The sequence below is a fragment of the Nocardia sp. BSTN01 genome (genome assembly GCF_015354405.1).
In the GTDB taxonomy this organism is placed as follows: Bacteria; Actinomycetota; Actinomycetes; order Mycobacteriales; family Mycobacteriaceae; genus Nocardia.
In genome coordinates, this window is the sequence record NZ_JADKYP010000026.1 from 1 (window position 1) to 87,993 (window position 87,993).

Annotated in this window: 90 protein-coding genes and 2 pseudogenes; 43 read left to right on the forward strand and 49 right to left on the reverse strand. The window is 66.8% G+C overall.

Going from position 1 to position 87,993, the window contains the following annotated elements; translation table 11 throughout:
* From IRT45_RS20790 to IRT45_RS20810, 5 genes are all read left to right on the forward strand, one after another.
* The coding region (locus tag IRT45_RS20790) for an acyl carrier protein (RefSeq protein ID WP_228534701.1) at window positions 1–264 on the forward strand (264 nt) is incomplete at its 5' end.
* On the forward strand, window positions 261–1,211 hold the full coding sequence (locus IRT45_RS20795) for an aromatase/cyclase (protein WP_194807506.1): 951 nt from the start codon (window positions 261–263) through the stop codon (window positions 1,209–1,211). The genes IRT45_RS20790 and IRT45_RS20795, both read left to right, overlap by 4 nt.
* Window positions 1,208–2,140 (forward strand): MBL fold metallo-hydrolase, encoded by a 933-nt coding sequence (locus tag IRT45_RS20800; RefSeq protein ID WP_194807507.1) that lies wholly within the window; start codon window positions 1,208–1,210, stop codon window positions 2,138–2,140. The genes IRT45_RS20795 and IRT45_RS20800 overlap by 4 nt, the downstream gene beginning before the upstream one ends.
* Entirely contained in the window at window positions 2,137–3,420 is a 1,284-nt protein-coding gene (locus IRT45_RS20805; protein ID WP_194807508.1) for an FAD-dependent oxidoreductase, read from the forward strand. Before IRT45_RS20800 ends, IRT45_RS20805 begins: the two co-directional genes overlap by 4 nt.
* A 39-nt stretch (window positions 3,421–3,459) precedes the next feature.
* Window positions 3,460–4,221 carry an alpha/beta fold hydrolase gene (locus IRT45_RS20810; protein WP_194807509.1) on the forward strand — a complete coding sequence of 254 codons (762 nt, stop codon included), beginning with the start codon at window positions 3,460–3,462 and terminating at the stop codon, window positions 4,219–4,221.
* Here IRT45_RS20810 and IRT45_RS20815 read toward each other — a convergent pair.
* On the reverse strand, window positions 4,200–4,571 hold the full coding sequence (locus IRT45_RS20815; protein WP_194807510.1) for a helix-turn-helix domain-containing protein: 372 nt from the start codon (window positions 4,569–4,571) through the stop codon (window positions 4,200–4,202). The two genes, IRT45_RS20810 and IRT45_RS20815, sit on opposite strands and share 22 nt — an antisense overlap.
* 93 nt (window positions 4,572–4,664) lie before the next feature.
* Between IRT45_RS20815 and IRT45_RS20820 the strand changes: the two genes are divergently transcribed.
* Together IRT45_RS20820 and IRT45_RS20825 are read left to right on the forward strand one after the other, a co-directional pair.
* Window positions 4,665–5,159, forward strand: a complete 495-nt coding sequence (locus IRT45_RS20820) for a luciferase family protein (protein WP_194807511.1) — start codon at window positions 4,665–4,667, stop codon at window positions 5,157–5,159.
* A gap of 29 nt (window positions 5,160–5,188) precedes the next feature.
* A complete protein-coding gene (locus tag IRT45_RS20825) occupies window positions 5,189–5,575 on the forward strand; it encodes a lipocalin-like domain-containing protein (protein ID WP_228534702.1) in 387 nt (128 codons plus the stop codon).
* Here the strand turns inward: IRT45_RS20825 and IRT45_RS20830 are convergent, their stop codons facing one another.
* Window positions 5,576–6,076: a biotin/lipoyl-containing protein gene (locus IRT45_RS20830; protein ID WP_194807513.1), complete on the reverse strand. Its 501-nt coding sequence runs from the start codon at window positions 6,074–6,076 to the stop codon at window positions 5,576–5,578.
* Window positions 6,077–6,091: 15 nt separating this feature from the next.
* Window positions 6,092–6,874, reverse strand: coding sequence for an SDR family NAD(P)-dependent oxidoreductase (locus tag IRT45_RS20835; RefSeq protein WP_194807514.1), 783 nt, complete (start codon window positions 6,872–6,874; stop codon window positions 6,092–6,094).
* 186 nt (window positions 6,875–7,060) lie between these two features.
* Between IRT45_RS20835 and IRT45_RS20840 the strand changes: the two genes are divergently transcribed.
* The 4 genes from IRT45_RS20840 to IRT45_RS20855 all read left to right on the forward strand — a co-directional run bounded on the left by IRT45_RS20840 (window position 7,061) and on the right by IRT45_RS20855 (window position 9,996).
* Window positions 7,061–7,480, forward strand: a complete 420-nt coding sequence (locus IRT45_RS20840) for a nuclear transport factor 2 family protein (RefSeq protein WP_194807515.1) — start codon at window positions 7,061–7,063, stop codon at window positions 7,478–7,480.
* 32 nt (window positions 7,481–7,512) lie between these two features.
* Window positions 7,513–8,124: a malonic semialdehyde reductase gene (locus IRT45_RS20845; protein ID WP_194807516.1), complete on the forward strand. Its 612-nt coding sequence runs from the start codon at window positions 7,513–7,515 to the stop codon at window positions 8,122–8,124.
* A 147-nt stretch (window positions 8,125–8,271) separates the two neighbouring features.
* Window positions 8,272–9,030, forward strand: coding sequence for a sigma 54 modulation/S30EA ribosomal C-terminal domain-containing protein (locus IRT45_RS20850; protein ID WP_194807517.1), 759 nt, complete (start codon window positions 8,272–8,274; stop codon window positions 9,028–9,030).
* 9 nt (window positions 9,031–9,039) lie between these two features.
* Window positions 9,040–9,996 carry an acyl-ACP desaturase gene (locus IRT45_RS20855; protein ID WP_194807518.1) on the forward strand — a complete coding sequence of 319 codons (957 nt, stop codon included), beginning with the start codon at window positions 9,040–9,042 and terminating at the stop codon, window positions 9,994–9,996.
* Between the two features lies 1 nt (window position 9,997).
* Here IRT45_RS20855 and IRT45_RS20860 read toward each other — a convergent pair whose 3' ends face one another.
* Both IRT45_RS20860 and IRT45_RS20865 read right to left on the reverse strand, forming a co-directional pair.
* Window positions 9,998–10,675 carry a PAS and ANTAR domain-containing protein gene (locus IRT45_RS20860; RefSeq protein WP_194807588.1) on the reverse strand — a complete coding sequence of 226 codons (678 nt, stop codon included), beginning with the start codon at window positions 10,673–10,675 and terminating at the stop codon, window positions 9,998–10,000.
* A gap of 102 nt (window positions 10,676–10,777) precedes the next feature.
* On the reverse strand, window positions 10,778–11,212 hold the full coding sequence (locus IRT45_RS20865; protein ID WP_194807519.1) for a hypothetical protein: 435 nt from the start codon (window positions 11,210–11,212) through the stop codon (window positions 10,778–10,780).
* A 78-nt stretch (window positions 11,213–11,290) separates the two neighbouring features.
* Between IRT45_RS20865 and IRT45_RS20870 the strand changes: the two genes are divergently transcribed.
* Window positions 11,291–11,752, forward strand: coding sequence for a hypothetical protein (locus tag IRT45_RS20870; RefSeq protein WP_194807520.1), 462 nt, complete (start codon window positions 11,291–11,293; stop codon window positions 11,750–11,752).
* A 206-nt stretch (window positions 11,753–11,958) separates the two neighbouring features.
* On the opposite strand, the gene IRT45_RS20875 is transcribed toward IRT45_RS20870, so the two are convergent.
* On the reverse strand, window positions 11,959–12,324 hold the full coding sequence (locus IRT45_RS20875) for an STAS domain-containing protein (protein ID WP_194807521.1): 366 nt from the start codon (window positions 12,322–12,324) through the stop codon (window positions 11,959–11,961).
* Between the two features lie 254 nt (window positions 12,325–12,578).
* Between IRT45_RS20875 and IRT45_RS20880 the strand changes: the two genes are divergently transcribed.
* The 5 genes from IRT45_RS20880 (at window position 12,579) to IRT45_RS20900 (ending at window position 18,175) form a co-directional block, all read left to right on the forward strand.
* Window positions 12,579–13,958 (forward strand): AarF/ABC1/UbiB kinase family protein, encoded by a 1,380-nt coding sequence (locus IRT45_RS20880; protein WP_194807522.1) that lies wholly within the window; start codon window positions 12,579–12,581, stop codon window positions 13,956–13,958.
* A 129-nt stretch (window positions 13,959–14,087) separates the two neighbouring features.
* Complete coding sequence (locus tag IRT45_RS20885) at window positions 14,088–14,408, forward strand: multidrug efflux SMR transporter (RefSeq protein WP_194807523.1); 321 nt, start codon at window positions 14,088–14,090, stop codon at window positions 14,406–14,408.
* 342 nt (window positions 14,409–14,750) lie between these two features.
* Window positions 14,751–15,182: a hypothetical protein gene (locus IRT45_RS20890; RefSeq protein WP_194807524.1), complete on the forward strand. Its 432-nt coding sequence runs from the start codon at window positions 14,751–14,753 to the stop codon at window positions 15,180–15,182.
* Between the two features lie 123 nt (window positions 15,183–15,305).
* Window positions 15,306–15,503 carry a hypothetical protein gene (locus IRT45_RS20895; RefSeq protein ID WP_194807525.1) on the forward strand — a complete coding sequence of 66 codons (198 nt, stop codon included), beginning with the start codon at window positions 15,306–15,308 and terminating at the stop codon, window positions 15,501–15,503.
* Between the two features lie 59 nt (window positions 15,504–15,562).
* Window positions 15,563–18,175 (forward strand): LuxR C-terminal-related transcriptional regulator, encoded by a 2,613-nt coding sequence (locus tag IRT45_RS20900; RefSeq protein WP_194807526.1) that lies wholly within the window; start codon window positions 15,563–15,565, stop codon window positions 18,173–18,175.
* A gap of 132 nt (window positions 18,176–18,307) precedes the next feature.
* Here the strand turns inward: IRT45_RS20900 and IRT45_RS20905 are convergent, their stop codons facing one another.
* From IRT45_RS20905 to IRT45_RS20925, 5 genes are all read right to left on the reverse strand, one after another.
* The gene (locus IRT45_RS20905; RefSeq protein ID WP_194807527.1) at window positions 18,308–19,258 is read right to left on the reverse strand and encodes a sensor histidine kinase; all 951 of its coding nucleotides are present in this window, start codon (window positions 19,256–19,258) and stop codon (window positions 18,308–18,310) included.
* Window positions 19,255–19,680, reverse strand: coding sequence for an STAS domain-containing protein (locus tag IRT45_RS20910; protein ID WP_194807528.1), 426 nt, complete (start codon window positions 19,678–19,680; stop codon window positions 19,255–19,257). The genes IRT45_RS20905 and IRT45_RS20910 overlap by 4 nt, the downstream gene beginning before the upstream one ends.
* The gene (locus tag IRT45_RS20915) at window positions 19,680–19,976 is read right to left on the reverse strand and encodes an MEDS domain-containing protein (RefSeq protein WP_194807529.1); all 297 of its coding nucleotides are present in this window, start codon (window positions 19,974–19,976) and stop codon (window positions 19,680–19,682) included. Before IRT45_RS20915 ends, IRT45_RS20910 begins: the two co-directional genes overlap by 1 nt.
* 167 nt (window positions 19,977–20,143) lie before the next feature.
* Window positions 20,144–20,596: a low affinity iron permease family protein gene (locus tag IRT45_RS20920; RefSeq protein ID WP_106956609.1), complete on the reverse strand. Its 453-nt coding sequence runs from the start codon at window positions 20,594–20,596 to the stop codon at window positions 20,144–20,146.
* Window positions 20,597–21,006: 410 nt separating this feature from the next.
* Window positions 21,007–21,168 carry a kinase gene (locus IRT45_RS20925; protein ID WP_194807530.1) on the reverse strand — a complete coding sequence of 54 codons (162 nt, stop codon included), beginning with the start codon at window positions 21,166–21,168 and terminating at the stop codon, window positions 21,007–21,009.
* Between the two features lie 15 nt (window positions 21,169–21,183).
* Here IRT45_RS20925 and IRT45_RS20930 point away from each other — a divergent pair, with 15 nt between their 5' ends.
* Window positions 21,184–21,480 (forward strand): hypothetical protein, encoded by a 297-nt coding sequence (locus IRT45_RS20930; RefSeq protein ID WP_194807531.1) that lies wholly within the window; start codon window positions 21,184–21,186, stop codon window positions 21,478–21,480.
* A 91-nt stretch (window positions 21,481–21,571) separates the two neighbouring features.
* Here IRT45_RS20930 and IRT45_RS20935 read toward each other — a convergent pair whose 3' ends face one another.
* A complete protein-coding gene (locus IRT45_RS20935; protein ID WP_194807532.1) occupies window positions 21,572–21,808 on the reverse strand; it encodes a hypothetical protein in 237 nt (78 codons plus the stop codon).
* 171 nt (window positions 21,809–21,979) lie between these two features.
* Here IRT45_RS20935 and IRT45_RS20940 point away from each other — a divergent pair.
* Window positions 21,980–22,042, forward strand: a pseudogene (locus IRT45_RS20940) (dihydrofolate reductase); the annotation flags it as partial.
* A 44-nt stretch (window positions 22,043–22,086) separates the two neighbouring features.
* On the opposite strand, the pseudogene IRT45_RS20945 reads toward IRT45_RS20940, so the two are convergent.
* From IRT45_RS20945 to IRT45_RS20960, 4 genes and pseudogenes are all read right to left on the reverse strand, one after another.
* A pseudogene (locus IRT45_RS20945) lies at window positions 22,087–22,516 on the reverse strand (pyridoxamine 5'-phosphate oxidase family protein).
* A 28-nt stretch (window positions 22,517–22,544) separates the two neighbouring features.
* On the reverse strand, window positions 22,545–23,444 hold the full coding sequence (locus IRT45_RS20950; RefSeq protein WP_194807533.1) for an alpha/beta fold hydrolase: 900 nt from the start codon (window positions 23,442–23,444) through the stop codon (window positions 22,545–22,547).
* 370 nt (window positions 23,445–23,814) lie between these two features.
* Window positions 23,815–25,080, reverse strand: coding sequence for a cytochrome P450 (locus IRT45_RS20955; RefSeq protein ID WP_309241076.1), 1,266 nt, complete (start codon window positions 25,078–25,080; stop codon window positions 23,815–23,817).
* 302 nt (window positions 25,081–25,382) lie between these two features.
* Window positions 25,383–25,628, reverse strand: a complete 246-nt coding sequence (locus IRT45_RS20960; protein ID WP_194807534.1) for a hypothetical protein — start codon at window positions 25,626–25,628, stop codon at window positions 25,383–25,385.
* A 388-nt stretch (window positions 25,629–26,016) separates the two neighbouring features.
* Here IRT45_RS20960 and IRT45_RS20965 point away from each other — a divergent pair, with 388 nt between their 5' ends.
* From IRT45_RS20965 to IRT45_RS20985, 5 genes are all read left to right on the forward strand, one after another.
* On the forward strand, window positions 26,017–27,225 hold the full coding sequence (locus IRT45_RS20965) for a cytochrome P450 (RefSeq protein ID WP_194807535.1): 1,209 nt from the start codon (window positions 26,017–26,019) through the stop codon (window positions 27,223–27,225).
* Window positions 27,222–27,995 (forward strand): SDR family NAD(P)-dependent oxidoreductase, encoded by a 774-nt coding sequence (locus IRT45_RS20970; protein WP_309241077.1) that lies wholly within the window; start codon window positions 27,222–27,224, stop codon window positions 27,993–27,995. The genes IRT45_RS20965 and IRT45_RS20970 overlap by 4 nt, the downstream gene beginning before the upstream one ends.
* Before the next feature lie 46 nt (window positions 27,996–28,041).
* Window positions 28,042–28,380, forward strand: a complete 339-nt coding sequence (locus IRT45_RS20975; protein WP_194807536.1) for a putative quinol monooxygenase — start codon at window positions 28,042–28,044, stop codon at window positions 28,378–28,380.
* Between the two features lie 62 nt (window positions 28,381–28,442).
* The gene (locus IRT45_RS20980; protein ID WP_194807537.1) at window positions 28,443–29,033 is read left to right on the forward strand and encodes a TetR/AcrR family transcriptional regulator; all 591 of its coding nucleotides are present in this window, start codon (window positions 28,443–28,445) and stop codon (window positions 29,031–29,033) included.
* Window positions 29,034–29,582: 549 nt separating this feature from the next.
* Entirely contained in the window at window positions 29,583–30,635 is a 1,053-nt protein-coding gene (locus IRT45_RS20985) for a CdaR family transcriptional regulator (protein ID WP_194807538.1), read from the forward strand.
* 52 nt (window positions 30,636–30,687) lie between these two features.
* Here IRT45_RS20985 and IRT45_RS20990 read toward each other — a convergent pair whose 3' ends face one another.
* The 6 genes from IRT45_RS20990 to IRT45_RS21015 form a co-directional block, all read right to left on the reverse strand.
* Window positions 30,688–30,987: a cytochrome C oxidase subunit IV family protein gene (locus tag IRT45_RS20990; RefSeq protein ID WP_194807539.1), complete on the reverse strand. Its 300-nt coding sequence runs from the start codon at window positions 30,985–30,987 to the stop codon at window positions 30,688–30,690.
* 3 nt (window positions 30,988–30,990) lie between these two features.
* Window positions 30,991–31,512, reverse strand: a complete 522-nt coding sequence (locus IRT45_RS20995) for a cytochrome c oxidase subunit 3 (RefSeq protein WP_228534715.1) — start codon at window positions 31,510–31,512, stop codon at window positions 30,991–30,993.
* A 107-nt stretch (window positions 31,513–31,619) separates the two neighbouring features.
* Window positions 31,620–32,459, reverse strand: a complete 840-nt coding sequence (locus tag IRT45_RS21000) for a hypothetical protein (RefSeq protein ID WP_228534703.1) — start codon at window positions 32,457–32,459, stop codon at window positions 31,620–31,622.
* A complete protein-coding gene (locus IRT45_RS21005) occupies window positions 32,456–33,223 on the reverse strand; it encodes a hypothetical protein (RefSeq protein ID WP_194807541.1) in 768 nt (255 codons plus the stop codon). Before IRT45_RS21005 ends, IRT45_RS21000 begins: the two co-directional genes overlap by 4 nt.
* A 133-nt stretch (window positions 33,224–33,356) precedes the next feature.
* A complete protein-coding gene (locus IRT45_RS21010; RefSeq protein ID WP_309241079.1) occupies window positions 33,357–34,943 on the reverse strand; it encodes a GMC oxidoreductase in 1,587 nt (528 codons plus the stop codon).
* 405 nt (window positions 34,944–35,348) lie between these two features.
* A complete protein-coding gene (locus IRT45_RS21015; protein ID WP_309241078.1) occupies window positions 35,349–37,031 on the reverse strand; it encodes an MFS transporter in 1,683 nt (560 codons plus the stop codon).
* Between the two features lie 99 nt (window positions 37,032–37,130).
* Between IRT45_RS21015 and IRT45_RS21020 the strand changes: the two genes are divergently transcribed.
* Window positions 37,131–38,114 carry a PHB depolymerase family esterase gene (locus IRT45_RS21020; protein WP_194807543.1) on the forward strand — a complete coding sequence of 328 codons (984 nt, stop codon included), beginning with the start codon at window positions 37,131–37,133 and terminating at the stop codon, window positions 38,112–38,114.
* 186 nt (window positions 38,115–38,300) lie between these two features.
* Here the strand turns inward: IRT45_RS21020 and IRT45_RS21025 are convergent, their stop codons facing one another.
* From IRT45_RS21025 to IRT45_RS21035, 3 genes are all read right to left on the reverse strand, one after another.
* A complete protein-coding gene (locus IRT45_RS21025) occupies window positions 38,301–39,230 on the reverse strand; it encodes an oxidoreductase (RefSeq protein WP_194807544.1) in 930 nt (309 codons plus the stop codon).
* 398 nt (window positions 39,231–39,628) lie between these two features.
* Window positions 39,629–40,621, reverse strand: coding sequence for an NAD(P)H-quinone oxidoreductase (locus IRT45_RS21030; RefSeq protein WP_194807545.1), 993 nt, complete (start codon window positions 40,619–40,621; stop codon window positions 39,629–39,631).
* Window positions 40,622–40,703: 82 nt separating this feature from the next.
* Window positions 40,704–41,966, reverse strand: a complete 1,263-nt coding sequence (locus IRT45_RS21035; protein ID WP_194807546.1) for a CdaR family transcriptional regulator — start codon at window positions 41,964–41,966, stop codon at window positions 40,704–40,706.
* A 126-nt stretch (window positions 41,967–42,092) separates the two neighbouring features.
* Between IRT45_RS21035 and IRT45_RS21040 the strand changes: the two genes are divergently transcribed.
* On the forward strand, window positions 42,093–43,409 hold the full coding sequence (locus IRT45_RS21040; RefSeq protein WP_194807547.1) for a YhgE/Pip domain-containing protein: 1,317 nt from the start codon (window positions 42,093–42,095) through the stop codon (window positions 43,407–43,409).
* Window positions 43,410–43,459: 50 nt separating this feature from the next.
* Here IRT45_RS21040 and IRT45_RS21045 read toward each other — a convergent pair whose 3' ends face one another.
* Both IRT45_RS21045 and IRT45_RS21050 read right to left on the reverse strand, forming a co-directional pair.
* On the reverse strand, window positions 43,460–44,035 hold the full coding sequence (locus IRT45_RS21045) for a TetR/AcrR family transcriptional regulator (protein WP_194807548.1): 576 nt from the start codon (window positions 44,033–44,035) through the stop codon (window positions 43,460–43,462).
* Between the two features lie 289 nt (window positions 44,036–44,324).
* The gene (locus IRT45_RS21050; RefSeq protein ID WP_194807549.1) at window positions 44,325–45,593 is read right to left on the reverse strand and encodes a hypothetical protein; all 1,269 of its coding nucleotides are present in this window, start codon (window positions 45,591–45,593) and stop codon (window positions 44,325–44,327) included.
* A 157-nt stretch (window positions 45,594–45,750) separates the two neighbouring features.
* On the opposite strand from IRT45_RS21050, the gene IRT45_RS21055 reads away from it, so the two are divergent.
* The 4 genes from IRT45_RS21055 (at window position 45,751) to IRT45_RS21070 (ending at window position 49,287) form a co-directional block, all read left to right on the forward strand.
* On the forward strand, window positions 45,751–46,494 hold the full coding sequence (locus IRT45_RS21055; protein ID WP_194807550.1) for a TetR/AcrR family transcriptional regulator: 744 nt from the start codon (window positions 45,751–45,753) through the stop codon (window positions 46,492–46,494).
* A 206-nt stretch (window positions 46,495–46,700) separates the two neighbouring features.
* Complete coding sequence (locus IRT45_RS21060) at window positions 46,701–47,168, forward strand: MarR family winged helix-turn-helix transcriptional regulator (RefSeq protein WP_194807551.1); 468 nt, start codon at window positions 46,701–46,703, stop codon at window positions 47,166–47,168.
* The gene (locus tag IRT45_RS21065) at window positions 47,137–47,538 is read left to right on the forward strand and encodes a DUF5313 family protein (RefSeq protein ID WP_194807552.1); all 402 of its coding nucleotides are present in this window, start codon (window positions 47,137–47,139) and stop codon (window positions 47,536–47,538) included. The genes IRT45_RS21060 and IRT45_RS21065 overlap by 32 nt, the downstream gene beginning before the upstream one ends.
* A 219-nt stretch (window positions 47,539–47,757) precedes the next feature.
* On the forward strand, window positions 47,758–49,287 hold the full coding sequence (locus IRT45_RS21070; RefSeq protein WP_194807553.1) for a phospholipase C: 1,530 nt from the start codon (window positions 47,758–47,760) through the stop codon (window positions 49,285–49,287).
* A gap of 18 nt (window positions 49,288–49,305) precedes the next feature.
* On the opposite strand, the gene IRT45_RS37510 is transcribed toward IRT45_RS21070, so the two are convergent.
* Window positions 49,306–49,431, reverse strand: coding sequence for a hypothetical protein (locus IRT45_RS37510; protein WP_255535584.1), 126 nt, complete (start codon window positions 49,429–49,431; stop codon window positions 49,306–49,308).
* On the opposite strand from IRT45_RS37510, the gene IRT45_RS21075 reads away from it, so the two are divergent.
* Window positions 49,430–50,650: a hypothetical protein gene (locus IRT45_RS21075; protein ID WP_194807554.1), complete on the forward strand. Its 1,221-nt coding sequence runs from the start codon at window positions 49,430–49,432 to the stop codon at window positions 50,648–50,650. The two genes, IRT45_RS37510 and IRT45_RS21075, sit on opposite strands and share 2 nt — an antisense overlap.
* A gap of 95 nt (window positions 50,651–50,745) precedes the next feature.
* Here IRT45_RS21075 and IRT45_RS21080 read toward each other — a convergent pair whose 3' ends face one another.
* Window positions 50,746–51,333, reverse strand: a complete 588-nt coding sequence (locus IRT45_RS21080) for a TetR/AcrR family transcriptional regulator (RefSeq protein WP_194807555.1) — start codon at window positions 51,331–51,333, stop codon at window positions 50,746–50,748.
* A gap of 176 nt (window positions 51,334–51,509) precedes the next feature.
* Window positions 51,510–52,931: an aldehyde dehydrogenase family protein gene (locus tag IRT45_RS21085; protein ID WP_194807556.1), complete on the reverse strand. Its 1,422-nt coding sequence runs from the start codon at window positions 52,929–52,931 to the stop codon at window positions 51,510–51,512.
* 386 nt (window positions 52,932–53,317) lie between these two features.
* On the opposite strand from IRT45_RS21085, the gene IRT45_RS21090 reads away from it, so the two are divergent.
* Window positions 53,318–54,589 carry an amidohydrolase family protein gene (locus IRT45_RS21090; RefSeq protein WP_194807557.1) on the forward strand — a complete coding sequence of 424 codons (1,272 nt, stop codon included), beginning with the start codon at window positions 53,318–53,320 and terminating at the stop codon, window positions 54,587–54,589.
* A 79-nt stretch (window positions 54,590–54,668) separates the two neighbouring features.
* On the opposite strand, the gene IRT45_RS21095 is transcribed toward IRT45_RS21090, so the two are convergent.
* From IRT45_RS21095 to IRT45_RS21105, 3 genes are all read right to left on the reverse strand, one after another.
* Window positions 54,669–55,484 (reverse strand): mycofactocin-coupled SDR family oxidoreductase, encoded by an 816-nt coding sequence (locus IRT45_RS21095; RefSeq protein ID WP_194807558.1) that lies wholly within the window; start codon window positions 55,482–55,484, stop codon window positions 54,669–54,671.
* Window positions 55,485–55,601: 117 nt separating this feature from the next.
* Window positions 55,602–56,798 carry a CaiB/BaiF CoA-transferase family protein gene (locus tag IRT45_RS21100; RefSeq protein ID WP_194807559.1) on the reverse strand — a complete coding sequence of 399 codons (1,197 nt, stop codon included), beginning with the start codon at window positions 56,796–56,798 and terminating at the stop codon, window positions 55,602–55,604.
* Window positions 56,788–59,208 carry a CaiB/BaiF CoA-transferase family protein gene (locus IRT45_RS21105; protein WP_194807560.1) on the reverse strand — a complete coding sequence of 807 codons (2,421 nt, stop codon included), beginning with the start codon at window positions 59,206–59,208 and terminating at the stop codon, window positions 56,788–56,790. The genes IRT45_RS21100 and IRT45_RS21105 overlap by 11 nt, the downstream gene beginning before the upstream one ends.
* A 387-nt stretch (window positions 59,209–59,595) precedes the next feature.
* Here IRT45_RS21105 and IRT45_RS21110 point away from each other — a divergent pair, with 387 nt between their 5' ends.
* Together IRT45_RS21110 and IRT45_RS21115 are read left to right on the forward strand one after the other, a co-directional pair.
* Window positions 59,596–60,501, forward strand: coding sequence for a nuclear transport factor 2 family protein (locus IRT45_RS21110; protein WP_194807561.1), 906 nt, complete (start codon window positions 59,596–59,598; stop codon window positions 60,499–60,501).
* Between the two features lie 20 nt (window positions 60,502–60,521).
* On the forward strand, window positions 60,522–61,382 hold the full coding sequence (locus IRT45_RS21115) for an alpha/beta hydrolase (protein WP_194807562.1): 861 nt from the start codon (window positions 60,522–60,524) through the stop codon (window positions 61,380–61,382).
* 80 nt (window positions 61,383–61,462) lie between these two features.
* Here the strand turns inward: IRT45_RS21115 and IRT45_RS21120 are convergent, their stop codons facing one another.
* The 6 genes from IRT45_RS21120 to IRT45_RS21145 all read right to left on the reverse strand — a co-directional run bounded on the left by IRT45_RS21120 (window position 61,463) and on the right by IRT45_RS21145 (window position 68,634).
* Window positions 61,463–63,760 (reverse strand): CoA transferase, encoded by a 2,298-nt coding sequence (locus IRT45_RS21120; RefSeq protein ID WP_194807563.1) that lies wholly within the window; start codon window positions 63,758–63,760, stop codon window positions 61,463–61,465.
* A 72-nt stretch (window positions 63,761–63,832) separates the two neighbouring features.
* A complete protein-coding gene (locus IRT45_RS21125) occupies window positions 63,833–65,026 on the reverse strand; it encodes an acyl-CoA dehydrogenase family protein (RefSeq protein WP_194807564.1) in 1,194 nt (397 codons plus the stop codon).
* Window positions 65,023–65,268: a hypothetical protein gene (locus IRT45_RS21130; RefSeq protein ID WP_194807565.1), complete on the reverse strand. Its 246-nt coding sequence runs from the start codon at window positions 65,266–65,268 to the stop codon at window positions 65,023–65,025. Before IRT45_RS21130 ends, IRT45_RS21125 begins: the two co-directional genes overlap by 4 nt.
* Window positions 65,265–66,803 (reverse strand): NAD(P)/FAD-dependent oxidoreductase, encoded by a 1,539-nt coding sequence (locus IRT45_RS21135; protein ID WP_194807566.1) that lies wholly within the window; start codon window positions 66,801–66,803, stop codon window positions 65,265–65,267. The genes IRT45_RS21130 and IRT45_RS21135 overlap by 4 nt, the downstream gene beginning before the upstream one ends.
* Window positions 66,804–66,847: 44 nt before the next feature.
* Window positions 66,848–67,624 (reverse strand): SDR family NAD(P)-dependent oxidoreductase, encoded by a 777-nt coding sequence (locus IRT45_RS21140; RefSeq protein ID WP_194807567.1) that lies wholly within the window; start codon window positions 67,622–67,624, stop codon window positions 66,848–66,850.
* The gene (locus tag IRT45_RS21145; protein WP_194807568.1) at window positions 67,621–68,634 is read right to left on the reverse strand and encodes an SGNH/GDSL hydrolase family protein; all 1,014 of its coding nucleotides are present in this window, start codon (window positions 68,632–68,634) and stop codon (window positions 67,621–67,623) included. Before IRT45_RS21145 ends, IRT45_RS21140 begins: the two co-directional genes overlap by 4 nt.
* A 314-nt stretch (window positions 68,635–68,948) precedes the next feature.
* Between IRT45_RS21145 and IRT45_RS21150 the strand changes: the two genes are divergently transcribed.
* Complete coding sequence (locus tag IRT45_RS21150; protein ID WP_194807569.1) at window positions 68,949–69,770, forward strand: SDR family NAD(P)-dependent oxidoreductase; 822 nt, start codon at window positions 68,949–68,951, stop codon at window positions 69,768–69,770.
* 40 nt (window positions 69,771–69,810) lie between these two features.
* Here the strand turns inward: IRT45_RS21150 and IRT45_RS21155 are convergent, their stop codons facing one another.
* A complete protein-coding gene (locus IRT45_RS21155; RefSeq protein ID WP_228534706.1) occupies window positions 69,811–70,302 on the reverse strand; it encodes a flavin reductase family protein in 492 nt (163 codons plus the stop codon).
* A 61-nt stretch (window positions 70,303–70,363) separates the two neighbouring features.
* Window positions 70,364–71,284, reverse strand: coding sequence for a cyclase family protein (locus tag IRT45_RS21160; protein ID WP_194807571.1), 921 nt, complete (start codon window positions 71,282–71,284; stop codon window positions 70,364–70,366).
* Between the two features lie 400 nt (window positions 71,285–71,684).
* Here IRT45_RS21160 and IRT45_RS21165 point away from each other — a divergent pair, with 400 nt between their 5' ends.
* From IRT45_RS21165 to IRT45_RS21175, 3 genes are all read left to right on the forward strand, one after another.
* Window positions 71,685–72,098, forward strand: coding sequence for an OB-fold domain-containing protein (locus tag IRT45_RS21165; RefSeq protein ID WP_194807572.1), 414 nt, complete (start codon window positions 71,685–71,687; stop codon window positions 72,096–72,098).
* A complete protein-coding gene (locus IRT45_RS21170) occupies window positions 72,095–73,459 on the forward strand; it encodes a hypothetical protein (RefSeq protein ID WP_194807573.1) in 1,365 nt (454 codons plus the stop codon). Before IRT45_RS21165 ends, IRT45_RS21170 begins: the two co-directional genes overlap by 4 nt.
* A 63-nt stretch (window positions 73,460–73,522) precedes the next feature.
* Complete coding sequence (locus IRT45_RS21175; protein WP_194807574.1) at window positions 73,523–74,257, forward strand: FadR/GntR family transcriptional regulator; 735 nt, start codon at window positions 73,523–73,525, stop codon at window positions 74,255–74,257.
* 28 nt (window positions 74,258–74,285) lie between these two features.
* Here the strand turns inward: IRT45_RS21175 and IRT45_RS21180 are convergent, their stop codons facing one another.
* From IRT45_RS21180 to IRT45_RS21195, 4 genes are all read right to left on the reverse strand, one after another.
* A complete protein-coding gene (locus IRT45_RS21180; protein WP_194807575.1) occupies window positions 74,286–75,185 on the reverse strand; it encodes an IclR family transcriptional regulator in 900 nt (299 codons plus the stop codon).
* Between the two features lie 278 nt (window positions 75,186–75,463).
* On the reverse strand, window positions 75,464–75,850 hold the full coding sequence (locus tag IRT45_RS21185) for a hypothetical protein (RefSeq protein WP_194807576.1): 387 nt from the start codon (window positions 75,848–75,850) through the stop codon (window positions 75,464–75,466).
* On the reverse strand, window positions 75,847–76,362 hold the full coding sequence (locus IRT45_RS21190; protein WP_194807577.1) for a DoxX family protein: 516 nt from the start codon (window positions 76,360–76,362) through the stop codon (window positions 75,847–75,849). The genes IRT45_RS21185 and IRT45_RS21190 overlap by 4 nt, the downstream gene beginning before the upstream one ends.
* Window positions 76,363–76,894: 532 nt before the next feature.
* Entirely contained in the window at window positions 76,895–78,076 is a 1,182-nt protein-coding gene (locus tag IRT45_RS21195) for an amidohydrolase family protein (RefSeq protein WP_194807578.1), read from the reverse strand.
* 208 nt (window positions 78,077–78,284) lie between these two features.
* Here IRT45_RS21195 and IRT45_RS21200 point away from each other — a divergent pair, with 208 nt between their 5' ends.
* A complete protein-coding gene (locus IRT45_RS21200; RefSeq protein ID WP_194807579.1) occupies window positions 78,285–79,208 on the forward strand; it encodes a nuclear transport factor 2 family protein in 924 nt (307 codons plus the stop codon).
* A 53-nt stretch (window positions 79,209–79,261) separates the two neighbouring features.
* A complete protein-coding gene (locus tag IRT45_RS21205; protein WP_194807580.1) occupies window positions 79,262–79,669 on the forward strand; it encodes a nuclear transport factor 2 family protein in 408 nt (135 codons plus the stop codon).
* Between the two features lie 72 nt (window positions 79,670–79,741).
* On the opposite strand, the gene IRT45_RS21210 is transcribed toward IRT45_RS21205, so the two are convergent.
* Window positions 79,742–80,638 (reverse strand): NAD(P)-dependent oxidoreductase, encoded by an 897-nt coding sequence (locus IRT45_RS21210; protein ID WP_194807581.1) that lies wholly within the window; start codon window positions 80,636–80,638, stop codon window positions 79,742–79,744.
* 29 nt (window positions 80,639–80,667) lie between these two features.
* A complete protein-coding gene (locus tag IRT45_RS21215) occupies window positions 80,668–81,165 on the reverse strand; it encodes a nuclear transport factor 2 family protein (protein ID WP_194807582.1) in 498 nt (165 codons plus the stop codon).
* A 237-nt stretch (window positions 81,166–81,402) separates the two neighbouring features.
* Here IRT45_RS21215 and IRT45_RS21220 point away from each other — a divergent pair, with 237 nt between their 5' ends.
* Window positions 81,403–82,239: a mycofactocin-coupled SDR family oxidoreductase gene (locus tag IRT45_RS21220; RefSeq protein ID WP_194807583.1), complete on the forward strand. Its 837-nt coding sequence runs from the start codon at window positions 81,403–81,405 to the stop codon at window positions 82,237–82,239.
* 142 nt (window positions 82,240–82,381) lie between these two features.
* Here the strand turns inward: IRT45_RS21220 and IRT45_RS21225 are convergent, their stop codons facing one another.
* Window positions 82,382–83,746, reverse strand: a complete 1,365-nt coding sequence (locus IRT45_RS21225; protein WP_194807584.1) for an MFS transporter — start codon at window positions 83,744–83,746, stop codon at window positions 82,382–82,384.
* 510 nt (window positions 83,747–84,256) lie between these two features.
* Here IRT45_RS21225 and IRT45_RS21230 point away from each other — a divergent pair.
* Window positions 84,257–85,483 (forward strand): cytochrome P450, encoded by a 1,227-nt coding sequence (locus IRT45_RS21230; protein ID WP_194807585.1) that lies wholly within the window; start codon window positions 84,257–84,259, stop codon window positions 85,481–85,483.
* A 17-nt stretch (window positions 85,484–85,500) separates the two neighbouring features.
* Complete coding sequence (locus tag IRT45_RS21235; protein WP_194807586.1) at window positions 85,501–86,886, forward strand: MFS transporter; 1,386 nt, start codon at window positions 85,501–85,503, stop codon at window positions 86,884–86,886.
* 87 nt (window positions 86,887–86,973) lie between these two features.
* Here IRT45_RS21235 and IRT45_RS21240 read toward each other — a convergent pair whose 3' ends face one another.
* A complete protein-coding gene (locus tag IRT45_RS21240) occupies window positions 86,974–87,801 on the reverse strand; it encodes a mycofactocin-coupled SDR family oxidoreductase (protein ID WP_194807587.1) in 828 nt (275 codons plus the stop codon).
* Window positions 87,802–87,993 lie beyond the last annotated feature (192 nt).

Genomic DNA, 87,993 nt, shown 5'->3' on the forward strand with positions numbered 1-87,993 from the left:
CACATCATGACCATCACCATCGATACCCTGCGCCGAATTCTCGTGGCCTGCGCCGGCGGCGACGAGGACGCCCCCGAACTCGCCGGTGACATCGCCGAGGTCGAGTTCGAGGAACTCGGCTACGACTCGCTGGCCCTGATCGAAACCGCCTCGCGCATCCAGCGCGAGTTCGGGGTGACGGTCCCCGAGGAACAGCTCATCGACGTCAAGACCCCGCAGGAGCTGATCGACATCGTCAACCAGCAGCTGGCGGGTGTGGCATGACGATCCGCACAACGCACACCCGGGTCGTCGAGGCGCCCGCGGACGAGGTCTACGGGCTGGTCGCCGACGTCGGCCGCTGGCCGGTGATCTTCGAACCGTCGGTGCTGGTGCGGCATCTGCACCGCGGCGCCGACGAGGAGCGGTTCCGGCTGTGGGCGACGGTGAACGGTCAGGTCACCGACTGGACCTCGCGCCGGACCCTGGACCCCGCCGGCCGGCGCATCACCTTCGAGCAGGAACGCAGCCGGGCGCCGATCGCCTCCATGGGCGGGCAGTGGAGTTTCGACGAAACCGGCCCGCGCACAACGACTGTCACACTCGATCACCACTTCACCGTGGCCGACGGTGTGGATCCGGACGTGATCACCGGCGCGGTCGACCGCAACAGCGTCACCGAACTGGCCGCGCTGGCACGGATCGCCGAGCTGGGGCATCCGGTCGACGACATCATCGTCACCTTCGAGGACCGCGTGACGCTGGATGCGACGGCCGCCGAACTCTACGACTTCGTCTACCACAGCGACCGCTGGCCCGACCACGTTCCGCACGTCGGCCGGGTGGATCTCACCGAGGATGCCGACGGGGTGCAGCTGATGGAGATGGACACCGTCACCGAGGGCAGTATCCCGCACACCACCCGCTCGATCCGGATCTGTGTCCCGGCCGAACGCATCGACTACAAACAGCAGCTGCCGCCCGCGATGCTGTTCGGGCACAGTGGCGCATGGGAATTCGCCGACGATCCCGCCGGCGTAGTGGTCCTCGCCCGGCACACGGTGGCGATCAACCCCGCCGCCGCGCGCGAAATCCTCGGCGCCGGAACCGGACTCGCCGAGGCCCGCGCGTATCTCGGTGCGGCCCTGGGTACCAACAGCCGCAACACCCTGCTGTGCGCGGCGCAGTACATCGCGGCCCGCCGCGCCGAATCCGCGAAATCGCCCTCATGACCGCGACCGGAAGTCCGCGCCTGGCCGAGCCGGTGGTGCGGGAAGTCGCCGACGGGGTCTTCGCCTACACCCACGGCCACGGCGGCTGGTGCGTCAGCAACGCCGGCGTCGTCGCCGGACCCGACGGTGCGCTGGTGATCGATACGCTCGCCACCGAAGACCGCACGCGCGGCCTGATCGAGCACGTCGATCGGGTCGCGGGCGGGCCGGCGCGCACCGTGGTCAACACCCATCACCATGGCGACCACAATTTCGGCAATCATCTGTTCGGGCCGGCCGCGGTACTCGTCGGGCACGATCGGATCCGCGCCGAGATGATCGAGACCGGGCTGGCTCTGACCCAGCTGTGGCCGCAGGTCCGGTGGGGTGACGTGCGCGTCACGCCACCCACCGTCACCTTCTCGGACCGGCTGACCCTCCACGTCGGCGAGCGGCGCGTGGAGCTGATCCACCTGGGCCCGGCGGCGCACACCACCAACGACGTGGTGGCGTGGCTGCCCGCGGAGAAGGTGCTGTTCGCCGGGGACCTGGTGATGTCGGGTGCGGCGCCGTTCTGCTTGTTCGGTTCGGTCGAGGGCACCGTCGCCGCGGTCCGGACGCTGGGCGAGCTGGGCGCGGAAACCGTTGTGGCAGGCCATGGTCCCGTCACCGGGCCGGAGATCTTCGATCACACCACCCGATATCTGGAGTGGATCGGCAGGTTGGCGCTCGACGGCCGGGCGTTGGGGCTGACTCCGCTCGGCATCGCCCTCGAGGCCGATCCCGGCGAGTTCGCGGATCTGGTGGATGCCGAGCGGGTGGTCGGCAATCTCCATCGCGCCTATGCCGAGGCCGACGGTGCGGCACCGGGCGCCCCGCTGGACGTGCTCGCCATCTTCGAGGAGATGGTCGGCTACAACGACGGCCGGGTACCGACGTGCCTGGCATGAGCGAGCACAGCGAGCGAGAGGTCGGCACAGCCGAGCGAGAAACGGGCACAGCCGAGACCGTCGATGTGTGCGTGGTGGGCGGCGGACCGGCGGGACTGGTCGCCGGTGTGCTGCTGGCCCGGTCCGGGGCGAAAGTCCTCGTGCTGGAGAAACATCCGGACTTCCTGCGCGACTTCCGCGGTGACACCGTGCACCCGTCGACGCTGACGGTGATGGACGAACTGGGGCTCGCCGACGAATTTCTCCGGCTGCCGCATGTGCGTGCACCGCGGCTGCCGATGGCGACCGCGCTGGGGCCGGTCGTGTTCGCCGACTTCGGCCGGCTGCCCGGCCGGTTTCCGTTCGTGGCGTTCATGCCGCAGTGGGACGTGCTGAACTTCCTCGCCGAAGCCGGTCGCCGGTATCCGGGATTCGGTCTGCTGCAGCGGGCGGAGGTCACGGAACTGCTCGAGTCCGGCGGCGCGGTCGTCGGCGTGCGCGCTGCCACCCCGGACGGTCCGCTGGAGGTGCGGGCACGTCTCGTGATCGCCGCCGACGGACGGAATTCGTTGGTGCGCAGCACCGGTTCGCTCACGGTGGCGGCGAGCCGGGCGCCGATGGACGTGTTGTGGTTACGGGTAGGCAAACCCGACGGCGAGAGCCTGCCGACCGTGCGCAGCGGCAAGGGTTTCTTCATCGTCTGCATCGATCGCGGCGACTACCTGCAGGTCGCCTACATGATCCCCAAGGGTGGTTTCGAGACGATCCGCGCCGCGGGCCTGCCCGCGTTCCGGGCGCAACTCGCGGCGATCTATCCGGCACTGGCGCCGGGGCTCGAGACCGCGATCGGCGACTGGGACGATGTGAAACCGCTCGACGTGCGGGTGGACCGGCTGCGGCACTGGTGTCGTCCCGGCCTGCTGGCCATCGGCGACGCCGCGCACGCGATGTCGCCGGCGGGCGGTGTCGGTATCAATCTGGCGGTCCAGGACGCGGTCGCCGCCGCGCGGCTGCTGGCGCCGACCCTGGCCGCCGGCGGTACACCGAGTCTCGCGCAGTTGCGCGCGGTGCAGCGCCGCCGCGAATTCCCCATGCGGATCGTGCAATTCGCGCAGTTGCGCCTGCTCGCCGACCTGTATCCGAACGCGGGGGGACCCAACACCGACAAGCCGTTGCTGGCCCGGCTGCTGCGTCGCTTCCCCGGACTCTCGCACGTGGTGGCACGGGTCATCGGCCGCGGGATCCGGCCCGAGCACGTCCCGCCCGCACACGGCGGCCATCTCATCGTTTCCCGCACCTGATTTCAGCACCCGATTCTTCAGTCCTCAGGAGGACCGATCGTGTCGACCTATCTTCTCGTTCACGGCGCGTTCCACGGCGGCTGGGCGTGGCAGCGGGTGACCCCGCTGCTCACCGCGGCCGGCCACCGTGTCTTCGCGCCCTCACTCGCCGGCATGGGCGAACGCGCCGGCGAACTCACCCCCGACGTGGGACTCGACACCCACGTCGACGATCTCGCCGAGCTGATCGTCGCCGAGGATCTGCGGGAGCTGATCCTGGTGGGCCACAGCTACGCCGCAATCGTCGTCACCGCGCTCGCGGACCGGTTCCCGGACCGCATCGCCGAGCTGATCTACGTGGATACCTTCGTGCCACGAGACGGCGAAGCCGTCGCCGACATCATGCCGGAAATGGTCGAGGCGTTCACCACCGCGGCCGCGGCCGTCGGGGACGGCTGGCGGGTGCCCCCGCCCACGGAGCCGATGGGCGACAGCGGCATCAACGGCGTCACCGCGGAACCCGACCTGAGCTGGGTGGCCTCGATGCTGACGGCCCAGTCGCTGAAGACTTTTCACCAGCCGCTGTTGCTGCGCAATCCGGACGATCTGGCGCGCGTTCCCGTCACCCACATCCACTGCAGCGAGGGCGGCGAGGCCTTCAAGGCGATGCGCGCGGCGATGCCGCGGACCCTTCCCCCGGCGGATCTGCCGGCCGGCCGGCTCGAGGTGCTGCCGACCGGGCACGACTGCATGATCACCATGCCGCGTGAATTCGCCGCGCTGCTGCTGGAGTCGGCGGCTCAGCGCACGTCGGCGTCGTAGGCTGCGCGGGCCGCCAGCACCTGCGCCAGGTGCTCGTTCGACCACCGCGCGAGACCGTCGAACAACGGGGTCAGGGTGGCGGCCAGCGCGGTGGCCGCGTACTCGACGCGCGGGGGGACCTCGGGATGGTAGGTGCGCTGCACCAAGCCGTCGCGTTCGAGCTGACGCAGCCGCTGGGTCAGTACCTTGGGCGTGACCCCCGGAATGCGTTGCTGCACTTCGTTGAAACGCATCCGGCCGTCGTGGATCAGTACCCACAGCACCTGGGTGGACCAGCGGCCGAAGAACAGGTCGACCACCGGGGAGATCGGGCACGGATCCGCGACGGGTGGGGGCGTGACGGGCGTCATGAGCACTCCTGGGCACTTTCCATTTGGTAACTACTATACTTTGGAAACTACTGTGTGACCAGAAGCCTTCACCGGCGCGAGAGGAGCACAGTGATGACCGCTACCGCACCCCACGGAGATCTGCGCCTGCCCCGGCGGCGGGGCGAACGCCCGCTCACCCGGCCACACAATCCACATCAGCAGCTCACCCAGAATCCGGACGTCCGGCTCCAGGAGGCGCTCTGGACGCGCATGGTCGCACTCGACGGCGTGCTGGCCGCCCGCAGCGCGGTCTCACTCCCCGACACCCGCGCCCTGCATCTGCGCCCCGAGCTCGCCCACGGTCCCGAGGACGCCTTCCTGGCCGGCACCGAATTCGCGCATCTGCACGGGCACGCCGACGGCAGCCTGCATCTGCGCCTGCCGGAAACCGCTGCCGCCGGGGCCGTTTCGGCCGGCTGGGCCGAACAGCATCCGATGGCCCGCGCCGGCGTCCTGCCGGCGACACTGCTGATGGTGTACGGCCCCCGCGATGCCGACGAACTGGAACAGGTCTGGCAGCTGGTGCGCGCCTCCTACGACTACGCCCGCGGGAACGCTCGAGCATGATTCGAGCGACGGCACGCATCGTGAGGCCCATGACTGCGACTGATCTCGTCGGCACCTGGGAACTGGTGTCCTACTACGACATCGACGATGCGGACGTGCGCAGCGAAGGGCCGCTCGGCCCGGCGCCGCGCGGTCTGCTGATCTACACCGCACAGGGCTCGGTCTCGGTGAGCATGATGCGCACCGGCGACACCACCGCGGCGCCCCCGTTCATGGGCTACGCCGGAACCTGGCGCACAACGGGAATGGCGGTGGTGCACGCGATCAGCGTGTGCTCGAATCCGGCCTGGGCCGGCACCGAGCAGGTACGCCAGATGTCGCTCGACGGCGACGTGCTGACGCTGATCGGCGCCGCACAGGTGGACGGGCGGACCCAGCGCCGCATTCTCACCTGGCGCAGGTCCGCCCGACCGTGATCACTCCGGCGAGTACGAGAACAGAGGTTCGTCGAATTGCACGGATTCACCGTCCTGTTTGAGGATCGCGGTGACGACCCCGCCCGCCTCGGCCGTCACCGGGATCATCAGCTTCATCGCCTCGACGATGCCGACCTGACGTCCCGGCGACACCCGGTCGCCGACCGCCACGAACGGCTCGGCACCGGGCTGCGGGCTGCGATAGAACACGCCGACACTGGGTGCGCGGATCACCGGATCGGTCACCGGCACCTCGGTCGCGGCGTCGGCCGTGAGTGCCGGTGCGGCGCCGGCACTCACGGCCGCCTCCCCCGGGCCCTGCGGCCACTGCGCCTCCACGGTCACCTCACCGACCTGGATCCGCAGGCCGCTGGGCTGTGCGGGAAAGCCGGCCAGCAGCCGCAGCGCGCCCGACTGGATGGCGTCGAGTATCTGCAGGTAATCGTGCTGTGCGGCATCGAGTTCCGGTGCAGGCGAGACGTTTTCGTCCATTGTCGTCATGATGGCGCTCCGCGGTCAGTAGTTGCCCAGGCCGCCACAGACATTCAATGCCTGTGCGGTCACGGCGGCGGCGGCCGGCGAGATCAGGTAGTCGACCATCGCGGCCACCTCATCGACCTGGACATAGCGGCCGATCGGCACCCGGGCGCTCACGCGCGCGTGCACCTCCTCGGTGTCGACACCCCACAGACCCGAGTACACCTCCCGAACCCGTTCGGCCATCGGCGTTTCCACGAATCCGGGGCAGACCGCGTTGACCGTGATCCCGGTCTTGGCCAGCTCCAGCCCCAGCGCCTTGGTGAAGCCGACGACCCCGTGCTTGGAGGCCGAATACGGCGCGCCGTGCAGCACACCCTGTTTACCGCCGGTCGAGGCGATGTTGACGATCCGGCCGCTGCCCCGCTCGAGCATGCCGCCGGCGGTGAGCGCGGCCTTGGTGGCGTAGAAGACGCTGTGCAGGTTCGTCTCGACGACGTCGAGCCACAGGTGGTCCTCGATCTGCGCGGTCACGCCGCCGCCGCTGCGCCCGGCATTGTTGACCAGGATGTCGACCGGGCCGAACCGCCGGACCCCGGCATCGACGTACTCGCGGACCTGGGCGGCGTCGCGGACATCGCAACCCACCCCGTCGACCGCGAATCCGTCGTCCTGCAACCGCTTGGCCGTATCGGCCACCCGCTGCTCGTCCCGGGCACAGATGAACACCGCAACACCCTGTGCCGCCAGGTTTTTCGTGATCTGCAAGCCCATTCCGCTGGTCGCTCCGCTGACCAGCGCCACGCGCTGACTGTCCGCCATATCTCCTCCATCGGTGCTGGATCCGGTTACGCCGGCCCGTCCGGCCACCAGCGTCGCGAAAAGCCCTATAAGACCGGTCAAACCGGTGCGGGCTCGACCGAATCTCGAGCGCCGTCGGCGACCGTGGAGCGCGATCGAGGTCCGCCCGGAATACCGGCGGCCACACCGTCTTCCGAGGAGCCGTCCATGACCACTGTCGCCAGCCGCGCCGAGCTGTACGCCGAGGTGCAGCAGTTCTACGCCGATCAGATGCAGCGCCTGGACAACCGCGACATCACCGGATACGCCGAAACCTTCACCGAGGACGCGGAATTCGAGCACACCCCGGGCCGCCCGCCCGCGCGCACCCGCGCCGGGATCGTGTCGGATCTGGTGGAGTTCCACAAGCGCTTCGACAGCGATCCGATGCAGCGCCGGCACTGGTTCAACATGATCAACCTCTCCCCGCGCGACGACGGCAGCATCGGCGCCACGATGTACTGCCTGGTGGTCAAGATCCGGCCCGGCGCGGCGCCGGAGATCGCGCCGAGCTGCGTGGTCCACGACGTGCTCGTCCGCATCGACGGTGAACTGCGCACCCAGTCCCGGCGAGTTACCCACGACTGACCGAAACCACCACCCCGACAAGGAGTTACGCTGTGAGCACCGCTCAGCCCACCACGCACCTGACCCTCGCGGCCGAAGCCCAGGACCTGCTGTTCCGCGAGGCCCGCACCGCCAACACCTTCACCGACGAACCGGTGAGCGACGAGCAGATCCGCGACATCTACGACCTGGTCAAATACGCGCCCACCTCGATGAATCAGCAGCCGCTGCGCATCGTGCTGGTTCGCGGCGCCGAGGCCCGCGCCGCCCTGGTCGAGCACATGCTCGACAACAACAAGCCCAAGACCGAGAAGGCGCCGCTCACCGCGATTCTGGCCGCCGACCTCAATTTCCACGACCACCTGCCGAAGGTCTTCCCGCACGCCCCCGACGCCAAGGACTACTTCGCCGCCGACGACTACCGGGCCGAATCGGCGCGATTCAACGCACTGATCCAGGTCGGCTACTTCATCCTCGGCATCCGCGCCGCGGGCCTGGCCGCCGGCCCGATGAACGGGTTCGACGCCGCCGGTGTCGACAAGGAGTTCTTCCCCGAGGGCACCCACAGCGCGCTGGTCGTGGTCAACATCGGCAAGCCGGGCCCCGACGCCTGGTACCCGCGCTCACCGCGGCTGGACTACGACGAGGTCGTCACGACCGTCTGACCTCCGCCCGCCCGAAGCCCGATCGGAATGTCCGATCGGGCATTTCGTGGTTCATCGAAGGGACTTTCGCCTCTTGGGCGCCGCCCCGCGCCTCGGCACAGTTGTCGTGCGTCGAAACGGGTCGGGTGAGCGAGAGAGGTCGATCGGGTGGTGCGGGAATCTCAGGGATGGTCGTCGACAGCGTTCCCGGACATCGTCCTCTTCGCCCGCGGGCCGGTGCCCGCACTCGAGGCCGAACGCGTGGCCGGGGCGGTGGGCCGGCTGCTGGCGCGCCACTGCGTCACCGGCGGCGCCCGGGTGCGCATCACCGCCGCCCCCGGCGATACGGAACCTCTTCTGGTGCAAGTGAATCTCGCCGATCGCCCGGTCCGGATGCAGGTGCGCACCCGCGGGCCCAACGAGGTGCTGTCGGTGGTGGTCCGTCTGGAACGCCAACTCACCGGCGGAATCGTCCGGGACTGGCCGGATCCGGCACGACCGGCATTGACGGAGCCAGGTGCCGGAAAGATCGTGCGCCGCAAGGTGTTCGCGCTCGACACCCTCCGCCCGAAGTCGGCCGCCGCGGTGATGGACGCGCTCGACTTCGACGTTCACCTGTTCGTCGACGCCGAAACCGGTGAGGATGCCGTCGTCTACCGGGCCGGCCCGTCGGGGCTGCGGCTGGCGCGCCGAACCCGGATGCATCCCCCGTCCGATACCGGCGGCCGGATCTTCACGGTGCACTCACGCCCGACCCCGGTCCTCACCGAATCCGCCGCGGTGGAGCGGCTGTGCGAGCACGGCCTGCCGTTCCTGTTCCACCTCGACGCCTTCACCGGGCGCGGACATCTGCTGTATCGCCGCTACGACACGGACCTCACCCTCGTCACACCCTGTGCCGAGGTCGAATTCGACACGGAAAGGTAGATCACCAGCGTGGCACGAGAGTTGACGCAACGGGAAATTCTCACCGAACTCGAACCGGTCGCCGCCACGGCGCTGAACCGGCATCTGTCGATGGTCAAGGAGTGGCATCCGCACGACTACGTCCCCTGGGACGCCGGCCGCAACTTCGCGATGCTCGGCGGAACCGATTGGGAGCCCGGGCAATCCACGCTCAGCGACGTGGCGAAGGCCGCGCTGGTGACCAATCTGCTCACCGAGGACAACCTGCCTTCCTACCACCGCGAGATCGCCGAGAACTTCTCCCAGGACGGCGCCTGGGGCACCTGGGTGGGCCGCTGGACCGCCGAGGAGAACCGCCACTCCGTCGTGCTGCGCGACTATCTCGTGGTGACCCGCGGCGTCGACCCGGTCGCGCTCGAGAACACCCGCATGACCCATATGACCAACGGCTTCACCCCGGGGGTGGCCCGGCTCCTCGACGGCGAAGCGGGATTCCTGTATTCGGTTGCGTACGTGAGCTTTCAGGAACTCGCCACCCGCGTCAGCCACCGCAACACCGCCAAGGTGTGCGACGATCCGATCGCCGACCGCATGCTGCAGCGCGTCGCGCTCGACGAGAACCTGCACATGATCTTCTACCGCACCATGTGCGCGGCCGCGTTGGATCTCGTTCCCGACCAGGCGATGACGGCCGTCGACACCATCGTCGAGAACTTCCGGATGCCCGGCGCCGGAATGCCCGACTTCCGCCGCAACGGCGTGCTGATGGCCAAACACGGCGTCTACGATCTGCGCCAGCACTACGAGGAAGTGCTCGAACCGGTGATCCGGCAATGGAACATCTTCGGCCGCACCGACTTCGGGCCCCGCGGCGAACAGGCCCGGGAACGACTGGGCGCCTTCCTCGAGAATATGGAACTGGTGCAGATCCCCCGTTTCGAGGAACACCGCGACCGATCGCTGGCCCGCGAGCGCGCCCGCACCTGATTCAGCGGGGCCGGCCCGGTATGCGGGTGTGGACGGTGAGCAGCAGATGGTCGAAGGCGGTGAGCGTCTGCGGCGCCGCGTCCGGAAGGGTCGGCAGTTCGGCGATCAGCTGAGCGGCCAGGTCGCGAAGTTTGGTGTTGGTCTCCTGGGAGCGCCAGGACAGGATCTTGAACGCCTGCTCGGCACTGACCCGATACATCCGCATCAGCACCCCCTTGGCCTGTTCGATCACCGCGCGATGCTCGATCACGTCGGGCAGGGCCGCCGACAGCGTCTCGCGTTCGCTCTCCGCGAGGGTCTCGGTCAGGTCGATGTAGAAGCCGGCGGTGCCGGTGACGGCTCCGGCCTCGTCGTAGAGACGGTCGGCGACCACCATCACGTTGTGCACCGTGCCCGCGGTGTCGATGAACCGATGCCGGCTGGAGAACGATTCCCCCATGTCGACCGCGCGGGCGATGCGCGCGGCGACATCGTCGCGGTCGTCGGGATGTTTGTGCGACAGCAGCAGCTCGGTGGTCGGCACCACGCTGCCGGGGCTGTAGCCGTGCATCCGGTACACCTCTTCCGACCACTCCCAGCGTCGTGTCGCGAACCAGAACCGGAAGGATCCGACCCGCGGCACGCTGGTCGGATCGGCCGGTGCCGTTTCTGCTGCCGGGTGACCGTGTTCGTTGTCCATGCCGTTGCGCCGCACGACACGATTATGGCCGGTGGAGACGGTGCGGGTAACGGAGTCCGGGACGGCAGTGCCGAAAACCGCGCGTCGTGGCGCGGGTGCGGCTCACATGAAGGGCCACAGGTCCGCGTCGCGGTGACTGCACTGCGCCAAGCGGGGGTCGTCGGCGGGACGCAGCCACCGCACCGGCACCCGGATCGGTTCGATCGAGGGCAGGCACGCCACGCGGCCGGTGCGGTCCACGAGCGATCCCATGACGCGATATCCCTGTTTCGGGGCCAAGCCCAGCGCCGCGGCCTGGTTGTCGGTGAGCGTGACCTCGGTGTGCGAGCGTTCGATGAGGCGGAGTCCCTCGACCGTCACCGGATCGGTGCCGTAGTCGACGTTGGAGGCCGTGAGCCGGAAACGCGCGCCCATCAACAGGCTCGCCACCCACATCGAGGTACCCAGTCGCTCGCGATCGGGATAGCGGGCGACCGGCAGTCGATGCGGGACCAGCACTACATACGTATGCCCGATCTCCACGTCACGGGCGCGCATGCATCCAGAGTCGTCCTCCCTGCGGACCCGCGCAACGTTGCCGGTACAAGGTCGTCGCGCAGGCATAGGGTGTGGTGCATGACCGAGTCTGCCGCCCGGCGCGCGGGCGAGCGTGCCGCGCAGGCGGCCGAGCGGGCCGAGGAACTGGCCGCACGGCAGGCGGAGCTGAGCGCGGGACGACCGATCACACGCAAGGACGTCGACTTGGCGGCCGAGCGAGCTCGACAGGCACTCGAGCATGCCGAAAGCGCGCATCGGGCGGCGGCGGATCGGCACGAGGCCGCCGCACGTGCCCACGAACGCGCAGCCGCCGCCTATGAGAAGGCCGCTGCGCACGACCAGACTTCTGTGCACGACCAGACTTCTACGCCCGGCAAGAACTCGGCGTCCGGCACGGGCTCGACGCCCGCAGCCGATCGCGCGGACCGGTCCCGCCGGGACGCCGACTTCCACCGCGCGGCGGCGGAACACGATCGCGCCGCCGCCCGCGAACAGCGAATCGAGGCGGCGCGCGAGTTCGGGAACGACCCCACCGAATAGCCCGTCGACGCTGGTGGGTCACGTCACACGCCGGGACGGAAATAGCGCGCCGGGTATCTCGGTTGAACCCACTGTCGGCGTCCGGACAGCCCCGGGCCGCACCCTTCAGTCGCTACGAGCGACCACTCGCCGAGAGGCGCTTGTGGGACGTCGACCACATACGGGACGCCGCCGGGAACTCCACCCGGCGGCGTTCTGCTGTCACCTCACCGAGCGGCCACACCGGCGCTGGGCAGATCGTCGTACACCGAGACCATCCGATCCAGGCCGGTGACCTGGATGACGCGTTTGGCCGCCCCCGATGCCACCACGCGCAACCGGCGGGGCGTCACCGTGGTGGCCGCCGCGTGCAGCACGCTCAGCCCGGCCGATCCCAGGAAACCCACCCCGGACAGATCGATCACCGGCGCGGCCTGATCGGCGTCCTCGAAAGCCTCGCTCATCCGGTCCAGCACACTCTGCAATTGGTCGGCCGTCATCGCGTCGACATCGCCGTGCGCCGATATGACGAGCGCGCCGCCGGTCCGGTCGACCTCGACGCTCAAGCCGCTGTCATCCACCAAGACACTCATCTCCTCGTCACCGCCGTACATCACACTCGTATACAACCCCCCTCGCGCGGGCCCAAACCTCTTTTTTCGCAGCGCCCGTCCGCGGTCTGTGTGCTGTTCCGACTTCGGCGGCGCATTTTCGTGATATTCACGCGAGTGCAGCCGGACGGCCGAACACTCACGGGCGGGCCGGTAGCTTGGCCTCGCCTCGCCCCCACATCCGGTCCGGCGCGGTGAGTGGCACGCGCCAGGTCCGAACCGATGGAGGTCGAGCAGTGAGCAACCGGGTCCCCCACGGCCGCATCTCGCGCGGCAGCACGATGGGCCGGCTCGCCGCGGGACAGGCGCTGCGCGGGGTCGGCACCCGACTGTCGATGGTGGGCCGCACCGAAGAGGCGCGCCGCCGCTTGAGTGAACGCTCGGCGATGCAGGCCGCCCAGCAACTGGTCACCGTGCTCGGCAGCATGAAGGGTGCCGCGATGAAGCTCGGGCAGATGCTGTCGGTCCTCGACCTCGACCTGCTGCCGGAAGAACAACGCGAGATGTTCCGCGACAAACTCGCGCAACTGCGCGACCAGGCGCCGGCGTTCCCGTTCTCCGCCATGCGCACGGTGATCGAGAACGACCTCGGCGCGATGGCGCGGATCTTCGCCGATTTCGACGAGACCCCGATCGCCGCCGCCTCCATCGGACAGGTCTACCGCGCGCGGCTGCGCGACGGACGAGCGGTCGCGGTCAAGGTCAAATATCCCGGCGTCGACCGCGCGGTCGAAGCCGATATGCGCAATCTGATGATGATCAGCCGCCTCTGGAAGGCGATCCTGCCCAGCGCCGCCGACGAAGAGGTGCTCGCCGAGGTCGCCCGCAACATCGGCAGTGAACTCGACTATCCGCGCGAGGCCCGCACCCAGCATCATGTGGCGACCCGCTATCGCGGCCACCCCTGTATCAGCGTGCCCGACAGCATCGAATCCTGCTGCGGCCCCAACGTTCTGGTCACCGAACTGGTCGACGGCGAGCCGTTCGGGCACATGCGAACCCTGTCCGACGCCGACCGCACCCGCATCGGGGAGCTGATCTACCGCTTCTACATCACCTCGCTGTTCACCGACCACGAGTTCTGCGGCGACCCGCATCCGGGCAACATCATGCTCGCCTCCGACGGGCGGCTCGCCTTCGTCGACTTCGGGCTCTACACCGCGATGAGTCCCGCCGACGTCGAACTCGAACGCGACATCATCTGCGCCGCAGGCGAATACCGTGCCGAGGACATCTACCGCGCCTGGGTGGCACAGGGCATCGTCGATCCCGACGCCGGAGTCACACCCGACGAATGCCTCGGCTACATCTGGGCCGCGACCGGCTGGCATCTGATCGACGAGGACATCACTGTCACACCCGAATTGGCCACCAGCGCAGTGGTACTCGCCGTCGACCCACGCGCCGCCGAATTCAGCGGCATGCGCCATCAGCGCCTTCCACCCGAGCATGTGTTCTCCCGCCGCGCCGACCTGTTCACCTACGCCGTGCTCGGACAGCTGCACACCACCAACAACTGGCACCGCCTCGCCCGCGAATGGCTCTACCACGAACCCCCGGCCACCGACATCGGCGCCGATATCGCCCGCTGGCGGCTCACGGCACGATCGTCGTGATCGGCACCGCGCCGGGATAGCCCCGGTCGCGGGCATACCAGCACAGGACCCGTCGCTGTGGGCCGACAGGTCGGTCACCCACCAGCGTTCCATCCCGTCACACAGATCCATATACGTGCAGCAGTCGAAATGAACTGGCTCGTCCTGGGTTTGGCCGGTGTGGTGGAGATCGCGCGGTCCCAGTCCATCAAGCCGACCCAGAATTTCACCAAACCGCTGCCCACCCTGCTGTGCTTCGTGCTCGCGGCGGTCGCGGTGTATCTGCTGTCCCACGCCATGCAGTCACTGCCGGTGGGCACCGCGTACGCCATCTTCACCGGCATCGGCGCGGCAGGCGCGATCGCCCTCGGCATCGTCGTGCAGAAGGACCCGGTGAACGCGGGCCGGATGCTGGCGCTGGCCATGATCATCGGCGGCATCATCCTGGCTCGGGTCACCAATCCCGAGTGAGCACGAGCCGGGAGCGAATCATCCAGCCGGCTCGATCTCGGACCGAGCGGATATCGACGCGCCGTTGCGCCGGCATCCGCCGCGACTTCGTTGTCGTTCAGGTCCGAGAAGACAACTGTCGCGCCGCCCCGGTCGGGCGAAGTAGGTAATGCGGTACCCCATTCGGACCGTCATGGCCGCCCATCGTGAAGTCGATGCGGGGTGCGTGGAGCCGGCAGCCGATTGGGGTAGTCGAGTACGTCTGGGCCCGCTGACATCCGCCCCGACACTCGAACTCGACCGGCAATCGCCGGCTACCGCGACTGGGGGCGATTTCCCAGAACTCAGGGCAGGAGAAATATCATGCGACGCAATATCATTCGGGTAGGACTGGCCTCGCTGGTGGCGGCCGGGGCGGTCGCGGCATTGCCGGGGCTGGCATCGGCCACCACCGATGCGACACCGGCTCCGGTCGGCGGGCGGGAACGGGTGAAGGTGTCCGTCGACTCCACGGAAGCGAAGCCGTTGAACTGCACAGCCTCGGCCAACGGCGCAGCGCCGGTCGGGTTCCACGTCGGCGTTGGTGGAAAACAGAGCGTCGTGATCGGGCAGGTGGTGCCCGGGCCCGGGACGGTGCACGTGCACTGCGACTCCGAAGAGGTCATGCCGCAGGTGAAGCTCGACCGGACCCTTCCGGTCACTGTGGCTTTGGCGAATCCCGCGTTGGATGCCATCGATTCGGTGTTCATCGGCGCGGGCAGCAGTGCGTTCGCCACCGACGCCGCCTTGCGGTGATCCCGCCGCGCTATCGCACTCGGACGTCCGGGCGGGGTGCCCGCACACCACTTCGCCCGGACACCGAATTGGGGTAGCGGATTACTCCAGTTCTTCGGGCGCCGATGAGGAACGGTCGATGGCGTGAGTGATGACGAGCAGTGGCAACTGGCGGTGGATCGGTTGCCGTTCCCCTATGCGGAGGCGCTGCGGTTGCGCGCCGCCGAGGTCACCGACGAGGTGATCGCGGAAATCCTCGGCATCGACGTCGATGCGGTGGGACCGTTGCTGCGGATGGCGGCAGCCAAGCTGGCCACGATCCGGGACGGCGACCGGCGATGACCACGCGGTTGCTCGGACCGATGCCTTCCCGGGCTCCCGTCGCCAGCTATTCTGGAGCAATGGTGGCCGTGTGGCCGCTGGTTGGCCGGGAGGAAGAACTGGACTGGGTGTCGGACTCGACGACACCCCCACACCTCGGCGTGGTGCTGGCCGGCCCGGCGGGGGTCGGGAAGACACGACTCGTCACCGAAATCCTCGCGCTGTGGCGTACTCGCGGCCGCGACTGCCGCTGGTTCGGAGCCACCCGCTCGGCGCAGTCGGTGCCCTTGGGGGTTTTCGCGGCAATCGCCGAAACCAGCGCGATCGATCCGCTGCGCCGGATCCGGGACGTGATCACCACGCTGACGACGAGCACCTCGGCACAACCGGTACTGCTGGCGATCGACGACGCGCATCTGCTGGACGAGCAGTCCGCACTGGTTCTGAATCAGATAGTGCGCCACCGCCGGGCGAGCGTACTGATCACCGTGCGCGGCGGCGCACCCTCGCCCGACGCGATCCGCGGCCTGTGGAAAGACCAGCTGCTCGACCGTCTGGACCTGCAACCTCTCTCCACGGAGGAAACCACCGATCTGGTCACCCGCGTTCTGGGCGGCCCGATCGAATCCTCGGCCGCGGCAGCGCTGTGGCGGTATACCCGTGGCAACGTCTTGCACCTGCGCCATCTGGTCGACGGCGAACGATCCGCCCACCGGCTCGCGCTGCGGTCGGGGGTATGGGTGTGGCGGGGCCGCCCGCAGGTGTCGGCGCCGTTGGCCGAACTCGTCGAGGCCGGCATCGCCCGCCAACCCGCGCCCGTGCTCGAGGTGGTGGACATGCTGTCGGTCGCCGATCCGCTCGAGGTCGACGTACTGACCGCACTGACCGACACCGACGCCGTCGAGTCCGCCGTCCAGGCGGGGCTGATCGGCGTCGACACCGCATCCGTCCCGCCGGTGGCGCGGTTGGTCCATCCGCTGCTCGGGGAAGTGCGCCGGGCCAACACCCTCCCCTCGCGGTTGCAGACGTTGCGCGGCACGGTCGCCGGCGCGCTCGAAACCCGTTGCCCGGAGACCGGTCTCATCCAGCGCGTGCGCCGTGCCGTGCTGGTGTGTGAATCGGATCTGGCCCCGAATGCCCAGCTGTGCCGGGATGCGGCGGTAGCGGCGTTGAAGCTTGCCGACCCGGTGACCGCCGAACGGCTCGCTCGCCGAGCTGTCGAGGCCGGCGGAGGCCGCGGCGCGCTGCTGCTGCACGCCGGCACACTCACGCACTGCATTCGACTGGATGAAGCCCTCGCGGTGAATACGGCACTGCAACGCGGTGACTGTTCCGAACGCGAGCGCGTCTTCCTCACGCTGAACCGAGCGGCGATATGGACAGGCAAACCGGACCTGCCGGCTGCGAATCGCGAACTGGCCGAGATCGAAACAGCTTCCGCCGCTTGTGGTTTGCGACGCCCGTTCGACGCGCTCAAAGGGTGGGTCGCCAGTTTCGACACCCCGGCCCTCGCGGTCGACGCGGCGAACGCGGCCCTGACCGCACCGGGCTGGTTCAGCGAATTCTTCGAACTGTTCGCCCTGACCGCACTGGTCAGAGCCCATATGGCCGTGGGACGTTACAGCGAGATGTCCGCGGCCGCCGACCGGGGCTACGCGATTGCCCGAGAATCGGTCAACACGGCCACCTTCCACGTCAACATCGGACTCCATCATCTCGACGGATACCACCGGGGCGGCTACCTGGATGCCGCCACCCGGCTGACCGACGACCTGCACCAAGCGCCCGGAGATTTTCCCATCGCCTTCGCCTTTCGCGCCCTGTCGGTGGCCATGACGGCCTTGGCCTGCGGCGATCTACTCACAGCGAGAACCCGCTCGCGCGAGACGCTCGCGATCGCCCTTCCCCGCGACTCCAACTGGCTGCCCCGCACCGCGCACCTGATCCTGGCCACTGCCACCGCGATGAGCGGTGACGCGACAGCCGCGTCGGCGCTGCTCGACGATCTCGAACCGCGCAGCACCGAATCCGCCGGCATCATCCTGACCCAGACGCATGCGCTGGCCCGCGCCTGGACCGACGCCGCAGCGGGAGTCACCAGCCACGCCATCGCCGTGGCGACCGACGCCGCCACGATCGCACAAGAGCACAACAGACCGGCCTATGAAGTCGTGGCGCGGCAAACCGCGACGCAGTTCGGCGACCGCAGCCACGCCGATCGCCTCACCGAACTCACCGCGCTCGTGCAAGGCCCTCGCGTCGGCGCCGCCGCCGCGCACGCGACCGCACTGCGCGACAACGATCCCGACGGCCTGTGTGAGGCGGCACGCGCGTACGAGGCGTTCGGCGACCTCATCGCCGCCGCCGACACCGCAGCCCAAGGCGCTGACCTGTTCCGCCGCAATGGATTTCGTGGCGCCGCACTCACCGCCGCCGCGACCGCTCGCCGGCTCGCCGCTCGTACCGGCGCGGACACACCCGCGCTGCGCGCCGACACCACCCCCAGCCCGCTCACTCGCCGGCAACGCGAAGTCATCGCCCTCGTCGCAGCCGGATTGACCAACCGGCAGATCGCCGACCGCCTGGTCATGTCCGTGCGCACCGTCGAGGGTCACCTCTTCCGCGCCTCACAGAAGACCGGGATCAACACCCGAGAGGGACTCGCCGCCGCCCTCGACCCGTCACGAGACTGAACCGCGACCACGCGCTCGAACAGGCTGCGGCCGAGGAGGTCCGAGCTCTCCGGCGGGTATTCACGTCGCCGAGTCGGAGAGCTTGCCGGAATCCGCGGCACCCACTGCGAACAGGCTTGCCCGGTCGACGAGTCAGCGTGAATCGACGTGCAGCAGAACACGCCATGTGGTGCCCTCGGCGGATAGGTGGATGCGGACCAAGTCGGCGAGCTCGTTGACCAGGAACAGGCCACGTCCCCCGAATCGGTCGCGATCCGGGGGACGGCGTCCGATCAAGGGATCGGTCACATGCCCGGAATCCCGCAGATCGAAGACGATGTCGTCGTCCTCGCGCCACAGCCGCCACCGGCACGGTCCGGCGGTATGGACGAGACTGTTGGTAATCAACTCCGTCACGATCAGTTCGAAGTCGGCGACGCGCTCTTCGGCCAGCCCGAGGCGGCGGACTTCAGCGGTGGCGACGCGGCGGGCGGCCGATATCTCGGTTGTCGTCGTCATGTGGTGCTCCGCCGTCGCGGTCGGCACCGTCAACGCCTGGTTGTACCGGCTGACCACACTGTCGGGATCGTATCGCTCGCTGCGGTACCGGCGGTGCGGCTCCCACAGCAGCGGGTGGGTCAGACGAGCGTCGGCGAGTGCGTCCGCGCCGAGCCGCGTCGCATCGTAGGGGCAGACGATCGTGACATCGCGCCCGGCGAAGGCCGCGTTGATCAATGCCTCGTGCTGAGCGCAGGCGGGATACTCGGTGGCCGTGCGCCCCGGCCAGATCGGTTCGCCGATGATGCGCACGTGCCGGTCCGGATGTGCGTCGGCGAAACGCCGCAACACCCCGGGGATGATCCGGCCCGGATTCCGGCCGGCCTCCGCCATATCGATCCACCGCACCCGGTCTCCCGCTGCTCCGACGGCCTCGCGCAGTACGCGCAGCCGCGGCGCGGGGACTGCGACCGCGACCGGATGTTGCTGGGCCAGCCCCTCGGTGATGAACGGCGCCAGCGCATCCAGATAGTCCGCGTCGGAGTGATAGAAGACAGCGGGATGAACGAATTCACCTGGTCGCGGCTCCGTGGAAGATGTCGTCATGGCAGCTGCTCCGCTCGGACGTCGGGAATATCGAGTAGCCGAAGCACTCGGGCGACACCGGACCAGCGCGTGCGGATGAGAAGATGCGCATTCTGCGCCGCGGCCCAATCGCCGAGCCGTGCCAGGCTGACATGGTCCATGAACTCCACATCGGCGGCGTCGAGGACCACCTCGCCGCCCTCGGGGCGCAGCTCGATGCGCTCCAGTGCCGGCGCGAGAACCGCACGGGAGGACACGTCGAGTTCACCGGCCACCGCGGCGATATGCCTCGCCGACTCCGGAGCGTAGATTCGAAAACCTGCCGTGCGGGCGTCTGTGCACGGGTGCAAGCAGGCCAGCTGAGCCAGCGCCTCCGCGTCGACCGCCGACCGGTCGTAGGCGCACAACGCCGAAAACGGATGTCCGGCCATATAGCGGTCCATCAGTCCGCCACGGCACGCTCGGTCGCGTCGGCGTGGGCCCGGACTCGGCGAGCCGGGTCGACAACGTCGTCTCCGTAGAGTTCGGACAGCGACCCGACCTCGGCGGCGCCCTCGCGCAGGGCCTGGCTCCAGCCCGCGAGTCCGCGCAAATCGTCGGCGATGTCGCCGACATTCCCGGGCCGCAGAGAGCAGACGCGAAAACCGGCGGCCAGACCGTCGGCGAGGAACTCCCCGGCACGGGTGGTGAACTCGGCGGTTTCGCTGTACGCCCAGCACACATGATCGTGTGGTCCCAAGACCACGCACATGCAGCAAACGGGCAGACCGTCTCATCGAGGGCAGTCTACTGCGCCACGTTCCTCCCCCACCGGGAGCCGCCGGGTCGTCGGGCGCTGAACGGGCTCGCTCGTCGACGGTGCCGGCGCTCGTGTCACAGCATGCCATCCCTCATTCCGCCACCGCGCTATTCCGACGCGGAGACATGGTGTTCGAGGCCGACCGCGGCGGTCAGTTCGGCGCGGTGCCGGCACAGTCGGGGATGTTCGTCGCCGAGTTCGCCCATCAGATCCGCCAGCGCGTCGGCGACGGCGTTGAGTTTGTGCTGCACCGCCGCGTTCGCGCGGGCCTGCGTATTCTGCAGCAGCGCAACCAGGATGAAGGTGATGATCGTGGTCACGGTGTTGATCACCAGCTGCCAGGAATCCAGGCTCGGCAACCACACGAAACTGGGCACCCACACCACCACCAGCAGCACGCAGAAGGCGAAAAACGTTGCCCGCGAAGCCACCCCGCACACGACGGTGGCAAAACGATCGAAGCCCGATAAACGGCCCACGACCTGCGACGGTCTCTTCGCTGTCGGCGGCGCCACTCTCGGAGTGCGCCCGTCGTCGATTGTCACTGTCGATCCTTTCATCGCCACGAGCCCCGCCATCGCCGATGCCGCGGCCGGCACAAGGGGGAAGGGCAGGTGGTGGTGTCCTCACCCTGAAACGTCGGATTCGGTGTCGGCGGCGAGGACACGACCTGCGAGACGCCGGCACCCGCCACCGGCCGCCCTGTACGCACGCATACCCGCGCGACGGCGACGCAACCGACCAACCGATCACGAGAACAGATGGCGCCTCACCGAGTTGCGGCGAGCCGGGACGATCTCGTCGCCGATATCGCTTGCGACGGAGGACGATAACCGCTGCGGCACCGAATCGAATTCTGCGACAGCGATATTCGATTCGCCCCCCGCGATACGGTGCGCACTACGACCGCTACCGCACCGCTGCTCCCGCCTGGCTGCCGCCGTGGGAGTCCACCGCGCCCGGCCGGCGGTCAGCGTCCGACGTCGGCCGATCCTTCCGCGACGAGTGCCTCGACCTCGGCGAGCGAGGCCATGGACGCATCCCCCGGTGTCGTCATGACAAGCGCACCGTGGGCCGTGCCGTAGGCAAGGGCACGTTCGAGGGAGGCACCGGTGAGCAGACCGTTCGTCATCGTGGGCCTGGCCCTATGGGACTGAGCTACGGGCCGATGGGGTCGCTGCTGCCGGAACTGTTTCCGGCCGACGTCCGGTACACCTGGTCCGCGGTCGTCGACAACCTCGCGGGCGTACTCGGCGCCTCACTGGCACCGATCATCGCGGTCGCGTTATGGCGGCCCGACGGCAACATCGCCACAGTCGGCCTGTGTCTGTCGGCGGCCGGTCTGCTGTCACTGGTCGCACAGCTGGGTGTCCGCGAGACCCGCGACATGGACTATGCCGCTCGAACTCCGCCTTCCGAGCATCCGCCGGTGCCTGTCGGCTGACGAACCCACTCGCCGTCGGACACCACGACAGCGCCGGTCGACCGGCCGTTCACCGCAATTCGATCAGCACTGTCAGCGCCCCCGCGCCGCGTCAATCGACAGGGCCTCGAGCAATCAAGACAGTCCTGAGCACGTGCTCAACCGCCGACTCGAACACCGCTCCCCGCAACTCGTCTCGTGCGGCGAGGTTACGGGTCGCGAGGTCGAGCCTCTGGTCATCTGTCAGGCGGCGCACCACAACGGCGGCGACATCTTCCAGATCGAAGTCGCCGTTCCTGTTGTCCAACCTGGCCAGGGCGAACTCGACGACGATCTCCTCATCGGTCATACTTCGCCTCCACCGTCTGCTCGTGCGGCCACCGACCGCCTGACTCAACTCTACGGCGTTCGTCGATCGGCTTACCGTCCGATCGGTCACGGCCCGGCGCGATGCGTCTCACACGAGCCGGAGGTCTGCCTCGATTGCGTGTCCGATACTCCTCGGAAACTGACGTTCGGCATGAATCCGAGCGTGGACGGCTACATCGCCGCACCAGGCGACGACCTCGGCTGGAGTGTGCCGTGGCGAGCACACCACCTCACCGACCGGACGCCCGAACAGTGCTGTCAGAGATCACCCGAGTAGTCCTGGCTGATCCAGCGGTCGGGACGGATGGTGAACAGTACGGAATCGTTGCCGTCCATCCGGTCCGCGAAAACGCGGCCTTCCTCCGGACCGAGATAGCGGCTGGCGATACTCACCCGCGCGTCCCGGGGCGAGGGGGTCTCGGCATCGACGACCGTGCCCTCGACGATGACGTACTGATAGGGCAACTCTTCGCGCTGCACCGTCAGTGTCACCACCGGCTTCCCGCACCAGCCTGGCCTTGCGGCGTGCCGCGCCGGTATTGATGCGAATATCGCCGCCCGGGGTGTAGTCGTACCAGATCGGTGCGGCGGCGGGCGGACGCCCGTCGGTAGCGGCGACCGACAGCACTCCGATGTGCTTGCCCGCCAGGAACTCTTGACGCTCGGCTTCCGAGAAAGGTTTCGGCATAAGACGTCGAACGGAGCGGGCTACGCCGTTATTCCGGTCCAACGCGCGAATCCCACTCGGCGAGGACGGTCCGCAAGGTCGCCACCAGAGCAAGCGGTTGATCCATCATCGGGTGATGACCGGCCTCGGCCAATTCGACCACCGTCGCGGGTCGCCCGAACAGGCTCGCGATTTCCAGCGCCCGCTCCCGGGTCACCAACCCGCGTTCGCATCGGATGTAGAGCACGGATGCGTCCACGGCCCGCAGCGAGCCCAGCGGTGGGATACGCCCGTCTTCGAGGCGCTTGCGCAACATTTCGGGATCGAACTTCCAGCCCCACCCGGCACCAGTGTCTCGCACCGATTCCTCCGCCACGTGCCGCGCGACGTAAGGAAGCAGAACCGCCTGGCCCGGGACGGTTCGAAACCGGCCACAGATCTCATCCCGCGTCGGGTACGTCGTCGGCCGGCGGAGCAACTGCCCGACGATGGACTCTTCCGACGGCTCCTGAAACGGAGAATCGATGACGACCAGACCCGCGAGCGATTCCCGATGCCGCGCAGCCGCCACAGCGCTCACTCGCCCACCCATGCTGTGCCCGATGACGTACGGCCGTCCGGCTATCCCACCGGCCTCGGCAGCGGCCATCACCTCGTCCGCCCAGCCCTCGATCGGATACCGGGATCGCACGGCACTGTCACCGTGACCGGACAAATCCAGCGCCACCACACGATGCGTACCCGCCAACAGCGGAGCGATATGGTCCCACCAGCCCGAATGCGCCGATCCGCCGTGCACCAGCACCACACCGGCCGTCCCCGCCCGGCCCCAGCACCGCAGATGAACGACACCGCCCGCGACGTCGACCTCGCGATGTTCGGGCAGTTCCGCAATGGCCCGCCCAAACCATTCCGGTGCCACGACACCCGCCTCCGCCGTCCCTACCATCGCCGCCTCCTTCACCCGAGCCCGTCTTCGGACCATATCGGCAGGCGTACGAAGCGGTGGCGCCCGGTTCGGTGCGCGCAGCCGGTCTGCCCCGCGGTGCGCTCTACCACCACTTCGGCGACAAGAAGGGCCCGTTCGAGGCAGTCATCGAAGTCCTGGAACCCCAAGCTGCCCAACCTATTCGAGTGGCGATGAACTCTTCCACCGACCCGGTCGAGCGCGTCGAGCGTGCGATGGACACCTTTCGACATCCGCACCGAACCCGTGTGCCCGCCGCTCTCCGGGCACCTCGACGGGTGAGTGGTACATCGCGGAGGCCGAGCCGGAATGGGATTGCCGCGATGTACCACTCGTCGTGTCGACGGCGGGGTCAGGCCATGACGGAGACGCGGTCCGTGTCGGTGAGGGGCCCGGTGCGAGAATCCGTGCGTGCGGCAAGCCGGACGGGCAGGCTGGTCAAGCCGTGAATCAACAGGCTCTTTCGCCACGTCAGATCGCTGAATTCGCCGTCGAGCGACAGATCCGGGAAAGTGGCCAGCAGCCTCGAGATCGCGGTCGTGGCCTCCATGCGTGCCAGGGCGGCACCGAGACAGTGATGGATGCCGTGCCCGAAGGCGATGTGCCGGTTCCCGGGTCGTTCGAGGTCGATGCGGTCCGGCTCGGCGAACCGGGCGGGGTCGCGGTTGGCGGCGGCGAGCGAGATGAGGATGAATTCGTCCGCGTCGATGTCCTTATCGCCCAACGTGATCGGAGCGGTGGTGTAGCGAGCCGTGGCCAAGTTCAGCGACCCCTGGCAGCGGAGGATCTCCTCGACGTAGGCGGGGATGGCTTCGGGGTCTGTCCGCAATCGCTGAGCGATTGCGGAATCGCGCAGTAGCTCGAGTACCGAGTTGCCGATCAGGTTGACCGTGGTCTCATGCCCCGCTATCAGCAGCAGGAGCAGCATGGCGATGAGTTCCTGCTGGTCCAGCCGGTCTTCGTGGTCTTTCGCGATAATCAGTTGGGAGAGCAGGTCGTCGCGGGGGTCGTCGGTGCGTTCGGCGATCAACTTCGTCAGGTAGGTGAAGTATTTCACCCCGGCGGCGGCGCGTTCCTCGTTCGTGGCCGTGTCGCTGACGACGACGGCGGTCCACGAGCGGAAGTCGGCCTTGTCGTCGTCGGGCACCCCGAGCAACTCGCAGATCACCGCGATCGGCAGCCGGAACGCGTAGCTGTCGATGAGGTCGACAGTCGTTCGCGCGCTGATACCGTCGAGCAGGGTGTCGGCGATCGAGGTGATTCTCGGTTGCAGATCGCGGATGGCGGGCCCCGCGAACGCCTTCGCCACCAGACGGCGCAAACGCGTGTGCTGTGGCGGATCGGCGAACAACATGTTGTCGCTGATGGCGGTGTTGAACATCTCGGCCGCACCGTTTTTGGCCAGCACCGCTTGTCCTTCGGGCGAACCGATGCGCTTGCTGATGGTCGGCTCCGCCAAGGCTTGCTTGGCCACGTCGTGATCGACGATCAACCAGCCGACCACACCGTCCAATCGAATGCGATGGAGGGGACCGCGCTCGCGCAGCGTCCGATAGGTCGCATGCGGATCCTGGTAGAACTCGTCTGTCAGTTCGAGGATCTCCATCTCGGCTGTCACCGGCCACCACCGGCCGACGAAACCACGGCCGAGCTCGAACATAGGTGATGCACTGTCCCTCAGTCCTTTCGACGAACATTCTGACTTGCGGCCGATGCGGTCCGGAACGAGTAATCGATCAGGGGCGCATCGGCGAGAGGTCGAGCAGTTTCGATCGGGTGAAACAGGGAGGCCCCGGCCACGGATTAGCCATGGCTACCGTCCAGTAAACATCTGAGCGCCCGAGCGGCTTCCGCGTGACCATCGCATCGAAATGCGCTGCTCACACGCCAGGGCGGCTCGGAAGTCGTTGAAGCGGAGTTTTATTGGGAGCCAGCGAGCGAAACCGATGGTAGCTCAGCGTCATCGGCGAATGGTTCCTTGCCGCTACCTTCGATCAGCACGGTGTGATCACGGCTTCGTCGCGAAACATCACGACGCACGCAGTCCCCGGCGTTCGACACTGTGGACGACGGCGATATGCGGGCGTCGGCGAATTCGGCGGCGATAGTACTGTCGGACAGCTTGATTCGCTTGGCCGAGTTCTCCAGCCCGGCGGCAAGATTCATGTGGCCGGCCACCGAATTCCCGGGGCGGCATCGCGGAGCGGGATGGTGATGACACCGACGGCTGCCAGCCGACGAACACCACCGGGTGCCGCCCGCACATGGGAACAGTCCCGCTGATTGTCGATACCGAAACAGCCTCGCTAGTACGGCGTTTCGCGGGGTCGACCACGGGCACGCCCTTTCGCGAGTCCGATGATCAACATCACGTTCAGACCGCTTGTTGTTCAACTTGTTGACCTTTGTGATCGTCATCACTACAGTGAGGTCCGGTATTTAATACACGCGATCGAATATTCGAACGGGCGGCCCTGTTGCCGCCGACTCCGGTCTCCCTGACATCCGGCCCGCGCGACGCGATACCCCGGTGCCCCACAGAGAGTGAAGTTTCATGACGAACACCGATGACGCTGTCAGCTCCCCTCCCCGATCCACCTGGGCCGAGTTCGATCATCTCGCCGCCGCGGCGCTGCCCGATCCCCACACGATGCTGCGGGAATTGCGCGAATCATGTCCGGTAGGCCGCAGTGAGCGGCACGGAGGATTCTGGACCGTCACCACGCATGCCGGAGTGCTCGACGCCGCGATGCGCCCCGACGAGTTGAGTTCGGCGCGTCCGGGTCCCGGGTTTCCGGTCTTCGCGGGCGGACCGCCGCTGATCTCCAGCGACCCGCCGTTGCACCGCGATTACCGGGTGCCGTTGCAGAAATTCTTGACGCCGAAACGGGCGGAGGCGCTGCGCCCCGCGATCAGGGATATCGTCACCGAGCTGATCGACGGGTTCATCGAGCGTGGTTCGGCGGACTTTGCCGGTGAACTGTGTATTCCACTGCCCGCGATGGTGACGAGCGAATTGCTCGATTTTCCGGCCGAAGGCCGGGAACTGCTGCCCGGCTGGACCGCCTCGATCGTGGCCGAAGGGCCGGCCTCGCCGGTGTTCGGTGATCTGACGGCCTATGTCGAGCACCTTTACGAGCTGCGTTCGGTATCCCCGGGTGACGACATCACCAGCCAGGCCTTGTCATTCACTGTGGAGGGGCGGCCGATCACTCGTGAGGAGTGGGTCGGGCTGGTATTCCTGCTGATCATCGCCGGACTGGACACGACATCGAACGGCGGCGCGCTGATGCTGCACTATCTGGCGTCCCATCCGGATCTCCGGGCGGAACTGGCCACGGAGCCGGAACACACCAAATCGGCTGTGGAGGAACTACTTCGGCTCGTCTCGCCGGTGCCACAGCATTCCCGGGGCGCGACCAGCGCCTGCACGGTCGCGGGGCAGCCGGTCGCCGAGGGGGATGTGGTGCTGCTGCACTGGCTGGCGGCCAACCGCGATCCCGCCGAGTTCCCGGATCCGGATTCCATGATCATCGGCCGATCCCCGAACCGCCACGTCGCCTTCGGCTACGGCGCTCATCGCTGCCTGGGCTCGCACCTGGCGAAGGTCGAACTTCAGGTTCTCGTCGAAGAGGTGCTGGGCCGGATTCCGGACTACCGGGTCGTGGAGGACGAGGTGGTGCGGTATCCCGGGCTGAACCGTGGCATGTCGGCACTCGGCGTGCGATTCACTCCGGGCCGGCGGATCGGAGTACCGCAGTGACCACAGGTTTGCTCGCGGGCAAGGTGGCTCTCGTTACCGGGGCGTCCAAGGGAATCGGCCGGGCCATCGCGCTCGCCTTCGCCGAACAGGGAGCGGCGGCGGTCGTCTTGGCCGATCTCGCGCCCGACGGTGAGCCCGGCGAGCCGACGACCGCCGATCTCATCGCCGAGACTGCGACGAAAGCGCTGTTCGTGCCGTGCGATGTGAGTTGCTCCGCGGAGGTGGATCGCGCGGTGGCCGCCGCGGAAGAGCTGGGCGGACTGGACGTGATCGTCAACAACGCCGGTATCTCTCCGCCGGTTCCGCCGTTCCCCGACATGGACGACGCCACCTTCGCCCGCATCATGGAGGTCAATCTTTACGGCACCTTCTACGGTTGCCGGGCCGCCGCCAGAGTCATGCGCCCGCGTGGAGCCGGCTCGATCATCAACATGTCGAGCATTGCGGGTCTGGTCGGCGCCGCCGGCAACTGCGCCTATGCCAGTTCCAAGGGAGGAATCCGTCTGCTCACCTACGCGCTGGCGGTAGAGCTGGGTGCGCTCGGGATCCGGGTCAATGCCCTGCACCCCGGCGTCATCGATACCGATATGTCGCGGCGGGCGTTCGCTGATCCCGCGGTGCGCGAGGCCATCGAGGCGCATATTCCGTCCGCCCGTGTCGGTGGTGCCGAGGAGGTCGCGCGCGCCGCGGTCTTCCTCGCCAGCGACCTGTCCAGCTATGTCAACGGGGCATCGCAGACCGTCGACGGCGGCCTCGCGATCGCCTTCTGAATCCCGTTGTGAGCCTTCGACTTCCAGCCGTAGATCAGGAAGATTCATGCCGAAAACCATTGCTGTCGCCTCGATGACCCCGCGTCCGGGAACCTTCTCCGAATTCGGCGCGGGGCTGGAGGACCTTCGCCGGATCTCGCTCGCCGAACCGGGAACCCGCGAATTCTCCGTCGCCACCGTGGACGGCGAGCAGCCCCGGTTTCTCGTGGTCGAGGTGTTCGATGACCACGACGCCTATCTCGCCCACGAGGAGAACCCGGATGTACTCACTGTCGCCGAGGTGCTTCAGGAACTGCTCGCCGCTGCCGATATTCAAGTGGGTTCCGTAGTGGAGCCCGCGCCCGCCCGAGGCGACGGCGGGATGGTCGGTGACTCGCGGCGGTAAGTTCAGGCGCCGCTGTCCAGCGCAGTCCGAGGTGGCCGAGCCGGTCGGATAAGCTCGGCGGCATGGACCCTGCGGATCGTCCGCCGAGCGAGATAGCGGCGCGGACCGCTTACAGCGCGACCAAGCTGCGTACGATCGAGGCCGCGCTGCGGTTGTTCGCCGAGCACGGGATCAGCGGGACTTCGTTGCAGATGATCGCCGATGCACTCGGTGTCACCAAGGCTGCGATCTACTACCAGTTCCGGACCAAGGACGACATCGTCCTCGCGGTTGCGGAGTCGGAGCTCGCTTGGCTGGACGAGGCGGTGTCGGTAGCCGAGTCGGAACCCGATGCTGTCCGCGGCCGCCGAGTGCTGCTCGAGCAGGTGATCGCACTGGCGGTGCGGCGACGCCGGTTGGTCGGGCTGCTGCAGACCGATCCGGTGATGGTTCGGTTTCTCGCGGAGTACAAGCCGTTCCAGCGGGTGATCGAGCGCCTGTTCGCGATGCTGATCGGCGATACCGCCGCCCCGGACATCCGGGTGAAAGCGGCGATGATGTCGGCGGCCATCGGCGGCGCGGCGATTCATCCGCTGGTTACCGATCTCGATGATGAGGTGCTGTACCAGTATCTTCTCGATATCGCTCATCGACTGTTCCAGCTCCCCGGCTGAGATCTCCTCCTGGACAAGCGGTTCGGCTCCGCCGGATGGCTCTCGTCGGCGGCGGCTCGACACATGTGGACCGGCAACTCTGCCCGCAGGGCTCGATCACGTGCCGACCGCCCGGCCCTTGTGGCGACCTAGTCGATCGGCTATATTCAATCAGGTCCTAGCCGATCGGCTAGATGATGGTCTCGTAGGCGCGCCGCGGGGTGAGCCTGCCCGGACGAGGGATGCGATGGCAGAGGGCACCGAGGTTGGCATTATGCGCACACGACGATTGGTCGCGGGTTGCGTCACGTTGCCAGCCGGCTGCCGTCCGGCGAAGGGAAATTCCCAGTGATCGAATCCCATGGAGCGAGACGCCCGTGCCGGGCGGCGGCATCAGCGTCGATCGCGCCTGCTGCGCCAGAATCTTCTGCCATGCAACATATTTGACTTATCCGTGCGCGATTCGTCGTGGTTGTGCGCGGAAAGAAACCCCCGATCCTTCAGTGTTGTCGCCGACCATGGCTGCCGGTGCCCCGTGATCCGATGCTTCTTCGAGGTGGTGGAGAGCCGATGAGCGCAACAGTTGTCACCACTTCCGGCGGTGTCGATCACGCGGTAGTGCGGGCATGCCAGGAGCTGGCGGAGGCGCTGGTGGCCGGGACGCCGGTGCACGACAGAACCGGCCGACTCGAAGCGGCCGCGGCGCGGTGGGCGAGAGCTGGAGTCCCGCTGGAGTGGGTCCACGAACAGTTGGGTAAGAGTCTGAACTACCCCAAGCGACCTGGCGCCGGGGCCCAAGACGTCGAGGAGCGGGAGTTCGCCGTATTCACCGCCCGGCTCACCGCTGTCCTGGCGACCGTGTCGAAGGCGTATCTGACCGAGAAACACAGTTGCCTTCCGTCGCGTTCGCGCTTGGTGTCGGCTCTGCTCACCGGAGACGACGGGACCGCATTGGCTCGCGAGTGCGCGGTAGTACTCGCGCCGAGATACGCAGTGATCGCCGTGGCGCTCCCCGGTTATGGCGAGCCGCACGCGTCGGGAACGCGCGTCGCAACGCGGATCGAGATGGAATTGGCGCGCCGCTGCGGATCCGCCGGATTGTCTCGCCTGTCCGGTTCCGACGGGACGATTTTGGTACCGGAACCCCTCGAGGAGTCGGTACTGGACCGGCTTCTCGAGGACCTGTCGGCGGCGGCGCGGGTACCGCTCACGGCGGCGACCGTCTCGGCGGCACGGCCGGAGCTTGCCGACGCCGCCTGCCGCGCACACGACCTACTGGAGATCGCGGTATTGCTGGGCCAGCCGGGCACACTGCACCGTTTCCGCGATCTTGCCGCGGAGTATCAGCTCACCCGTCCCGGTCCCGCCCGCGACCAGCTCGCCGGCGTACTCGATCCGCTCGACGGCGCTCCGCATCTGATGCTCACCTTGCGGCTTCATCTGTGCGGCACCTATGGCCGCCGGGCCATAGCCCGACGCCTCGGCATCCATGCCAACACCGTCGAGTATCGACTCAAACGTATCGCCAGTCTCACCGGGCTGGACCCCTTCACCGTGCCCGGGCAGTGGAAGCTTCGCTGCGCGCTGACAGCTCGCTCACGCCCGGCAATACCATCGGCCTGACCAGTTCACTCCCGCAAAAGCCGGCGACAGAGCGCCATATCGTCGCACTCGCCTATGCCGCAGCCAGCCAGGTGCCGAGTAGTTGGCTGCCGATCAGACATACGGCGACAATCGCGATCCAAGCATCGGTGAGCCGCCCCAGCAGGACGGGGGCCCGGCGAACGTCCATGAACTGGCGGGCGATGAGGCGCACTTTGACCAGGGCGATAACGATCGCGGTGACGGTGACCGCAGTACTGGGAAGCACCACATGGTCGCGGTCGACGGAGTCGTCGAGGACCAGATAAACCAACGTCAGCACAGTCAGCACCAGCCATGTCGCCGGCAGGCGGAGTTTCGATCCGAGATCCACGAGTCACCTCACGATATAGAGCAGGGCGAAGATGAGCACCCACAACACGTCGACGGTGTGCCAGTACGTGGCGGCCGTTTCCACGATCTTCTGGGAGCGGCGAGCGGGGCTGTAGAGCTGATACATCACCACCCCCATAGCGACGAACCCGATGAGCAGGTGCACGCAGTGGATCGAGGTCAGGAAGTAGTAGTGGGAGAAGAAATCGGTCGAGGCGACGGTGTTCCCGGCCTGGATTTGGCGCACCCACTCGAACACCTTCAACGCGAGGAATACCAGCCCCAGTCCGATTGTGGCCGCCGCGCCGGCCATCGCGGTGGAGTACCGGCCGGCGCGGGCAGCGTGCACACAGCGAGCGACCGACCACGAACTGGTCAGTAGCACAACGGTGTTGAGCACGCCTGTCGTCAGGCCGAGCTCGGCTTGCGAACGCAGGTACAGCTGCGGATTCTGCGCTCTGCAGAACAGATACACCGAGAAGTAGGCGGTGAAAACCAGCGTTTCGAAGGCCACGAACGCCCACATGTCCGGCTGCCCCGGCACGAGCCCGGCATGCGTGCCGTTCTCGCCGGCGGTGGAGTCACCGCCGGCGACCTGCGATGACCGGGAACCGTTGTCGGTGGATTCGGCGGTCATGACGTCCTCACCGGATTGGTCGTTGCGGATTTTTCCTGTGCCACCAGGTCGGGCAGCGGCCCGCTGCCGAAGTCCTCGCGCCGGATCAGAGTGCGGAGCAGGTGGATGAAGGCGCCGGTGTAGATGCCGAAGACGACCATGTTGATCCACCACGCAATCAGGCCGTTCCAGGCGAATACACCGCGATGGAACAGGCAGGCGGGGGCGACGACGACCTCGGTGAGCGCGTTGCACAGATTCAGGTAGGCGAACCACTTCGGAAACACCCGGTTACGGTCGAGCAGGATCGCCAGCATCCACACCAGCGACCCGATCAGGAATACGCCCATGGTCGCCACGAACGTCAGGAACGCGGTGTCGTACAGGCCGGCCAGCAAAGCCGGGTCCCGGTCGGGGCGCATCGCCCCGACGGTCAGCACAATGCACAGCAGCAGCATGCCGGGCACCGCGCTCAGCGAATACAACACCAGGTAGGAGTAGGCGAAGGCGCGGCTGACCGACATTCGAGTCATCGAGTACGCGATCAGCGCGTTGCACGGCGCGGTCATACCGGTGAGCGCGAACATGATCGCGAACCCGACGAGCACGCCGTTGCGGGTGCCGTTGAACCAGGCCGCTACTCCCACTGCGTCGCGGGCGGGACTCGGCGGCGGCTGCGTGCGGGTCATGACGAAGAAGACGGCCGCGAACACGTTGTAGAACGCGACCATCGTCCACCACGCAAACCACAACTCGCGCTTGGGATTATGACGGCAGTGCCACACGAAGCGGCCGACCAGCGACGCGGTGACGGGCACAGACGGTGGTGCCGCTCCCGGCTGGGCCTCGATGCTCATACCGTCGCCTCGTCCCCGGGTACCGCCGAAGCGAGTCCTTCCGCCGTGGTCTCCGCGGGTGCGGTGTCGTCGCCGCGCCGACGGGAGACGGCGCGGACGAGCACGGCGGTCATGACGGCAATCCAGGCGGTGATCGCGATGTTCTTGACCCAGAACGACAGCACACCGTTCCACGCGAAGGGTCCGCTGTGGGCCAGCGCGGTGAACGCCGCCGGCACCAATGCTGCCGCGACAACGAGGTTGAAATGCGCCACCCATCGGCGAAACACCGGACGCGGCTGGCGGTCGGTGTAGATCGCGATCGCCACGAACACGCTCTGCGCGATGAGAAACGGCACTCCCGCGGTGAACGTCACCCACGCCAAATCGTTGAACATGCGGGTCAGCTCCGGGTCACGGTCGGGCCGGAACGCGGCGATGATCCAGAACAGATTCGCGGTCAGAAACAGCGTGGGTCCGCCTGCGGCGCAGCCGATTACGCAATAGGAGAAAATCGGCGTGCGGTGCGCCATGCGCCGCATCTGCACCGCGAGCACCATCAGGATCGGCACCAGGCCCACGCAAAACCAATTGAACAAGATCATGCTGTAGCGGATACGCGGCACGTTTCCAGGGTCACGATAGAACGCCGCCACCTCGTCGGCCGACATCGCCGGGGACATCGGATGGACGAATCCCGGAAAAAGGAAGAATGCAGATATCCACACGATCGCCACGACCGGCACCGTCCAGACGAGGATCAGCTCGCCATCTGTTCTTCTCATGTTTTTCAACTCCTCACGCGAATGCGCACCGAAGTACGCGTCCCGCGAAAGCTTCGACGCCCGGTACGAGATCGGCCGGTCGTTCTGCTGGATAGCGGGCGATGCAGTCGGCCCGGCATGTCGATGGGCTGGGTCAGAAGACGGTTCCGAGGTCTTTGGCGAGGATGTCGTCGAGACAGCGCTCGGCGAGGGCGGCGATGGTCATCGACGGGTTGCAGGCACCGGTATTGCCGGGGATCAGGGCACCGTCGACAACGTAGAGCCCGCGCTGGCCGCTGACCCGGCCGTACGTGTCACACACCGCCCCCATCACCGCGCCCCCGAGAGGATGCCAGGTGGAAGTGTCGGTGACACCGGTGTCGATGACGGCGCCGCCGGGGTCGGGGCCGACGATGCGGCCGATTGTGGCGCGGATGCGACTGGTGAGATCGGCGCTGTAATCGGGTTTCCAGTGCAGGATCGCGTCGTCCAGCGCGGGGTCGAACACGAACTCGCCTTTGGCGTCGACCGATCCGAATCCCACCATGGACATGAGGTCGAGGTCGACCGGGAAGGGTGCCGGTCCGATGGCGATCGTGAACGGCCCGGCCGGGTCGTCCCAGAACTTCACCCCGACACACGCCGGACCGCCCTGCTGCGCACCCCAACTGCCGTGGGGTGCACGCACGAGATATATGCGGTCGCCGTTGCTGCCCCACCCCTGCCCGGTGGCGTCGGGTAGGTCCCCGATGAGATTCTTGGCTTTGGCCTTGCACAGCAGCCGCGTCGTGCCCGCCGAGCCGGCCGCCAAGAAGACGGCGTCGGCCATGATCTGCTTACGCTCGACCACCGCGCCGGTGGTGTCGATGCGGTCGGTGTGCAGCAACCACCGCCCGTCGGCGCGGCGTTCGACGTCACGGACGATGTGCAGGGTCTCCACCGTGACCCGGCCGGTACCCTCCGCGGCCTTGACGTAGGTGACATCGACTGTGCGTTTGCCGCCGTTGTTCACCCCGTAGGACAGGTCGCTGTTGGTGTAGCTGGGCTTGGCCTGCCCGCGCAGCTCCATGCGCGCGAACTCCCAGTCGATCGGCAGCGGCACCCGGAAGTGCTCCAGTCCGGCGGCACCGACCATCTCGGCGAACAGCCGGGTCCCCTGATAGGACGGCGAGTTCCACAGATCGTCGGGTAACGGTGCCGGGCGCAGCACCTGCGCCACCCGGCGATAGTAGATATCGCGCATCGGTGCGTAGTCCACGCCGGGGATGTCGCGAGTGAAGTTGGCCTCTGTCGGCTGCAGGGTCATGCCGTGATAGTTCAGCGACCCGCCCCCGACCCCGGCCGCGCACATGATGTCCATCCCCTCCCCCCGCACCCGTTCGAGGATTCCCGGGAACTTCTCGAAGGTCGCGGGCACCCCTGCTGCGGTGGTGTCGGCGAGGAATGTCGACCGCTTGTCCGGGGTCATCACATGCGAGAACGTCTCGGCATTCGGGCCGGTCCTCCAGCGCAGTCCGCGTTCGAGGACCAGCGTTTCCACCCCCGCGCGCGCCAGCCGCGCCGCGGCGACCCCGCCTCCGAACCCACTGCCGATCACGACCACCCGACGGCGATCCTCGGTCACCTGGGCCCGCACCCGCGGGGTAGGCAGCACACTGAACCCCGCTCCGATCGCGGCCGCACCGGCGCCGGCCAGCACCGTACGCCGGGATAGGCCTCTACGGCTCGGCCGAAATGCCACGGAGGACAGGCTGGAACTCACGCCCTGTGCGTCGAATCGATTGCCAGTCACCATCATTCCTTTCGGGGACACCACCTGGGGCAGCAGGGATGGCGTGCGCACGGAACCACCGTGCCTGGGTGGAAGGGATGAGGGGCCATCCACCCAGGCCGCGGCCGCCGCAGTGATTCACGGCGTCGTCGAGGTGGTCACGCGACCGGCAGGTCCACGCTGCGAATCTAGCCGATCGACTAGATCGAAGGCTAGCCGAACGGCTAGAAGAGCGCAATAGGTACGGACGAACGTGCCGTCACGCCGTGGAGTGCTGGAACCCTTGCGAGACAACACTTTCTGCGGCCCTCCGCCCGGCGAAGTCATGGCGAGCCATGCCCATCGCACTGCGCAGACGCTGACCACGGCAAGCGATTACTGTGCCGGGTTATCGGCCGGCGCGGCACAGTGCGAGTCCTGCGAGCTGTCGGCGCCGCCGGTTGCCGGAGTGCGGCCATGGCGCATGAACACGGCCAGGACCAACGCGATGAGCGTCGTGGCGGTGACGAACCAGAATCCGAGGATGTAGCCGCGGTCTGTGAACACCTGAGGAATCGTCTGCACCGTAGTGTGGCCCATGACGTCGATGCGCGCGGTGAGCGGTGCGTTGTTGAGCAGCGCGGTGACAACCGCCAGGCCGATCGCGGTTCCGATGTTGAGGGTGACACCGAGCATTCCGACACTGATGCCTTGCTGTTCGTCGGGGACGGCCTCGACGATCAGGTTCGGAAGGGCCGCATAGAAGAATCCGAACCCGATCCCGAAACCCACGCTCAAAATGAGAAACAGCGGCCAACTGTAGGAGGGGATCGCGACCGCGTAGCCGACGCCGACGGCAGCCATGACGGCCAGGGCGATGAGGGTGGGAGTCCGCGGGCCGACACGGCGGGCGAGGTATCCGCCGAGCGGTCCGAAGATCAGGCTCACCGCGCCGCTCCAAATACCGAGGTGCAGCGCATACTGCAACAGGGTGAACCCACTGCCGTAGCTGTAGCCCGGATCCAGCACCACATGCACGATCGACGTGGGGATGTTCACGCCCGCGACCTGGTGAGCCTGCTCGACAACACCCTGCGCCACAACATCTTTCAGCTGATCGGCGCTAGGGGTTTGCGTCATGTAGCCGAGTGCGTACGACTGGACGGCGAGGATGAACACGCCGAACAACGCGATCAGCAGCACCATGCTGACCCGCGGATGCAGGAGCAGCTTCATGTCCATGATCGGCCTGCGCACTCGCTGCTCGATGATGAAAAACCCGGCCAGCAGGACCAGCCCGGCAACCAGCCATGCCCACGCGCTGGGCCGCCCCCACCCCCAGTCCTGCCCTTTGTCCAGGTACAGCAGGGTGAACAGCACACCGGCCGCCAACAACAGCGCACCTATCGGGTCGAAGCGATCTTTGACACGCAGTTTCGACTCCGGCACCACCAGCATGACGATGGGGGTCAGTACGATCACGAAGAGCGCCAGGAACCAGAACATCGCACGCCAGTCGTAATGGTCGACAAGCAATCCGCCGATCACCGGGCCGAGGATCCCGGAGAACCCCAGTCCAGCACCGGTCAGACCCAAGCCGATCGGAACGTACTTGCGCGGCAGTAGATCCCGAATCAAACCGTAGGAGATGATCTGGGTGGAGATGGCGAACGCCTGCAGGCCTCGTCCGATCAGAAACCAGGTCCAGTTGTCGGTCACCGCGTCGATCAGGCACCCCGCGACGAAAAACAGTCCACTGATGACGAAAAGCCGTTTCTTGCCCCAGATGTCGCTCATCTTGCCCAAAAGCGGTGTGGCTGCCGCTCCGATCAGACCGAGCACGATGATGACCCAGCTGAGGTTGGCGCCGACTCCGGGAAACGACGCACTGATTTTCTGCAGCGCCGGCGCGATCATGATGTACTGCAGCGGCGCCATCTCGGTGTAGAGCACGATCACCGCAAGCACCGTGTAGACGCGTAACCGCGACGCTCCCTCCAGCCGTCCGGTGTCGGGCTCGGCACCCGGGATGCGCGGGGCGATGGAACTGGTGGACATACACACTCCAAGGTCGAACATGTGCGGCAGCCCAGCGTGGCCACCTCTTTACGCGACCTAGCCATTCGGCTAGTGTTGCGCATCACATGGTAACCGCGTTCCCGGAAAAGGAAAGACCGTATGTTCCGCAGTCTGGCCACCCTCTGCGCCGCCGCATCGACGGCGTTCACACTGTGCGGGCTTCCCGTTGCGCAGGCCGAACCAACGCCCGTACCCGCGGCCGACACGGTGGCGTCGGCTGGATGCGGCCCCGCCGCAGCGCCGCCGGGCACGTCGATCGAAAGGTTCACCGGCAGCGGCAAGTCCGGCGTCTACATCCGTGACATCCCGGACTTGCCCGCCGGGCGCCCGGCGCCGCTGGTTGTCGACCTGCACGGCTATCTCGAACCGGCGATGATCGAACACTCCGGCACGGGCATCGGCCGCTTCGGCCTCGAGCACGGCTTCGCCACCATCACCCCCGAACTCGACCAGCCCGGATTTCCCCGCTGGGACCCTGGCCCCGGTAGTCCCGACATCGCCTACCTGTCGGAATTGCTCACCCACATCGAGACCACTGCGTGCGTGGATCAGCGCCGGATCTACGTGACCGGGCTGTCACTGGGCGCGGCCATGACCTCCTCGTTGGCCTGCCGGCTTGCCGATCGAATCGCTGCCGTCGCCCCGGTCGCCGGGCTACAGAACTACCCATGGTGCATCCCGGCGCGGCCGATGCCGACCATCGCGTTCCACGGCACCGAAGATCCGTTCGTCTCCTACCACGGCGGCATGGGCCCCACCGGCGCACTGCTGCCGACCCTCGACGGGCCGCTGCCGTTCCAGCCGCAGCCCATCCCCGACCAAGCCGCCGCCTGGGCCACCCGCAACGGCTGCGCCGCCACACCGGCCCAGCAACAGATCGGCAGCGATATCACCGTCACCAGCTACCGCTGCCCGACCGCTGCGGAGGTCCGGCTGTACACCGTCGCCGGCGGCGGGCACACTTGGCCCGGCAGCACCTCGCCCGTCTATCCCGCCGCGATGGTCGGCGCCACCACAACCACGATCGACGCCAACATGGTCATCTGGGACTTCTTCCAGGCGCACCCCCTGCCCCGTCGATAACACCGTGACGCCGCAGCACAGCACCACAATGACCGGCACCGAGCGGCCACCGCGTTGGCGACCGGCGCGGAAACGGACAGGAACAGGGCAAGCCACAGCCGCGCATGCATCAACGACGGATTGGTGTACGCGTTGGTGAGATTCGCCAATCGAGTTGCCCCCGACGGGGCGGCGGCGAATCGTGCGCTACTCCGGCGCGGCCTCCGGTCGCCGCACAACCCCCGGGGCGCCGGTCAGCCCGAATCGGACGCCGGTCAGTTCTTCGGAAGCCTCCCAGAGCGTGTGCGCCAGTCCGAGATCACTCGCCGCGGCGGTGCGGCCGGCGAGGGCCGGATGACCCCGGTATTCGAGAAACCGATCGGGGCCGACATAACTTCCACCGGGGAGGTCCTGGCTGGCGGCGAACAACACGGGCCACGCACCGGCTTCCGCCGGCTGGGCGAGCAGCCGGTTACCGATTCGGCCGAACAGATCGAAAATGGCGTTGCCCGTTCGGGTTTGCAGATTCGTGGCGGCGTACCCGGGATGCGCCGCCAGGGAACGAACAGCGGACCCCGCCCGCGTGAGCCGCCGCTGCAGTTCCAGCGAGAACAGCAGATTGGCCAGTTTGGACTGATTGTATGCGGCGGTCCGGCTGTAGCGGCGGCGCTGCCAGTTCAGGTCGTCGAGGTCGATCGTGCCGGAGCGATGCATCACCGACGACATTGTGACGACTCGATCGGTGATATGCGGGAGTAGCAGATTGGTGAGCGCGAAGGTACCGAGATGGTTGGTGCCGAACTGGGTTTCGAATCCGTCCGCGGTGCGCCCCTCCGGCACGTTCATCACGCCGGCATTGTTGACCAGGACATCTATCTCCCCGGTCCACTCGTCGGCGAATCTGCGAATCGAAGACAGATCGGCGAGATCGAGGACCCGCACTTCGGTCTCGCCGGTAATGGTCGCCGCAGCCTGCCTTCCCCGCGACGGGTCACGGACGGCCAGGACGACGTGCGCACCGACTCCTGCGAGGTGGCGTGCGGCCACCAGCCCGAGCCCACTGTTTGCTCCGGTGACGACAACGGTGCGATGCGCGAAGCTGGGTAGATCCGCCGAAGTCCAGGTAGCCTCAGTCATAACCCAAATGTAAGCGTTAATAACATTGCTGTCAACGGCCTCGAATCAGCGGGCTCCACACGGACCCGGAGTCGCGCCGACGAGCGATCACCGGAGTCGGGATCGGTCGACAGGCAAGGTTGCGATGCGGTAGCCGGATGAGCACGCGTCGAAGTACCGCACACGTCGCGTCCGGTCAGCACCGAGATCGCCCGGGTTTTCGGCCCCACGGTCGCGGCTGCCCGAACTGGGTCACCAGCCTCGACAGCGACATCGACGCCGCCCGCACCACCGCAGGCATGGCGAACGCCGACCGCGGTACCGACCCGGCGCTGCCGGTGGCCACGCCGCGCCCCCCTCGAGGTGCCGTCACTGCCGGGGATCAGCACGGGCGCGGGCGGACCCACCCGGCACGATCGTCAGGGTTCACGGACGGTGAGCAGCACTTTGCCGACGGTCTCGGCCGAATCGAGCAGCGGGTGCGCCTGTGCGACGTCGGCGATCGGAATCGTCGCGGAGACGACCGGCGCGACCGCGCCGGCGGCGATCAGCGGCCACAGTTCGCGGCGCAACTCGCCCACGATCTCGCCTTTCGAACCGGGACCGGTCTCCGGGCGGCGGCGCAGATTGGTGACGTGGATCGAGCCGCGCTTACCCAGCAGCACACCGAGATTCACCTCCGCGACGGCACCGCCCTGCAATCCGATGATCGTCAGGTCACCATCTTCCGCCAGAGCGTCGACATTGCGGGCCAGGTACCCGGCGCCCATGATGTCGAGAATCACATCGGCGCCGCCGTATTCGTCGGTCACGACCGACACGAAATCCTGTTCCCGATAGTTGATCAGCGTATTCGCGCCGAGATCGCGGCAGCGGTCGAGTTTGAACTGCGAGCCGGCCGTCACCGCGACGCGGGCGCCGAGCGCGCGGCCCACCTGGATCGCATGCGTGCCGATCCCACTGCCGCCACCGTGGATCAGCAACGTCTGTCCCTCACGGAGCCCACCGACCGTGACGATGTTCGACCAGACGGTCGCGGCCGCCTCCGGCAGTGCCGCGGCCTCGACGAGGCCGACGCCCTCCGGCACCGGGAGCACGCGCGTAATGGGCACGTTCACGCGTTCGGCGTAACCACCGCCCGGCAGCAGCGCACACACGGCGTCACCGGGCCGCCAGTCCTGCACACCGGCACCGACCTCGGCGACAACGCCGGAAACCTCCAGGCCCAGAATTTCGCTCGCACCCGGCGGCGGCGGGTACACGCCCCAGCGCTGCATGACGTCGGCACGGTTGACGCCCGCCGCCACGACATCCACCGCCACTTCCCCGGGGCCGGGCGCGGGCAGGTCGTCGACCTGGCGCCACTTCATGACCTCCGGTCCGCCGAATCCGTCGAGTGCCACCGCGAACATGTCGTCTCCTCATCGCTCGATCCCATGTAGACGGCGCTAACATAGCCTAGTAAATAAACGCCGCTAACATCAGGGTCGGCCGTTAGCCGGGGCGACCTCGGTTGTGCGCACCGGCGTCCCGGCGGGCGGGCTCCCGCCAATGCAACACCTCCAGCGCGGCGGCGACCGCAACGATGTTGTCCGCCAACGGCTTCGGCAGTAATTCGTCGGCGCGAGCCAGGCGCCGGATGATCGTGTTGCGGTGGATGTACAACCGCTGCGCCGTGCGTGAGGTGTTGCAGAGCTGCTGGATGTAGACCCGAAGAATCGTCAGCGTTTCCAGATCCGCGGTCAGCAACTCGCCCAGCGTCTCCTGAACGAACTCGTCGGCCGACGCCGGGTCCCGCGTCATCAGTGCGACCACCGCGATGTCGTCGTAGCGGGCCACCTGCTGCGGCGAGGTCAGGCGTGCCAGCATCTGCTGGGTGTTCGCCGCCTCGAGGTGACTGCGCCGGAATCCGTCGACACCCCGGCCCGGCCGCCCGATGGCGATGCGGATGGCTTCGTACTGCGCGATGTCCGACGTCAGCACCGCGGTGTCGACCGCGGCTGCGGTCGGCAACCAGACCCACAGCGCGTTGGCACTCGCGATGACCGTGAGCCGGTTGAGTACGCCCGTGTGCCGGGTCAGCGCCTCGGCAGCCGCGTCCAGCTGCCCGGCCGCCTCGGCCGACACATCCCAGACGATCGCGGCCGTATGGGGACCCGTCAACCGGTAACCGAGTTGGGTTTCCGCTCGCGCGGTGGTGATGGCCGTCCCTTCGAGGATCAGCGTCGCGGCGGCCAGCCGCTCGGCATGCGTACCTCGCGTCAGGGCGCGCCGCTCGCTGTCCATCGCCACACCGACGGCGTCGGCGATATCGTCGACGTAGGTGCTGATCGATTGCGCCGACAGATCCAGCAGCTCCGGCAGGTCGGCAGGCTCGGATGCCAGCGAAAAGCAGGTCTGCATCCAGCGCCGCCACACCAGACTCTGACCGGTGCGATAGGCATTGAGAACCGACCTGTCCAGGCCGCGGCGGGCCATGTCCCGCGCACTGGCCAGCAGTTGCGGTGGCACGTCGGCGGGCACCCGCCGGCCCGGGTGCTGCATGTTGTGCACCGCCCATTGCCGCAGCACGGCCACGTTCCCGCGCCATACCGCCTCGGCCAGCGCGGGGTCCTCGGCGATCGGGCGCAACTGCTCGCCGGTCAGCGTTTCGGCACCGGGTCCGAACCATGTCTCCCCCGAGGTGAACGCCACCTCGGCGGCGCGCCGCCAGATCCCGGCCACCCGGTCCGACGGACGCGGCCACTCCCGATCCATCTGAACACTATGCACCTCCGGAAGACGAATCAGTGGCGTTCCGACCTCGATTCGCGGGTTCGAACGGAGGATCGTCGTTTCCATTGCACAGCGACCCCTATCGAGAACCGTGACCAGGAGCATCAGATGAGCGACCGTCCCGACCACACCGAATCCGCGCCGGCCCCGCCGCGCTCGATAGGTTTGCGATGGATCACACCGGCTGTCGTGGTGACGGTGTTCGTATCCCTGCTCGGGCTCATGTACCTCGCCTATGTCGCAAAACCCGACCAGAACCTGCACCACTATCCGATCGCGATCGTCGACAGCGATGTCGGTGACACCATCGCGGGATCGGGCGCACACGTGAACTACGGCCGCCAGGTTCTCGACGCCGTGACCACGCACACCTCACCCGAACGATTCGACCTTCGCGTGGTCGGCATCAACGAAGCCCAGCAGCTGATGCAGGACGGTAAGGTCTACGGCGCCTTGATCATTCCCGCCGATTTCACGAAGCGCCTCGGCAATCTCGGTGCCGGTTCCGTCCTGCCGGGAGATCTGCAGCGACCGACGATCACCATGCAGACCAATCCGCGCCTGGGCCCGTTCGCCACCTCGCTGTCCACCACGTTCGCGAATCAGACGGTGACGGCCGTCAACACCGCCCTGGGACCCGAACTCGTGGACCGGGTGCAACAGCAACTGGGCCCGGCCACCCAGCTCAGCGCGGCGACCCGGCTGACCTTGAACGAGCCCGTCCAGCCGGTCGTCGAGGCCTATCACGGTATGCCCGACGGATCCGGCAAGGGCCTGACCGCCTTCTTCTTCGCGCTGACCGTCCTGCTCGGCGGTATGACCGGCGCGATGACCGTGCAGGGGCTCATCGACTCGTTCCTGGGCTTCGCGCCGACCGAATTCGGCCCGTTCTTCAGCCACGCGCCCGCCGCACCGATCTCACGCCTGCGCACCTTGCTGATCAAGTGGGGCGTCATGGCCGCGGCAGCGACACTGAGCGCGGGCGCCCTGATCGGTATCGCCGCGGCATTGGGCGTACACATGGACCGGCCGTTCGAGTTGTTCCTCTACAGCGCATTCGCGATGACCGCGGTCGGCGTCACCGCATTGACGATCATGGCCGCCGTGGGTTCGGTGGGAATCCTGATCAACCTCGTGTTGTTCGTCATCCTCGGAATGCCGTCGGCGGGTGGGACACTCCCGATCGAGGCAACGCCACGGGTTTTCGAACGGCTGGCCTTGTTCGAGCCGATGCGTCAGGTCTACCTGGCCGTTCGCTCGCTGATGTTCTTCGACGGCAGTGCCTCGGCAGGGCTGGAACGCGGGCTCTGGATGACCATCGCCGGACTCGCCATCGGGCTCGTGTCCGGTGTCCTGGTGACCGCCTTCTACGACCGGAAGGGATTGATTCGCACCGCCCGCGTACCCGCCCCGCAGCCGGCATGATCGAGCAGGCCGAGCATCACGACAGGCCGAGCATCACGACAGGCCGAGCATCACGACAGGCCGAGCACCGCCGACACGGCGGCGCGAACCCGAGCAGCGACGGCCTCCGTCGATGACGTGTCGAACTTTCCGTCCAGATGCAGCATCGCCAAGCCGTGCACCAGCGCCCACATCGCGGTCGCGGTCGGTTCCGGGTCCGCATCCGGAAATGCTTCTCGCACCAGCGATTCCACATAGTCGTGGATGGCCGCCACCGCGTCGACCCGGTCTCGATCGGTCGGATCGCAGGATTCGGTGAACATCACCCGGAACATTCCCGGCCGCGTCAACGCGAACTGAACATAAGCGACCGCGACGTCGCCGAGACCTGCGGGAGACACCGGGCTCGGATGCACCGCCACCAGATGGTCGACCAGGTCGCGGTACCCGACCGCGGCGACGGCGGACAGCAACGCATCGCGATCGGCGAAATGGCGGTACGGCGCCGCGGTGGAAACACCCGCGCGCCGTGCCGCCCCACGGAGTGACAGCTCCGCAGAGCCACCCTCCTCCAAAATCTCCACCGCCGCCCGCACCAGCGCATTGGGCAGATCACCATGGTGATACGGCGTTGCCGACATTGTCATCAGAATCGACTCCAACAAGTTCCGTCCTCGACTACTCGATTCAACGGTAGCGCCGCGCCGGAATGCAGCTCGAACGCCGGTGCACGGACAGATCACGTCGAGTCCCTACTGCTTCGCACCGGGCGCGCTCGCCCGGACTTCCGACTGCGAGCGCGCCCGCGCCGATGCCGTGGAGGCTTTCCGGCGGGTACTTCGCCGACCCCCATCACGCCCCGGTCGCGCACGGTGGCCACAGGATCGGATCGGTCATGTGCCGCGCAGACACCGGCTCCAGGTCGGGGAATCCGGCCTACAGCACCGGCTGAAAACGTCGCTCGTACCCGGCGGCTCGCGCCGCCAATTGCGCAGCGCGCTCGGTGGCGGTCACGGTTGCCATTCCCGGCGGCACGGCGGCGGCGAGTGAGGAGACGCTCACGACCTTGGCAGAGATGGCCGGCCCGCCTCGTTCCGGCAGCCGGTCGGACAACACCTGCCAGCGAACGAAGAGGGTGCCGTTCGTCAGACCGTCCGGATCGATCCAATTGCGGTAGCCGGGATCTTCGAGAGAAAGCACGAGGGTGTAGGTGCCATCCGGGTTCGGGACGGCTTGCTCGTTGTTCAAACTGCTTGTGTGATGGGCGAAGTCGGGTGTGACCATCCACGTGTCGGTGACCGGGACGACGAAGTATCCGGCGCCGCCGGGATCGACCGTGATCACAACGGCGGTGTCGTCGTCGATGCGGAAATTCGCGAGCGATTGCTGCTGGGTGGTCAGCGTGCCGGGGATCGTGTTCGGCGGCGGAGGGGCGGGGATGACGTTCGCCGGAGTGGACAGCGACTGGAGCAGATATGCCTGCCGCTTCGCCGCGCCGCGCATGAGCACCGACGCGGCCAGGTTCGCCATCTCCTGTTCGGTCATCGGCGGCGGAGGGGGCGGACCCGCAATCCGTTGGACCTCGAGGGCGATCGGTGTCTGCCCCGCTGGGTCGGTGGTGGTGTTACGGACGAACAGCTGTGCCGTGTCCGGAGTACTTTGCAGATGATTGACCCGTCCGTCGGCCGGTCGGTTGTCTACCGTGATCGTGAAGGACCCGTCGGGCGCCACCTCGAGATCGTGAATGCCGATATTGCCGACGAGCCCGAAGTCCGTGACGTCGTCGACGAGCGAGAAGTTCCAATCGACCGGGCGTTGCGGAACGACCTTTCCGCGGATCACGTAGCTCGACGATCCGTCCATCGGAATGATGCGATAGGTCGTGTCCGGGTTGTCCCACGCATATCGGCTTCCGGGTACGTCGACTCCCAACCAGTTGTGTGGCGGCATGATCGTAGCGAGCACATGCGGTCGATACGGATCGGCATCGACCGCGATCTGAGCGGCACTGAAAGCCTCCTCCTCGTAGTCGCGATCCGCACGGGCGCGATCTGCCGCGCTGATCGGGCCGTGCGCGGCGGTCACGGCAGCGATCGCTTGCTGTTCGACGTCATGCTTGGCTTGCCGCACAACGGGATTGCTCACGATCCGTTCGGCGAGTTGCTCGAGGAGAAGCTGATCGGGCGTGGTGAGCGGGTTGAACACGGGGCCCGCGACTCCGGCCGGTGAGGCTGTCGCGGCGCCGGCGAACGGAGTAAGGCATGTCAGTGTCAGGGCGCACACCACAGCACGTACAGACGGAGCGAAATGGCGCATGGATAGCCTTTGCGATCAAGAGTGGAAGTCTGCGTACCCGTGTCGTATGTCGACCACGCTGTACGACAGGTGTATTAACTTACTACATCTGTCTTATTTGCATGTCAAGGAGGAGCGTATGTCGTCGCCGGCTCGCCAGCGCACCCGCGAGCACCTACTGCAGACCGCGGAGCGATTGTTTGCCGAGGAGGGGATCGCGGCCGTTTCACTGCGCAGGGTGATCGCGGAGGCGGGGCACCGCAACCCCTCGGCAATCCGCTACCACTTCGGCGCCAAGGAGGATCTCCTCGAGGCCATCATCGCTTCCCGGGCCGGCTCCATGAGCGCGCGGCGCCTCGAACTTCTCACGCACTTCGACCATCACGATCCCGACGCCGCGCCGCGCGGCGTGATGGAAGCCGTCGTTCGCCCCTTCCTCGAGGTGGGACCGTCGGAGAGGTACTACAGTCGGTTCCTCGCGCGGCTGAATGCCGAGCGCCAACTTGTGCCACTCTTCGAAGTCGTTGCGCGGCAGACCGATTCGATCGGGCAGGCAACCAGAACCATCACCGAGATCCTCGCCGACTGCACGGCGCACCTTCCCGCGCCCATCGCCGCGCAACGGCGGTCGATGGCGATGGGCCTGGCATTGTCGGCCATAGCCGACCGGCACGGTTCCGGTGACCATCTCGACCAGTTGACCGATGAGGCATTCCTGTTCAACATCGTCGACGCCGGGACCGCGATCCTGTCGAGTCCGGCGTCCGAGCAAACCCTCGGAGCGGTACTTCCGCCCGCTTCCGAAGCTTAGGTGGCCCGCGGCTGCACCGGAGGCAGGACATCGCCGTCGGCCCCGTTCGCATCCGAGAAGTGCAGCCCTGACCCGGACCGGCCTGCGCAATCCCGCCGCCGCCGCGCAACGGCCTAGGGGCGTGTCGCCTACCTAACACCCTAATAGTTTGTGCGTTAACTGTTACTGCACTAATCTAATAGGAGAGGCGATGATCAGGAGGGACCATGACGGTCGAAACGGACGACCCGCTCCGGCTGGATCGGCAGGTGTGCTTCGCGCTGGCGGTGGCCAACCGGTCCGTTCTCGGGGTATACCGGCCGCTGCTGGAACCGCTGGGGCTGACGCATCCGCAATATCTCGTGATGCTGGCCCTGTGGGGAGAGGCGCCGATGTCGGTGCGAGACATCGCCGATGCGATCCAGCTCGATTCACCGACCCTGTCGCCACTGCTCAAACGGCTGGAAAACGCGGGCTTGATCACCCGACGCCGCGATCCGGTCAACGAACGCGCACTGGTCGTTGATCTCACCGACGCCGGACGTGAACTGCGGCGGGCAGCCGAGCGAATTCCCGGGGCCGTCGTCGCGCGGCTGGGCGTGAGCCTGGACGATCTCGAAGAACTGCGCGAAGTGCTCACCCGAGTCAACGAAGCAGCCAAACATGCCACACTCAGAGGAGAAGGCAGTGACTGAACAAACCCCGACCATCTCGCAACGCATCCGGTACATCTGCGGAGCGACGCTGCCACCGTCGATGCGCGAGTGGGTGCTTCGCGACCAGACCGGGCCGGGCGCGGCCCGCCGCTATTTCACACGCTTCCTGGTTCCTCCCATTCCGCTGCTGTGCCTGTTCCTGCTGGTTCCGGGGCCCGTGTGGATGGGACCGGCGATGGCTTCGCTGGTGTATCTGCCGCTCGCCTTTTTCGCCATCGCGTTGATGTATGTCTACCGGCGCCACGTACTCCTCAAGCACGGCCTGGATCCGGAGCTGGCCAACGAGGAGGAACGCCGCCGCGCGGCCGAGGAGCGTGAGCGCTACCAGGTGCGCTACGGCCGCGGCTGAGCCCAGCACCCCACCACTCCCCCGCGGCGCGAGCCCGCCCAGCAGGTGCCGCGACGCCCACGGTGGGCATTGTTCAGCCTCCGTTCATGTTTTCACCCGTCAACGATCACCCGGATCGGCTTCGATTCAAGAAATTGGTCGATTGTCCAGGATCTGGGTGGTTCGCCTGCTTGCGAGCGCCGGCGCCACCTGATTCCACAATGCTGGGAAGAGGTGGGTATGGGTGCGTTCGACGGAATCAACCGGCGAGGGTTTCTCGCCAAAGCGATGGCCGCCGGCGGGGCAGCGGCAGTCGCCTCATGGGCTGGACCGATCATCGCCAAGGCACACGCCGCTGATCCGGCCGGGACGGGTGGGCTCGGTGATATCGAGCATTTCGTGTTGCTGATGCAGGAGAACCGGTCCTTCGATCACTACTTCGGAACCTATTCCGGCGTACGAGGTTTCGGCGACCCGTCACCGGCGTGGCAGCAGTTCGGCTATACACCGGGCGTGGGGCGCGACCCGGACGGGTTCCTGGTGCCCTTCCGGCTCGACACCACCCGCGGCCCCAGTCTCGACGGTGAGTGCATCAACGACCCTGATCACAGCTGGTCCGGCATGCACGAGGCGTGGAACGGCGGACGTAACGACAAGTGGATGCCGATGTCGATTTCCAAAGTCGGCGTGGGCAACGGTCCCGCGGCGATGGGTTATTACACCCGCGAGGACATTCCCGTGCACCACGATTTGGCGAATGCCTTCACGCTGTGCGACGGCTACCACTGTTCGGTGCTCGGGCCCACCGATCCCAATCGGCTGTATTGGATCTCGGGGACCATCGACCCCGACGGTCACAACGGCGGACCGCACGTGATGACCAATCCGCTCATCAGACAGAACACTTTCAGCTGGCGCACCATGCCCGACAACCTGCAAGAGGCCGGAGTCAGTTGGAAGATCTACAACAACAACGACGTCGGGCCGATCTCCCAGGTGTTCCTCGACGGAATGCTGAGCTCGTTCAAACAGGCTGCGGACCCGAATTCTCCACTGGCCCAACGTGGTAAGACGCCGGTGTTTCCACACGACTTCGCCGCCGATGTCGCCGCGGGTACCTTGCCCTCGGTGTCGTGGGTGATCCCGCCGCTGATCAACTGCGAACATCCGGCACTACCACCGGCTTTCGGCGCGGTAGGAATCATGCAGGTCCTCGACATCCTCACCTCCAACCCGGCCGTGTGGGAGAAGACCGCACTGATCGTGTCCTACGACGAGAATGGCGGCTTCTTCGATCACGTCACACCGCCCACCCCGCCGCCGGGCACGCCCGGCGAGTACCTCACCGTGGATCTGAACCGCGTGTGGGACGCGCGAGGCGTGGCCGGCCCGATAGGCCTGGGCTACCGGGTGCCGTGCCTGGTCATTTCTCCCTACTCCCGCGGCGGACTGGTGGCCTCGGATACTTTCGACCACACGTCCCAATTGCGTTTGCTGGAAACGCGTTTCGGTGTCGAGGTGCCCAACCTGACCCGCTGGCGCCGCTCTGTCACCGGCGATATGACCTCGGCATTCGACTTCGCCTCCGCCCCGGACGCCTCGGCGCCGCCGGTCACCGACCCCCACTCGCGCACCGATGCCGCCGCGGCTCAGTGCGGCCCCAACGTCGTCCTCGGCACAGCCACCGTCGGCACCCCGTATCCGGTGCCGTCCAACTCGATGCCCGAGCAGCAGCCCGGCACCCGTCGTCGCCCCAGCGGCGTCCGCTGAGCGCATTACGCACAACCGTCACTCGAATAGCGATGTGCCCGACGGCGCGCGCATCGCCGGAACTTCCTCCACTTCGTCGATCGCTCTCTCGGCCGCGCCGCGGCCGTGTTCGAGCGTCACCGACAGAAAGACGTCCGATTTCATGCGCTTCACAGCTTCGGCCCCGACGCTCGGGGCAATCGCCGTTACCGCGATCCTCGGCACAGCCGTCCTGATTCCCTGCGCCGCCCCGGCGAACGCCGAGGCCGGCGAAAGTCTCGCCGCGACGGCCGTCGTGGACGCGGGAGCGATCTGCGGCCATTCCTCCCCCACCGTCGACGACATCGCCACGGCGACCGCGACAGCCCTCCGCACCGTCGTGCCGGCACCCCAGCAGACGGACTTCGACCAGCGCGTCGAGGAATTCCGCGGTGCCATCGCCACGCTCCATGTCCATCCCGACCTACTCGCCGTCGGCCCGGTGAACGACCGCACGCAATTCCTCGACGATCCCATCGTCACCAATGTGGTCAACGCGCTCGATGCCATCCGATCCGGGCGTATCGATCACACGATCCCGCTGTCGGCGTTGACGGTCAACGACGTGATCGAGATCTTCATCCTCGCTACCCGGGTGGTCAAGATCCCGGCACAGCTGGGTGCGAGCATGGTACCCACGGCGGGTTTCGTGCTCAGGCCGATCGTGGGCGCGCTGTTCAACGGAGTGAAGGCCCTGGCACGCGCCGTCCAGCGGCAACTGTCCACCACCGGATGCCCGTCACCCGGCAACTATTCGACACTGCAACCGGACCTCCCCGACGAGCACGTGGATGTCCCCCAGCCGCTGCTGGATCTGGCCGATCAGGTCGTCGTAGCCGACGGTCGTTGCACACCCATCGCCGAGCTCACCACCTCCGAAGTCGCCGAACGCACCCGCAATTTCCTCACCAGCACCCCCGGTCTGGTGTCCGACGTCGACGCGGTGAACGCGAATGCGGCTGTGCTGCAAGACTTCCTGCGCGAGAACCGGGTCGCGAAGCTCGCGGTCATGCGACGCACCGAGCAACTCGGACCTCTGGTCGACAGCGCCGACAACGGGGTGCTGACCTTCCTCGCGAATCTGGGCTTCGACATCTACGAAGGTCACGCGCTCGACACGGTACCGCTTGCGCAGGTGCGGGTGGAAAACGTCCTCGCCCTCGTGACACTCGCATTGGACACCACCAGCCTGCTGCTGACCGCCGGCAATTCCGCGCTCGGACTCGCCGGTGTGCCGGTCACCGTGACGACTCCGTTGGGCATCGCACAAACGCTGGCCTTCGCGCCCACGACCTACGGTGCGCCCATCCTGCGCGGCGTCCTGCAGTCGATGTGCGCGGTCTAGGGCACGCGAAGATCAGCGGCGCGCCGGTCGACAAGACGGCCGTTGCCCACGTCGGTGAAATCGACATGGGCAACGGCCATCCTCGGCGGGCGACTTCACCGGTGCCGAGCGGCGATCGAACCGAACGTCCTCAACAACATGCGGAGCTCGACTTCTTCGAGCTCGGCATTGTCCGGCTCCGCCGTGGTGCGCTCGTTCGGCGTCTGGGACCGGGCCGACGTGACGAATACCGAGCGAGCCAAAGCGGTTCCGATCAAGGTGAGGGCCATGATGCTGACTTCTGCCGCGTCCACACCCTCATCGAGCTCGTGGCGGCTCGCGGCGCGTGCGGTGAGATCTTCGAGGGTCTTTCGGGTGACGCGATAGACATTGTCGTGCAGGACCCGGCGCAGTCCGGCGTCGTGGGCGGCATGCCCCATCAGCGACAGCAATGCCGGCCCCGCGCTCGCGTCGATGATCCGCTGTTTTCGCCGTAGCAGTTCCCGCAGATCGCCTTCGAGACAACCGGTATCGATATCACCGAGTTCGGCGGCCGCGATATGGGACGCGACCGCGGCGGTGAGCGCCTGTTTCGAAGGCCACCTTCGGTAGATGGAGGCGGTCGAGGCGCCTGCCCGCCGTGCGACTTCGGCCGTGGTGAATGCCGCATACCCGACCTCGTTCAACACCTCGATCGCCGCCATGATCAGCGCTTCATCCAGACGAGGATCGTTGCTGCGCCCTCTGTTCGAAGGTCTCGGCGGGCCTGTCATAGCTGGAACTCCAAGTGTTGCGGTGGTTCATTTCGATGTCGAACGTGTTCCTCTCCTCTTTACCAGGATGATCGGCGGGCACCTGAGCCACGGGGATCCCGCGACATTCAGCCTCGTCGCAACAGGGTCTGCGCGAATCGACGACCGAGCGCGGAGGTCGGCGGCTGGACAAGCCCCAGCGTGTCGGGCTTCAGAGGTTTTGTGAGAACCGGCTTGAGGTGTGTGAAAGTTCGCCACGAGTGGATGCCGTGATAAGCGCCCATCCCGCTGGCACCGACACCTCCGAACGGTAGCCCGGTCGAGCCGGCGTGGATGATCCCCGCGTTGTGAACGATCGCGCCCGAGGAGGTGTTGCGTTCGAACAGATCGCGAGTCTCGGCCGAGGAACTGAAGACATAGAGGGCAAGCGGCTTGTCCCAGGCGTTGACGACCCGGACCGCTTCGTGGGCGGAGGCGACGGGCACGATGGGGAGAATCGGGCCGAAGATCTCTTCCCGTAACACCGGCACCGCCGCATCCGGCCCGACAGAGGCGGCACCGTCGGGCACCGTGACAACGGTCGGGGCGATGTAGCGCTCGCCGCGGTCGTGCTGCCCGCCCACATTCACCTGCACTCCGTCCAGCAAACCGATGAGCCGGTCGAATTGGCGCTCATTGATGATGCGGCCGTACTCGGCACCCACGCGCGGGTCACTGCCATACAGCTCGCCGATCGCCTTGTCGAGCGCGGCAACCAGGGCCGGGGCCCGCTCGGGGGTGGTCATGACATAGTCCGGGGCGATGCACGTCTGACCGGCATTGGTGAATTTCGCCCACGCCAACCGGCGTGCGACATCGGCCAGATTCGCGTCGTCATCGAACCAGACCGGAGACTTGCCGCCCAGTTCGAGGGTGACGGGCGTGAGATGTTCTGCGGCCGCGCGCATCACGATACGTCCCACAACCCCACCACCGGTGAAGACGATGTGATCGAACTTGCAGGTCAGGAGCTCCGTTGTCTCGGGGACACCGCCCTGCACGACACGAACGGCCCCGTCGGGGAAGTACTGCGGAACGAGGCGCGCGATCAATGCCGATGTGGCAGGGGCGAGTTCGCTCGGCTTGACCACTGCGGTGTTACCGGCCGCCAGCGCACCGGTCAGCGGGTCCAGCAGCAACTGCATGGGGTAGTTCCACGGAGCGATGATCAGCACCACTCCCAGCGGCTCACGAACGAGTCGAGCGCGGGCCGGAGACAGCGCCGGAGAGATCGGGCCGCGGCTGGGCCGAAGCCAGCGGCGGAGGTGGCGAAGCGCATGGTTGATCTCGCCGATCGTCACGCTGATCTCGGTGATCTGCGCTTCCGCCGGACTCTTGTGGAGATCCGTCCAGAGTGCGGCCTCGAATGCCGACTCGTTCTCGGTGAGCATGGCACGGAGCGCACGAAGGTGTCTGATGCGGCTGTCGACCGGCTTCGTCGCGCCCGAGTCGAACAGGATCCGCGAGGCGGCGACGATGTCAGCGATCGAAGCAGATGTCGAAGTGTCCATGAGTCGAGCGTACTCCAAAACGAAACGGAATAGTTTCGTTTCCTTCGTCACGTGGATGCCGGCATTGGCGCAGACCCCCTACGTACGACGCGGAGCGGATCACCGGTCCACAGCGGAAGCCTCAGAAGCCGGCTCGGCAGATCCGTAAACTATGTGCAACGTTTCCACCTAGATGCCCCGGTTGGCCCTACAGAGAAACGGCTTCACTAGCCATTTCTCCCGACAGAAGTAAAGTTTGTGGCGCCGAGGATGGACGTGTGGTCCAAATTATAGATATAGTTTTAGAAGGTTCGGCACGACTGTCCCCCAGATCGCGGGTGCTCACTCCCGAGCCGCAACGTATTCAGGCTGCCCGTCCGGGCAGCCGTCTCCTAGGAAGGACCACCATGACGGCGACGTTGCCTGAAGGGGCTGCCACCGACATCGACGATCTCCGGATCGTGGACTGCGACGCCCACCTGACCGAGCCTGCCGATCTCTGGACCGCGCGGGTGCCCGAATCGCTGCGTGGACGGGTGCCGGTGCAGGAGACACGCAACGGTGTGACGGCTTGGTACGTCGACGGTGAGATGTGGGCGAGTATCGGCGGCAACACCATCGGTCACGGCCCCAAGAAGGTGCTGGGAACCAACACCCTGCAGCCGTTCGAGGAGATCCATCACTCCGCCTGGTCTACCAAGGAGCGGCTCGATCTCCTCGACGACCAGGGCGTATGGGCGCAGGTGCTGTACCCGAACGGCGTCGGATTCTCCTCCAACCACATCTTCGCGGTCCCCGACCTGGAACAGCGAACGATGATCCTGCAGACCTACAACGACTTCCTGATCGAGGTGCAGCACGAATCCGGAGGGCGGCTGCTGCCACAGGGAATGCTCCCGATCTGGGACATGGACCTGACGGTGAAGGAGATGACCCGCCTGATCGACAAGGGAATGACGGGCTTCACCCTGTCGGACAAGCCCGAGCTGCTCGACCTGCCGGAACTGCCCGAACCGTATTTCGAGCCGATGTGGGACATCTTCAACTCCACCGAGACGGTCGCCAATTTCCACATCGGCGCCGGCGGCACCCGAGAGGAGTCGGAGGGCATCCGCCGCACCATGCGCGAGCAGCGGGAGGGAAAGACTCCGGTGTCGACCGGGGGCAAGAGGATCGCACCGCCGAGCTGGGGCAGCTTCGGCCCGCAGCGCTGGCTCGCGGTGATGGCTACGCAGATGTACATGAGCAATGTCCGTATCGTGACGAATCTGTGCATGAGCAATCTGTTCGACCGCTACCCGAAGCTCAAGATCGTGTCCGCCGAAAGCGGCATCGGTTGGGTGCCGTTCCTGCTGGAGGCACTGGAGTATCAGCTCGATGAGATGGTCACCACCCCGGCCGAGAAATCGCTGCAGCAGCGACGGCCCACGGAGTACTTCCGTGACCACCTGTACGTCATGTTCTGGTTCGAGTCCTCCGCGCCGCAGAAACTGGTCGACGACATCGGCGTGAACAACATCCTGGTGGAAACCGACATCCCGCATCCGACGTGTCTGTATCCGAATGCCAAGGGGCACTTCGCCCGCGTGCTGTCGGGTCTCGACCCGGCCAGCCGCCGCCGCATTCTGCAGGACAACGCCGCCGAGCTGTACGGCATCGATATTCCGGCCGTCGTCTGATCGACTGCGCCGGATATGACGAAACCGCTGCGGGAGTCGAAAAGTCGACTCCCGCAGCGGTTTTCTCGTCGGAGCGGATTCAGATCCGGGTGCTGCCGTGGTCCACGGTGAATTGCGCCGCGGTGATGGTGCGCGAATCGTCGCTCGCCAGGAACAGCACCGACTTCGCGATGTCCTCCGCGTCGGTGGCGGGCGGATCGAACAGGATCTGTCCCATCGCGTTCTGATAGGACGGATTGTCGGCGAAGACCTTCTCGCCCTCGGGTCCCAGCGCGCCCATCGGCGTCGACACCGCCCACGGGTGCAGGGAATTGACCCGGATCCGATACGGCGCCAGCTCCTGCGCGGCGGATTTGACCAGCCCGACGACGCCGTGTTTGGCGGCCGAGTAATGTGCCTGCCCCGGAAGCGATTTGATGCCGGCCGAGGAACTGGTCGCGATGATCGAGCCACCGTTTCCGGCCTCGATCATATACGGAACCGCGGCCCGCAAGGTGTGGAAGACCCCGGTGAGGTTGATGTCGATCATGCTGTGCCAGCGCTCGATGTCCATCTCCCAGAACCGGCCCCACGTCACGATTCCGGCATTCGCCACCACGACGTCCAGGCGGCCGCCCAACTCGGCGACACCCGACGTCACCACGTCCGACACCGCCTTCAGGTCCCGCACGTCGACCTGGGCCGAGACGATCCGGCGATCGGCCTTCTCGACCAGGCGTACCGTTTCGGCCAGATCGTCCGGTGTTGCCGCCGGGTAATCGGTGCGGGTCGGTGAGGCGCAGACGTCGATCGCGATGATGTCAGCGCCTTCTTCGGCGAGGAGCACGGCCTCGGCCCGGCCCTGTCCGCGGGCCGCGCCGGTGACGAACGCGACCCGGCCATCCAGTTTTCCCATGTGTTTTCCTTCCTGTGCCCGGAGCTCTCTCCGGTCGGATTCGCTACAGGGCGGTGCTCACGGCTCCATGAAGATGGACTGCGAGCACCGCCCTACTGCTGCCGAAGCGGTTGTCGTTCAGCCGGTCGCCGACGCTGCGACGCGTTCCGCCGCGTCGGCGCCGAGGATCTCGGACGAATGCTCCCCCCGGTCCGGGGCTCGCCGGATCGCCGGGAGTGGCGGTGTCACCCGCACCGGCAGGGCAGGGACGGCCGGACCGTCGTTCTCGTCCGCCAGCCACCGCGCCCGTTCCACGAAGTGCGGATCACCGAGCAGATCGGCGCCCTCGTTGACGGGTGTCACCGGGATGTTGTGCTCGGTGGCCGCCCGAATCCAGTACGCGGCGGGCCGGCTCGCGAAGATTTCCGCGATCTCGGCGCGCAGATCGTCGCGGCCGCGCAGCCAGTCCGCCTCTCGATCCGCGGGAAAGGCATCCGATAGGTCCGGCCGGCCCACCAATGCGGCGAAACGCTCCAGGAATTTGGGTTCCATCGCCTGGAACAGGACGTGCCGCCCGTCGGCGGTGCGGTAGTACTGCACGAGAACCGAATCCTCGAACAGATCGCCCGCCATATCTCCTCCGGCGGCGTCGTTCGGTGCGGCCTGCTCGTCGTGGCGCCAGCGCACCACATCGGCCGCCCGCGCATAGGTGGCCGCATCCGCCTGGGCGATATCCAGGTAGGCCGGCCGGCCGGTCGCCCGCGCGTGCAGGACCGCGGAAACCGTGGCCAGCGCGGCGTGCAGCGGAGCCGTGAGGACACCGGCCGGCATCTGGTTCGGCTGCGGAATGCGAGGGCGACCCCGCGCGTCCGCAGCCGGGGGCAGCGCTCCGGCATACGCGTCGAATGCGGGGCCGTGACTCGGAAACGACCGGTACGGTCCGGTGTCGCCGAACCCCGACAGGCAGGTGAAGACGAGCGCGGGGTTCACCCGCAACAAGTCCTCGTAGCCCAGACCGTGCCGGGCCAGATATCCCGGCCGGCGCCCTTCCACCACCACCTCGGCGTCGGCGACCAGATCGCGGAAGCGGGCCTGTCCGGCCTCGGTGTCCAGTTCGATCACGACGCTGCGCTTGCCCCGATTCCACAGCTGATGCAGGTCCGAGGTGCGCTGTCCGGCTCGCCGCCCGATCGAGCGCACATAATCGCCGCTGCCGGACTCGACCTTGATCACGTCGGCGCCCAGTTCCGCCAGATGCCCGCCCAGGGCGCTCGGCGACAGGATCGCCACCTCGATCACCCGGACCCCGGCGAGCAGGCCACCCTCAGCCGACATGACTGACCGCCGCATCCCGTGCGGCGACCGGCCGCGCGCCGGCGCCGATGCCGTCGGGATGCCTGCGCTCCGGCGGCGCCGACCGCGCGATACCCTCCCGTTCCAGTCGCTCGATCTCGGCATCGGTATAGCCGAGCGAGCGCAACACCGGCTCCGTGTGTTCACCGAGTTCACACGGCAGTCCCTCGACCGGTTCGGCGCCGGCCATGCGTACGCGCGGCTTCAATCGCCAATACGTTCCGAACGCGGGGTGTTCGGCACTGTCCACCAAACCCGCGTGGACCAGGAAATGCTCGAGCGTATGGTCGGCGGCCGACACGATCGGCACCCGCTGCGCCACCGCCGCCGCCTCCCACTCCGCGGCGGTCCGGCTGACGAAGACGTCTTCGAGCAACCATTGCAGGACCCGATCGTGGGCGGCACGATCGTCTCGATCGGCGAAGCGCTCGTCATCGAGCCATTCCGGTTTGCCCAGCAGGTTCACCAGGCGCGGCCACTCGTCATCACCCGAGGCGAGCATGACCCAGCCCTCGGCACATTGATAGAGCCGGTCGAGGGCAGAGAAACCGGTCTGCTCGGTGGTCAGCTCCAGCCGCGCCGGGCGCCCCTCGTACGACTCCATCCGCGCCGAATGCACCCACCCCGCGCTGACCAGCATGCTGGTCTCGAGGTACTGGCCGATGCCGTGCCGGTCGCGCGCATAGAGCCCCAGCGCCAGTGCGACACCGGTCGCCAGACCCGAGCACGGATCGGCGTAGGAGTCGTTCACCGGAGGGTTTCCCTTCCCGGCCTGCGCGATACCGCCGCCGCAGAGGGCGTTCGGCGTCGAATGGAATGCCGCGCGGTGCGCTTCGGGGCCCTTGCTGCCGTAGGAGGCGCCGTAGAGATAGACGAGGTCCGGCCGAATCGCGCGCGCCTGCTCGTAACCGAAGCCGAGTTTCTCCGGCACCCCGGGACGGAAGTTGTGGATCAGGGCGTCCGACTGCTCGATCAGCCGATGCAATACCTGCTTGCCTTCCGGCGATTTGAGATCGAGGGCGACGGATTCCTTGCCGTTCCCGATGTGGACGAATTCCAGCCCACTGCTGCGGAAGGGGTCACCGTCCAGCGGCTCCACCTTGATGACCCGGGCACCGAGTTCGGCGAGCAGAGTCGGTCCGAGGGGCGCCGCCAGGAAGGACGCGATCTCGAGAATCGTGTACCCCTGCAGTGGCAGGCCGGCCGATTCGCCGGCACCCGCGGACGTGTCGGGCCGGGTCGCGGGCTCCCAGCCGGACCACGGCGCCGCGGAGTCCAGCGCGGGCGCCGAGGAAACGACCCGCCCCGGCGTCCGATCCGCGGTGACCAGCGGGCCGAGTTGAAGGATGGGCCCCACCTCCGGATCATCGACCGTGACCACGCGTTCGTTGGCTACCAGCTGGGGATGGCGCAGGAATTCCTCCTCGGTCAGGAACGGATCCGCCCCGATATCCAGGGTGCGGAACATGTCCATCCATTCCTCCTGGGTCCGCTCCAGCATCCGGTCGCGGACCCGCGCCTCCCACTCCTGCGCGTCCTCGAGACTCTGGACGCCGAGAGGGAGCCCGGCCCAGCGCGGCTGCTCCAGTTCATCCCCGAGCCCGATCGCATTCATCCAGTTCCGGTACAGGCGCGGTTGGCGGCAGCACATCTGGATATGGCGACCGTCGGCGGTTTCGACCGTCAGGAAGCACAGCCGGATACCGCGCAGCAGCAGGACCGAGTCGGCGCCGCGGGCCGCCACCGGAACCACCTCCTCACCACGGCGCTCGAAGGCCAGGCGCATGGTCGCCGCTGATATGCCGTCCAGCAGACTGGTGGACACCGACCGGCCTCGTCCGGTCCGCTCCCGCTGCAACAACGCCGCCACGATGGCCTGCACGGCCAGCATGGCCGCGCCGTAGGTGCTCGCGGGCGAGGCCAGATACAGCGGCCGGTCGAGGTCGCCGTGGGCTCCGGAGAGCAGATCGTTGCCCATCAGCCGGCCGACCTTCGCGGTCACCATCTGTTCGCTGCGGCCGAAGTGTTCCAATTCGGCGGCTTCGCCGAACCCGGTGATCCCGCAGTGGACCAGGCGCGGATTGCGTGCGGTCGTCAACTCGGGAGTCAGGCCGTATCCGGTGGCCTCGGGCCCCAGCGATTCGACCAGAACATCGGCATCGGCCACCAGAGCGTGCAGCTCGGCACGTCCCCCCTCCGTGGTGAGATCCAGGACGAGGCTGCGCTTACCCCGGTTCCAGAAGCGAAAGCCCTGCTGCCCGCGCGCGCTGTCGCCTCCTGGGGGCTCGACCTTGACCACGTCCGCCCCGAAGTCGGCGAGGACCGCGGCGGTTACGGACAACATCCCCTCGGTCAGGTCCACGACGCGGAGACCCTCGAACAGGCTGACCATGATCTTCCTTCCCGGCTGCGCTCAGCGCGCCGCCAAACCCACCGCCGGCGCGACGCGAACACGAGACGGATATGCCGTGGACGGGCAGTCGCCGAACCGACATGACCGCTGCTCAGGGCGTTGCCGACATCCATACGAATCGTTGTCGACTCACTATGTGACTCAAACTATATACATGGTTAACGGCCATATTCAATGCCTACCGTGAGACATGCAGAGAGTTGACGTGACATGCCCATTGACACTGAACATGATTTACGTCATAGTTCAGGCCTGTCTCCATGGCGGCCCGTAGGGATGTCCCCATGCCGACGCGGTGTCCACCGCGATTCCGGTATCGAGTGCGGGCGTCGCCGAATATCGATTCACACAGAGCGGAATGGATCAATGACGACCACTATCGCCGATGATCAGCGACAGGAACCGGCCGAGCCGACGGCTGCCGACCACCTGCAGTTCACCGACCGTCTTCTCCTTGCTCAGCGCCAAGCCGAGAAGCATATCGAGATCGAGATCACCGAGGATATCGACGACCTCCTCGGGACGCTGGCCGACGACGGGCCGTACGCCTATACGTTGAATCCGGTGGTCGAGGAGGGGCGCGTCCGCCAGCACCTCATCCACACCCGCGACGAGATCCGCGACTGCTACGTGACCCTGCACAACAACATGGGCCTGCGAGGCTGGGAGTCCACGACCCAGGTGCTGTCCTCCTGGTACACCTTCCACGCCGGCTTCGCGACCGTCGAGGTGAAGGCGGACGGATCCCACCAGGATTACGAGGCGCTGGTTCTGTTCCCGACGATGGGCAGCCGGGGTATCACCGGTGAGATGTTCTGGGCGCGGATCACCCCCGGGCCGACCACGGAACCGGGCGAGTCGCTGTCGCAGATGCGCGCGAGCCTGCGCGCCGAGCACGACGCATACCTGGAAGCCGTGCGCCGCTCGGATATCGAGGGAATGCTCACCGCGATGTCGGACGATGTCCAGGTCGGGATGCGCGATTACACACTCGGCGCCATCGACCCCTCGAAGTCGCTGGTCGAACTGGACGGCAAGGACGCCGTGCGCGCACACTTGGAGCGCATGTTCGCCAGCTTCGTCCCCGAACGCGTCGACGTCGTTCAGCGCAACGTGGACGATTGGTACATCTTCAGCGAACTCCGCTGGGTCGTCCGTTCCCGGCACGACGATCAGCGCATCACCTTCCTGACCGCGGACTACGCGGAACTGGGCCCCGACCGCAAGATCGTCGCTCGCCTCGGGCACGGGACCGCGCCGGTGGCGGTCTGAGATCGTCGATGAATCCTCCCGTGCGCACGGTACAACTGCGATGCACGACGGAGACCGGGGCCGGGGTGGCGGGAACAGCGTTCCTGCCACCCCGGCCCCGCGCCGCAGTGGTGTGTTTTCCCGGCGGCCGGTTCACCCGCGACTACTGGGATCTGCAGGTCTCGCCGGAAGCTCCCGACGACTACAGTTTCGCCCGGTTCGCCGCGGCCCGTGGAGTGGGTGTGGTGACCATCGACCATCTGGGTACCGGGCACAGTTCCCGGCCCGACCCCGAACCCACCGCCGAACAGGTCCGTGACGCCAACGCGGCGGCGACGGCGGCCTTCCTGGAGCAGACCGGTCTACGTGGTCTGCCGACGACCGGCGTCGGTCATTCCATGGGCGCCGCCCTGCTCCTGCATCAGCAATCCACATATCGCAGTTTCGACCGTCTGGCCGTGCTGGGGTATCCGAGCGGCCCGCTGACGATGTGGCGGCCCGACGGCACCCGCTGGCGGCTCACCGCCGGCAACGCCGCGCACCGGCAGCGCGACGTGCATTACACCAATCTGGGACCCGACCTGCCCGCGCCGGTGCGGGCGGCGGTACGGGCCGCGGCCACCGTCGTTCCCGGTCCCGTCGCGGAATGGGTTTCCCGTCCCGGAGTCGTGGCCGCCGCGGCCGCCACGGTCGAGGTTCCGGTCCTGCTGGGATTCGGGGACCGCGACGTCACCGCGGATCCCGCACTCGAACCTCGCGCGTATCCCCGGGCCGCCGAGCTGCGACTGGTCGTGATCGACGGCTCGTTCCACTGCCACAACCTGGCGCCGACACGGCGTCGGCTGTGGGCCGCGGTGACCCGCTGGGCTGCCGCCGACGAGGTCGAGCCCACGACGCGATAACGCCGGAAGGGGCGCTACGGGCGGCGTTGTCGCCGTTACCCGTAGCGCCCCTTTCCCGTCCGAACCGGGCGCCGCGCCGCTCAGCGGTAGAGCGCGACCGAGAATTCGGTGAGCGGACCGCCCTCCGCCACGACCCCGCGGCCGATGAGCTCGTCGATCGCCTCGTCGGCCAGTCCTACGCTGCGCAGCAGTTCCCGGGAGTGTTCTCCCAGCCCGGGCGCCCGCAAGGCACCACCGATCCGGCCCCGATCGAATCTCGCGTACCGGCCGGGCACGAAGAACTCCTTGCCGTCGGCGCGCGTGATCGGTTGCAGGTACCCGCCCGAGAGCACATCGGGGTCCTGGGAGAGATCCTGATAGGTGACCGCCGCCACGGCGTCGCCCCCGGCATCGATGACGAGTTTGACGGCGTCGGCCGTATCCAGCTCGCGCAGACGCCCGGCCAGCTGGTCCTGCAGGTGCATCGGATCCGCCGGAATCGACTCGAGCAACCCACCCTCGGCGAGCAGCCGCGCCGACGGCAGGTAGAGGCGCACAGCGCCGTCGGCGGTCTCGTAATACCGATCCAGAGGCGACGGTCCCCGATAGTCCGGAGCCCCGAACCGAACGGCGGGCCGTGCCTGGTAACGAGTGAGCTCGCCGCACTGCATGTAGGCCGCCACGGTGGTGAGCGAGACGTCGAACCGCTGCCCCTCGCCGGACCGAGCGCGGTGGTACAGCGCCAGGCACGAGCCGAGCGCCATCGCGCATGCCGCGGTCACGTCGTTCACGGCGATACTCGAGAAGACCGGATCACCGGTGCCGCCCTGCGCCGCCATCATTCCCGACGCCGCCTGCAGAATCGGATCGAAACCGGGTTTGCCGGCGTAGGGCCCGATGTTGCCGAACCCGGTGATCGACCCGGTCACGATATCGGGACGCACCCCGGCCAGCGCCTCGTGGTCGATGCCGAGCCGCTGCAGCACACCGGGCCGGAAGTTGTCGAGAACCACGTCGGACTCCGCGACAACTGTGCGAAATACCTTGTTGCCCTCGCTGTTTCGAAGATCGACCGGGAAACTGCGCTGGCCGCGGTTGTAATGCCATCCGATGTGGCGGAAGCTGTCGGCAGCGCTCGGTTCGACCTTCACGACCTCCGCACCCAACTCCGCGAGCAGGGAGCCGGCGAACGGCCCGGCGAGCACCGCACCCAGATCGAGCACCCGGAAACCCGTGAGCGGACCACCGGCCGACATGTCGGCCGCGGTCCGCCCCACGGGTCCCCGAGCCGGACCGCGGTGCCTCGGCAGCCAGTCGACGTCGTTGTCGAAGCTGCGCGAGACCGGTTCCACGGCCGGGGTACCGATGAGTTCGACCGGGGTCCACGGCATTTCGACCGCGCCGAACTCGGGGTCGTCGACCACCTTGTGCTGGCCCAGGGCGACCATCTGGGGATGATCGAGGAATACGCCGGCTTCGGCGACGGCGCTGGCGGGACAATCCACCTCCTCGAGCAATACCAGCCACTCGTCACGGGGACGGGCGGCGAAGGCAGCGGCGATGCGCGCACGTACCCAGTCGCGGTGTTCGACCGAGTACAGCTTCGCGTGATCGCCCGCGATTCTCGGGTCGGTCAGGATGTCGGCCACGCCGAGCAGTTCGAACGCCGCGATCTGGAACTTCGGCAGCAATGCACCGAGCAGCAGCCATTTGCCGTCCGAGCCACGGTAGGTGGAATACGCCGGATTGGGGCCGTGCGGCCCGACCGCCGTGTCGGGCGGCGCGACGAGGGGGTCGACCACCATCGTGGCCGCGGCGGTGATGAGTGCCGCGTGCATCCCGTCCACCACGACCTGCTGTCCGGTTCCGGTTCGCTCGCGCTCGATCAGCGCGGCAACCCCGCAGGTCGTGCCCCAGAGGGCCTGCTCATAGGTCACGTACGGAAAGACCGGTTCGACCGGGCCACCGTCATACGACGACTGCCTGCGGGCGATGCCGGTCGCGGCCGTCATCAGGCCGTCGGCGCTGCGCGACGGAGTGTTCTCCCCCACCCGGAATCCGGGCAGCGACAGGTGTACCAGGCCGGTGTCAACGGCCCGCGCCCGTTCTGCCACATTCGCGGCAGCCGACCGGCTGGTGATCACCAGGTCTGCCTGGGCCAGCAGCGCCGTGACGGTCTCGGCGTCGGGCGCACTGCGCACGACGCGCTTGTTGCGATCCCACATCGGCTCGCCGGGGTCGCTTTCGTGCCCATCGTGGGCGGACGGCGATACGATCCGGATCACATCCGCCCCGAAGTCGCCGAACAGCATTGCCGCGACCTGACCGGCGGTGCCGTCACTCAGATCGAGTACGCGTATATCGCTCAGGGCCGATTTCGGCCGCCCCGGACGTTCCACGCTCGTCTCCTCTCCGGCGCGTCGCGCCAGATCTTCGCCGGCGCATCGTGCCGGCACCTCACTGCGCGAAGCTCAGCTCTTCTTCGCGCTCTCGACCAGGACCGGCGCCACGTCGACCAGCCAGATGTTGTCCACGTGCAGATGCTGTGTCAGGACATTCGCATCGCGGACCACGCGGCCCAGCACGCTCGGGTTGCGGAACGCCTGCGTACCACCCCACAGCCGGGCGAAGGCGACCACGTCGTCCACGACCCGGTGCACCCACACCGCCGCGTGCCGCATCCGGGCGCGCAGTTCCGGTCCGACCTGCTGCTCCTGCCGGGCCTGTTCCTCGGCGGCGCGATAGGTCTCCAGCAGATACGCCCGGGCGCTGCGGTACTGCGCGTCCGCCTTGGCGAATTCGAACAGGAACACCGGATACTGATCGACAGGTCCCGGATAGCCGCGGCGAACCTTTCCTTCCACGATCCCGGCCACCTCCTCGAGCGCGCGCTTCATCAGGCCCAGCGCGGCACCCGAGTGGCCGGCGACGGCGGCGCCGTCCTTGCCGAGGTGGAAGACCGGGTCCGGACGCACGGGCGACAGCGAGTACGCGTCCATGACCCGGCTCTCCGGGACGAATACGCCGGTGGCGGCCAGGTCGTGGCTGCCGGTCCCGCGCAGACCGGTCACATCCCAGTTGGGCACGATCTCGGCGGATTCGGCGGGTACCACCGCGTACAAGGCCTGGCGCGAACCGTCCTCGGCGAGAATCGGCTTACCGTCGTCGCCGACGACGACGAAGCCGAGACCGAACCAGTCCGCCCAATCCGAACCGCTGGCGAAGGTCCAGTTGCCGGAAAGCTCGTAACCGCCCTCGACCTTCCGGCCCTTGCCGACCGGCGCCGCGTATCCGGCGAGCAGCGACGGCGCCCCGACGGGATAGATCTCCCGGGCACCCTCCTCGGCCATGAAGCCCGCGACCATCGCGGCGGCGCTCACGTTGACCATGGCGACCCAGCCCGTCGAGCCGTCGGCGCGGGCGAGTTCCTCGATCGTCTCGATGGCGTCGACCATGCTGCCGCCGCTACCGCCGGCCGCCTCGGGAACCCCGACCCAGAACAGGCCCTGCTCGCGCATCGCCTCGACCACCGGCGCGGTGAGTTTGCCGCCCTCCTCGATGGCGTCGGCTTGCGATTCGATCAGCGACGCAAGGCTTTTCGCTCGCTCCACGAATGAAGTCGCCGGTTCGGTGTGCGAGCCGGCAGAGCTGGTGTCGGTGGTCATGCGTTGTCCTCCTCGTGAGAAATTCCTTCTTGTCGCGGCGCCGGGCGGCGCTCACGCAGTCGCTTGTCATCCGTGCCGCCGGCCGGCGTCGCCGACCCGCTGTTCACCACCGACCCCGTCTCGACGGCCCGCAGGACGCGAACGGCGGCGACGGTCCGCCAGCACCGCGCGCCCCAGCGCGACCCCACTGTCAGCAGTACGGGCACGGCTGCGAGCCGGATGGTTCGGGCACCGAAACTCATGCCGAGATCTCCTCTCGTTCGCGGCCGTCCGCGGTGGGCGCGGTCTCGCCGACGCGGGGCGTGCCCGATACCACGCGCAGCAAGGGCCCGCGCAGCAGTTTCGTCAGAGCGGCGTAGAGCAGCACCCCGTCCGGCCACTGGGTCGCGACCCGGCCGGAGCCGCTGCGGTAGTAGTTGTGCTCGTATTGGAACGCGGTGCCCTGCAGCATGCGCTGAATGAGCTTGTCGTACAGCTCGGCCGCCCATTCCCGCACCTCGATCTCCGCGGCCTTCGCCCGTTCCACCCGGCTGATCGCGGAGGTCAGAAAGGATGCCTGCAGTTCCAGGTTGGTGACAATGGTTCCGCCGTTGGTGTTGGGACCGTACATGATGAAGAAATTCGGGAAGTGCGGAACCATCGTGCCCAGGAAGGCGCGCTCGTCGCCGTTCCAGTAGTCGTGGATCTCGCGGCCGCCGCGTCCGACGACATTCACGGTGGACAAGAAGTCGGCCTTGAACCCGGTCGACATGATCAGCACGTCGCATTCGTGCGTATCGCCCGTCGCGTCCACGACGCCGTTCTCGGTCACCTCGCGGACGCCGTGCGGAACCAGCCGGACATTGTCGGCGCGCAGGGCGTCGTAGAAGTCGTCGCTGATCACCGGTCGTTTACCGCCGTAGGGGTGACGCGGGGTCACCGCCGCGAGCAGCTCCGGGCGATCGCTCAGCGATCGTTCCAGATAGGCGCGGGCCACCGCCTCGGCCGCCTGATTCTGCCGGGATCCGGGCCGCCACAGGGCACCGCCGAACTGGGCGCGATCGCGCTGGTAGATCATCATGGCGCGAACCAGCCGCTGGGCGTGGCGGGAGTCGAGTGCCCGGCGTTCGCGCTCGGTGTAGGCACGGGCGCGCTTGGGCACGATCCAGTTCGGTTCACGCGAGAACATGGTGACCTGTTTGGCCTTGTCGGCCAGTGCGGGCACCAGCTGGGTCGCGGTCGACCCGGATCCGACGACGGCGACCCGCTTGCCGGTGAAATCGACCGTGGGGTCCCATTGCGAGGAATGAAACAGCGGCCCCTCGAAGCTATCCATTCCGGGCAGGTCGGGAAGTTTGGGATCGGACAGCAGTCCGACCGCGCTCACCACGTACCGGGCGCGCAGGATCTCGCGTCCGCCGGAGCGGATGGAGTATTCGCGCGCGTCGTCATCCCATTCGACGCGGTCGACCTCCACCCCGAACCGGCAACGCTCGCGCAGGTCGAACGCGTCCAGCACGGCGGACAGGTAGGCCTGCAGCTCCGCCTGGCGGACGTGGGTGCGGCTCCAGTTCCACGGCATCCACGAATAGCTGTAGAGAATCGAGGGAGTGTCGACCTCTGCGCCCTCGTAGGTGTTGTGCCACCAGGTGCCGCCCGGTCCGTCGGCCCGGTCCAGCAGCGTCACGCGGTGAAATCCCGCTCGCCGCAATCGCACTGCCGCGCCGATGCCGGCGAACCCCGCGCCGATCACAGCGATCACCGGGTCCGGCTCGGTACTGGGGGCCTTACGGAACATGGGCTGAACCACCTTCGATCGTCGCGTACTCATTCGCTGCGGCCTCATGCGACATCGATCAGCGTGTGCACGACCGACACGCCACCGTCGACGACGAGAACCTGGCCACTGATGTAGGACGCCGCCTCCGACGAGAGGAAGACCGCCGCGTCGCCGATATCGTCCGGCCGGCCACGCCGGCGCAGCGGCACCTTCGCCGCGAGTTCCGTATCGCCCGCTCGGGCAGGTGTGTCGATGGTGCCCGGTGCGATGGCGTTGACCCGAATGCCGTACTCGCCGTTCTCCACCGCGAGGGTTCGCACCAGGCTCATCAGTCCCGCCTTGGCCGCCCCGTACGCACCGTGCAGCGTCGATGCGGCCAGTCCGCTCACCGAGGCGATGGCGAGAATCGACCCCGCGCGGACCGGGATCATGTGCCGCAGCGCTTCCTGGGCGACCACCCACTGCTGGCGCAGATTGAGGTCGAGCACCTCGTCCCAGTCGCCGTCGGCGATCTCGGAAGCGCGTGCCCAGCGGGAGGCGCCGACGACGTTCACGACCACGTCGATGCCGACATGATTCTCGGCGATGTCGGCGAACGTAGAGCGCACCGCGTCACGATCGAGCACATCGACCACATGGGACGAGCCGTCGGCGCCGAGCGCGTGGACCGCCTGCGCGGACGCCTCGGCGGCGTCGGCGTCGCGGTCCAGGCATGCGACTCGAGCACCCGCCCGCGCGAGAGCTGTCGCGCAGGCACGGCCGATCGCCGGACCGGTGCCGACCACGACGGCGCTCTTGCCGCGCAGCCCCAGCGGAAGTCCTTCTCCGGATGTCGTCATCCTGTCACTCCTTCCCGGGTGTGAACCGGGTTCGTGCCGAGCAGTTCGGCCAGTACCGGCCCGACCGCGGCGGCGATGGCATGGTGTCCGGCGTCGCCGGGGTGGATTCCGTCGACGAGATCGCCCGGGCCGACCAGATCACGGCCGCGGATCAGCCGGACCGGACCGGCGGACTCGTGCAGTTGCCGAGCCGCGGCTTCGATGGCGTCGCGGAGTTCGGCCAGCGTCGCACCCACCGCATTGCGGGACTGCTCGGCTTCGGGCCGCACGATCGGGCTGAGGATCAGCAGCGGTGTGCGTGGATGGCCCGCACGCACCGCGGTCACGAAGTCGCGCACGAGCTCGGCCATGTGACCGGCTCCGGTGGGCAGCACACTCCAGTTGTTGGTGCCGAAGGCCAGCGAGATCACCTCGGCCTCGACCGTGGCCAGATACTGCGCGGCGGCGATCTCACCCCGTGCCGCGCCGGCGAATCCCAGGTTCCACGCCTCGAGACCGTGCCGGCGCGCGACGATCGCCGGATAGGCCAGTGCCGGATCGGAGACCGACCAGCCCTGGGTGATCGAATCGCCGTAGGCGAGCCAGCGCGGGCGCGGCGGGGTGGCCTCGATCCGGCCGCCGACCGGAACGAGAGCGGACACGCGCCCGAGGCGAGCCTCGGGAAGATAGATCGTGTAGACCGCCCCGTCGCGCTCCAGTGGGACGGTCACCGGGCCACCGGATTCCGGGACCTCGACGACGCCGACGCATCGATCGCCGCGCCAGACGGTGAGGCGGTCACCGGTGGTGGGCGACGCCAGCGGATGCCGGGATTCGGTGTCGACAACGAGCACGACCGCATCGGCATGGGACACCAATTCCAGATGCAGACCCGCGGGCACCTGCGCCGCGTTCCAGGTATCGGCCGGGAGCCGGGAGCGGTCCGCATCCGGCAACCGCGGCTCGTGACCGCGGCCGCCCCGAATGAAATCCGCCAGCCCCGCACCCCGGACGAACCAGTTGCCGGTCACTCGCCCGCCCCGATCCGTGGACCGGCGACCTGTGTCATCGGTTCGCCGCCGCGGCGCCGGTGGCGCAGGCCAGTGCCGGCACTGGCGACCACGGGCAGATGTAACAGCATTTGAAGACTTTCGTTCGAATATAGAGACGTTCGGCTGTAATCGCGAACACACTGAGTGTAGGACCGAACTCGAGTGCGGTCAATCACAGTCGCGCGACCCGTGGCTTCCGGGGCTGCAGACGTCGCATGTTGGATTCATTACTTGACAATGAATTCAATAGCGCCGACGATCCGGACTTTGGGATCACAGGAAAGGCAGGACCGATGAAGGACCTCAGCGGCAAGGTGGCCGTCGTAACCGGTGGAGCCAACGGGATCGGTGAAGCGACCGCGCATGCCCTGGCACGCCGCGGTGCGGCCGTCGCGATCGCGGACAAGGATGCCGAGCGCGCGCCCATAGTGGCCGCACAGATCACCGCGGCGGGTGGCAACGCACTGGCAGTGGTCACCGACGTGTCGGACCCGGAGCAGGTGGACGCCCTGATGGCGCGGATCCGCGACCAGTGGGGCGGCATCGACATCCTGGACAACAACGCCGCCGCGCTCGATCTCACCGCCGAGGACGGCGACATCCTGACCCTGCGGCCCGACACTCTCGCCGGCATGTTGAACGGCAGTCTGGTCGCTCCGTATCTCATGATCCGGGCAGTACTGCCGGACATGCTCGAGCGCGGCGCCGGCGCGATCGTGAACATCGCCTCGGTGTCGGGAATGGCCGGTGAACCCGGCCTGACCGCGTACGGCGTCGCCAAGGCGGGTCTGATTCAGCTCACCCGGGCGGTCGCGACGCAGTACGGGAAATCGGGCATCCGCTGCAATGCGGTCGCCCCGGCCTTCGTACGAACCCGGCACAACGAGATCTACGCGCCGCCGCGCTTCGGCGCGATCTACAGCCGCAATATGGTCACCCCCGAGACGGCCACCCCGCAGGACGTCGCCGAGGTGGTCGCGTTCCTGGTCTCCGACGCGGCCCGAATGGTCAGCGGCCATGTCGTTCCCGTCGACGGCGGGCTCACCGACAGCTCACCGATCAGCGCGGACTACCGGGCATGGATGACGGAAATGGCCGGAGCGCAAGCGGATTGACGCCCCTGGGGCTCGCGGATGTTCCGCGAGCCCCAGCGGCTCACGCGGTGAACGTGCCGTACGCGCCGCGGAAGAACACCAGCGGCGCCACGTCGGATGCCGCCTCCAGGTCCGTCACTTCGGCGACCACGATCGTGTGATCGCCCGCATCGTGCTCTTGAAGCACCCGGCACCCGATCCACGCCACCGCTTCCTCGATCCCCGGACCGGCGGCGCGTTCGTGCCATGCCACGCCGGCGAACCGGTCCGCGCCCGGGCGCGCGAAGGCTCGGCAGACCTGTTCGTGGTGGCCCGCCATGACGTTCACACAGAATTCGCCGACGGCGCGCAAGGCGGGCCAGGTGGAAGACGACTTGGCCGGGCATATCAGCAGCAGCGGCGGGTCGAGCGATACCGAGGTCACCGAATTCACCACCATGCCGATCGGCCCCTCGGGTCCGTGGGCGGTGACGGCCGTGACTCCGGTGGGCAGGTGACCGAGTACCCGGCGGAACTCCTGCGGCACAACGGAACTCGGCTGTTGCTGTCTCATTCTCATACTCCCTGTTCGATCCGGCCGGACGCCGGCGGTGGCGTGTGGTCACGCAAAGACCTCATGTGATCAGCACGGGGTTGACCGGACTTCCGCTGCCGCCCGCGATAACGAGCGGCGCCACGACGAGCATGCCGGTGGCGACTCCGGCCTCGACGGGTCCGCGCAGGTCGAGCAGTTCCAGCAGCGGGATCCCCCGATGGACGATGAGCTCGACGTGCAGTTCGATGAATCCGGCCTCCGCGCCGAGCACCTCGACCGCGGTGTTGTCCGCGCCCACGGCGGCGACGTCACGGTCGACGAGAAGGCCGGCGCCGCTGCGGCCCAGCCCCGGCTGCCGGTCCAGCGAGACCGATACCCCGGCCTCGGCCTGCTCCAGGAAGTGCCGGAGCCAGCCGGTGTGCAACAACACGACATCACCCGCCTCGACAGTCACCCCGTGGTGCGCTTCCGCGCGCTCGATCATCTCGGCCGTGACCGCCTGCCCCGGTTCGAGGCAACGCACACCCGTCGCCCCGGCCACATCGAGCACCACCGCGCGGCCGACGAGGCCGCCGACCTTGTCGATGCCACACCGGGCCGCCCCGTCCGACGGCGTGAAACTGCTACTGGGAAAGCCGTTGTAGAGCTTTCCCTCGGCGAACACATGACACAGCGCGTCCATGTGCGTGCCGTTGTGTGTCGCGGATACCAGGAGGTCGGCATTGGCGCCGGTGCCCGCCGGGGCACCGGCGCCCTCCCATCGGTGCGCGTCGTGCTCGTTGGTCAACGTGAGCCGATACGGTGCGCCGCGGTAGTCGTAGATGGGCACGCCGGTGCGCTGGATCGGCAGTCCGAGGGGATACACGGCCCCGGTGCGCACGCCGCGAGCGGCGGCGACGACGCGATCCGGCGTCAGCAGATTGAGCGCGCCTCGTTCGTCCTCGGGGCCCCAGCGTCCCCACGCCGTCGCCGACCGATGCGATCCGGATTGTGCGCTCATACCTGCTGCGCTCCTCAGTCCTGCCACGGTAGCCGCACTGCTCGCCGACCATCCGAGCCGGCGCGGCCACATCGTTTCGATGATCATCCACCAGCGGCTATCGGCGACCACTTCGCTTGCCGTCTGTATATATAGATGACCGTTTGATAATATGAACAACGTAACTATGGGCTCCGACACAGTCAAGCCCGCGAACCTCGTTGACTTCCCCCGGAACCGTGGCTAGCGTGCCAGCATTCGAGACAACTGTTCGCATACTCGTACGCGGCATATGTCACCTCGGCGGCCGCCCGCCGACGGTCGCCCTCGAACCATTCGGGACGCCCGGCCGCCTCCGCTCGCCGGGGATCCCGGGATCACCGCCCGCACATCACATTTCGCACATCCGGAGGTATGACACGTGCCGAGACAATCGCCGATTCCGGAGCCCCTCGACCGGGAGTTCTACGCCGCGGCGAACGACGAGCGACTCGTCCTGCAACATTGCGCGCGATGCGACCGGTGGCAGTATCCACCCGAACCGGTCTGCGCCGAATGCGCGCGGGCCGACACGCTCGCGTGGCGCGAGACCGACGGCCGCGGCACGATTCACTCCTTCGCGGTCATCCACGACACACAGGTCGCCTCGTTGCGACCGGATCTGCCCTACACGGTGGCGGTGATCGGTCTCGACGCCTGCCCCGGAATCGTCATGCTCTCCCAGCTGCCCGGGACCGAGTCGGATGACGTCCGGATCGGCCGACCGGTGCGGCTGACCTTTCTCACCACCGAAGCGACCGGCCAGAAGGTGCCGGAATGGGAGGTGGTCGCGTGAGCGCGACGCCGCAGGTCCGCGAATCCGCCGCCGGCCTCTATCGAATCAGCGACGCGGAACCGTGGCCCTATCGCGGACAGGTCGCCGCGGTCGGCATCGGGCACTCCCCCACCCTGCGACGCTGGGATGGTGATCCGGAGACTTGCATCGGGGCGTGGACGATCCGCGCGATCCGCGAGGCCATCGCGGATGCCGGCGTCGCACCCGGTGAGGTCGACCTGATCGTGCTGGATCGCAAGACGACCGGCGGCGGATCGCCGTGGCCGGCCGGAACACCGGTACCCCCGGAGATCGCGGCTCGATTCCACACCACCGACGATCCCCTCGACGGGGTCGCCCAGCTCAGCCCGGAATGGCTGCTGCGCAATATGCCGGAGCTGACCGGCGTCGAGCTGGTGATCGTGTCCTCGATGTGCATGTCCATGGTGCTGGCGGCCGCGATCGAAGCGGTCGGGCGAGGACTCGGTACCACCTGCGTCGCAGTGAAGGCGTGGCACAACTTTCCCGGCCGGTACGGCGTTCGCGGCGCCAACTCCGAGCCGACGGTGACCGGGCCGGGCAAATACGGGACCGCCGTGGCGGGCGCCAACTCGTTCAACACCGCGGCGCAATTCCGCCGATATCTCCACAAGTACGGCAAGACCCGCGACATGATGGCGCCGTTCGTGGTGAACTCCCGCGCCAACGGCCTGCTCATGCCCGAGGGCTACTGGGCCCAGCACGACCCGAAGCCGATCACGGTCGAGCAGTACCTGAACGCGAAACCGATCGCGGAGCCCGCGAATCTGCTCGACAACGACATCCCGATCCATGCGGCGGCCGCCTATGTGCTCACCACCGCGCACCGCGCGGCCGATCTGCGGCAGCAGCCGGTCTACGTTCTCGGACATGCCGGTGCCGGCCGGGTCAGCGGCGACCGCTACGACGGGCTCGCGCCGCGCAGCACGGTCGAAACCCTCGAAGAGACAGAAGAGTTCGCCGCGGCGACCGCCCGGCGGGTGTATCGATCGGCCGGGGTCACCGCTCGCGAGCTGTCGTTCGAGAACTGCTACGACGGATTCAGTTTCCTGCATCCGTTCCATATCGAGGGTTTCGGTTATGCCGGAATCGGACGCGGCGAGGCGCTCGATCTCTACCAGACCGACATCAGCATCGCCGGACCGCATCCGGTCTCGCCCAGCGGAGGCAATATCGGGGGCGGGCGAACCCGCTGGTGGGCGCATACCGACTCGATCCAGCAGATCCAGCGCCGCGCCGGAGCCCGTCAGATCTCGGTGCCCGCGAATGTGGGCCTCTCCGGGGGCTTCATGCCGTACTGGAGCAACTTCGTGGTCTGGAGCTCGACGCCCGACGGACCGTGAAACGGCCCGGCACCGCCCGGTCGGTGCAGCCACGCCAGCGCTCGGCATGGTACGAAATGCGACATGGATGAGCCGTTGGTCGAGGGCGAAGGCGTCCCGTTCGTGGTCGAGCGCGCGTCGGGAGAGAAGGTCGCGCGCCAGATCGCCAGGGCGATCGTGCGCGATATCGTGCACCAAGGCCTGGGGGAGGGTGCGCCACTGCCGCCGGAGACCGTCATGCTCAATACCTACGGGGTGGGACGTCCGACGTTGCGCGAAGCCCTGCGGATCCTGGAAATGAACGGCCTCTTGACGATCAAACCCGGGCGCAGCGGCGGTCCGCGGGTGCGGCGCAGCGATACTCAGGATCTCGCCCGCCTGCTGGCATTGCATTTCGGATCTCGCCGAGTGACCTACGCCGAAATCACGGCCGCACGAGAGGCGATCGAACCCACGCTCGCGCGGCTGGCAGCGCTCAATGCCACCGAAACCGAACGCCAGCAACTGGCCGAGCTTCTGCATCGGTCGGTCGACTCGTCTACCGGCTCGCTCGCCGAAAGTCAGCAGTTCCACCGCAGCGTCGCCATCATCAGCCACGATGCGGTCCTCGGCCCGCTCAGTATGTCGCTGCAACTGATCCTCGAGCCGCTGCGGGTCGATCCGGCACAGCAGTGGTCCGTCCTGATGGCCGAACACATCCCGATCGGGGAGGCGATCATTCGTGGCGCCGCCGACGAGGCAGCGCGACTGATGGCACGCCACATGCGGCACTATCCGGCGCTCGTGGAAACCGCGAATCAGATCGTGGACTGGGACTGATCCTTCGAAGGGCCGGCCCGCCACGACGTCAGAGCGTCGGCGCGCGCCCGCCGGAGGCAACGGTCATGTGCGCGGTGAGGTTCGTGAGGCGACGGACGACATCATCGACATCGATGGTCACACTGTCTCCCAAATGCACCGTGACCGTCAGCTCCACCTCGCCGGCCGAGTCGAAGACCGGGGCCGAGACGAACCCCGCCGAACCCTGGTTCTCGCCCGGATCGCCCATATACGAGGCCAAGTCCGCATCGCGGATCCGTTCCTCCACCCACCGTCGCGAATGCGACGCATCCGACGACTCGATCTCCCGCACGGTACTGGCCAGATCGCGCCACAGTGGGCTGTCACCGCCCGCCACGTATCCGAGCGAGCGTGCCTGCGCGAGCGCCTTGCGGAAGACCTGACGCGCCTGCTCGCCACTGTGCGGCAGAGAATCCAGCCACGCGTCGATGACCTCGTCGGTGGACCATGCGTAGAACGTCGCACCGACCGGCGGCAACAGCGGAATACGTTGTCCCGCACGCGACATCGCGCTGAAGACGCTCGCCGGGCCGTAATGGGCCAGATGCAGGATCTCCGAACCGGTCCGGATGCTGACCACCACCGGGACGCCGAGATCATCGGCCAGCGCATGGAGTTCGGTGCGCGCCACGTCGAGCGGCCGGAACCGCTGCTCGGCGACCAGTCCGAGCGGAATGAGCGCCGGTCCCAGCTGGATCCGGCCGCTCACCGCCCCGCGGGTCAGGTACTCCTGTTCGACGAGCGTCGTCACGATGGTGTGGCATGTCGCCTTGTTGAGCCCGACGCGGCGAGCCAGATCGGAGATCGTGAATTCCTCGTCCGGATGCAACGCCAGATAATCGAGCACGCGCATCACGCGCATCACCGGCGGACTCGCCACCTTCAGCCCTTTCCGGCCCGTTCGCACCGACCTGATTCGAAAGACATTCACCGCCCGCCCCCGGGGTATGGGCGACGGCGCCCGTTCTCGCGACCCCTTCTCTTATTTTAGACGATCAATCGAATATTCGACTGCCCGCCACCCGGAGGCGACCGGCGCGACAGCGGTACCGCGCCGGCCACCATCGGGCGGCACGTTCGACCGGCGCCGCCGACGCCCTGCGGCAGGCCACCGACACCGAGATTCTTCCGACACCCACGGTGAACGGACACGTCGCGCGGATCCTCGGGAAGCTCGGCTTCGGCTCAAGGGTCCGGATCGCACCCCGGGTGACCGCATCGCGCAGCCAGCCGCGCGGGTGAGACGCAGGACGAAACCCCTTCGGGTGGAAGGAATTCCACTACGGGCCGGACCTGCACGTTCGACAGCTGGGTGATCCCCAGCAGACGCTGCACGATCTGCGGCGAATCCGCCGCGAACACCGCGAACCAGCCCTGCGGCTCCGGCAGGTAGAAACCACGGAGGTAGATGATGGGTTCCCCCGCCGCCGACATCCGCGTACTGACGGTGACGATCGCCGCGTGCAGAGCGTCAACCTCGCTCCGCGTCATCCGGCGCCGCCGTTCCTCGGCCACGAACAGCGCCGAGGGGCGCAGCGGGCTCCTCCCCGCCGCGCCGGCGTCCGGATTCACGAGCCGGCGGGCACCGGCGGCCGGAAGAAGACCACCAACTGGCCCACCCCCGCCGCCAGGCCGCCCACGATGCCGATCAGCGCTCCGGCAACGCCGGACAACCCCGTATCCCAGCCGGACAGGTGATCCAGGGAATACCGCCCCGGGCCGGCGGTCGCGACGGCCGCCCCGATCACGGCGAGGATGAAGTTGTATTCCCAGCCGGATCGGACACTGAAGAAGCCGTTGCCCCGGTGCACCGTATATCCGGCGACGACCATGAGCGCTACGAAGGCGGCCCCGGCGAAGGGGGTCGCCAACCCCAGCGCCAGCAGGACACCGGCCGCGATCTCCGTCGCGGCGGCGAGCAGGGCGTGCACTCGCCCCGGCCGCATGCCGATGCTGTCGAACCATGCCCCGGTGCCGGCGATGCGGCCCCCGGAGAAGAATTTCTGGTAGCCGTGCGCGGCCATGGTCAGCCCAGCCGCGACCCGCAGCAGTAGCAGACCCGTATCGATCGATGCGCTGTTCACAGTCTTCCCTCCGCATTTCGGTGTGATGTGGGGTGGATATCCACGCCCTCCTCGGCGCTCGGCCCGCCCCAGCTCCCCATCGGCAGCTCGGTGCCGTGTTCGACGATTCGTGTGGGGATCCCTGGAATCGGAGATCCGCGTGACGGACCACGACCGCCCACCGGCTCACGCATCGCTCGTGCCGGCTCCGGGCCCCGTTGCACCCAAGCGACTATCGCGAAATCGAACAGTCGGCCACATCCGCAAAACCACCTGTTCCGCTACCTGTTTCAGGTCGCGGCACCGCCATCGGGACCTCAACGCGGGGCAACACGTCGATCGACCCTGCCGTCCGTTGGTTGTGAGCAGCCACATCGACCATCGCACGCAGGATTCTGCGCCGCAGCTGGATCCGGGACCGCGGCACGGAGCCGGCGAATCATCGAACTTCCAGTGCTGCAACAAAAACCGAGTTCACAATCTCAGCGAAACCTGTTTCCCCGCTCGCTCACACACCGGCGCGAGATACACGCCCGGGGTCAGACCGCCCGAATCAGCCGACCTTGTACAGCTCAGCGGCATTGTCGTGCAGGATCTTACGGCGCACGTCCGCCGGCAAGAATCCCATGGCCTCGTGAATGTAGGTATCGGGACGGATGGCTGGAGATGCAGGCCCCGGAGACATACTGGTCGGGTGCGGAAAGTCCGTCTCGAACAGGATACGATCGGCGCCCAGCTGTTCGATCGACGATGCCAGTGTGCCGCGCTCGAACCAGAACGTGGTGTAGAACTGCCGTTTGAAGTATTCGCTGGGGAGCAGTCTCTTCGGCAATTGTTCGTGCAGGCCGGTCGCTTGCCATTGCCAGTCCATCGCTTCGAGCTGGAACGGCACCCAGCCGACTCCACTTTCCACCGAGACGAATTTCAACGTCGGGTATCGATCGCAAATGCCGGAGAAGATGGTATCCACCAGCGCGTTGGCATTGCTCATGAACATCAGCGAGGAAGAGATCGCGTAGTTGACCGACGCTCCGTTGCCCTCGTAGTTGACTCCGAAGTCCTCGACGCCGCTGCCGCCGATGTGAAAGTTCACCGGCATCTCGAGCTCGGCACAGACTTCCCAGATCGGATCCCAGTGGATATCGGCGATATAGGGTTGCCCGAACTTGTTGGGGTGTGAGGAAAACAGGATCCCGCGGTGTCCCAACGCGTGGCAACGACGGATCTCCTCGACAGCCTCGGGCACATCCCAGAACGGCACGGAACAGTTCATCACGAACCGTTCCGGGGCGACACCGGTGTACTCGACGAGCCAGTCGTTGTAGGCCCGGGTAGCCTCCAACCGCAAGTTGGCATCGGGCATGGTTGCGTACAGGCCGCCCCCGAATCCGGCGATGTTCGGATACAAGACCTGCGCCCAGATCCCGTAATCGTCCATTCTCTTCAGGCGTTCGGCCACGTCGTAGGTCGCCGGGTCGGCATCGGCCATTCGTGGCGGCCGGTTCGGCGGGTACTGGCGCCAGCCGGCCATCGCCGCACCGGCGGCCGCCGCCATCAGGGGCCGGTCCGGCATATACCAGACGTCCTGCTGCTTGCTCTCATCCCAGCGAACTCGCGGCACCTGGTCGCGATACTTCGGCGAGACCCGCGAAGTCCAGAGGTCGTAGGGCTCGATGATGTGGGTGTCGCAATCGATGATCTTGACGTCGGTATCTGTCGTCACTGCTGCTGTCATCTCATCTCCCTAGGCCTCAAACCATCTAGATGATTTGCTATAACTCTCGATGCTTGGGGGCCAATACCGGGCTGTATCCGCCCTTTTCACCCTTGACACTGTACATGATTCAGATCACACTCAGCGATACTGCGGCCGAGCGAACACCCGGCCGCAGGACCCGGACGACTGCGCCAGCCCACTGGACAGCAAGAGCGGAAGTGGATCAATGACGAACACGATCGCCGACGACACGCGTAGCAATCACGCTGCCGGCCCTGCCAACCCCATGCGGCACACAGAACTGCTGCTGCTGGCTCAGCAGCAGGCCGACCGTCACATCGAAGTCGAGATCACCGAGGACGTCGATGACATCCTCGACACCTTGGCAGATGCGGGGCCCTACGCGTACACACTCAATCCGACGCTGGAGGACGGCCGTCTGCGTCAGCACCTGGCCCAGACCCGGGAGGGGATCCGACAGTCCTACGTCGAGCTGCATCTCGGCATGGCCTTGCGTGGCTGGATTTCCACGAGCCAAGTCCTCGCTCCCTGGTACACCTTCCATGCGGGCTGGGCAACGGTGGAGGTGAAGGCGGAAACCACAATCCTCGGCGAGGTGAAAAAGCCGGGGGATCGCCTCGACGTGGAATCGCTCGTGCTGTTTCCCACGATGGGGCGCACCGGGATCACCGGCGAGCTCTTCTGGGCACGGACAGGGCCAGGGGCCGGCGCGGCGAACGGACAATCCCTCAGTGAGCTTCGTCGTGATCTTCTCGCCGATCACGATGCGTATCTGGACGCTCTGCGGTCCGGCGACGTCGACGGCGCGGTCGCTTCGCTGGCACCCGAGGGACAAGTGGGCCTGCGCGACTACACCAATGACACTCCGGGAGCGCTCGCCGAACTGGATGGTAGACAGGCCGCAGCCGAGCACCTGAGGCGATTCTTCGCCCGCTACGTGCCCGAGCGGATCGAGGTCGTCCAGCGGCACGCTGACGAGTGGTACGTATTCGCGGAGACACGCTGGACGGTTACTTCGGTAGCCGATGGGACTCGGCTCACCTTCCTGACCGCGGACTACGCGGAGATCGGACCTGATCGGAAAATTATCGCCCGAATCGGACACGGGACCGAGCCTGTACCTGCCTGATCGATCTCGCCCGGTTCGATCGGTAATGGCTCGAAGGAGTGAGGACGACACCCATGCTGGCACCCGACGACCATCTGGCAATCCATCGATTGGTGGCCCTCTACGGTCACGTGATCGACGAGCGGCAGTTCTCCCGCGTCGGCGAGATCTTCACCGCTGACGCCGAGTACGACGTGCGCAATCGCGGTGCGGGATACCATCGCGGCATCGCTGCCATCCGCGAGCTGTGGACGGCGACCGGCAACCGGCATCCTCTCGCTCATCACGGAACCAACGTCCTGATCGAAGAACGTTCCGACGGTGGCGTCGACGTACTGTCCAAAGGGGTCTGTGTACACCCCGACGGCACAGTCCACTCGACCACGTACCGCCAGGTCGCCGTTCGGACAGCTGATGGATGGCGACTCTCGAGTCTGGTGGCGGAACTACGCACCACCAGCGGTATTCCCGCCGTTTCCTGATCGCCGACAGCACAACGACCGGCCTGCGGCATGTTCAACGGGCCGCAGGCCGGTCCTCGTTCGATCGCGGTGTTATCGCGGATGTCCGTGTTGCTTTTCCAGGCGCTCCAATAGAGATCGGTTGAGCGATCCGATCAGGCCCAGATCGAGTTCGAGTTGCTCGGCGAGCTCGTCGACAACGGTGAGATCCTTGTAGAGGAATCGTCCTCCGTACTCCCAGAAACGCTCCTCGGTCACCGCTGTCCCGACCAAATGCATTGCCGTGCTGCCGCCCGTGCAATAGGTGAGGCCACGCAGCAGCCGATAGGAATCCAAACCGAGCTCTCGCCCGAGTCGCGCGACATCGGAAACCAGCTGCAGGTGGGCACCGAGGACCGCGTTGTTGAGCAATTTCATACACATACCGGAGCCGAGCGGACCCATATAGTGCACTGGATACGCATACGTCTCCAGCAGGGGCATACATCGCGCGATGTCGTCGGGGTCACCGCCCACCATCAGGCTCATCTCACCGAGGGCGGTGTACGCCGGTGCCCACGCACCACCCGCATCGACCACTCGGACCCCATGGACGGCTGCCCGTGCGCCGATATCTCGCATTGTCCTGGGACTACCCGTGGTGTGGATGATGAGGATCGCGTCGGGATCCATGGATTCCACGAGCCCGTCGTCAATGGCGACCTGGCGCGTCTGTTCGTCGGAATAGACGTAACTGATGACGAAGTCCCGGCCGCGGGCCAGGGCTCGGACATCGGGTTCGACGAGGACGCCCATGTCCTCCAGCTCGGACTTCACCTCGTCTCGCCGCACATAGGCGGCCACATCGAACCCCCGCGCCTTCAGTCGCTCGACCACCGGCCGACCCATGGCGCCGACGCCGACGATTCCGATACGCCCCTCAGCAAATGTGTCGGGGAATTCGGCTGCCTCACTATCACCGTTCTGTGGTCCGTTGATATTTGTAGTCATCGCAAATAATCGTTTCGGTCGCGGGGGGATTAGGTCAGGTCAGCAGGCAACGGAACGACCGGCGCATCGTATCGCTCGGTCAGTGCCGCCGATCCCGACGACGGGTCGAAATCGCCGTAACCTTCCCGGAGGTACTGGCGCGTCAGTTTGTGGTCATCGATAAGCCAGCCGCGGTCGGTCTTCACATAACGCTGGTGGTAATGGCCATACCCGTGCACCCAACGCTTGACCCCGTCCTCTTCCCACAACAGAAGGTCTTCCATCGGCACGATGCCGCGGGCGGTCAGAGAACCTGTGATCTCGATTTCGGGGAGATGTAGCTGATGGATCGTGCGCACACCTTCCAGAACCTTGCGCACATGCTCGACGACAGCACGGCCGCCCTTGACGCCGAGATGGTGACCGACGACATCGTCCGTGTACACCTCGACCAATTTTTCCCAGTGCTTTCCATCGATCAGGCGTGTTCGCCGCGACAACAGTTGACGAATTTCCTCGATCGCGATCAGCTTTTCCAGAGGGTCCATCTCGGACGTCCTTCACTTCTCGGCAACGATCAGCGCCTTGGCATTCATGGCTTCTCCCCCGGTGGCTCGGCAGCATTCGGTCAGCGCTTATACCACACGGCCAGCTCTGGCACTGGTCAGTTAACCATACACATGTTCTGCGAACAAGGATGGTGTTATCCATAGCATTTCGCACTTCTTTCTCGATTCAGATGATTAACTATGTACAGGAAATATTGCTATACCGAAGGAGTGCTCATGGGACGCGTCGAAGGCAAGGTCGCCTTCATCACCGGTGCCGCCCGGGGACAGGGCCGCAGTCATGCTGTCCGCCTCGCCGGCGAGGGGGCCGACATCATCGCCGTGGATATCTGCGAGCAGATTCCAGGCGTGCCGTATGCGATGTCCACGCCGGAGGACCTCGAGCAGACCGTCCACGAGGTGGAGAAACTGGGTCGACGAATCGTCGCCAGGGTCGCTGACGTCCGCGACCCCGGACAGCTCGAGAACGCACTGAGGGACGGGCTCGCCGAGTTCGGCAGGCTCGACATCGTCTGTGCGAATGCCGGCATCTTCGGCCCTCTGGACCCATTGCCCGATATCGCCGCGCGTGTCGCCAATTTCCGACTGATCGTGGACGTCAACCTGACGGGCGCCTACAGCACCGTCGAAGTCTGCCGCCAGCCGCTCATCGACACGGGCGGCGGCTCGGTGATTCTCACCAGCTCACTGGCGGGCTTGCGCCGACTGGGCGCGGGCGGCGGCTACGCCGAGTCGAAACACGGGATGGTCGGCCTGATGCGCACGCTGGCCGGAGAACTCGCCCCATACGGGGTCCGCGTGAACAGTATTCACCCCACAAATGTCGACACCCCGATGATCATGAACGACACGATCTCGCGCGCGTTCCGACCCGATCTCGAAAACCCGACCAAGGAGGAGGTCGAGCAAGCCCTGAGCTTCCTCAACCTCATACCGGTGCCATTCGTCGACTCCGGCGATGTCAGCAATGCTGTCCTGTGGCTCGCTTCCGACGAGAGTCGCTACATCACGGGAGTGACCCTGCCCGTCGACGCCGGTGGGGCCATCAAGTAGGAATCTGCGACTGCGACGTGCACTCTGACCGGCCCGTGAGTTCCGGTCGGCCAGAGTGCCCCGATTCGACACGCCGGTCCCCCGGTCCCGCCGGGCTCGTTTGCGCATATTCGAGAACAACGAGACCGATCGCGAGCTGAGGTCAGCGAGCGTGCTCGGGATCCGCCTTCGATGTCACGACCGGAGAAACGACCTCGGCCGCTGCGCGCACGCGCAGACTGGCGACGAGTCCGATGGCCCCCCACAGCACGACCCAGGCGAAGAACCAGTTCTCCTGGCCCGCTTCACGCAGGCCCAGCGCCATGACGTCAGCAGTCCCGCCGATCAGGGCGATGGCGAGCGCGTATGGGAGGCTGATGCCAAGTGTCCGAACCGCGGTGGGAAACGCCGACGCGGTGACCGTCGCCATGACGGACAGCATCATGGCGATGGCAACGATGCCCAACGTCAGCAGTGCCAGCGACAGACCGTAGGAGCCGGTTCCGAACCCCCGAAAGATCGGAACCACAGCAACGGATGAGAGCACGAAACCGGCGACCAGCATGGGCCGTCTGCCGACGCGGTCCGACAGCAGGCCGAACACCGGCAACGCGAACAACATCACGACCTGACCGATCAAACGCAGCTGCGTCGCTTCCGGACGACTCATTCCCGCGGTGTTGACCAGATAGGTGGTGCTGTAGGACGCGATCGTCTGGAAGATCAGCGTCGATGACGCCCCGAGCGCGAAGACAGTGAGCAAGGATCTGCGATACCGCCACAGGACCCGGAAGCTCCCCCTGTCGTCCGCCCTGATCCCCGGGTTGTCGGCCTGCGCCTGACGGACCCGGCGCTCTTCCGTCCGGAAGGCTTCGGTTTCCGACATCGTGCGGCGGACCGCGAATACCGCGAGCGCTACCAACCCCATGAAGGTGAAGGCGAGCCGCCATCCCCATCGCTCGATAGCCCCTTCAGGGAAGACCGCCTGACAAACGATCAGAACGATGATCGACAGCAGGCCGCCTACCGTCACACCGATGTACTGGAGGCTGGACGCGAAGCCCCGACGGCTTTCCGGCGCCGACTCGATGATGTACGCGGCCGCCGCACCGTGTTCGCCGCCGACGCTGAGGCCCTGCAGGATGCGCGCGAGAAGAAGTATGACCGCGCCGGTGAGGCCCGCCGTTCGGTAGTTCGGCGCCGCGGCGATCGCGAACGAGGACACCGCCATCAATGTCACCGAGAAAGTGAGGCTGAGCCGGCGGCCGCGTTTGTCGGCGAGCTTGCCGAACACGATGCTGCCGAGCGGCCGGGCGATCTGCCCGACCGCGAATATCCCGGCGCCGTACAGCAATTGGGCCGTCTGGTTTTCGACGGGGAAGAACTGTGTGGTGAAGTACAGCGCGAAGGCGCTCCACATGGCGAAGTCGGCATACTCGACGGCGTTGCCCGCGACGCCGCTGATGACGTCGCGACGCCATCTTCGCGGCCGGGCGCCGGACGACTGCGCTGTCGTGGTCGCGGTCATGATTCACTTCCTGTCGGTGTCCGAGCTGGAGGCATCGGATGTCGGCAGCCACCCGCGCCACATCCGGCCCCGCTTCACTCATCGACGGCGGGACAGGCAGAGGCGCGGCGGTCTCCGCTATGGGGCACGCGGCGGTCTGACTCCGCTCGGGATGCGCGCATGGTTCGCAAGACGCCTTAGATACTTAAACTATATGCATGGTTATAGCGCATGCTGTGCGCTTGCGGGGCGAAAACCCGTACTAATCCCCGAGATTGAGCGATTGACAATGAACATGATTTAGGTCATAGTTCGAGGCGCGGCGCTATCGAGCGCGCTCGCCGAGCGGACATCAGCGGAAGTGGATCACCGACGCGACGCGGCTCAGCGAATCCACGTCATGTGACTGGCCTCATGAAGTGCGCCACACCGGGCGGGCATGGTGCGCCCCTCGGCCTTCGCCGGCTCGCTCGGTGTGATTCCGCCCGGGACTACAGCACGCCGGTCAGCATTCGAGAAGGAGCGGTGTCGATGACGACAGCGACCATTCCGAGTCACGTACCCGACTATCTGGTGCGCGACATCGACGTCTACAACATCCCCGGGATGAACAACGGTGTCACGACCGATGACATCCATCAGCTGTGGAAGAACGTTCAGGACACCTGCCCACCAGTATTCTGGACACCCCACTACGGCGGGCACTGGGTCGTCACGCGATTCGAGGATCTACGCCGCGTCGCATCCGAATACGAGAACTTCTCGAACGCCGAGATGTTCGTCCCGCAGGGCATTGTCCCGATGCTGACACCGACCCAGCTCGACCCGCCGGAGCACAGCGCCTACCGACGACTCCTGACACCCGCCTTCACCCCCGGCCGCCTGCGCGCCATCACCGAAGAGGCACGGGCCGCCGTCGTGGCCGCGATCGAGGGTGTGTACCACCGGGGCGGGTGCGAGTTCGTGACGGAAATCTCCGGTGCGATGCCGACCGCGGCGTTCCTCACCCTGGTCGACCTGCCGGTCCAGGATGGCGAACGTCTGCGAAGGGCCTTCGAGCGGGCGCCGGCGATGGACAACCCGGAAGAGTCACGCGCCGCGTGGGCGGAAATATCCGCTTATGTGCAACAACAGATCGACGAGCGCATCGCCAGGCCGCGCGAGGACTTCATCAGCTCGCTGATCCGCAGTGAGGTCGACGGTCGCCGGCTGCGGACCGATGAGGTATTCAGCATGTGCCTGCTGCTGCTCTCCGCAAGCCTGGACACCACCGCCTCGCTGACCACATTCGTCGCTCGTTTCCTGGCCGAGCATCCCGCACATCGCGCGGAGCTGATCGACAATCCGGAATTCCTGAACCACGCGGTCGAGGAGTTCTGCCGGCGGTTCGGGCTCACCCAGACCGCACGGCTGGTGCGCCACGATGTGGAACTGAACGGCGCACCCCTGCGCGAAGGCGACATCGCGCTCGCGATCTTCGCGGTCGGCGGCCTCGACGAGACCGTCAACGCGAACCCGATGGTGGTCGATTTCGCACGGCTGGACCACCATTACGTGACCTTCGGCCACGGCCCCCACTCCTGCGTGGGAATGCGTCTGGCGAAGCTGGAGCTGAAGATCTTCCTCGAAGAATGGCTGAAGCGGATTCCCGATTTCCGAGTCGCCGACGGCGCGGAGGTGCGAGCGTCCACCGGTGTCCTGTCCCGTCTGAATCAACTCGATCTGCAGTGGGCCACAACAGGATTCGACAACAGATGAAGGATTTCACCGGACGCGTGGCCACCGCCCCGGCTCGCCGAGCACTGGTCGCCGCGTCGGCCGGCACGATCATCGAGTGGTTCGACTACGCTCTCTATGGCGCCCTCGCCGCGATCTTGGCGGGCGATCTTTTCTTTCCGCGCTTCTCCCCCGGTCTCGCCACTCTGGCCGCGTTCGGCGCCTATGGAGTTGCCTTCTTCGTCCGTCCGCTCGGCGGTTTGGTCCTGGGCCGGATCGGTGACCGGCGCGGGCGCAAACCGGCCTTGATGATCAGTCTCGTTCTGATGGGCGGCTGCACCGTCGCGGTCGCGCTCGTGCCCACCTACGCCATGATCGGGGTATGCGCCCCCATCCTGCTCGTCCTGCTCCGGGTGGGCCAGGGCTTCGGGGCCGGCGCCGAGGTCGCCGGCGCGATCGCTCTGGTCGCCGAGTACGCGCCGCTCGAGCGGCGCGGGCTCTACACGGCGATCTTGCAGAGCACCTCGCTCATCGGTGTTCTGTTGTCGAGCCTGGCCTTCCTCTCCGTTTCCTCGCTGCCCCACGCGGCCATGCAGTCGTGGGGGTGGCGGGTGCCGTTCCTGTCGGCCGGTCTGCTGTTCGGGGTCGCGCTCTATCTGCGCACCCGCCTCGAGGAATCCCCCGAATACCGCACGGCTACGGCCCGGGCCGAAAACCGCGCCGCGCGTGAGCATCGGCCACTCGCCCTGCTTTTCGCGACGATGAAACGGCGGCTGTTCCTCGCGTTCATGTTGATCAACGCCTGGAATGTGCTGGCCGCGGTGCTGGCCGTCTTCATTGCCAGCTACTTGCGGAATACCGTTCGGATGCCGGCGACCTACGCGTTCGCGATCCTCTCGGTCGGCACAGTCGTGGGCGTAGTGTCCACCATCTTCTTCGGTGCTGTCTGCGACAAGTACGGGTTCCGCCGGATCTGGATGACTTCGCTGGTAGTGACCATCCCGGGTGTTTTCCTCTTGTTTCTCGGCCTGCGAACAGGCGTCTTCTGGCTCGCGGCGGGCAGCATGGCACTGGCATATGCGATTGCCTACGGTCCGGGCGCGGGTGCGTTCCCCGGCGTTCTGGCCAACCTCTTCCCGACCGAGGTCCGCTATTCGGGTATCGCGGCCGTTCGCGAGGTAAGCGCGGCGACGGTTGCCGGGACCGTCCCCTTCGTCGCCACCGCCCTCGTCCTCGCCGGGGGCGGTACACCATGGCTGGTCGCGGGCTATGTCGCTGTCTGGGCGTTGCTGGGCCTGATCTGCTACACATTGCTGGGCAACGAGTCCGAGACACCGGAAAGCCCGAACCTGTTCGTGGAACATCCCAACGCGCCGGAGCCCACGATGCCCGAGACGACGCGCCGACCGGCCACAGAGCCGGTCCAGCCGGCTGTGAAACAGTAATTTCTTCGCTTCGGCTACGGCTCGTTCGGTCCGAGGCCGTAGGTGCCGCCGGGCAGCCATACGGCCCCCGTGCGGCCGCCGGACGATTTATTTGATGTTCGTTCCCGCATCAACCGGCAGTGCCACGCCCGTGATGTAGCGTGCTTCGTCCGAAACGAGGAACAGTACTGCGTTCGACACGTCGACCGACTCGACCCAGGGCACATCGAGGACCGCCAAACCACGTGCGGCCTGGGTGAAATCGGCCCGGTCGGGTCCGGTGAGATCAGGCCGGAAGAGCTGGTACATCGCCTCGTTCTGGACCATCGGCGTATCCACCGTTCCCGGTAGCACACAGTTCACCCGGATGGAGTCACCGGCCAGTTCCAATGCCAGAGTCCGCATGAGCCCGATTACGCCGTGCTTGGACGAAACGTAGTGACCGATATTCGGACTCGCGTGCACACCCGCGCCGGAACTCGTGATCACGACAGCCCCACCGCCCGCGGCCCGTAGGTGCGGGATTGCGGCCTTGACCGTGAGCCACGCGCCGGTGAGGTTGACATCGAGCATCTCCCGCCACGCCTTCTCGGGCAGAGTGTCGAGGCGGCCGACGCCGAAGATGCCGGCATTGGCGACAACCGTGTCGACTCGACCGAATCGTGCCACCCCTTCGGCAAGCGCCTGCTCGAGTGCCTCATAGTCGCGAACGTCGGCTTCTGTCGCGACGATGTTCCGACCGAGAGCTTCCACCGCCTGCACCGTCTCGGCCAGGTCGTCCGGTGTCGCCCCGGCATAAGGCACAGTCGGCAATGATGCCGCCAAGTCCAGTGCGACGATATCGGCGCCCTCCTGCGCGAGCCGGATCGCATGACTGCGTCCCTGCCCACGCGCGGCACCGGTTACGAAGGCGACTTTGCCTTCCATTCTTCCCATACCGTCCCCTCAGGTGATCGGCTGCAGATACTCGTTCGAAAACAGCAACCTGCGTTCGATTATATAGACGGCTGACTGTAATGGAAGACAAAATGCTTCACACAGCCGTCGAATCGCCGGGTCGACGACGAGAACCTGCTTGCCGAGATCGCCTCACAGGTCAGGATCGCCCGTTACAAAGCGCGGAGCCTG

Excerpts from the sequence above, each read along its gene's own strand:
- IRT45_RS20890 (WP_194807524.1), top strand. The coding sequence starts at position 14,751 with ATGCGACGCAATATCATTCGGGTAGGACTGGCCTCGCTGGTGGCGGCC.
- IRT45_RS21110 (WP_194807561.1), top strand. The coding sequence starts at position 59,596 with ATGACGACCACTATCGCCGATGATCAGCGACAGGAACCGGCCGAGCCG.
- IRT45_RS21195 (WP_194807578.1), bottom strand. The coding sequence starts at position 78,076 with ATGACAGCAGCAGTGACGACAGATACCGACGTCAAGATCATCGATTGC.
- IRT45_RS37510 (WP_255535584.1), bottom strand. The coding sequence starts at position 49,431 with ATGAAATCGGACGTCTTTCTGTCGGTGACGCTCGAACACGGCCGCGGC.
- IRT45_RS21095 (WP_194807558.1), bottom strand. The coding sequence starts at position 55,484 with ATGGGAAAACTGGATGGCCGGGTCGCGTTCGTCACCGGCGCGGCCCGC.
- IRT45_RS21030 (WP_194807545.1), bottom strand. The coding sequence starts at position 40,621 with ATGTTCGCGGTGGCACTCGACGGATTCGGCGGACCGGAGGTCATGAAG.
- IRT45_RS21215 (WP_194807582.1), bottom strand. The coding sequence starts at position 81,165 with ATGGACCCTCTGGAAAAGCTGATCGCGATCGAGGAAATTCGTCAACTG.
- IRT45_RS20985 (WP_194807538.1), top strand. The coding sequence starts at position 29,583 with ATGAGCGCAACAGTTGTCACCACTTCCGGCGGTGTCGATCACGCGGTA.
- IRT45_RS20920 (WP_106956609.1), bottom strand. The coding sequence starts at position 20,596 with ATGAAAGGATCGACAGTGACAATCGACGACGGGCGCACTCCGAGAGTG.
- IRT45_RS20815 (WP_194807510.1), bottom strand. The coding sequence starts at position 4,571 with ATGACGCCCGTCACGCCCCCACCCGTCGCGGATCCGTGCCCGATCTCC.
- IRT45_RS21085 (WP_194807556.1), bottom strand. The coding sequence starts at position 52,931 with ATGGACACTTCGACATCTGCTTCGATCGCTGACATCGTCGCCGCCTCG.
- IRT45_RS20840 (WP_194807515.1), top strand. The coding sequence starts at position 7,061 with ATGACCACTGTCGCCAGCCGCGCCGAGCTGTACGCCGAGGTGCAGCAG.
- IRT45_RS20830 (WP_194807513.1), bottom strand. The coding sequence starts at position 6,076 with ATGACGACAATGGACGAAAACGTCTCGCCTGCACCGGAACTCGATGCC.
- IRT45_RS20905 (WP_194807527.1), bottom strand. The coding sequence starts at position 19,258 with ATGACGACATCTTCCACGGAGCCGCGACCAGGTGAATTCGTTCATCCC.
- IRT45_RS21155 (WP_228534706.1), bottom strand. The coding sequence starts at position 70,302 with ATGAGACAGCAACAGCCGAGTTCCGTTGTGCCGCAGGAGTTCCGCCGG.
- IRT45_RS21220 (WP_194807583.1), top strand. The coding sequence starts at position 81,403 with ATGGGACGCGTCGAAGGCAAGGTCGCCTTCATCACCGGTGCCGCCCGG.
- IRT45_RS20825 (WP_228534702.1), top strand. The coding sequence starts at position 5,189 with ATGACTGCGACTGATCTCGTCGGCACCTGGGAACTGGTGTCCTACTAC.
- IRT45_RS20885 (WP_194807523.1), top strand. The coding sequence starts at position 14,088 with ATGAACTGGCTCGTCCTGGGTTTGGCCGGTGTGGTGGAGATCGCGCGG.
- IRT45_RS21035 (WP_194807546.1), bottom strand. The coding sequence starts at position 41,966 with ATGGATCGGGAGTGGCCGCGTCCGTCGGACCGGGTGGCCGGGATCTGG.
- IRT45_RS21200 (WP_194807579.1), top strand. The coding sequence starts at position 78,285 with ATGACGAACACGATCGCCGACGACACGCGTAGCAATCACGCTGCCGGC.
- IRT45_RS20925 (WP_194807530.1), bottom strand. The coding sequence starts at position 21,168 with ATGACGAACGGTCTGCTCACCGGTGCCTCCCTCGAACGTGCCCTTGCC.
- IRT45_RS21135 (WP_194807566.1), bottom strand. The coding sequence starts at position 66,803 with ATGTTCCGTAAGGCCCCCAGTACCGAGCCGGACCCGGTGATCGCTGTG.
- IRT45_RS20795 (WP_194807506.1), top strand. The coding sequence starts at position 261 with ATGACGATCCGCACAACGCACACCCGGGTCGTCGAGGCGCCCGCGGAC.
- IRT45_RS20900 (WP_194807526.1), top strand. The coding sequence starts at position 15,563 with ATGGTGGCCGTGTGGCCGCTGGTTGGCCGGGAGGAAGAACTGGACTGG.
- IRT45_RS21140 (WP_194807567.1), bottom strand. The coding sequence starts at position 67,624 with ATGACGACATCCGGAGAAGGACTTCCGCTGGGGCTGCGCGGCAAGAGC.
- IRT45_RS21080 (WP_194807555.1), bottom strand. The coding sequence starts at position 51,333 with ATGGCGGCGATCGAGGTGTTGAACGAGGTCGGGTATGCGGCATTCACC.
- IRT45_RS20820 (WP_194807511.1), top strand. The coding sequence starts at position 4,665 with ATGACCGCTACCGCACCCCACGGAGATCTGCGCCTGCCCCGGCGGCGG.
- IRT45_RS21055 (WP_194807550.1), top strand. The coding sequence starts at position 45,751 with ATGTCGACCACGCTGTACGACAGGTGTATTAACTTACTACATCTGTCT.
- IRT45_RS21100 (WP_194807559.1), bottom strand. The coding sequence starts at position 56,798 with ATGTCGGCTGAGGGTGGCCTGCTCGCCGGGGTCCGGGTGATCGAGGTG.
- IRT45_RS21230 (WP_194807585.1), top strand. The coding sequence starts at position 84,257 with ATGACGACAGCGACCATTCCGAGTCACGTACCCGACTATCTGGTGCGC.
- IRT45_RS21020 (WP_194807543.1), top strand. The coding sequence starts at position 37,131 with ATGTTCCGCAGTCTGGCCACCCTCTGCGCCGCCGCATCGACGGCGTTC.
- IRT45_RS21175 (WP_194807574.1), top strand. The coding sequence starts at position 73,523 with ATGGATGAGCCGTTGGTCGAGGGCGAAGGCGTCCCGTTCGTGGTCGAG.
- IRT45_RS21130 (WP_194807565.1), bottom strand. The coding sequence starts at position 65,268 with ATGAGTTTCGGTGCCCGAACCATCCGGCTCGCAGCCGTGCCCGTACTG.
- IRT45_RS20805 (WP_194807508.1), top strand. The coding sequence starts at position 2,137 with ATGAGCGAGCACAGCGAGCGAGAGGTCGGCACAGCCGAGCGAGAAACG.
- IRT45_RS20875 (WP_194807521.1), bottom strand. The coding sequence starts at position 12,324 with ATGAGTGTCTTGGTGGATGACAGCGGCTTGAGCGTCGAGGTCGACCGG.
- IRT45_RS20860 (WP_194807588.1), bottom strand. The coding sequence starts at position 10,675 with ATGGACAACGAACACGGTCACCCGGCAGCAGAAACGGCACCGGCCGAT.
- IRT45_RS21075 (WP_194807554.1), top strand. The coding sequence starts at position 49,430 with ATGCGCTTCACAGCTTCGGCCCCGACGCTCGGGGCAATCGCCGTTACC.
- IRT45_RS21070 (WP_194807553.1), top strand. The coding sequence starts at position 47,758 with ATGGGTGCGTTCGACGGAATCAACCGGCGAGGGTTTCTCGCCAAAGCG.
- IRT45_RS21105 (WP_194807560.1), bottom strand. The coding sequence starts at position 59,208 with ATGGTCAGCCTGTTCGAGGGTCTCCGCGTCGTGGACCTGACCGAGGGG.
- IRT45_RS21125 (WP_194807564.1), bottom strand. The coding sequence starts at position 65,026 with ATGACCACCGACACCAGCTCTGCCGGCTCGCACACCGAACCGGCGACT.
- IRT45_RS21060 (WP_194807551.1), top strand. The coding sequence starts at position 46,701 with ATGACGGTCGAAACGGACGACCCGCTCCGGCTGGATCGGCAGGTGTGC.
- IRT45_RS20935 (WP_194807532.1), bottom strand. The coding sequence starts at position 21,808 with ATGACCGATGAGGAGATCGTCGTCGAGTTCGCCCTGGCCAGGTTGGAC.
- IRT45_RS20950 (WP_194807533.1), bottom strand. The coding sequence starts at position 23,444 with ATGGTAGGGACGGCGGAGGCGGGTGTCGTGGCACCGGAATGGTTTGGG.
- IRT45_RS21025 (WP_194807544.1), bottom strand. The coding sequence starts at position 39,230 with ATGACTGAGGCTACCTGGACTTCGGCGGATCTACCCAGCTTCGCGCAT.
- IRT45_RS21065 (WP_194807552.1), top strand. The coding sequence starts at position 47,137 with ATGCCACACTCAGAGGAGAAGGCAGTGACTGAACAAACCCCGACCATC.
- IRT45_RS21005 (WP_194807541.1), bottom strand. The coding sequence starts at position 33,223 with ATGAGAAGAACAGATGGCGAGCTGATCCTCGTCTGGACGGTGCCGGTC.
- IRT45_RS20980 (WP_194807537.1), top strand. The coding sequence starts at position 28,443 with ATGGACCCTGCGGATCGTCCGCCGAGCGAGATAGCGGCGCGGACCGCT.
- IRT45_RS20960 (WP_194807534.1), bottom strand. The coding sequence starts at position 25,628 with ATGAATCTTGCCGCCGGGCTGGAGAACTCGGCCAAGCGAATCAAGCTG.
- IRT45_RS20995 (WP_228534715.1), bottom strand. The coding sequence starts at position 31,512 with ATGTGGGCGTTCGTGGCCTTCGAAACGCTGGTTTTCACCGCCTACTTC.
- IRT45_RS21205 (WP_194807580.1), top strand. The coding sequence starts at position 79,262 with ATGCTGGCACCCGACGACCATCTGGCAATCCATCGATTGGTGGCCCTC.
- IRT45_RS21000 (WP_228534703.1), bottom strand. The coding sequence starts at position 32,459 with ATGAGCATCGAGGCCCAGCCGGGAGCGGCACCACCGTCTGTGCCCGTC.
- IRT45_RS20800 (WP_194807507.1), top strand. The coding sequence starts at position 1,208 with ATGACCGCGACCGGAAGTCCGCGCCTGGCCGAGCCGGTGGTGCGGGAA.
- IRT45_RS20865 (WP_194807519.1), bottom strand. The coding sequence starts at position 11,212 with ATGCGCGCCCGTGACGTGGAGATCGGGCATACGTATGTAGTGCTGGTC.
- IRT45_RS20975 (WP_194807536.1), top strand. The coding sequence starts at position 28,042 with ATGCCGAAAACCATTGCTGTCGCCTCGATGACCCCGCGTCCGGGAACC.
- IRT45_RS21240 (WP_194807587.1), bottom strand. The coding sequence starts at position 87,801 with ATGGGAAGAATGGAAGGCAAAGTCGCCTTCGTAACCGGTGCCGCGCGT.
- IRT45_RS21040 (WP_194807547.1), top strand. The coding sequence starts at position 42,093 with ATGAGCGACCGTCCCGACCACACCGAATCCGCGCCGGCCCCGCCGCGC.
- IRT45_RS20930 (WP_194807531.1), top strand. The coding sequence starts at position 21,184 with ATGGGACTGAGCTACGGGCCGATGGGGTCGCTGCTGCCGGAACTGTTT.
- IRT45_RS20870 (WP_194807520.1), top strand. The coding sequence starts at position 11,291 with ATGACCGAGTCTGCCGCCCGGCGCGCGGGCGAGCGTGCCGCGCAGGCG.
- IRT45_RS21160 (WP_194807571.1), bottom strand. The coding sequence starts at position 71,284 with ATGAGCGCACAATCCGGATCGCATCGGTCGGCGACGGCGTGGGGACGC.
- IRT45_RS21045 (WP_194807548.1), bottom strand. The coding sequence starts at position 44,035 with ATGACAATGTCGGCAACGCCGTATCACCATGGTGATCTGCCCAATGCG.
- IRT45_RS21210 (WP_194807581.1), bottom strand. The coding sequence starts at position 80,638 with ATGACTACAAATATCAACGGACCACAGAACGGTGATAGTGAGGCAGCC.
- IRT45_RS20835 (WP_194807514.1), bottom strand. The coding sequence starts at position 6,874 with ATGGCGGACAGTCAGCGCGTGGCGCTGGTCAGCGGAGCGACCAGCGGA.
- IRT45_RS20965 (WP_194807535.1), top strand. The coding sequence starts at position 26,017 with ATGACGAACACCGATGACGCTGTCAGCTCCCCTCCCCGATCCACCTGG.
- IRT45_RS21225 (WP_194807584.1), bottom strand. The coding sequence starts at position 83,746 with ATGACCGCGACCACGACAGCGCAGTCGTCCGGCGCCCGGCCGCGAAGA.
- IRT45_RS21090 (WP_194807557.1), top strand. The coding sequence starts at position 53,318 with ATGACGGCGACGTTGCCTGAAGGGGCTGCCACCGACATCGACGATCTC.
- IRT45_RS20910 (WP_194807528.1), bottom strand. The coding sequence starts at position 19,680 with ATGGACCGCTATATGGCCGGACATCCGTTTTCGGCGTTGTGCGCCTAC.
- IRT45_RS21015 (WP_309241078.1), bottom strand. The coding sequence starts at position 37,031 with ATGTTCGACCTTGGAGTGTGTATGTCCACCAGTTCCATCGCCCCGCGC.
- IRT45_RS21150 (WP_194807569.1), top strand. The coding sequence starts at position 68,949 with ATGAAGGACCTCAGCGGCAAGGTGGCCGTCGTAACCGGTGGAGCCAAC.